The following is an 89396-nucleotide window of genomic DNA, read 5'->3' on the forward strand; positions in this document are numbered from 1 at the left end:
TCCCGGCGTCAAGCGGATGCCGGTACGACTGGGAGTAGCCAACTAGTGGATTTCGACTACACCCCCGAGCAGGAGGCGTTGCGCAAAGAGTTCCGTCAACGGCTCGAGGCCGTGATGACACCCGAACGGCGCGCAGCGATCTCGGGACAGATGGAAGGCGGCAAAGCGGTTGCCGAGTGCCGGCGCGCGCTCGGCGAAGCCGGGCTACTCGGTGTGGCCTGGCCCGTCGAGTACGGCGGCAGGGGCCTGGGTGCGCTGGAGCAATACATCTTCGCCGAGGAAGCCAGGAGAGTAGACGCTCCGCTGCCGATGATCACCCTCAACACCGTCGGTCCGACCCTGATGCAGTTCGGCACCGAAGACCAGAAGAACCAATTCCTGCCCGCAATCCTCAAGGGCACCGTCGAATTCGCCATCGGCTACTCGGAACCCGGCGCCGGCAGCGACCTCGCCTCCCTGCGCACCACCGCGGTGCGCGACGGCGACGAGTACGTCATCAACGGCGCCAAGCTGTTCACCAGCGGCGCTGAGTTCGCGGACTACATCTGGCTGGCGGCACGCACCGACCCAAACGCCAAGAAACACAAGGGCATAACACTGTTCATCGTCCCCACGGACTCCCCGGGCTTCTCGTGGAAGCCATTGCACACAATGCCCGGTGTCTCGACCTATTACACCTTTTACGACGACGTCCGCGTGCCCGCCAGCGCCGTCGTCTTGGGCGAGAACCAAGGCTGGAAGCTGATCACCAACCAGCTCAACCTGGAGCGGGCCGCCTTGGGCAACCTCGGTGCGCTGGAACCGCTGTTCGCGCAGACGATGAAGTGGGCCAAGACCACACCGCAAGACGACGGATTCGTCATCGACCAGCCCTGGGTTCAGCAGTCACTGGCCCGGGTCGAGGCACAGGTCGCCGCATACAAGCTACTCAACCTACGGGTGAACGCGACCATGAGCAGTGGCGCTCTCGGCATGGGCGAAGCCTCCGCAGCCAAGGTCTTCGGCACCGAACTGACCCAGCAGGTGGCCCGGGAACTACTCGAGGTGCTCGGAGCGGACGGCACCCGCGCCGGACACGACGCACCGCTGCGCGGCAACCTCGAGCATGCGTACCGACTGGCGGTGATCAACACCTTCGGCGGCGGCGCCAACGAACTCCAGCGAGACATCATCGCCATGGCGGGCCTCGGCCTCCCGAGGGCACCTCGCGACCTACGAGCCAACACATAACGCGGAAAGGTTTCACGTGCCCGACGACGCGAAAGACGCATTACGCCAACGTCTCGACGACCTCATCGGCAAGCCGGTTGGCTCCGGCCAGCCCATGAAGGCTCCGGATCCGGTCAACCCGGCCATGATCCGGCATTGGGCGTATGCACTCAACGACATGAACCCCGCCTACCTCGACCCGGAATGGGCAGCGCAGTCGCGCTACGGCGGAATCGTTTCACCGCCGGTGATGCTGCAAAGCTGGACCATGGCGCCGCCGAAGCTCGAGGGAATTCACGAACGCGGCGGTGTACCCGTTGAAATCAAGCAAAACCCGCTGCAGTTCCTCGCGGACGCCGGCTACACCGGGACGGTCGCGACCAATTCGGAGTTCGAGATCGAGCGCTACCCCCGGGTCGGCGACGAGATCACCGCCGAGACCGTGTTCGAGACGATCTCCGACGAGAAGAAGACGGCCATGGGCTACGGGTTCTTCGTCACGTGGATCACTACTTACCGCGATCAACGCGGCGACGTCATCGGACGCCAACGATTCCGCACCCTGCGATTCAAGACGGGGAACTGATGCCGAATCGACTGGCACCGACGATCACTCGGGACACCGAATTCTTCTACGACGGGTTGCGCGCGCACAAGCTGCTCATCCAGCGCTGCAGCGAGTGCAAGACATTGCGTATGCCACCGCGACCTATGTGTGGCAATTGCCAGTCACTGAACTGGGAGGCCGTCGAATCATCCGGCCGCGGCGCGGTTTACAGCTATGTGATGCCGCAATATCCCCCACTGCCGTTCTTCGACTACCCCTACATCGTCGTGCTCGTGGAACTCGACGAAGGCGTACGGATCGTATCGAACCTGCGCGACATCGATCCAAGCGACGTCAAGGTCGGGATGCCCGTCGAAGTGTTCTACGAATCGTTCAACGACGACGAGTTGGTCCTGCACCAGTTCCGGCCCGCCTCCTGATCGAGGAAATCCTCTGATGGACTTTTCATTCAGCGAAGAACAAGAGACCGTACGCAAAGTCGCCCGCCAGTTGTTCGAGGCTCGCGCGACCCCCGAGTGTCTCACCGAGTTGGAGACCGGCGAAACACGCTACGACCCTGCGCTGTGGCGCGAGCTGGCGAGCTCCGATCTGCTCGGAATCGCGTTGCCTGAGGCGGTCGGTGGAAGCGGCGGCAGCTTTCTGGAGCTGGGAGTGCTGCTCGCGGAGGTCGGCTGGAGTGTCGCTCCCGTTCCGGTGTACGCCACGCTGCTGCTTGGTGCTGACACGGTTGCGCGCCACGGTAATTCGACTATTCGAGAAAAGTATCTGCCCGGCGTGGTGGACGGCAGCCGGCTCCTGACAGCGGCACTCGCGGAGGCTGGGCGTTCGGACCCGTTGACTCCGGGCACCAGGGCACGCCGCGACGGCGCCAGCTGGCGGCTGGAGGGCACCAAAGAGCTGGTCCCGGCCGCGCAACTGGCCGACGCGATTGTCGTGGCCGCAAGCACCGACGACGGTCCAGCGCTGTTCCTGCTCGACAAGGGCACCGACGGGGTCGACGTAGTGCCGGCCCGCACCACTGACGGTGAGCCGTTTGCCGACGTCGTCCTGCACGGGGCGCTGGTACCTGAGGCGAACCGCCTCGCTGAAGGTGTTGATCCCGTCGGGTCGCTGTATGTCCGCGCGCTTGTCGGCTTGTCCGCCATGCAGATTGGGGTCGCCGAACGGGCGTTGCGAATCGCGGCCACCTACACAAGCCAACGTGAGCAATTCGGCAGGCCAATCGGGTCGTTTCAGGCCGTACAGCAGCGGATGGCCGACGCGTTCATCGACGTCGAAGCGATCCGCTGGACCACGTGGCATGCCGCGTGGCTCGTCGCTCGGGGCCGGCCAGCTGCGCGTGAGGCGGCCATCGCCAAGTTTTGGGCCGCCGAGGCCGGAGCGCGGGTCACCGCTACCGCCCAGCAGGTCCACGGCGGCATCGGCATCGACGTGACTTATCCGCTGTGGCGGTACTTCTTGTGGGCCAAGCAGATCGAACTCGGCCTCGGATCCGCTTCCCAGCAGCTCGCGCGCCTCGGCAGCACATACCCGGAAGGAAACCCATGACCTCAACCATCGGCCGCACCGACACGCTGGCCTGGAACACCGTCAACGTCGGCGACGAAGTCGCCCCGATGGACGTTCCCGTGACCACCACGCTGATCGTTGCCGGAGCCATCGCCTCCCGCGACTACATGCCCGTACACCACGACCGTGACTTCGCCAATTCGCAAGGGTCCAAAGACATCTTCCTGAACATCCTCACCACCAACGGTCTGTGCGTGAAGTTTCTGAACGACTGGGCCGGGCCCGAAGCGATGATCAAGAAGCTGTCGATCCGGCTGGGTGTGCCCGCCTACCCCAACGACCCGCTGCACTTCACCGGCAACGTCACCGCCAAGTCGATTGGCAAGCGCGAGGGACTCGTCGAGGTGACGTTCAAAGGCGTCAACAGCCTCGGTGAGCATGTCTCCGGCGCCGCGGAACTGAGCCTGCTCAACGGAATTGGCGCATGAGCGGCGGACTCGGCGGCAAGGCTGCCATCGCCGGGATCGGCCAGACCGAGTTCTCGAAGGAATCCGGCCGCAGCGAGATGCAACTGGCCTGCGAAGCGGTCAAAGCGGCGCTCGACGACGCAGGCCTGCAGCCTGCCGACGTGGACGGCATGGTGACCTTCACCGTCGACCAGAACGAGGAGATCGAGGTCGCCCGCAACGTCGGGATCAAAGACCTCACCTTCTTCACCCGTGTCCCGCACGGTGGCGGCGCTGCGGCCGGCACTGTCATGCAGGCCGCCATGGCCATCGCGACTGGTGTCGCGGACGTCGTGGTCTGCTATCGCGCGTTCAACGAACGGTCCGGTTTTCGTTTCGGCGGTGCCGGCCGCCAGATGACCGCTCCCCCGCCGTGGTTGGCGCCCTACGCGCCGTTCGGCTTGATGACACCGGCAGGTTGGGTGGCCCTGCACGCGCAGCGGTACATGTCGACCTACGGGGTCACCAACGAGGACTTCGGGAAAATCTCGGTGATCGACCGTATCCATGCCGCCAAGAACCCGGACGCCTGGTTCTACGAACGTCCGATCACCCTCGAGGACCACCAGAAGTCTCGGTGGATCATCGAACCGGTCCTGCGGCTGCTGGACTGCTGCCAGGAAAGCGACGGCGGGGTGGCGATCGTCGTGACCAGCGTTGCGCGGGCGCGTGACCTTGCCAAGCCAGCGGCGGTCGTCACTGCGGCGGCTCAGGGCGCGGCCTACGACGGCGAGGTCATGACCAGCTACTACCGCGACGACATCACCGGACTGCCGGAGATGGGTGTCGTCGGCGACAAGCTATGGCGCGACTCAGGTTTGGGGCCCGCCGACATCCAGACGGCGTTCCTGTACGACCATTTCACGCCGTTCGTGTTCACCCAGCTCGAGGAGCTCGGCTTCTGCGGTCGCGGCGAGGCCAAAGACTTCGTGTCGATCGAGCGCATGTCGCTGGGTGGGTCGCTGCCGATCAACACCAACGGCGGGCTGCTCGGCGAGGCCTACATTCACGGCATGAACGGCATTACCGAGGCCGTGCGGCAAATACGCGGAACTTCGCACAACCAGGTCGACAATGTCGAGCATGTACTCGTCACATCGGGCACCGGTGTGCCCACCAGTGGCCTTATCCTCGCCCCGGCTTCCTAGGCCTGGCGTCGTCGCGCGGACGTTATGGTCTGTGGGGTGGGTAGGTCAGGGCAGGCGATGACACAGCAAACCGAGCTTGAGACGCGCGACGCGATCGTCTCTGCGGCGTTCGCCTGTTTCCGGACCCGGGGCCTGAGCAAGACGACCATCGTCGACATCGCGCGCCAAGCGGGAGTCTCACGCAGCACCGTCTACGAATACTTTCCTGACAAGGGTGCGGTTGTCGAAGCCTGCGCGGAAGCAGCCTCGCAGCGCTTTTATCGGAACATGGCCAAGGTGGTCAACCGGGGCGAGACCCTCGAAGACAAGTTGGTCCGCGCGGCGGTGTTCGTTGTTCAGGCGCGCAGAGTGGTCGAGCCGGAGAAGTATTTCGACCAGGAGGAGGTTGACCTCCTGCTGACCAAGAATTCCGCGGTGCTGCTGCAGGAATGCGGCGACTTCATCGCGCCGTTCCTGGTTGCCGCGAAACTCACCGGCGAAGTTCGCAAGGACCTCGACGTGGCCGCAGCCGCCGAGTGGTTCGCGCGAATTCTGTTCTCCCTCTTCACGACACCGTCACCTCGCATCGACATGCACGACGATTCCGCTGTCGCAGAATTTGTGCGCCCCTTCGCGGTCCGGGGCTTCATTGACGACCGCGCTGCGCGGACGCGACGGGCCGCCGCAGGGTAGCGAGGGATCTCAGTCGCTCGCGGGTAGCGGCTTGGCTTCCTTGAGCGTCAACGGGATTTCACCGACGCTGAGCGTGCCGGCCCCTGCCTTGGTAACCAGCAGTTCGCCGCCCGAGTCATCGGTGTAGCGCTTGCCCATCACCGTGCCGCCGGAAAATGCCGGGTCAGGGCTACCGAGCGGCGACCCGTCGGAGTCCACGGGCACCATTGCCGCACCGCCGCACCGCAGCTCGTCGAAGGCAGTAGTGGCCTTGACCACGATCACCTGTGTATCGCAAACCTGGCTGCGCAGCCGCGAGCCCGTTTTGATCATGTTGATCCCCTCATCGTTGGACGCCCTTATGCGGCAATCCGCTCGCACGCCCGCGCGGATATGTGTATTCTCAAAAACAAAATTACGTATTATCGCCATAATCTCACATTGGCTTTCGGGGGACCAGTCCGGATCGCAGGAGGACACCGGCGATGCGGAACAGAAGGGCTGACCAATGGTAGGAAATCGATGACACCGGCAACCCGCGACGACCGCACCCGGCTCGTGGGAGGCCCGCACACTGAGGAGAGTCGCGCAACCCCCTATCGGCTGGCGGTCTTGGGGGCTAACGAACCGGACGTAGTCTGGGCAGCGGGCGGACTGCTCTATGACGGGTCTGTCAGGGGCTGGAATATCACGGTGTACTTGGCCGAGTGTCGCGATGACCGGCCCTTGCGGATCCTCGGAGTCAACTCCGAACTGCTCGACGGCTTCTCCAGCGAAGCACAGCGGCCGGACGCAATCATCGCTTCGTCAGGCTTGTTCGGTGAAAATAACGTTGTACGCGCATATTTCGAGGACACGTCGCGACCCAACCGCGCGGACGTCGCTGTCTGGGGCGGCGAACGGCCGCTGAATCCTCGTCGCGGCGCCCAACAGCTCGAACATCGGCTCAGCGCAGCCGCTCGCGCGTTCAAAGTGCAGGCGATGATCGCCGCCAGGCTGGACCCGGAATCAGTTGATCCAATCGAGGTATTCCGCGGCGACGAGCAAAGCTTCCTGGCCGCGCAACTGTTATAGCCGTCAGATGCGCTCAGCGTCTGGCACGAACGGGTACGTTAGACCACCCTGACACGTTTGACATCTCAACCCGACGCAAACCGTCCCTGTCGACCTCATACTCAGGGATGAGGTCAAGCAACGCGTCGAACGCGATTCGGCTTTCCATTCGCGCGAGCGCGGCGCCGAGGCAGCTGTGGATGCCGTAGCCGAAGGCGAGGTTGAATCCCATTTTGCGTTCGCGGTCGATGTCAAGCCGGTCGGGGTCGGGGAACATGCGCTCGTCGCGGGTCGCCGAACCGGTCACCAAGAGAACGGCGCTGCCCTCGGGAATTGTCGTGTCATGCAAGACCACGTCGCGGGTTGTGACGCGCACCTGATATTGCGACGGGGCCTCATACCTGAGTAGTTCCTCGACTGCAGCCGGGATCTTGCTGCGATCCGCGCGCAGCTTCTCCCACTCGGAGGGGAAGTCGGCGAAGGCGACCATCGCGTTGCCGATCAACTTCGTGACGGTTTCCGCGCCAGCACCGCCGAGCATGGTTGCGAAGCCGGTGATGTCGACATCGCTGAGTTTCTCGACCTGGCCGTCACGTTCGATTTCGGTTGCGATCAGCCGACTTATCATGTCGTCGGCGGGCTTGGCTCGTCGCTGTTGAACGAGGTCGTAGTAGTACATCCCGGTGGCGACTGAGGCTTGGTAACCCTCATCTGTGACGTGGATCTGTCCAGGCTTGCGCTCCAACAGCAAGTCGAGCCAAAGCCGGATTTGCTGCCTATCCTCCGGTGGCACTCCGAGCATGGTCGTGATGATCTCGACGGGGAAGAGAGCCGAGAAGTCGGCCACAGCGTCAAACGACGAGGGGTCCACCCCCGCAAGAGCACTGTGGATTTTCTCCCGCACCATGTCTTCGAGGTTGGCGATGGCACGCGGAGTGAAGACGTTGCTCACCAGTTTGCGCATCCTCTGGTGCTCCGGGGGATCCATCGAGATGATCACCTTGGGCACCGGAATGGACTGGTCGGGAGCCTTGACCATGTCGAGAGTCGCGCCCTTGGCTGAGGAGTAGGTCTCGTGATCTCTGGAGGCTTCCGCAACGTCGTGGTAGCGGGACAGGGCATAGAAGTCCCACTTTTCGCTGTAATAGACCGGCATTTCGTCGCGCATCCGCCGGTAGGTGTCGAACGCCCCGTTGAAGAACTCCTCGGAGAAAGGGTCGAATTCCACCGTGCTGTCCGACTCGGCGCGGCGCGTCGCAGTCATAGTACGGCTCCACTTTCCTTGTAGTGCATGATTGTGTCCCAGTCCATTCCGGCTTCCATCAACACTTCTTCAGTGTGTTGACCGTGTTCGGGGGCGCCGGGTGACACGACCGGTCGTTCGTCGAACTGGACCGGATTCGTGGGCATCGCATACGGGACACCGCTCATCGTCGTCGTATGAGCGAGGTAGCCGTTCGCGGTGACCGCCGGGTCATCACAGACCTCAGCCGGTGTCTGCACCACACCCCATGCGCCCGATACGCTTGCCAGGATCTCGCGCCACTCGGCCAGTGTGCGTTGCGCGAAAGCCTTGTCCATCAAGGCGATCAGTGCTGTGCGATTCTCGAATCGGGATGCTGGATCGGCGAATCGCGGGTCGTCGACGACTTCGGCGAGACCGATCGCGTTCATCGTCTCGGCAAAGAACTTGTCGAGCTGCAGCATCATCAGGGTGACGTAACGATCATCCTTCGTGCGGTAGTTGCCGACCAGGGGGTTGGGCGCGTCGGCGTGGCCATACTTGGGGATGGCTCCGCCCCCGTGGATTTGGCTCACAGAGAGGTCGGGACCGAGGTTCCACGCGGCCAGTCCAAGCAACGACACATCCACCAGCGAGCCGTGCCCAGTGGTGGCCCGTTTATAGAGCGCCGCCGCGATGCCGCCGGCAATGGCCATTCCGCCGAGCAGGTCCCCGAACGCCGGCCGCGACCGCACCAACTCGTCGCCGTCCTCGGTCAGCACCGCGGCAATCCCGCCGCGCGACCAGTAAGAGACGCCGTCATAGCCCGGTTTGTCCGCATCGGGCCCTTTTGGACCGTGCCCCGAGCCGCGCACGTACACGATATTCGGGTTCACCGCCCGGATGTCGTCGACATCGATGCCGAGACGTTTGCGTCGGCTCGGGAGGTAGTTGGTGAGGAAGACGTCGCAGCTCTTTGACAATTCGCGGATGACCTCTCGGCCGCCTTCGCTGCGCAAGTCGATGCCTATCGACTTCTTTCCGCGGTTGGGGATCTCGATCATGTAGTTGACCGAGCCGCCACCCTCGTCCACGATGCCCATGGTCACCAGGCCACGTTGCGGGTCCCCACCGTCGATCGGTTCGACCTTGATGACCTCTGCGCCCCATTCGGCGAGGACCGCGCCGGCCGACGGCACGAATGTCCATGCCGCGACCTCGAGCACGCGGACACCGCTCAGAACTCCGTCACTGCTGATTTGAGGCCTCCATCAATGCGTGCGTCATCGCCTCTGAAGCATGCGGCCAGCGGCGATAATGCTGATTTGCATATCCGAGAATTGCAGTTTTGGCGCGGTTTGTAAACCGGTCCGGCCGCTTAGGCTGGCGGCTGTCGGTACGTCATCGTCGTCGTCGCCGCCGCCCGTTGGCCCACCCGAGATCGAGAACGTTTATTCTCTAATATCTACACAGGCATTATCCTGTTCTGGTGCGGCTACTGTTACAACACGAAGATCGCTGATCACATGCCATTCCCGGCGATCACACCCACCGTCCCAACCCTCCTGCGTTGGGCTGCAGCACGGTTCGCCGATAGGACCTATCTCATTGTCGACGGTCAGAGGCTCACTTACGCCGAGTTGGAGCGTCGGTCGGCCCGATTGGCTCGAGCGCTATTGGCCGAGGGGATCGGCAAAGGTGACCACGTGGGAATCCTGATGCCCAACAGCGCCGACTGGGCGATCGCCTGGTTCGCCACGACTCGCATCGGGGCAGTTGCGGTGCCGCTCAACACGTTCTACAAAGCCAACGAGTTGTCATGGACCATTCGGCACGCCGACCTACAGGCCATCTTGGCGTGGCCGGCCTTCCGCAGCCACGACTTCCTCGGCCGGCTGGAAGAGGCGCTTCCCGGGCTCGCCCAACAATGCTCACCCGGACAGATCGTCGTCAAGGCGGCACCCTATCTGCGCACGATCGCCGTCTGGGGATCCAGTGATCGCGCGTGGGCCACTCCAGTCGTCGACGATTCGACCGCCGCAGCCGCCGACAGTCGACAGATCGACACCGGATACCTGCTCGCCGTCGAATCCTGTGTCACCCCTGCTGACAACGTCACCATCATCTACACGTCGGGCAGTACCGGCGAACCCAAAGCACCGGTGCATACCCAGGGCACGCTGATCCGCCACACCTACAACCTCACTCACGTCTACGTGGTCACCAGCGACGACGTGCTGTTTAGTTCCATGCCGTTTTTCTGGGTCGGTGGTCTGATCACAGCGCTACACGCGGTAATTCACCACGGCGCCACCCTTGTAAGCCAGCCCGCATTCGACGCCGCTGAGGCACTACGGCTCATCGAGCAGCATCGCGCCACTATCGCCCTAGGTTGGCCACAGCAAGGAAAGAGCCTGGCCGAACACCCCGACTACCGGTCGCGCGACCTCACCTCAATTCGACGGACAAGCATGCCTGCAATGGTTCCTCCAGAGCGACGCCCCGTCGGAGCGGACTCGCTTGGGATGACCGAACTTTGCGGAAACCACCTCGGTGCTGACCCTTATATCGAACAGCCGCCCGCGCGACGGAACACCGTTGGCCCGTCGATCGACGGACTGACCCACCACATCGTCGATCCCGACACCGGCGAACAGGTCCCGCCGGGGACCGTCGGCGAGATTTGGGTGCGGGGCTATTCGTTGATGCAACGGCTGTACAAGCGCGAGCGTGAAGATGTCTTCACACCGGACGGCTTCTACCGCACTGGGGACTGCGGTTCGCAGGACGCCGACGGCTGGGTGACGTTCACCGGCCGCCTTGGCGACATGATCAAGACGGCCGGCGGAACGAACGTGACACCGGCCGAGGTGGAGTCGGCACTGACCGCCTGTGATGGCATTCTCGAGGCATACGTGGTGGGTGCCTCGGACGGCGACAACGGCACTGTGGTCGCGGCGGCCGTTGTGCCCAAGGCCGGCTGCAACATCGACGCTGACGCGCTGCGTGCCCAGCTACGCCTCGGTCTCTCGGCCTACAAGGTGCCAAAGCACATCTGGGTGGCGCCCAAAGCCGAACTTCCCTTTACCGATACCGGAAAGGTCAAGAAAGCCGCGCTCGTCGAGCTGCTCGAGCAGCGCATGCGCCGCAGCCCGCGGGACACGTAACCAGTTATGTGACAGGTGTGACTGGCGAGCTGATTGTCGTCATCTGGCACCCCACTGGTAGCCGTCGCCGGTGTAGCTTCGGCAGTTAACGGCACCCAAGGTAAAGGCACGTCATGCAAGGTCAATTGATGGTCCTGGCCCAGCTGGCCCCTGGTCAGCGGGCAACCATCGTGGGGATGATGCCGCAGGCAAACTCGGCGGTGGCCGGCCGGTTATGGCAGCTGGGTTTTCGGCCGACCACCCAGGTGGATGTGGTCCGTCGCGCGCCGCTGGGTGATCCGACGATCTACCGGGTGCAGGACACCGAGCTCTGTATTCGCCGCCGAGAGGCGCGCCTGATCCAAGTCCTCGCGGAAGCAGACCGATGACGTCGTGCCACACCGACGGAGGCAGTGCCGTTGCAGTAGCCGGTCAGCGGCGCATCGCCCTGGTGGGCAGCCCTAATGCCGGCAAGACCAGCGTCTTCAACCACCTGACCGGGTTGCACGCCAAAACCGGTAACTATCCGGGTGTCACCGTCGGCCGCAGCGTCGGCAGCACGACGGTCGACGGCGTGGCGGTCGTCATCGAAGACCTGCCCGGTACTTACAGTCTGGAACCGATCAGCCCCGACGAGCAGGTCGTGGTCGACCTGCTCACCGGTGAGCTCAGCGACGGCGACAGGCCCGACGCGATCGTGCTGGTCGCCGACGCGACCACGCTGCATCGCTCGATACCCCTGGTGGCTCAAGTGCTGCGCCTGGATCTGCCCTGCCTGTTGGCCCTGACCATGAGCGACGAACTCAGCGCGCGCGGCGGCCGTATCGACGCCGAGGCGTTGTCGCTCGCGCTGGGCATCCCGGTGGCAATGGTCGTCGGACATCAGGGTCGCGGCCTCGACGAGCTGCGGGCCCGGCTGGGATCGATCGAGGTGTGGGAACGCCCGCCGATTTTCCCGCCGGCAGACCGCGACGGAATCGCGGCCTGGGGCAAGTCGGTGCTCAGCGCTGCCGATTACGTTGTGCCGCAACCGGATCGGCGGACAAGTAGGATCGACCGGTTGGTGCTGCATCCGCTGTGGGGCACCGTGATCTTCTTCGCGGTGATGTTCGCCTTCTTTCAGGTCGTGTTCACCGTCGCTGCGCCGCTTCGGGATTGGATCGCTCAAGGGCTGACCTGGCTGGGCAGCGAGGTCAGCAACCACATCGGCAACTCGGCCGTCAGCGGTCTGCTCGGTCGCGGTCTCATCGGCGGGGTCGGCACCGTCCTGCAGTTCATCCCGCAGATTGTGTTGCTGTTCTTGCTGATCGCGCTGCTGGAGAACATCGGCTACATGTCCCGGGCCGCGTTCTTGATGGACCGCGTGATGGCCACCACCGGGCTCGAGGGCCGCGCCTTCGTCGCGATGCTGTCGTCGTTCGCCTGCGCGATCCCGGGGATCATGGCGACCCGGACGTTGCCGTCGTCGCGCGACCGGATCGCCACCATCCTGACCGCGCCGCTGATGACCTGTTCGGCCCGGCTGCCGGTGTACACCTTGTTGGTCGGTCTTCTGGTTGCGCCGCAAACGCATTGGTGGGGCCTGAGCGCGCAGGGCATCACGATGTTCTTGCTGTACCTTGGCGGCGGCACCTCGGCGCTGATCGCCGCAGGATTGTTCAAATCGACGATCCTGCGCAGCGACCTGGTGCCGTTCACCATGGAACTTCCGCCGTACCGGTTCCCTTCTCCCAAGGTGGTTCTGGTCGCGATCTGGAGTGCCACCAAGATGTTCCTGCGCAAGGCCGGCACCATCATCCTGGCCGTTTCGCTGGTGCTATGGGCGTTGCTCAACTTGCCGACACGCGGCGCGGAGACCGCGAACATGTCCCCGAGCGACGCAGGAGCGTACGTGATGGACCACAGCTACGCCGCCGACGTCGGCAAGGCGATCGAGCCGATATTCCGGCCGCTCGGTTTCGACTGGCGCATCGACGTGGCGTTGGTGGGTTCGCTGTCGGCGCGTGAGGTGTTCGTGTCCACGCTGGGCGAGATTTCGGCCGCGACACAGCCCGAGAAACCGGCCGAAGCGCTGGTCGCCATGACCGACGATCACGGCCACAAGGTGTTCACCGCGCCGACGGTGATCGCGCTGCTTGCGTATTTCATGTTTGCGTTGCAGTGCATGTCCACGATCGCGGTGATGCGACGCGAGACCAACTCGTGGCGGTGGCCGGCGCTGGCGTTCAGCTACATGTTCGTGCTGGCGTGGGCGATGGCGTTTGCCGCCCGGTCCGTTGCGATAGGGCTCGGCGCATGATTCCGATGCACGCCACCGCCACTGCTGACCCCCGTCAGCTGCGTTGGGTGGTGCCACCCGGCAACCTGCCCCCTGCGGGCACGGTTCGTCACGCTCCGGGTCCGCTCGGCGCGCTGCTCAACGGCGGAGTCATCGACGAGCTGGTGGTGCGCGGCGCCGACGTGCTGATCACGCTGAGTGCCGGACACAGCTGGCGGGACTTAGGTGATCAGATGCGCGACGCGCTCGGCGAGGCACTTCTGGACCCGACAGGCTGGCAGGTCGAGTCGTCGGATGACCGCGCCGAGTTGGCCGAGGTCGCGGCGGAACTACTGGCCGGGCCGATCGGCGCGTTGGCCGAATCACACGGCGGCTCAATCGAATTGGTCTCGGTGATCGACAACCATGTCACGATCCGGATGTCCGGTTCCTGCGACGGATGTCCGGCTGCCGCCTCGACGCTGTACGAAAAGTTCCAGCATGAACTGCGCCGGCGGGCCGGCGAGCATGTCACCGTCTCCCGCGAAAGCAACTCGTTGCCGTTGGGCCGCAAGCTGCTGTCTCTGCTGGTCCGCTGAGCGTAGACAGCCGCTACTGCTGCTCCTGCTTGACCGGCGGGCGGTAGAAGATCAGCAGCTGGCCAATCCCACCGACAAGGCCCAGCACCACCGAGATCAGCAAACCGTGCCAGCCGTAGAACGAGCGCCCGAAGAACAGCCAATCGAGGCTGTACTCACCAGGCCCCACGGTGGCCACCGCGACCGCGCCGACGGCCAGCACCATCACGTACTCCCAGCCCTCGTTGATGATGAAGAACCCGTGCGGCCGGTGTACGGTCCACGCGGCGACGAACATCAGCGCGACGAAGCCGGCGGCCGGGATCGGCGTGAGCAGGCCGGCGGCCAGGCCCAGACCAGCGCTCACCTCGGTGGTTGCCGCGACCACGGCCTGGAACGTGCCGGCCTTCATGCCGATGCTGGAGAACCAGCGTGCAGTCCCGGGGATACGGCCGCCGCCGAAGAACTTGTTGTAGCCGTGGGCGGCGAGCGTCAGGCCCAGCGCCACCCGCAAGATCAGTAAACCGACATCATAGGCAGTCATAGACGCAAACCTAGATCATCGGGTAGGCAGAAGTATCCTCCCACCCGCCAACAACCACCTAAGGAGCCTCACATCAAGATCGCGATCATTGGCGCCGGCAACGTCGGGCGCACTCTGGGATCCGCATGGCGCGACCGCGGCCACGACGTCACGTTCGGGGTGCATAATCCCGACGACCCGAAGTACGCGTCGCTCGGCACCGTCGAGAGCAACGAATCCGCTGCAGCGGCAAGCGATGTCGTGGTGCTGTGCACACCTTGGCAGGGCACTCACCAGGCGGTGCAGAGCTGCGGCGATCTTTCCGGCAAGGTTGTCATCGATTGCACCAACCCGCTGACCCCCGACTTCACCGCGCTGGAAGTCGGGCTCACGACGTCCGGCGCCGAGCAGGTGGCGGTGTGGGCGTCCGGTGCGCGGGTCTGCAAGGCGATGAACCAGATCGGCGCGCCGATGATGGATGCTCCGCAACTGCCCGGCACGCCGGTGATGTTCGTCTGCGGTGACGACGACGACGCCAAGTCGGTGACCGCGGCCCTGGTCACCGAGTTGGGCTTCGAGGCCGTCGACGCCGGCGAGCTGAGGCTGGCGCGGCTGCTCGAGCCATACGCGCTGCTGTGGATTCACCTGGCGTTGCGTCGCGGATTCGGCACCAACTTCGGCTTCGGGCTGCTGCGCGGCCAGTCCTGACCATGGCTGCTGCCACCGTGGTGTTCCTCGACGGTGATGCCGGGTGTCCGCCGGAGATCCTGGGCCACAAGGGATACGGCATCGACACGATGCGCCACCACGGCCTGCCGGTACCGCCCGCGTTCTGCGTCACCACCGACGTGGGTGCCCGCTATCTGGCGGAACCCAAGGCGACGATGAACGCGATCTGGGACGGCGTGCTCGACGGGATACGCCGGCTGGAAACGGCGACGTCGCGGACGTTCGGGCGAGGGCCGCGTCCGCTACTGGTCAGCGTGCGCTCGGGTGCGGCCGTGTCGATGCCGGGCATGATGGACACGGTGCTGGATCTCGGCATCAGTGACAGCGTGGAACAGGCGCTGGGGGCGTTTGGCCGCGATACGCGGCGCCGGTTCATCGACGGGTATCGGCGCATCGTGGCGGATCGGGTACCCGAGGACCCCTATCTGCAGTTGCGCGCGGCGATCGAGGCGGTGTTCAGGTCGTGGAACTCACCGCGCGCCGTTGCCTACCGCGCCCACCACGGCCTGGACAACAATGGCGGCACCGCCGCAGTTGTGCAGGCCATGGTGTTCGGCAACATGAACGCTAATTCCGGTGCGGGCGTGGCGTTTTCCCGCAATCCAATGACCGGTGCCGACGACGAGTTCGGCGAGTGGCTGCAAGGCGGTCAGGGCGACGACGTGGTGTCGGGTACCGTCGACGTCGAACCGATCACTGCGCTACGCGACCAGCAACCCATCGTGTACGACCAGCTGACCTCGGCTGCCCGGACGTTGGAGCGGATCAACGCCGACGTGCAGGAAATCGAGTTCACCGTCGAGGACGGCACGCTGTGGCTGCTGCAGACCCGGGCGGCCAAACGGTCCGCGCAGGCGACGGTGCGACTGGCGCTGCACCTGCGCCGCGACGGGCTGATCGACGACGCCGAGGTGCTGCGCCGGGTGACCCCTGCTCACGTCGAGGCGCTGCTGCGGCCCTCGCTGCAACCGGAAACCCGGTTGGCGGCACCACTTTTAGCGAAAGGGCTGGCCGCCAGCCAGGGCGTGGCCACGGGGCGGGCCTACACCGACGTGGACGCCGCGGTGGATGCGGCCGACCGTGGTGAGGACGTCATCCTGGTGCGCAACCACACCAGTCCCGACGATATCCACGGCATGCTGGTCGCGCGCGGCGTCGTCACCGAGACCGGCGGCGCCACCAGCCACGCGGCAGTGGTCAGCCGCGAATTGGGCCGTGCCGCGGTGGTGGGCTGCGGCAGCGGCGTCACTGAATCACTGGCGGGTCGGCTGGTCACCGTCGACGGTAACGAGGGCGAAGTACGCGACGGCGCATTGGAACTCACCGCCTGGACAGAGCAGGACTCGCCGGAGCTTCGCGAGTTGGCCGAGATCGCACGACGCGTCGAAGAGCAGCACAAGTGAGCGAATTGACTGTGCTGCAGGCGGTTCGGTTCAAAGGCCGGATCAGCCCGGCCGACCTGGCCGCCACGTTGGGTGACGAACCGGCAGACGTCACCGATACCGTCGAGCAGTTGACGCGGGCTGGTCTGCTGGTCGACGGGAAGACCGTACGAATCAGCCCTGAGGGACGCGCCCGCCTCGGCGAGTTACTGGCCGAAGAGCGCGCTTCTGTCGATGCGGCTGCACTGGCCGCCGTGTACGACGACTTTTGTGCGGTGAACGCGGAATTCAAAGCGCTGGTGACCGATTGGCAGGTCAAAGACGGGCAGCCCAACACCCACGAGGACCCCTCGTATGACGCGGGGGTGCTGGCCCGTCTCGACGAGGTGCACCGGCGGGTGGTGCCGATCATTGCGGCGGCCGCCGCGCAGCTGCCCCGGCTGAGGCGCTATTCGGCCAAACTGCAGGCGGCCGTCGACAAGATCCACGCGGGTGAAACTTTGTGGTTGTCCCGGCCGCTGATCGACTCTTATCACACGGTGTGGTTCGAGTTGCACGAGGAGCTGATTCTGGCTGCCGGACGGACCCGGAAATCCGTTGAGGATCAGTGAGTTACAGCTCCGCGTCAAGGCGCTGCAGATAGGCGTCGATATCGCCGATCGCCGATTCGGCCGCGTGGACACTGATCGCCACCGTGTCGCCGATACCGTGCACGCCGTGCGTGAGGCCCATCGCCGGCGAAAGCGCGGGGAATCCGGCGGTCAGCAGCACGGGCGCGGCGCCGAAGCGCAAGTCGGCGGGGCCGCGGTGGACGCTGGACACCACCGTGTTGCCGGATACCAGCGTGGGCCGGGCATCGATGTCGAATTGGGCGACACCCCAGCGCAACAGCGCAGCGGGCAACGTGGCGAACGCCCGGTCGGCGGCACGGGCAGCCGGGTGCTCAGCACGGCGGCGGGCATTGGCCAACTCAGCGAGTATCCGCTCCGTTCTGGCTTCCCGCGGAAGGTCCGGGTACAGCCCGACGGTCACGTTGCGAAAGTGGTTGTGCGCTCGTCGCGCACCGGGTTTGGCCATCGGCACCTCGGCTCCCAGCGATGTGGCCGTACCGCCGAGGTAGCCAAACAGTGCGTCCGCGACCGCGGCCAGCACTGCGACGCTGACGGTAGGCCCGGACAGTTCGGACCTGTGCCGCACCAGGGTGCGCACGCCGCGCGCGCCGGCCGGGCGGGCATTGGTGATCAGTAACGGCAGTGAACCGGCCGTATCACCCAGTACTCCCGCTTCCATATCCCGGACCAGCTGCCGGTGGGCGCGGGCCGCCTGCAAGGCACGCCAGGGCAGGAAGCCCCGCAAGGGAGCGCCGACGTCGGGCACCGGCTCCGCCCGGCCGAACAGCCAGCCGGCCATCGCCGACGCACGGGCGCCGTCGGCCAGCGCGTGCGCGACCTGCAGCACCGCCACAGTGCCCGGCCCGACGCTACCCGGAATGTCGCGGATAGACGCGAACAGGTGTAGCCGCCACGGACTTTGGCGGACGTCGAGCTGGTGGTCGGCGAGGCGCACGACGGCATCCAGACAACCAAGCCAGCTGTCGTCGTCAAGGTGGCGAACACGCGGGTGCTCGACGGGCATCGGCACCCACCGCGGATAGGTCAGCGGCGAGCCGTCGCTGACCCGGATCGTCAGCGCAGGGCAGGCTCGCGCCCTGCCCACAACGTCGTCGATGGCGCGCTCCACGTGGGCCGGCTCGCCGCCGAACGCGTAGAGCAGAAACTGGTCGCTGGGGATCTTGGCCGACATCCAATAGAACTGGGCATCGACCGCCGCCATCCGGGCCGGCATGAGACCCGCTCTAGTCGGCCGGGCCGATGAACCTGAGCAGCAACTCGGCGACTTCCTCCGGCTGGTCGAGCTGCAGGAAATGCCCGGCGTGTTCGACGACGGCGACGTCGCTGCCCGCGGGCAACACTTTCTCTGTCCAATGCGCGAAAGCCGGTGTGGCGCAGCCGTCGTCGCGGCCATGCAAGTACAGACTCGGCAACCTCGGCGGTTCCGTCCAGTACCGGTGCAACTCGGCGTACTGGGCGGGCGGCTGGGTGTTGCGAATGGTGGCCCGGTACGGGCCCAGCGCGGCACGCCAGCTCTCCGGGGTGCCGATCGCGGCGTCGACGTGCCGCAGATCCTCCTCGGCGTCGTAGCTTGGCGACCAGCTCCGCCACAGCCGCGGCAACACCCACGAGGCGGAACGCTCTGGCAGCCAAGGCAATTGAAAGTACATGATGTACCAGCTCCGCAGCATCTGCCGGGGAAGTTCGCGGAGCAACCGGGTGCGGTCGGCCACGCGGCCCAGCGGGCGAAACGCGGCGGCCGGCGGCACCGACATGATCACCGCCTTGGCGAACGGACTGTCCGGCATCGCAGCCAAGCCGGTCGCCGCGATCGCTCCCCAGTCGTGGCCGACGATCACGTCGCGGTCGGTGCCACCGGCCGCGGACCGCACGCGCAGCGCGTCGTCCATCAACGCCCCCATGTGATAACTGCCGTCGGACGGAATCGACGACGGCACGTAGCCCCGCATGAACGGCGCAATCACCCGCCAGCCCGACTCGGCGAGCCGGGGAGCGACCTTGCGCCAGCTGTATGCGGTGTCGGGGAAACCGTGCAGGCACAGCGCGATTGGGCCGTCGGGCGGCCCCCAGGTCAGTGCTTTCAGTTCCACCGCGGGGGCGTGCACGTCGATCCAGCGCGGTCCAGTCATCACCTGATCCTTTTCATGCCGGCGGTTCGATCGGATCCCACCCGGAGATCATCCAGCGCGCGCCGACCTTGTCCAGAGTGACACGGACGCTCGATGCGGCATCGGCGGGCGGCGCATTCCCGACCTTGACCGTCTGGTCCGCGAACACCAGCACCACCGCATGGCTTTCGGACGCCGACACCGACGCCGCCGCGGGCACCCGGGCGGTCGCGGACACATGCCGTTCCTTGGCGTTGGGAATCAGCACCTCGCGCGTCACCTGCAAATAGGTGTCGAGGAAGCGGCCGGTCAAGCGACCCTGCGCGGCTTCGACGTCCTTGTCGACGGTGTCCGGACGAAACGACAGCAACAGAACGGCGGAATCCTTTGCGGCCTGGACCGATTGGATGCGGGCAACGTCGGAGTTCCGTACCGAGGAGTCCTGCCATTTGAGGTAGCCCGCCGCCATTGCGAGCAGCAAGGCCAGGCCGGGAACCACACCGTAGACCAGGACGTGCAGCCAGATGGCACGACGCGCGGTGGTCGGGTGCGTCATGATACGAACGCGACGTTGGAGATCTTGCCCTCGTCGCCGATCTTCTGCACCGTGATCCGCATCCTCCACACCTGCGGCTCTTGCTGTGGTCCTGCGGGATTCGCCGACTTCACCGTGACAGCTACCAGAACCTGCCCCACGTCGCCGGCCTGCGATTCGAGTCCGGCTTCGTCGACGGTGCCCTCCAGTCTGGAGTGGCCGCGTTTGACGAGATCGACGAACGGTCGCCACCGTGCGGAGAAGTTGTCGTGGAAGCCGCCGGTAGACGAATCGAGGATGCGTTGCACGTCGGCGTCGATGTGCTGGTAGTCGATCGTGGTCAGGTTCACCGCCGACTCGCGCGCCGCGTGCACGAACAGATTGCGCCGCGCGTCGGCCTGGTGCGCCTGGTAGCCGCGGAAACCGAGCCAGCCGACCAAACCCGCCAGCGCCACCAGCGCGATCAGCCCGGCCAGCAGCGACGTCCGGAGAACGGGCTTGGTGGAGACCGCCGGTGCGGGTTGCGGTTCCTCGACGGGCTCTTCGCCAGGGGTCGCAGCATCGTCAGCCATGCTTTCCAAACTACGTGGCGATGGCCCGCGCGGGCGGGCGAAATTTTGGAACTGACCGGCTAAAGCTGCGCCACAGCCTTTTCCAGATCGGCGATGACGATCTTCGTCATGCCGTGCATCGCCCTGGTGGCCGCCGCGGCGCGAGCGGGATCGGGATCACTCACCAACTCGACGAGTCGCTGCGGCACGATCTGCCAACTCAGCCCGTAGCGGTCTTTGCACCAGCCGCACTGCGACTCCTCGCCGCCGTCGGTCAACCGGTCCCAGTAGTAGTCGACCTCGTCCTGGTCGGTGCAGTCGACGGTGAAGGACACCGCCTCGGTGAACCGGAAATGCGGGCCACCGTTGAGGCCGATGAAGCGGGTGCCGTCGAGCACGAAGCTGCCCCACGCCACCGAACCCGGCACGCCCGGGCCGGCCTCGGTATACCGCTTGAAGTCCTCGATATGCGAGTTGGGGAACACCGAGGTATAGAACTGCGCGGCTTCCTCGAGATTGTCGTCGAACCACAGCGACGGCGTGATCGCTGGCATGCCACCTCCTAGTCGTTGTTTCGATAGGGATCGACCCGGGCGGCGGGCAAAACTCATCGGGCAGGGGCCACCTAGGTAACGTCAGGACGATGAACAGCACACCGCAGACCGTCGAGTACTCCGGCGTCGACGGGATCACCCTGGTTGCAGACGAGTGGAACCGGGGCGCGGCAGACGGTCGGCCGAGCGTGCTGATGCTGCACGGCGGCGGCCAGAACCGGTTCTCCTGGAAAAACACCGGGCAGGTGCTGGCCGACCTGGGATTCCACGTCGTGGCCCTCGACAGCCGGGGCCACGGTGACAGCGATCGGGCGCCCGACGCGGACTACGACGTCGACACACTGACCGACGACGTCATGCATGTGCTCGACGCGATCGGCCGGCCGGTGGTGCTGATCGGGGCGAGCATGGGCGGGTTGACCGGCATCCTGGTCGCGGACCGCGCCGGCCCGCAACGGGTCACCCGACTGGTTCTGGTGGATGTGGTGCCACGATTCGAGAAGCAGGGCAGCGCGCGGATCCGCGACTTCATGTTCAGCGGTCTGGACGGGTTCGACACGCTCGAACAGGCCGCCGACGCCGTCGCCGCCTATCTGCCCCATCGGACCAAGCCGCGCAGCCCGGAGGGACTGAAGAAGAACCTCCGGCTGCGCGGCGGTCGCTGGTACTGGCACTGGGATCCGGCGTTTATGACCAAGCCCGGCGACGACCCCCAGTTGCGCACCGAGAAATTCGAGGACGCCGCCGCGGGCCTGACGATTCCGGTGCTGTTGATCCGCGGGAAGCTTTCCGACGTGGTGAGTCCCGAAGGGGTGCAGCACTTCCTGGCCACCGTGCCGAACGCCGAGTTCGTCGAACTGTCCGAGGCCGGCCACACCGCGGCAGGCGACGACAACGATGCCTTCAGCGACGTCGTCGTCTCGTTTGTCAGCCGCTAGCTTGCCTTTTCGTCGTGGCCGCCGAACTGTTTGCGCATCGCCGAGAGCACCTTGGCGCCGAACTCGAACAGGTGACGTGACGCGAACCGGGCGTACAGCGCCGTCGTCAACACCGGCGCGGGGACGCCCTCGTCGATCGCCGCGATGACGGTCCAGCGGCCCTCGCCGGAATCGGAGACCCGCCCGGCGAATTCCTTCAGCTGTGGGGATTCGTGCAACGCACCTGCGGTCAGGTCGAGCAACCAGGAGCCGATCACGCTGCCCCGACGCCAGACTTCGGCGACCTCGGGGATGTCGATGTCGTACTGATAGAACTCCGGATGCGTCAACGGCGCGGTCTCGGCGTCGCCCTGCTCAACCCGCTTGCCGATGTCGGCATTGTGCAGGATGTTCAGCCCCTCGGCGAGCGAGGCCATCATCCCGTACTCGATCCCGTTGTGCACCATCTTGACGAAGTGCCCCGCCCCTGAGGCCCCGCAGTGCAGGTAGCCCTTCTCGGCTTGAGATATCTCACCGGTACGGCCCGCCGTGCGTGGCGCCGCGTCCACGCCGGGCGCCACCGTGGCGAAGATAGGCTCGGCGCGGGCGAAGGCCTCGTCGTCGCCGCCGATCATCAGACAATAACCGCGTTCCCGGCCCCACACCCCGCCGCTGGTGCCGCAGTCCAGCAGGTGAATCCCCTTCTCCGCCAGCATCTTCGCGTGCTTGATGTCGTCGCGATAGTAGGAGTTGCCACCGTCGATCACGATGTCGTCTTTGTCGAGTGTCTTGGCCAGCTCCTCGATCACCTCGGTAGTGATGTCTCCCGCCGGTACCATCACCCACACCAACCGCGGGGCGTCGAGCTTCTCGGCCAGCTCGGAGTACGACGACACCCCGGTGACGTTCTCTTCGCCGGCCATCGCCTTGACGGCGTCCGGATTGTGGTCGTACACCACACATTCGTGCCCGTCTTTGACCACGCGCCGGACGATGTTCGCGCCCATCCGGCCAAGTCCGATCATTCCTAGCTGCATGTCGTCAGTTCTCCTTACTTCGACGCGTGGTTTTTCGGCATCCAGGGCTCTTCCCAACCGTGATGGCCCCGCAGCAGCGACCGTGCCGCGTCGGGTCCCCAAGAGCCGGGCTCGTATTCGTGGACGTCGCCGGGGTTGTCCAGCAGCGGCTGCACAATCCGCCACGTCTCTTCGATGCTGTCCTCACGGGCGAACAGCTGGCGATCACCACACAGCCCCGCGGACAGCAGCGTCTCATAGGGTTGCATCGGCTCCCCCAGCTCAGCCGCGAACAACGAGTCCAGATGCACGTCGCGCCAAGAGGAATCGCCGTCTTTGGCCACCAACTGCAACCGCATCCCGGGGTCGGGATCCACACGCAGCACGATCTGGTTGCGCGACGCCCGTTCCCGTTTGGGCAGGAACGCCAATGACGGCACCCGACGAGTGAACAATCGGACCTCGGTTACCTTCTCCGGCAACGACTTCCCGGCCCGCAAGAAGATCGGCACCCCGGCCCAGCGCCAGTTGTCGATTTCCATCCGCAGCGCCACGAACGTCTCGGTCTTGGAATCCTTGGCCACGCCGTCGATGTCGGTGTAGCCGCGATACTGGCCGCGCACATAATGCTTCGGGTCCAGCGCCGGCATCGCGCGGAACACCTCGGCCTTCTTGTCGTTGAGGTCATCAGCGCTGGGACCGACCGGCGGCTCCATCGCGACCAGCGCCAGCACCTGCAGCAGATGGTTCTGCACGACGTCGCGCAACGTGCCGACGGCGTCGTAGAACTTGCCCCGGTCCTCGACGCCGAAATTCTCGGCCATCGTGATGTGGACCTCGGCGATGCTGCGGCGGTCCCACAGCTCGGCCAGGGTCGTGTTGGCGAACCGCAGGTATTCCAGCTCGACGACGGGCTGCTTACCCAGGAAGTGGTCCACTCGCAGGATCTGCTCCTCGTCGAGGACTTCACGCAGGCGGCTGTTGAGTTCGCGCGCCGAGTCGAGGTCGTGGCCAAACGGCTTCTCCACCGCGACGCGCGACCGCTTGAGCAGCCCGGCCTCGCCCAGGTTTTCGACTATCGGGGCAAACAGCGACGGCGGCATCTCCAGGTAGAACAGGCACTGGCGATCCGAGCCGATCTGCTTGGCCAGGTCCTTGTACAGCGCCGAGTCGGTGACGTCGCCGTGCAGATATGACAGCCGATCGGCGAGCCGGTCGAACACCGTGTCGTCCATCTTCTCGCCGGTGTCGCTGATGGCCTTGCGCGCCCGCTTGACCAGCTCGTCTTTCGAGATGTCGTCGCTGGCCACTCCCAAGATGGGGCATTGCAGCGCCTTGCGACGTTCCAGGCGATACAGCGCCCGGAAGGTCATCTTGCGGGCCAAGTCTCCGGTGATGCCGAAGATCACCAACATGTCTGAAGTGCTACCGCCGCCCTCGGCCAATACCGGACCTCCACCCAAATAGTCGACACATTCCTCGCCCCCCGCGGCGGCCGACTTCAACCCTAGACATTGCGGTTGGGCCGGACAATGGATGCCTTGGGACCCGGCACGCTTGATCGGGAAAGATGCCTGGCATGGGTGACCGGCTGATGATCGTGGTCTACGTCCTGGCGGGTGTCGCCGTGGCGGAAGGCGCCGCGCTGGCCTTTCTGTGGGCCGCGCTGACCCGCAGCCGACGAGAAGCCGAGGCGCTGCGACGCCGCGCCGACAGCCGAAGCTGGCTGCTGTCCGGCGGCCGCGAGGCGGTCAAGACGGTGTGGCAGACCGCGAACCTGGTGCGCAAAGAAGGACTCGGCGCCGCGGTGCGCAGCTCGATCGAGGATCTGGCCGACTGGGCCGAGGTGGAGCGGCCCGACTTGGCGCGGGTGACCCCGGATGGCCGGGTGGTGATCTTGTTCTCCGACATCGAAGAATCCACCGCGCTCAACGAGCGGATCGGCGACCGCGCCTGGGTGAAGTTGATCGACGAACACGACAAGCTGGTGCGCCGGCTGGTCAAGACCTACTCCGGGCACGTCGTGAAGAGTCAGGGCGACGGGTTCATGATCGCGTTCTCGCGCGCGGAGGATGCGGTGCGGTGTGGTGTCGACATTCAGCGCGCACTTGCCCGAGACGCTCAACGCAAGCGGCGCAACGGGTTTCGGGTTCGGATCGGGATCCACATGGGACGGTCGGTGCGCCGCGGCGATGACCTGTTCGGCCGCAACGTCGCGATGGCGGCGCGGGTCGCGGGTCAGGCTGCGGGCGGCGAGATCCTGGTCAGCGAGACGGTGCGCGACGCCGTCAAAGACGCCGACGGTCTTGGGTTCGACGACGGCCGCGACGCCGAGCTGAAGGGGTTCAGCGGAACCCAGCGGCTGTACGCGGTTACCGCTTAGCCTCGGATTCGGCCAGCCGCTGGTGCAGCCGGGCGCGAATCTCGTCGGGCGTGTAGGACTTTCGCCGCCGCTGGTCGCGGGCCACCAGCACTCCCCCCGCAGCGACGCCGACAAGACCGGCCACGCCGAGCCACTTCCACACGTTGCGCATGGGGTAAGTCTGCCTATGGTGCTCTGGTGGACACCAGTACCGTGACCCTGGATCGTGCGCTGGAGGAGACGCGGACCGGCGACATCTGGCTGTTTCGCGGCAGCTCGCGACCGGACCGCACGATTCAGACGCTGTCGAACAGCCCGGTCAACCACGTCGGGATGACGGTGGCCATCGACGATCTGCCGCCGTTGATCTGGCATGCCGAGCTCGGCGACAAGCTGACCGACATCTGGACCGGCACCAACCACCGCGGCGTGCAACTCAACGACGCCCGCCAAGCCGTCGAACGCTGGGTGCACCACTACCACCAGCGCTGCTGGCTGCGGCAGCTGACGCCGTACGCCGACCGCGAGCAGGAGGACCGCATGCTGCGGGTCATCGCCCGGCTGGACGGCACTCCCTTCCCCACTGCGGCGCGGCTCACCGGACGCTGGCTGTTGGGCCGGATCCCGACTGCCTACGACTGGGTAGAAGGAATCCCGGTGGTAGACAAGAAGGTTCGCGAAAGGGTGCGACGCCGCAGAGTCCAGCGGAACGACGTCGGCCTGGAGACCGCCTATTGCGCCGAGACGGTGGCGATCACCTATCAGCAGATGGGATTGCTCGCCACCGAAAAGCCGTCGAATTGGTTTGACCCCGGGTCGTTTTGGAGCGGCGACACGTTGCCGTTGGCGCCCGGATACCAACTCGGCGACGAAGTCGCCGTCAGCGTGCCCCCGGCTTAGACCGCTACGACGCGAACCAGATCGTCAAGCCCCGCAAAGTCCTCGGCGTTGCGGGTATAGAGATCTAACCCGTTGGCATGCGCTGTGGCGGCGATCAGCAGGTCCGCAAACCCGCTTCGCGGTTTCCGCCCTTCGCCGACTACGGCGGCTACCACCAGCCCATAGCTGCGTGCCGCGGTCCCGTCGAAAGGAAGTGGTTCGAACTTCGCCTCGATTTCTTGCAGCCGTTGCTGCCGTCTGGCGGCTTCAGTGGGACTGGCGGCGAGGTGCGGTCCGGCAGCCAATTCGGCCGCGGTGATGGCCGATATCGCCATCTCATCGGGCAATGACCTGACGACATCCGGGTCATGCCAGTCGATGACGACGGAGGTGTCGAGCAGTCCCGACGTCACGTTCACAGGCGCTGATCGATCGCACGATCAAGGTCTTTGCGGAACTGATGCCGATCGATTCGGACGCCCGCGGCCGCCAACGCGGCCACCTCATCCCGGGGAATGAAGGAGCGCCGGCCAGTCCGGATCGGCCGCAGCTCGGCGACCGGCTCGCCGTTGCGCGTCACGATAAAGGACTCTCCGGCTGCCACGGCGTCGATCACTTTCGCGTTCTGGTTGCGCAACTCGCGCTGCGCGATCACATGCGCCATGAAGCCAGTGTAGCGAAGTGTGCTACACGTTGCTACGTGCGCGGGTCTCTACGATTCGATCGTGGATCACCCCAGTAAGCGGCTCCTTGAACAGCGATTACGCAATCGGGTCATGGAGGCCGTGGAGTTACTCGCCGACGGCGATGACGGAGTGCGGTCGGACCCCTGCTGCTATTACAACCTGTTCTTCGACTACATCAGTGACAAGGTCACACGGGAGTGGCGCGCCTGGAGCACGTTGTCGCCCAAGGAAGTTCGGCAGCTGGAAGGCCTTCAGGCCCTGCTGATCGAGTCGCTCGCGACCACTCGATTGATGGGCACCGAGGAACTGATCGCTTCGGGATGGCCGACGCGGATCGCCGCGGTTGCCGGACCGGTGTGGGAGGAGATGAAGGCGCGAGGGCGGTTCGACGAAGAGGTCGAGCAGTCCGATCCGCGGACCATCCCCGAGCACGGAAGCCGTGGCTAGATCGGCGTCCATACCTTGTTGTTCCAGAAGCCCCACGCGTTGTCATCGGTCTTCCACATCACATGAGCCCCAGGCGCCCACGGCGGTGGAGGTGGCTGCGGGGGTGCCCACGTCGGCGGGGGTCCCCAGGGCCCGAAGCCCGCCGGACCGGCGGCGCCTTGCCAGTCGTGGCATTGACCCCAGTCCCAGTCGTAGGCCGTACCCCAGCTCGGATCCCATGGATTGCCCGGGCACCAGTGATGGCTTGGGGCCGCATGCGCGATGCCACCGGCCAGTCCGAGAGCAGACAAAACCAACAGCACTCTTATCGACCACCGCGCCACCGGTTTCGTTCGCTTTAGAGTCGCCATCTCCCAAGAATGGTCGGCAGGCGACTTCGCCGCTAGGCGTTCGGGCCGGCCGTCTACATCGAGCGTGGGGCTTATGTACGAAAAACCCGACGACCGCGTGCATATCCCCCACGCTCGGCGCCTAGACGTTGAAGCGGAACTCGACCACGTCGCCGTCGGCCATCACGTAGTCCTTGCCCTCCATGCGCACCTTGCCGGCGGCTTTGGCGGCGGCCATCGATCCCGCGGCGACCAGGTCGTCGTAGGACACGATTTCGGCCTTGATGAAACCCTTTTCGAAGTCGGAGTGGATCACCCCGGCCGCCTTCGGCGCGGCGTCGCCCTGGTGAATGACCCACGCCCGCGCCTCCTTGGGCCCGGCCGTCAGAAAGGTCTGCAGCTTCAGGGTGTGAAAGCCGGCCCGGGCTAGCGCGTCGAGGCCGCGTTCGGTCTGCCCGATGGACTCCAGCAGCTCGGCGGCCGACTCGTCGTCGAGCTCGGCCAGTTCCGCTTCGACCTTGGCGTCCAGGAACACCGCATCGGCGGGCGCCACGAGCTCGCGCAGCGCGGCGACCCGCGCGGCGTCCGTCAGCACCGCTTCGTCGGCATTGAACACATACAGGAATGGCTTGGTGGTCAGCAGGTTCAGCTCGCGCAGCAGCGAGGCGTCCAGGCCCGCCGCGAAAAGCGTCTTTCCGCCGTCAAGAATCTGCTGGGCGGCCACCGCGGCCTCGTGGACCGGTTTGCGGTCCTTGCTGTTGCGGGCTTCCTTCTCCAGCCGCGGCACGGCGCGTTCCAGCGTTTGCAGATCGGCCAGGATCAACTCGGTCTCGATGACTTCGATGTCGGATTTGGGGTCGACCTCGCCGGCGACGTGAGCCACGTCGTCGTCCGAAAAGACCCGCACCACTTGGCAAATCGCGTCACACTCGCGGATGTTGGCCAGGAACTTGTTGCCCAGCCCGGCGCCTTCGGAAGCGCCCGCGACCAGCCCGGCGATGTCGACGAACGTCACCGGCGCCGGCACGATCCGCTCCGAATCGAACATCTCGGCCAGCTTGGGTAACCGGGGATCGGGCAGCGGAACGACGCCCTCATTGGGTTCGATGGTCGCGAACGGGTAGTTGGCGGCCACCACGTCGTTTTTGGTCAACGCGTTGAACAGCGTCGACTTGCCGACGTTGGGCAAACCCACGATCCCCAGGCTCAAGCTCACAGGGAGCCAAGTGTAGGGGTGATCGCAAGCGCGGCGAAGCCGGGCGAAGCGGATCACCCCGCAAGTCCAAAGGCAGGTCTTTACGCGCCTTTCGGCGCTGAGCCGGTACGGTCGACGTGTGTCAGCACAGCGGGCGAGGTCGGCGGTGACGGCAGACCATCGCTCGATCTTTCCCAGCATGCCCGGTGTCCCATGGTGGGCAGCGGTCGTGATCGGCGTGACCGCCACCGCGGCGGGCTTCGCGTTCGACGCCGGATCGGGCAACAAGGAGCTGACCGGCGTCTTCTCCGCTCTCTACGTCGTGGGCTGCCTGGCGGCAGTGCTGGCGGTGCGGCAAGCCGGCGTCTTCACCGCGGTCATCCAGCCGCCGCTGATCCTGTTCTGCGCGGTGCCCGGAGCGTACTGGCTGTTCCACGGCGCCAAGATCACCGGGCTGAAGGACCTGCTGATCAACTGCGGCTATCCGCTGATCGAGCGTTTCCCGCTGATGCTGTTCACCTCGGCCGCCGTCCTGCTGATCGGGATGGTCCGCTGGTATCTGGGTATGGGGGCGCGCTCGGCGGCGACGGGCGAAGCCGACACGGCCGGCGAGGACAAGGGCGGCATCGTCGCGAAGCTGGTATCGCTGCTCGGGCGTGACTCCGCCAAGCCCGAGCACACCGGCAAGACGGCGAGGACTCGAGCACGGCGCAGCGAGCGTTCGACCAGATCGCGGCAAGCATCTGCCAGGCGACCGGCCGCTTCTCGCTCCCGGCATGTACGACCGCCCCTGGATGACGAGCCCGCGGTCGAACGTCCCCGTCGTCGGCGCCCAGCCCCGTCAGCCCGGGATGCCGATTCACCCGACTCGCCGCGGAGGACCAGGACGCCGCGCGACCCGGACCTGCGCGACCGGCCGCCACGCGAGATCCGTCGGGACCCGCATGTGCGTCGCAGCGGGGCGGCCACCCGCCGCAGCAGTCGCTTCGACCCCTATGACCCCGTCGAGCCGTACGAGCCGGCCAAACCCGCCGAGCCCCCGCGCCGCCGGCCAGCCCCGACAGGCGCCACGGCGACACATCACCCGATCTCACGGGTTCGCTACCGGAACTCGCCCCCGCGCGAGCAATAGCTAAGAACGCGCGGGCCGGATTTCCCGCGGCAGCGCGAACACCAGCGTCTCGTTGGCCGTCGTCACCGGCTGCACCACGTCGTAGCCGTGTTCGGCCAGCCGCTCCAGGACGCCGCGCACCAGGATCTCGGGCACCGACGCTCCGGACGTGACGCCGACCGTGGTGACGTCGTCCAGCCAGGCCGGGTCGATGTCGTCGGCGCAGTCCACGAGGTGAGCGGCGCGAGAACCGGCGCCCAGTGCCACCTCGACCAGCCGCACCGAGTTCGACGAGTTGGCCGAGCCGACCACGATCACCAGCTCGCACTCCGGCGCCATCGCCTTGACCGCCACCTGGCGGTTTTGGGTGGCGTAGCAGATGTCGTCGCTGGGCGGGTCCTGCAGCTTCGGGAAACGCTCCCGCAGCCGCTGCACGGTCTCCATGGTCTCGTCGACGCTCAGCGTGGTCTGCGAGAGCCAGATGACCTTGTTCTCGTCGCGGACCGTGACCTGCTCGACGGCGGCTGGCCCGTCGACCAGCTGCACATGGTCGGGCGCCTCGCCGGCGGTGCCGACGACCTCCTCGTGACCCTCATGGCCGATCAGCAGGATGTCGTAGTCGTCGCGGGCGAAGCGTTTGGCCTCGTTGTGCACCTTGGTAACAAGCGGGCAGGTGGCGTCGATCACCTGGAGGCTGCGTTCGGCGGCAGATGTGTGCACGCTCGGCGCCACACCGTGCGCGGAGAACACCACGATCGCGCCCTCGGGCACCTCGTCGGTCTCGTCGACGAACACCGCGCCCGCCTTGGCCAGCGTCTCCACCACATGCCGGTTGTGCACGATCTCATGGCGGACATAGACCGGCGGGCCGTGCTTCTCCAGCGCGCGCTCGACCGTCTCGACGGCGCGGTCGACGCCGGCGCAATATCCGCGGGGCTCGGCCAGCAGCACGCGCTTGCCGGTGGCGGGCTCCACCACCGAGCCGGACGCGCCCGGAATCCCCATGTTGACGGTCGGAGGCATGCCAACCAGGGTACTTTCCGTCGACATGGCGCCGCCAGCTTGGACTTGACCGCTGCTTAAGGCAGGCTGGGACGCATGGCTACTGCACCGTATGGGGTTCGGCTGCTGGTGGGGGCGGCGACCGTCGCCGTCGAGGAGACGATGAAGCTGCCGAAAACCATCCTGATGTACCCGATGACATTGGCCAGCCAGGCCGCGCACATCGTGATGCGCTTCCAGCAGAACATGGCCGATCTGGTGATCAAGGGCGACGCCACCCTCGAGACGATCTTCCCGCCGAAGGACGAACAGCCGGAGTGGGCGACGTTCGACGAGGACATGGAGGAGCAGGCGCCGGCCGTCGACGCCTCCGACAACGAGCGCCGCGCCGAGGGGCGGTTCGCGCTCTACTCGACATCCGATGCGCCGGCCGATCCACCGACCACGCCGGTCCGGCCCGCCAAGAAGAAGCCGACGGCCGACGCGCCCGCGCCGCCGGTGGCCAAGGAACTCGACTACGAAACGCTGACCCTGGCGCAGCTGCGGGCCCGGCTCAACACGTTGGATGTCGACGAGCTCGAGGCATTGCTGGCCTATGAGGAGGCCACCCGGGCGCGCGCGCCGTTCCAGACGCTGCTGGCCAACAGGATCACCCGCGCGACCGCGAAGTGACCCAAGCCGCGCAACCGAATTCAGCCGAGAACCCGTTCCCGGTACGCGCGGTGGCCGTCCGGGTCGCGGGCTGGATCGACAAGCTGGGCACCGTGTGGGTCGAAGGTCAGCTGACCCAGATCAACATCCGGCCGGACTCCAAGACGGTGTTCATGGTGCTGCGCGACCCGGCCGCCGACATGTCGCTGACGGTGACGTGCCCGCGTGATCTGGTGCTGGGCGCGCCGGTCAAACTGGCCGAGGGCACCCAGGTGGTGGTGTGCGGCAAGCCCACCTTCTACACCGGGCGCGGCACATTCTCGTTGCGGCTCAGTGAAATTCGCGCGGTCGGTATCGGCGAGCTGCTGGCGCGCATCGAGCGCCTGCGCCAGCTGCTGGACGCCGAAGGACTCTTCGATCCGCGGCTGCGGCGGCCGATTCCTTTCCTGCCCAACGTTATTGGACTCATCACCGGCCGGGCCAGCGCCGCCGAGCACGACGTGACGACGGTGGCCGCCGCGCGCTGGCCCGCGGTGCGGTTTGCGGTGCGCAACACCGCGGTGCAGGGACCCAACGCGCTGGCCCAGATTGTCGAGGCGCTGGGCGAATTGGACGCCGATCCGGGCGTCGACGTCATTGTGGTGGCTCGCGGCGGCGGCAGCGTCGAGGATCTACTGCCGTTTTCCGACGAGACACTGTGCCGCGCGATCGCGGCGTGTCGCACGCCGGTGGTCAGCGCAGTGGGCCACGAACCCGATAATCCGTTGTGCGACTTGGTCGCCGACCTGCGCGCCGCCACCCCGACCGATGCGGCCAAGAAGATCGTGCCGGATACCGCGGCCGAACAGCATCTGATCGACGACTTGCGGCGCCGCAGCGCCCAAGCACTGCGCAACTGGGTATCCCGCGAAGAACGGGCGCTGGCTTCGTTGCGCAGTCGCCCGGTGCTGGCCGAGCCGCTGGCCGCTCTACAGGTGCGCGCCGACGAGATCCACCGCGCCCGGTCCGCGGTGCGGCGCGACATCACCCGGCTGATCGGTGCCGAGGGCGACCGCGTGGGCCATCTGGCCGCAAGGCTGGCGACGCTGGGCCCGGCGGCCACGTTGGCCCGCGGCTACGCCGTGGTGCAGACGATTCCGTCCTCTGGCCCTGCTTCCGTGCTTCGGTCGGTGGACGACGCGCCGGCCGGGACCCGGTTGCGGGTGCGGGTCGGCGACGGCGCAGTGGCGGCGACGAGCGAAGGACCTACCGATGGAGACTAGGCCCGTTAGTGAACTCGGGTACGAGGATTGCCGCGACGAGCTGATCGAGGTCGTGAGGCTGCTGGAGCAGGGCGGGCTGGACCTCGATGCGTCGCTGAAGCTGTGGGAAAGAGGCGAACAGCTGGCTAAACGCTGTGAAGAGCACTTAGCTGGAGCTCGCAAGCGAGTAGCCGACGCGTTGGCTGCCGGTGACGCCGACGATAGCTGACCAGGCGACCAGTTCGACGATTTCAGTACCGAACTGGAACACGTTTCAGTTATGCTGGCCGAATGGGTGATGCATCGCTGACCACTGAACTCGGCCGCGTCCTGGTCACGGGGGGCTCCGGGTTCGTCGGCGCCAACCTGGTGACCACGCTGCTCGACCGCGGCTACCAGGTGCGCTCATTCGACCGGGCGCCGTCGCCACTGGCGGCGCAGCCGGGGCTGGAGGTGCTGCAGGGCGACATCTGCGATCCGGCGATCGTCGCTGCTGCGGTCGACGGGATCGACACGGTGTTTCACACCGCGGCGATCATCGAGTTGATGGGCGGCGCGTCGGTCACCGACGAGTACCGCCGCCGCAGCTTCGCAGTCAACGTCGACGGCACCAAGAACCTGGTACACGCCGCGCAGAAGGCCGGGACCAAACGGTTCGTCTACACCGCGTCCAACAGCGTGGTGATGGGCGGCCAGCGCATTGCCAACGGCGACGAAACCCTGCCCTACACCGACCGGTTCAACGACCTCTACACCGAAACCAAGGTCGTCGCCGAGAAGTTCGTGTTGTCGCAGAACGGGATTGACGGGTTATTGACCTGTTCGATCCGGCCCAGCGGCATCTGGGGCCGCGGCGACCAGACGATGTTTCGCAAGCTGTTCGAAAGCGTTGTCGCCGGCCACGTCAAGGTGCTCATCGGCAGCAAGAACGCCAAATTGGATAACTCATACGTGCACAACTTGATTCACGGCTTCATCCTGGCCGCCGAACACCTGGTGCCGGGCGGCACCGCGCCCGGCCAGGCCTACTTCATCAACGACGCCGAGCCGATCAACATGTTCGAGTTCGCAAGGCCGATCGTCGAGGAGTGCGGCGTGCATTGGCCCCGCGTGCGAGTTTCGGGCCGATTGGTGCGTGACGTGATGTCGCTATGGCAGCGACTGCACTTCAAGTTCGGGCTGCCCCAGCCGCCGCTGGAACCCCTTGCGGTCGAACGGCTTTACCTCGACAACTACTTCTCGGTCGCCAAGGCGCAGCGCGACTTGGGCTACAAGCCGCTGTTCACCACCGAGCAGGCGATGACCGACTGCCTGCCCTACTACTGCGAGCTGTTCGAGAAGGTCAAGGCCGCCAGCCAACCCCAGCTGGCGTCCGTCGTCGCTGCACCGCCGCCGGAGTAGCCCCTCACGGCAGCTCGAATCAAGAGCAGCCTTTTGGCTGAATTGGAGTAGTCGACTACTCGTGCGGTGTGGCTCAACGAGGGCACACACTTGCGCCCAGGGCAAACCTGCTGTCGCAACGTACAGCTAGCGCTGCCTTACAGGGTAAGCAGATGAAAAAGAAGCTGATGGTGGTGCCCGCCGTGCTGGCGGCGGCCATAGCCTGCGCTCCCTTGGTGCGGGCAGACCCAGGAGACCAGGCCGCCCTGGGACGACCGTTCGCAGAGGCCGGTGGCCCGTTCGTCGGCCAGTGGCAGGCACATGGCGAGAGTTTGACCATCGATGCCAACGGCAGCGCTGCCGAGGTCACCGGTTCGCGCACGCTGACCTTCCGTTTCACCTACGTGCAAGGTCCACCGTCGCAGCCCGATACCACCGCCTACGGCAATCAGCCCGACGGTGGCTACGCCACAGCCACTCTCGTCGACGGTGGCCGCGGCCTGACCCTGAGCGTTGCAGGCGCGGACCAGGGCTTCCCGTTCTGCAAGGTGATCAACGGCTCCAAGGCCAACAGTTACGACTGCGGCGCATAGGAAAGGAAGACAATGAAATTCAAACCACTAGCCCTCGCAGCGGCGGCTGCCATAGCGCTCGCACCGTTGCTGGTCATTCCGACGCCGCCAGCAACGGCCACTCCGTCGTCGTGCACGGGACCAGGCCCGCACAACGTCGAATGCTACGACCCGTCAGGTCCATACGATCCGAACCAGTTCGCGCCCGCGAACGCCGACAACTGCAACAGTCATTGGTACAACAGTTGCCCGCCGTGCAAGGACCTGCGGAACCAACCATTCGGGACGCAGCAGCCCGTGCTGCCCTGCGACCACAGCAACTACCAGTAAGGCTGAACCATGAGAAAACTACTGTTCGCCGCACTACTGGTCGCGGGGGGCGTGGGCGTCGCGCCCACCCCGGTAGCCCTCGCCAACTACCCGTGCGGTACGGGGGACCAGCCCACCACATCAACTCAGGCGTGCCTTAGCTGCATCATGAATCTGCACGGGCAAAGCGTTATCCCTACTTGCCTTGGCCCGGCGGCGGGGCCAGCGGTGGTCGACCCGAATGATCCACGTTGCGCCATGTTCCAATCGGCCACCAGGCATGCCCAATGCATTGACAGTCTGATGAGCGGGCAGCCTATGCCCCCGTTGAACTGAGGAAGGAACTAATCATGTTGTCACTTTTATTTCTCATGTTCGTCGCGGTGATTGTCTTTGTTGTTGTCTATCGAATTCGTGCTAGCAAGGCGAACGCTAGGGATGGGGTGATCGCCGACTGGGCCGGCATACGCATGACCCAGACGGAACTGATCGAGGGCTACAAAGACAATGCGCCGCGCCATCCTCTCGCGGGGCTCACGGCACGGGTCGAGAACAGCGGAGGCGTAACCTCCGACGTGGGAGGATATATGGCTGGCGGGATGGGGAGGATAACGACCGAGACCAAGGATAACCGCCAAGTCCACCTCATCGTGGAAGGGCCGAATACGGCAATCATCAAGACTGTGAGTGCAAAGTACGGTGGCAACGCGGACAGCTCCGCGAGGCAGTTCGCGACCGCGCTGAACATGGCCAGCCGACAACTTGCCGAGCATAACGGACATCAGCAGCCCTCGTCGCCCCCGTCTGTTCCGGCAGGCTGGTATCCCGACCCGAATAATGCACAGTTGCAACGGTATTGGGACGGAACACGATGGACGGACACTACCGCTCCGCCCGCAGCGTAAACGCGGTGATGAGATTCGCGGCGATTCCCGCCACCTTGGCTCACCGCAACATGATCCTCGACCGTGGTCGTGGTGTGCTGGCCGTTCACCGCGTTGGATCACCGGCATCTGACCGGGCGGCGGTCACGGCAGCGACGGCAGCGGGCAGACCTCACCCGTCGCGCTGTTGACCAGTGCGGCGCGGTCCAGCCGCGCTCGCAGCGGCAACACGTCCAACACAGCGCCCACCACCTCCGGTAGCTGCGCCAGCATCGCGCGCGGCGCCAGCGAGCAGTGCGGCAGCCAGATTCCCGGCACGTAGTGCTTGTGGAGTTCCGCGCCAGCGGCGGAGACGGCGTCGACGACTCGCGCTTGGCGCGCAACGAAATCCGCGCTCACCCCGGCCACCAACCACGTCCGGCCCCGCCGGAACAGCCCGACACCGTCGAAGCTGAGTTCCACTGGGCCGCCGTCGCTTAATGCTGCGAGTGCCGCCGTCACGGCGGGCTGATCCCAACTCCGCAGGACCGCATAGGACACGTGCGGCACGTGACGGCCGTGGGTGTGCGAGCGCAGACTCGGCACGCCCCGGTCTTCGATGCGATCCCACAACCCGCGGATCGCCCGCTCGGATCGCCGGTCGAAGAGCAGGCAAACCGCCAGTGCCACGGAGTCAGCGGTAGAGGTGGACCGGCTGGTGCGTGACGTGCTCGATCCGCAGCGAGGCGTCCTGCAGCAGCTCGGTGCCCAACGCGATCAGCCCCCGGGCGGCGGCGATCTCCTCGCCGATCATCGGCTGGCTGGCGTCCCCGGGGTGCCGGTAGGCGTCGCCCAGGGTGGTCATCGTCTTGCCGTCACCGCGTTGTGCGCGAACCGTGGCGTGCGTATGGGTGTCGTCCTCGTCGAACTCGATGTCGACGTGCCAGTTGTAGTCCAAATTGCGGTCGTACATTGCCATCACCTTCCGGTGACTAGCCTGCCACTGCCGGGTCCTGAGGCGCGAGTGCTGATCATTTTCGCTTCGACCTGTAGCGTAATGCGCCATGAATGAGACTGTGTTGGTCACCGGTGCGTTCGGGCTCGTCGGCTCCGCCACGGTGCGACGGCTGGTTGACCAGGGCCGCCACGTCGTCGCCACCGACCTCGACGTACCCGCCAACCACAAGGCAGCCGAGAAGCTGCCCGACGCCGTCGAGGTGCGTTGGGCCGATCTGACCGACCCGACGGCCGTCGACGCACTGCTCCAAGCAGTGAACCCCGCGGCGATCATCCACCTGGCCGCAATCATCCCGCCGCTGTGCTACGCCCGGCCGCCGCTGGCCCGCGCCGTGAATGTCGATGCCACCGGCCTATTGCTCAAGTCCGCCAAGGGATTAGGATCGCCGCCGCGATTCGTCCAAGCGTCGAGTGTGGCCGCCTACGGTGCCCGCAACCCTCACCGCACCACCGACCTGCTGACCGCCGACACGCCGCTGCGGCCGTCGGACATCTACGGCACCCACAAGATGGAAGCCGAGCAGCTGGTGCGCGACTCCGGGCTCGACTTCGTGATCCTGCGACTGGGCGGCGTGCTCACCGCCGAGCCGCGATTCGACGTCGACCTCGACACCATCTACTTCGAGGCGTCGCTGCCGATCGACGGCCGCATCCAAACGGTCGAAGTGCGTGACGTCGCCCGCGCGTTCGCCGCGGCCACTACCGCGCCCGCGGTCGGCGAGACGCTACTGATCGGCGGCGACGACTCGCACCGCCGGCTGCAAGGCGACCTCGCCCCGGCCGCCGCGGCGGCGATGGGACTGGTCGGCGGAATACCCACGGGCCGCAAGGGAAATCCCGACAGCGACGACGACTGGTTTGCCACCGACTGGATGGACACCACGCGGTCGCAGGAAGTGCTTGACTTCCAACGTATTTCGTGGCCACAGCTGCTGATCGACTCCGCCGAACGGATGGGCTGGCGACGCTACCCGGCGCGGCTGGCGGCTCCGCTGGCACACGAGCTGCTCAAACGCCGCTCGCCCTACTACCGCTACCCCGGCCGCTACGCCGACCCGTGGGGCGTCATCACCGCCAAATGGGGCAGCCACCGATGACGCGTAACGCTGTTGTCGTCGGCGGCGCATCCGGCATCGGCCGCGCGGTTGCGCATGCACTGGCCGCCGACGGCTATCGCGTCACCGTCGCCGACCGCAACACCGAGGGGGCACAGGCCGTCGCCGCCGAACTCGGTGATCCACACGTGGCGGCGAATGTCGAAGTCACGGACGAAGACTCGGTGCGGCTGCTATTCGCCGAAGCCGGCGCGCTCGACGCCGTCGTCAACACCGCAGGATTCGGCGGGGTCGGGCTGATCACCGACCTGGCCGTCGAGGACTTCCGGTCGGTGCTCGACGTCTGCCTCACCGGTGCCTTCATCGTGATCAAACACGCTGCGCCGCAACTGCGCGACGGTGGCGCGCTGGTGTCGTTGAGTTCGCTCAACGCCCGGCAACCGGCCGCGGCGATGAGCGCCTACTGCGCGGCCAAGGCCGGGCTGTCGATGCTGACCCAAGTCGCCGCCCTCGAACTGGGCCCGCGCGGCATCCGGGTCAACGCCGTCGCACCAGGGTTCGTGCACACCCCGCTCACCGAGCCTGTAACCCAAATCCCCGGCGTGCTCGACGATTACCTGGAGAACACTGCGCTGGGCCGCGGCGGTACAGCTGAAGAAGTCGCCGACGCGGTGGTGTTCATGTGCAAGGCGCCGTGGCTGACCGGTGAGGTGCTCGACCTCAATGGCGGCGCACACCTCAAGCGCTATCCCGACGTCTACGGACACGTGATGAAGCTGGCTGGGCAGCAATGAGTTTCGCCGGAAAGCAGGCGATCGTCACCGGCGGCGGCTCCGGTATCGGCGCAGCGCTGTGCCGGGCACTGGTAGCCGCCGGGGCTGACGTCGTGTGCACCGACATCGACGGCGATGCCGCCGCGAAAACCGTTGCGGGCCTGCGCAACGCCCGCTCCGCGGTTCTCGACGTCACCGATCCGGCCGCCGTGCAGGCCACCGTCGACGACGTCGTCGCCCGTGCGGGCCGGCTGGACCTGATGTTCAACAACGCCGGCATCGCCTGGGGCGGCGACACCGAACTGCTGTCGCTGGATCAGTGGAACGCGATCATCGACGTCAACATCCGCGGTGTGGTGCACGGGGTGGCCGCCGCGTACCCGGTGATGCTGCGCCAGGGCCACGGCCACATCGTCAACACCGCCTCGATGGCGGGGCTGACCGCGGCCGGGCAGATCACCAGCTACGTGATGACCAAGCACGCCGTCGTCGGGCTGTCGCTGGCGCTGCGCTCGGAGGCGGTGTCCCGCGGAGTGGGCGTGCTGGCGATCTGCCCGGCCGCCGTCGAGACACCGATCCTGGACAAAGGCGCAATCGGCGGGTTCGTCGGCCGCGACTACTACCTGCGCGGACAGGGCATGAAGTCCGCCTACGACCCCGACCGGCTGGCCCGTGACACGTTGAAGGCGATCGAGCGCAACAAGGCGTTGCTGGTGGTGCCGAGGCGCGCGTACGCCTCGTGGCTGTTCGCGCGGCTGGCGCCGAGTCTGCTGCAACGCTTGTCGATCCGATTCATCAGCGCACAACGGGCGCGCCAAGCCGCCAGATCGGCCGCCCAGCGCTAACGTTCACGTCGGGACCGACGTGGAGGGCGGGTGATGGATATCGAATTCACGCCCAGCCAGAAACGCGCGCTGGCCGTCTTTACGGTTGTCGCGTGTGCGTTCGCGGCGTACTTCCTGCGCAGTTATTTCGTGCTGATCGTGGTCGCAGCCGTCGGGGCGTATTTGTTCACACCGCTTTTCCAGTGGTTCGACCGGCGGCTGTCCACCGGTCTGGCGGCTACCTGCACGTTGCTGGTGGCGCTGCTGACCGTCATCGTTCCGTTTGCCCTGGTGGTGCTGCTGGCGATCGCGCAGATTTCCCGGATGGTCGTCCACGTGGCCGAGTGGGTCCAGCGCACCGATCTGAACAAGCTGGGCGACAAGGGTTTGCACATCGTCAACGACCTGCTGGCGCGGGTGCCCTTCGTGCACACGACGGTCACCGCGGAGTCGTTGCGGAAGGCGATGGCGACGGTCGCGCAGAAGGCCGGCCAATGGTTCCTGCACGTCCTACAGGACACTGCCGGAAACGTTTTCGGTGCGGTCACGTCGGCGATCATCTTCTTGTACGTGTTTGTCGCGTTGCTGACGCATCGCGAAAAGCTGACCACGTTGATCCGCCGGCTCAATCCGCTCGGCGAAGAAGTCACCGATCTGTACCTGCGCAAGATGGGTTCGATGGTGCGCGGCACGGTCAGCGGGCAGTTCGTCATCGCGCTGTGCCAGGGCGTGGCCGGGGCCGCATCGATCTACATCGCCGGATTCCACCACGGCTTCTTCATTTTCGCGATCCTGTTGACCGCGCTGTCGATCATCCCGCTGGGCGGCGGGATCGTCACGATCCCGTTCGGGATCGGGATGATGTTTTTCGGCAACATCTTTGGCGGTGCGTTCGTGGTGCTGTGGCACCTGATCGTGGTGACCAACCTGGACAACTTCTTGCGTCCGGTCCTGGTGCCGCGCGATGCCCGGCTCAATCCCGCACTGATGCTGCTCGCGGTGTTCGCGGGGATCGCGATGTTCGGGCCATGGGGCATCGTCATCGGGCCGGTGCTGATGATCGTCGTCGTCACCACGATCGAGGTCTACCTCGCGGCGTACCGAGGCGACGACGAGGAAGAGCCGGCTACGTCAGACGCGCAGTGAGGAACTCGACCACCCGCTTGCGGGCCTCGTAAGCCGGATGCCCCTCGACCTCGCGGACCTCGTCGGTGAGCACCGAGTGCGCCATCTTTGAGAAGCCGTGCTCGTTGCCTGCGCCGGAAGGGATTTCGATCACCTCGAACGCGTCGCCGAGTCGCTGCTTGAGCGTGGTGAAGCGGTCGCGTGGTGACATCCAGTCCTCGCTGAAGCGTAGGCCCATTGCGCACAGGCCCTCGTTGGCGGCGCGTTCGGCGACCACATCGAGTTCGAGTCGGGAAACCCCGGGGTCGCGGCGCTGCGCCGGGGACAGCGGGATCGGCAGCGACGGCTGGCTCAGCACCGGCGCCAGGACGCTCTCGTCGACGGCGGCGGCCAGCGCGAAACCGCCGGTGAAGCACTGACCGATCACGCCGACGCCCTTGCCCGGGGTCGACGCGTTGAGGTCGCGGGCCAGCGCTCGCAGGAATTGCGACACCGGCCGGTTCTTGTTGGTTGCGAACGCCGCGAATTCCCTTGCCACACAGGCCCGAGCGATCGTGGACACCCCGTAGCCGATCGTCACCGTGCGGCCCGGCTCGCCGAACAGCGACGGGATCGCGACCGTGAAGCCGTTGTCCACCAGGTGATTACCCAACGCGAGCACACCGGGGTGGATGCCCGGTATTTCGGGGATCAGCACGACGCCGGGTCCGTCGCCCTTGCGGTAGACGTCGTGGGTGTAACCGCCGCCGGTGAACGGCGCCGCAGTCCAGCCGGCCAGGTCTGCTTCGGGTGCTGTCATGGCTGTCCTTTCGCCGGTAACGGCGGCTGTGACTGGGTGGCCTCGGCCAGCGTACGGAATTCGGCGGCGCTGCCCGCACCGGTGACCGCGATCTGGGCGGGGCCGGCGGCACTGTCGAGCCGGGTGGTCCACACCGGCTCGACGCCGTCGCCTTCATAGACGATCCAATGGGTGGCGTCGACGTCGACGGTGCCGGTGGGATACATCGACGGATGGATCGAGCCGACCAGCTTGGCCTCGTCGGCGTTGCTCTGGTTCAGGCTCAGATACATGCCGGCCGGGCTGATGTAGCCCACGGTCGACACCGCCGCCCGCAGCCGCTGACCGGTCGACGGGTCGGTCCGGCCGTCCTCGACTCCGCTGCGGGTGCCGGAATTCGCCTGCCAGCCCTCGGGCAGCCGGGGCAGCCGGACCGGGAAGCCGAGCGTCTGGGCGTCGGCCCGCAAAGCGGCGGCCGCGTCGTAGGACGGCACCTGTCCGCGGTTGCTCGCGCCGGGCGCGAAGGTGCACATCCCGACCAGGCCCGCAAGCACGATGCAGGCGACGACCAGCGGCACCAGCGACCAGAACATGTCGCGGCCGTCCTGCAGCAACCGGGGCTTGGCCGGCTTGGGCGTCGGCTGCGGCTGCGTCGTCACAGCACGAGTATCCCAGCTTTAGGCCGCGGACCTGCTTCTGGGACAATCGGCGCCATGACGCAAGCTCATCGCGCCGCTGCCTCCTCGCCCACGGGCTCGTCGTCGCGAACGGCCGCCTCACGTCGCGAAGCCCCAGACCGCAACCTGGCCCTGGAACTCGTGCGGGTAACCGAGGCCGGCGCCATGGCCGCGGGTCGCTGGGTGGGCCGCGGCGACAAGGAGGGCGGCGACGGCGCGGCCGTCGACGCCATGCGCGAACTGGTCAACTCGGTGTCGATGCGCGGCGTGGTCGTGATCGGCGAGGGCGAGAAGGACCACGCGCCGATGCTCTACAACGGCGAGGAGGTCGGCAACGGCGACGGCCCGGACTGCGACTTCGCCGTCGACCCGATCGATGGCACCACGCTGATGAGCAAAGGCATGCCCAATGCCATCTCGGTGCTGGCGGTCGCCGACCGCGGCGCGATGTTCGACCCGTCGGCGGTGTTCTACATGAACAAGATCGCCGTCGGCCCCGAAGCTGCCCACGTGCTCGACATCACCGCGCCGATCGCCGACAACATCCGCGCCGTCGCCAAGGCCAAGGACTTGTCAGTGCGCGACATGACGGTGTGCATCCTGGAGCGGCCGCGGCACGCGCAGCTGATCGACGACGTCCGCGCCACCGGGGCGCGGATCCGGCTGATCACCGACGGCGACGTGGCCGGCGCGATCTCGGCGTGCCGGCCGAACTCCGGCACCGACATGCTGGCCGGTATCGGCGGCACCCCAGAGGGCATCATCGCCGCCGCGGCGATCCGATGCATGGGTGGCGCGATCCAGGCCCGGCTCGCGCCGAAGGATGATGCCGAGCGGCAGAAGGCGATTGACGCCGGCCACGACGTGGACCGGGTGCTGACCACCGAAGACCTGGTCTCCGGCGACAACGTGTTCTTCTGCGCCACCGGTGTCACCGACGGTGATTTGCTCAAGGGGGTGCGCTACTACCCCGGCGGCTGCACCACCCAGTCGATCGTGATGCGCTCGAAGTCGGGCACCGTGCGGATGATCGAGGCCTACCACCGGCTTTCGAAGCTCAACGAGTACTCCGCGATCGACTTCACCGGCGACTCCAACGCGCAATACCCCCTTCCGTAACCGACTGTAAGGATCTGCATGACTGACGAGTACCGCATCGAACACGACACCATGGGCGAGGTCCGGGTGCCGGCAAAAGCGTTGTGGCGCGCCCAGACTCAGCGTGCAGTGGAGAACTTCCCGATTTCCGGGCGTGGACTCGAGCGCGCCCAGATCCGGGCGCTGGGTCTGCTGAAAGGCGCGTGCGCGCAAGTCAACAAGGACCTCGGGTTGTTGAGCCCAGAGAAGGCCGACGCGATCATCGCCGCGGCCAACGAGATCGCCGATGGTCAGCACGACGACCAGTTCCCCATCGACGTGTTCCAGACCGGTTCCGGCACCAGCTCCAACATGAACACCAACGAGGTGATCGCCTCGATTGCGGCGGGCAACGGCGTCACGGTGCACCCCAACGACGACGTCAACATGTCGCAGTCGTCCAACGACACCTTCCCGACCGCCACCCACATCGCCGCCACGGAAGCCGCTGTGCGCCACCTGATCCCGGCACTGCAGGTGCTGCACGACGCGCTGGCGGCCAAGGCTCGCGAATGGCGCACGGTGGTGAAGTCGGGTCGCACGCATCTGATGGACGCGGTTCCGGTGACGCTGGGCCAGGAGTTCTCCGGCTACGCCCGCCAGATCGAGGCCGGCATCGAACGAGTGCAGGCGACGCTGCCGCGGCTCGGTGAGCTGGCAATCGGCGGCACCGCGGTCGGCACCGGGCTCAACGCGCCCGACGGCTTCGGCGCCAAGGTGGTCGAGGTGCTGGTGGCCAAGACGGGTTTGGCCGAATTGCGCACGGCTACCAACTCTTTCGAAGCCCAGGCCGCCCGCGACGGGCTGGTCGAGGCGTCCGGCGCGCTGCGCACCATCGCGGTGTCGCTGACGAAGATCGCCAACGACATCCGCTGGATGGGCTCGGGCCCGTTGACCGGGCTGGCCGAGATCCAGCTGCCCGATCTGCAACCGGGCAGCTCGATCATGCCGGGCAAGGTGAATCCCGTTATCCCGGAAGCGGTTACGCAGGTCGCGGCTCAGGTGGTCGGCAATGACGCGGCGATCGCGTGGGGCGGCGCCAACGGCGCCTTCGAGCTCAACGTCTACATCCCGATGATGGCGCGCAACATGCTGGAGTCGTTCAAGCTGCTGACCAACGTGTCGCGGCTCTTCGCCGAGCGCTGCATCGCCGGGCTGGCCGCCAACGTCGAGCACCTTCGCGAGCTGGCGGAGTCGTCGCCGTCGATCGTGACCCCGCTGAACTCGGCGATCGGCTACGAGGAGGCCGCCGCGGTGGCCAAGGAAGCGCTCAAGGAGCGCAAGACGATTCGCCAGACCGTGATCGACCGCGGGCTGATCGGCGACAAGCTCTCCGAGGAGGAGCTCGACCGTCGCCTCGATGTGCTGGCGATGACGAAAGTGACCGACGACTCGGCATGATCAGCGACGAGCTTCGACGACGCCGACTGGCGACGATCGAAGAGCACATGAGCACCGAGGTCACCAAGGAGTTCGACCGCACACTGGCGACGTTCAACGGGCACCCGCGGTACGAGATCATGGCCACCGGCCAGGTTTTCGACGGCAATGACGAGGTCATGAACTACTACCGGACCACGCGGACCGCCTTCCCCGACCAACGTCACGACAACGTCCGATACCACTTCGCCGACGACGCGGTCATCACCGAATTCGACCTACTCGGCACCAATCTCGGTGAGTTCTACGGCCTGCCACCAACCGGTAAAGCATTTCGGGTACCGATTATCGCGGTGTTCTTCTTCGACGGCGATCGAATTGTCAACGAGCGCATCTACTTCGACTCCGCAAGTCTCGTGACGCAGATCGGCCGCAGCGAACTGCTGAGCCAGTAATCACCAGACCAGCTGCGCCAGGTGCTTGCGGGCGTAACCCCGCACTGCCTCGTCGTCGCCGGCGTCGAGCACCTTGGTCGGCACCTGCGCCAGCGAACACGCCACCCGGATGTGTAATTCGGCGACGGCCAGCAAGTCGTCGTCGGGCATCGTGGCGCCAGCGGCGCGCAGTGCTTTGGCCATCGCCAGCGATGCGTTGTCGAGGAAGGCCTGGGCCTCCTGATACACACCGGCCACCGCCGTCAGGTCGCTGTCGAGTTGCAGAAACTTCCGCATCACCGGTTCGGTGGTCAGCAGCCGCAGTCCCTCGCAAAACGCCGCTACTGCAGCATCTTTGGGGCCGGAATCCATCGCGACGGTGCGCAGCCGGGCCATCGCGAAGTCAAAGGTGCGGCGCCCCAGCTCGGTGATCAGCGCGTCCCGGTTGGGGAAGCGTCGATACAGCGTGCTGCGGCTGACGCCGGCCTGGCGGGCGATGACGTCCAGGCTGGCCCGTCCCACCCCGACCAGCGCAACCTCTTCGGCGGCCGCCTTGAGGATCGCGTCCTCCTGCTCGGTGGGACTGGCGGTGCTGCGTTGCCGTCGCATCCGTACAGTCTGTCAGCCCACCGGACAGCCCGGCGCCGCGAACGAGTCCAGCGCCACCGAACGATGCAGCCGGACCAGTTTTTCGTATTGCAGGCGGTTGTATGCCAGGGGCACAAGCAGCAGCCGGTCCGGCAGCACCCGCCACGCCAGCTGCACCAGCCGCGTGTAAACCCCGAACTCGACGTCATGCCAAGGCTGCCAGCGGAATCCGGTCAGCTCGCGAACGCCGGGGTGCATGATCCCGAACGAGCACACCTTGACCACCCGTCCCGCCCCCGGCCGCACCGCCAACCACAGCGGCGTCAGCGCGCGCCGGACTGGCGTCGGCAGCAACAAAGTCGGCAGCGGCAGCCGGGTCAGATCGGCCGTCACCCGGTCGAGGAACGGATTGGCCGCAAGTTCGGTTTCGACCATCCGGTCGTAGTATTCGACCGCTTCGGCGTAGCTGGCGGGCAATTTCGCGGACTTTCCGCTCAGCTCGATCGCGCTGAATGCCTCCACAAGTTGACGGTAGGCCGCCTCTTGCTCGGCAGCGGTCAAACTGATGCCGGTCACCGGCGTAAACGAATGCAGCACAACGAAAATCCCGCTGATCGCAATCCAATTCCACAGCTGCGGACTCAGCGCGCTGTAGCGGACGTCGACGAATTCGCCCTTGCCACGGCCGCGAACGTCGCGGTGCAACCGCTTGAGCCGCTCCCCCTCCGCCGCGCGGTCGTCGGCGTCTCCCCAGATCGCCAGCAGCGCAGAGAATCCGCTGCGCACTCCTCTGTCGGCGAAGTTGCGTTCGAAACGGCCGGTCTTGTCGACCGCGGCGGCCACCGGGACCAGCGCCACCTCGTCGAAAGCGGCGGCGCCGAACAGTCCGCCGAACACACTGCCGGAATGCTTGCGGAATTCCGCCATCACCCGCGGCCGCACGGGTGCGACGGGCGTGGGACGGACCGGTTGATCGGTGACTGCGGTCATATGCCGACTCCCATCACGTGGTTGACACAAAGACTACTTATTTGTGTCAACGTGTCAACTGGCTTAGGCCCCGTTGTTGGGACCGCCGGAGTTGGCGCCGGGGATATCGGTGATCGGGAAATTGGGCATCGGCTTGGGCGACGGTGTGTTGGGCAGCGTCGGGATCTCGCCGGGCGGGATGTCGCGCAAATCGTTGGCAGGCGGACCGTTCTCGCGGCCGCCGTAACTACTCCCCGGCGCCCGCGGGCCGAGCAACTGGCTGACCGTCACCAGGTGGTAGCCGTTGGCTTTCAGCACCGGGATGAACTGGTAGACCAAATCAACCGTCGACGAGTAGGTGTCGTGGAACAGCACCACCGAGCCGGGCTTGATCTGGCTCATCAGCACCGCCCGGGTGGCGGCGGTGTTGGAGTCGTTGATCCAGTCGTAAGGGATGACGTCCCAAAGGATTTCGGCCTGGCCGAGCCGAGCGGCAGCTTGGCGCACCGCCGCGTTGGACAACCCACCGGCCGGCCGGTACAGCGTCGGCGCGCGGCCGGTGGCGGCGACGATCGCGTCGTTGGCCTTGGACAGCTGGCCAGGAATGTCTTCGGGCGGGATCGTCGTCATGTTGGGGTGTTCCCACGTGTGGCTGCCGATCTCCATGCCGGCCTCGGCGATGCGCTTGGCGCCGGCCGGGTTGGCGGCCACCTTGTTGCCGATCAGAAAGAACGTGGCCTTGGCGTCGTTGTCCGCCAGGATGCGCAGCAGCCGATCGGTGAACGGGCCGGGCCCGTCGTCAAACGTCAGCGCCACGCACTTGACCCGGGCACAGTCCACGTTGTCGGCGTCGGCGCGCCGCACATGTCCGGTCAGGGCCCCGATTGCCAGCACCGCGGCAGCCACCACGACGCCGAGGACGGTACGCCAGTACCGCCAGGCTTGGCTGTCGCGGACTCGTCCCACCCTGGCAGCGTAGCGGCGATAGCGGATAGTAAGAGTGATGACCGCCCAGGACCGCTTCTTCCCCTACCGCTACGCGCCGCGAGCCTTGTGGCTGCCGATTCGTGGCTGGCCGGGCCGCCAGGGCGTCACCCTCACCGCCGACGGACGCTTCGTTGCCCGGTACGGGCCGCTGCGGGTCGACGTGCCGCTGAGCCAGGTGCGCGACGCGCATGTCACCGGTCCATATCGGTGGTGGACGGCGCTCGGGCCGCGGCTGTCTTTCGCCGACGACGGCCTCACGTTCGGGACCAACGCCGACGCCGGCGTGTGCATCCACTTCGAGCCGCCGATCCGCCGGGTGATCGGTCTACGGGACCACTCGGCGCTGACCGTGACCGTGGCCGACACCGCGGGCTTGGTCGCCGCGCTTGCGATCGCCGCTTAGGGCAGCGGGCCCCGGCTGATCTCCTCCAGCATCTCGGTGACCAGCGCGGCGATCGGCGAGCGCTCGCTGCGCAGCAGTGTGATGTGCGCGAACAGCGGGTGCCCCTTGAGTTTCTCGATCACCGCCACCACTCCGTCGTGACGGCCCACCCGCAGGTTGTCGCGCTGGGCGACGTCGTGCGTCAACACAACTCGCGATCCCGCGCCCAGCCGCGACAGCACGGTCAGCAGCACGTTGCGCTCCAGCGATTGCGCCTCGTCGACGATCACGAACGAGTCGTGCAGCGAGCGGCCGCGGATGTGCGTCAGCGGCAGCACCTCGAGCATGCCGCGGGAGAGCACCTCGTCGAGCACGGCCGGGCTGGCCAGGCCCTCGAGGGTGTCGAACACCGCCTGCGCCCACGGGCCCATCTTGTCGCTCTCGCTGCCGGGCAGATAGCCCAGCTCCTGGCCGCCGACCGCGTACAGCGGGCGGAACACCACCACCTTGCGGTGGGTTCGCCGCTCCAGCACCGCTTCCAGGCCTGCGCACAACGCCAGCGCCGACTTGCCGGTGCCGGCCTTGCCGCCCAGCGACACGATGCCCACCGATTCGTCGAGCAGCAGATCGAGTGCCACCCGCTGCTCGGCGGAGCGCCCGCGTAGCCCGAACACCTCGCGGTCACCGCGGACCAGCTGCACACGCTTGTGGGCGTTGACCCGCCCAAGTGCATGCGAGCTGCCGCCGAGTAGCCGAATTCCGGTGTGGCAGGGCAGATCTCGTGCAGCAGCCAGGTCTACTTCGCCGTCGGCGAACAGCACGTCGATGTCGTCGGCCGAGGCTTCGACCTCCGCCATCCCGGTCCATCCGGAGGTGACGACGTCCTGCGCGTGGTATTCGTCGGCGGACAGGCCGACCGCTCCGGCCTTGACCCGCAGCGGAATGTCCTTGGACACCAACGTGACTCGCTTGCCCTCGGCAGCAAGGTTGGCGGCGCAGGACAGGATTCGGGAATCGTTGCTGTCGGTGCGGAAGCCCGCCGGCAGCACGGCGGGATCACTGTGATTGAGCTCGACGTGCAGCGTACCGCCTTGTGTCCCAACGGGAATCGGCTGATCGAGCCGTCCGTGCTCCAGCCGTAGGTCGTCGAACAAGCGCAGCGCCTGACGGGCGAACCAGCCCAGCTCGTGGTGGTAGCGCTTGGCCTCCAGCTCACTGATCACGACCAGCGGCACCACCACGTCGTGCTCGGCGAACCGGGTACACGCCCACGGATCGGACAACAGCACCGAGGTGTCCAGCACATACGTCCGGGTATCAGTCACGGAGCGCTCCTATACCCCGCGCGGCCCCGCGCAGAGTGATTCGGCGGGGCGGCGGCACCAGGACCGGGGCCGGTCCGTGGTAAGAGGTGCCGTCTGGACAGCAGAGCACGTCGCTAGCCATCGAATGCGACGCTACTCCGGTCGGAGCATGCCCGCCGTGCAGGCGCGCCGTGGGCTAGCGGACGACGAACTGCTTCAGTTCGGGCTGATCGGCCAAGCCCCAGGCGGTGATGCGGTCCGAGATCACCTGGCGCAACTGAGGTTCGCCGAAAATTCCGGCCTCGGCCACCTTCTGCACCTTGTCCTGGTAGGCATCGATGTCACCGCCGACGACGCCGAGCTCCGCGGCCCGGGCAGCGATCGCCGCGATCGTCTCGTCGCGGGTGTAGTCCAGGCAGTGCGCGACGAGCTTGGCGAAGAAGTCCTCATGGCGCTCTTCGTCTTTGGCGATCCGGGTGATCAGCCCGGCCAGCACGGGCTCTTCGATCTGGGCCGCCAGGTTGCGGCAGAACACCGCATGGGCGCGCTCGAAGAACGCCATGAACACCAGTGTTTCGACCTGGCTGTAGCGGTCGGCCCGGTAGCCCTTCATCACGTGCTCGACGCGGACCTGCTCGTTGGCGGTCGGGTCGACTTCACGGGTCACCACCAGGTATTCGCGCAGCGCGATCGCGTGCAGGTGCTCCTCGGCGGTCCAGCGGCCCAGGAACCGGCCCCACCAGTCTTCGAGGATGAAGTGCTCGACGAGCTCGCGGTGGTAGCCGGACAGGTTGTCCTTGGTGATCAGCAGGATCTCGCAGGCGTCGGTGATCACTCGCGGCAGCGACGCCTGTGACGGGTCCCAGTCGTGGCCGCCGAGGAAGGCGAAGTTCTCGCCCTGCTCGAACGGCACGTAGTCGTGCGCGAACCAGAGATCCTCGGTGTTGAGGTGGTGGTCCATGAGCTGCTCCACCACCGGCTCGAGTTCAAGCGTCAGTGCATTAGCAACGGGTTTCACGGCCATGAAAGTAACTGTAACCCGGGTTCACAGGTTTCGTGAAATCGGTGCGGCGCGGCGCGCCTCCAGGCCGTCATACCAGGAAACTCCCTGGTCACACGGCTGGCGGTCAGAACACCCAGCTGCCGGACGGCTGCAAGACAAATCCCTTGTCCCGGGAGGGATCGATGCAGGCGACCAATTGGTTCGCGCCGACCACGCAGGTGGCGTCACCGGTTTCGATCTTCTGCCCGGCATTCAACACAGCGGCGCCGCTAAACGGCGGACATGCACCGCCATGCCGGTCGAAAACGAAGTCGGACGAGATTGGCTGCGGCCACACCCGGGCGCATCCCGGGCCGCCGTTGTCGGGAACCGAATCGGGGATGCCCGGAATATTGCCCATGCACGAGATCCCGGGCCAACCCATCGGGCTTTGCAGGGTCTTCGGGAAATACGCCCAGCTGCAGACCACTCCGTCGGAGGTCGAAAACCAGACGCCCACGTCGTTGTCGTCGTTGTCCAGGTAGCGGCTGGCGCCCAGGTAGGGCTGCGGGTCCACCGGAGTGAATGCATTCAGGTCGGGAAATCCGGGCGGTGCTGCGGCGGCAATCGGCGACGACGCCAACATCGCGACGGCGATGCAGGCGACGACCTTGACCGATTTCACACGGTCAACCCCGGGTAGAGCGGATTGGCGCCCAACAGCTCGGCAGACGCGGCGCGCACCCGTTCGGCGGTGCCGTCGGCCAGCGTGTACTTGGCTTTCGACTCACCTTCGGCAGTGGTGTTTTTCAGGACGTCGACGACCAGTTCGGCGACCTGGTCGAAGTCGGCGGCGCCGAACCCGCGGGAGGTCAGCGCCGGCGTGCCGAACCGGATGCCGCTGGTGTACCAGGCGCCGTTGGGGTCGACCGGGATCGAGTTGCGGTTGGTGACGACGCCGGCGTCCAGCAGCGCCGATTCGGCCTGGCGGCCGGTCAGCCCGAACGACGTCACGTCCAGCAGCACGATGTGGTTGTCGGTGCCGCCGGTCACCAGCCGTGCTCCCCGCTTGAGGAAGCCCTCGGCCAGGGCGTGCGCGTTGTCGGCGACCTGCTGGGCATACGTCTGGAACTCCGGCTGACGGGCCTCGGCCAGCGCGACGGCCTTGGCGGCCATCACGTGGGCCAACGGACCGCCCAGCACCATCGGGCAGCCCTTGTCGACGGCGTCGGCGTACTCCGGCTGCGCCAGGATCAGTCCGCCGCGCGGGCCGCGCAACGACTTGTGCGTCGTCGTCGTGGTGACGTGCGCGTGCGGCACCGGGTCCTCGTCGCCGGTGAATACCTTGCCGGCCACCAGGCCGGCGAAGTGCGCCATGTCGACCATCAGCGTGGCCCCCACCTCGTCGGCGATCTCGCGCATGGTGGCGAAGTTGATCCGCCGCGGGTAGGCCGAATAGCCGGCGACCAGGATCAGCGGCTTGAACTCCCGCGCCGCCGCCGCGACCTTGCCGTAGTCCAGCAGTTCGGTGTCGGGGTCGGTGCCGTAGCTGCGCTGGTGGAACATCTTGCCGGAGATGTTGGGCCGGAAGCCGTGGGTGAGGTGCCCGCCGGCGTCCAGCGACATGCCCAGCAGCCGCTGGTTGCCCAGCTTGCGGCGCAGCGCTTCCCAGTCGTCTTCGGACAGGTTGTTGACATGCTTGACGCCGGCCTCGGCCAGGCCGGGCGCCTCGACCCGGGTGGCCAGAATGGCCCAGTACGCGACGAGGTTGGCGTCGATGCCCGAGTGCGGCTGGACGTAGGCGTAGGGCGCGCCGAACAGCTCGCGGGCGTGTTCGGCGGCCACGCTCTCGACGGTGTCGACGTTTTGGCAGCCGGCGTAGAAGCGGTGCCCGATGGTGCCCTCGGCGTACTTGTCCGACAGCCAGCTGCCCATCGTGAGCAGCACCGCGGGCGAGGCGTAGTTCTCGCTGGCGATCAGCTTGAGCGAATCACGTTGGTCGGCAAGCTCTTTGCGGGTCGCGGCGGCGATGCGGGGTTCGACGGATTCGACGACCTGCAATGCGGCACGGTAGGCGGCGCTTGCGGTGTCGGCGTATTCGGCAGGCATAGCTGTCAGCCTAGTGCGGACGGGATCAGCGGCTCGTCCAGCAGGCGGCCGAACCGCTCGGTGAGGCTGACCCCGGTGGGCCGGTTGTCCAGCCAGCGTCGCAGCAGGTGGTACCCCTCGACGTAGGTGCTGGTGTAGGCGCGCCACAGCGGCGAGGACAGAAACCGCAGCATCTGCCGGGCCCGCTCGTCGGTGACCAGTAGCCAGCGTCGCAGGAACTCGGCCACCTCGTCGGCGTCGCGGTGCTCGTCGTGCAGCATCAGCGCGGCGTCCTGACGGACGCCGGCCAGCGCCGCCGTCGCCTCCGACATGGCCTCGGCGCGCTCGCCGTCGAAGCGCAGCCCGAGGTCGGCGTAGATGTCGGCCGCCCAGCGGCCCCAGCCCGGGCCGACCGCGACGTACAGCGCCAGGTCGGCCAGGCCCTCTGCGATCAAGCATTGCGGGGTGTTGACCAGGAAGATGGTCTGCTCGGCCTGGCCCTGCCGCTTGACCAGCCCGGCCTCCTTGCGGCAGTGCTCGGTGTGATGTCCCGGATATGACTCGTGGGCGACCAGCCGGGGCAAGTTGGACATGAGCTGCTTGAGGTCGGCGTTGACGGCCACCGTCGAGCGGTAGTTGCCCAGGTAGTAGTTGAACCCCGACCACGGCTTGTCGGTGACGACCTGGTACTCGATGGTTTCGGTGTCCGGCAGCGGATATTCGGCGCGGACCCGATCTCGCAGCGCGCTGGAGAACGCCTCGATGCACTCGGCCAGCCGCTGCGGTGGGATCTCCTCTTTCGTGCGATAGGCGATCATCCGCTCGGCCAGCGGGCCGGATCCGCCCAGCAGCTCGTCGAGCCGGGCGTGGGCCTGGCGGTAGGTCTCGTCGTCGCCCTTGGCGATGTCGACGTCGAAGTAGTCGCGCACCTCGTCGACGAAGCCGATGTCCTCGCCGGCGAACTTGCGACCGGCACACGCCAGCGCGCGCAGGTGGGCGCGCAGATAGTCGGCGCGGGCGTCGTCGAATCCGTTGCGGCGCGGCACGTCCGGCAGTGCGGCGAGCAGCCGCTCGGCTTGGCGGACCAGTGTGGCCGGGTCGGGCGCCGGTTCGTCAGCGACCACGCGACGCAGCGCGGGATCGCCGGTGTAGGCATCGACGTAGCCGGACTCGATCCGGTCGAAGCGCAAACCCAGCAGCAGGTACTCGCGGATCAGGCTGGCGGGCTCCATACCGGTTAACGCTATCCATTCCGCCCCTGCAAGACTGAAGGCCATGCCACGGCTGAGCGAGCCGAGCCCCTATGTGGAGTTCGACCGAAGTCAGTGGCGCGCGCTGCGTATGTCCACGCCGCTGCCGCTGACCGAAGACGAAGTCGTTGCCCTGCGTGGTCTCGGTGAGCAGGTGGACCTCCTTGAGGTCGAAGAGGTGTACCTGCCGCTGGCCCGTCTGCTGCACCTGCAGGTCGCGGCCCGCCAGCGGCTGTTCGCCGCCACCGCGGAGTTCCTCGGCGAGCCGCAGCAGAACCCGGACCGCCCGGTGCCGTTCATCATCGGGGTGGCCGGCAGTGTGGCGGTGGGCAAGTCGACCACCGCCCGTCTGTTGCAGGCGCTATTGGCCCGCTGGGACCACCATCCGCGTGTCGACCTGGTCACCACCGACGGCTTCCTGTACCCGAACTCCGAACTCGAGCGGCGAAACCTCATGCACCGCAAGGGTTTTCCGGAAAGCTACGACCGACGGGCGTTGATGCGGTTCGTCACCTCGGTGAAGTCGGGGGCGCGATACGCGTGCGCGCCGGTGTATTCGCACTTGCATTACGACATCGTGCCGGGCGCCAAACACGTTGTCCGCCACCCCGACATCCTGATCCTCGAGGGTCTCAACGTGCTGCAGACCGGGCCGACGCTGATGGTGTCGGACCTGTTCGACTTCTCGCTGTATGTGGACGCGCGGATCGAAGACATCGAAAAGTGGTACGTCGACCGGTTTTTGGCGATGCGCTCGACGGCCTTCGCCAATCCGGCGTCGCACTTCCACCACTACGCCGGGCTGAACGATGCGCAGGCGGTCGTTGCCGCCCGCGACATCTGGCGGTCGATCAACCGGCCCAACCTCGTCGAGAACATCCTGCCCACCCGGCCGCGGGCCACCCTGGTGCTGCGCAAAGACGCCGACCACTCCATCAACCGGCTGCGGCTGCGCAAGCTGTAACTCCCCTGCGCCGAATGTGGACTTGAGGCACGCTCAGTCGCGGTTCAGCGTGTCAAAAGTCCACACTCGACCGATGGATATCGCGCAATGAGCCGGTGCGGGGACCCCCACCGCAAACCTCGAAACGGTGGCAGCGCCCCGCACCAGCGGAAGGGAGTCACGCCGGAAGCCGGCGCACTCCGAGGTATTGCAGGTAGCCGAACAGCGCGGTGTACACCCCGCTGGCCAACGTTGCGACGACACCGGTTGCAGTCAGGGGCAGCACCCCAGCGGCGACGACGGCGACCGCCCCCACGGTGCAGACGACATTGGCGATCACGACGGCTATCCCGGCGCGGCGAAGATCGGGCGCCGCGGCGATGGTGAACACCGCCAGCCCGTACAACACGCAGAAGGCGCCCATGGCGTATTCCTGAACCGAGCTCAAACCGGTCATCGACGAGATCGGGTCGGCGAACACGGCGACGGCCAGGCCTGCGAGCCCGGTCAGCGTGGCGTCGGCGCGCATCGCGAAGCGCAGTAGCGAGTCTGTTGAGTCGGCGAACGGGCGGGTGGCCAATCCGGCAGTAGCGGTCATGTCATAACTCCTTGGTGACTTTGCTCGGACTCCTTTGAGCGTGCCGCTCTGGGACTGCCAGATCGACGCATGGCACTGCCAACTAATGCCATGCGCAGGTCAACAGGGCGTCGACCGCCGGCATTCCTCAGCTGGAGACCGCTACCCGGCCGCGCAGGTCGGCGGCGATCAGCCGCGCGGCGGCGTTCTGCCAGTTGTGCAGCGAGCGCTGCGGCACGTCGGTGACGAACCACTGCCACGCCTGCCGGGCGATCGGGTCCAGTCCGGCGGCGGTGGCGTTCTGCGCGTAGGCCCGCACGCCAACGACGTACGGGAAGTACAGCGAGTTGTAGTAGCGCCATTGTTCGGTGGTGCCGAAGTCGCCGCCGTCGCGCGGCTTGAGCGCCGCGATGCGATCGGCCAGCAGGGCCTTGAGTTCGATGGCCCGTTCCAGCGGCTGGTCGGGCGCGCCGCGGGCAGCCAGCCGCTCGTCGATCTCGGGCAGCGCGGTCAGCGGGCTGGCGACCAGCTTCGACAGGTCGCCGTAGTGGCCGAGTGCGCGACGGGTGAGCCGGGCGAAAGTGTCGTCGTCGACGTCGTCGAGCGGGTCGGCCGAACGCAGCGGCAGCGCGGATTCGGTGCGCCGCAACGTCGCCCGGTCGGCGCGCAACGTCGGCGACCGCCAGAACGCCATCCGGTCCAGCATGCCCGCCATCGGGTCCGCAAGCACCTGCACGTCGATCGCGATCGCCAGGCTGGTGAACAGCAGCACCATCAGCGCGGTCTGCTGACCGGTCAACGCGATGCCGATCAGCACCTGACCGCCGAACAGCACCGCCACCATGACGCTGCCCCAAAAAGAGCGCAGCATGTCGGCGCGTAGCGCCTGGCCCTCGTCGAAGGCATCCCACAGCGCCACCGCAACACCGAGCGCGAGCACGTCGCATCCCGTCGACGCCAGCGCCAGCCAGCTGGGGACCAGGCCCAGTGGAATGACCAGGATCGCATTGCTGAGCGCGAAGAACAGCGTCGCCACCACGACAAGGCCGACCACTGGGATCGGCTGGGCGCGCCGTGCGAGGGCCTTGGCCATTGCGCCGAGTGTGGACAGCGATATCACCGCGAACATCACCCAATGGCCCGGCCGCAGTGGCCCGTCGACGCTGCCGGCCATCGCCGCACCGATCAGCGTCAGGGCCGCGACGCCGCCCACCAACAGCAGCTCACCGGTGCGGGCCCGCCAGCTGTCGCAGGGCCGGCCCAGCTCGACGAGGACCGCGAACCACGCCACGCCGGGAACAGCGGCCAGGTAGATCTCGACCTGACTGAGCAGCCCGACGTGCGCGACGACACGCACCGCATCCAGCGCGACCACGACCGCGAAGCCGCATAGCCCGGTCGCCGCCAACACGAGCACCGGCTTGCGTGGATCGCGGGCCAGCAGATATGCCCCCAGCCACCAGCTCAGCGCGAACACCACTGCCGACAGCGCAGCCATGGCTCAAGTGTGGCACTACATCCCGTAGCGGCGGTGACGCAGGCTGTAATCGCGCAGCGCGCGCAGGAAGTCGACCCGCCGGAACGCCGGCCAGTGCGCCTCGGTGAACCACATCTCCGAATAGGCGCTCTGCCACAGCAGGAAGCCGGAGAGCCTCTGCTCCCCCGACGTCCGGATGACCAGATCGGGGTCGGGTTGCCCTGAGGTGTACAGGTTTTCGGAGATCGCGTCGACGGTGACGGCGTCGACGAGTTCCTCGGCGCTCGCGCCGTTGGCGAGCTTTTTGTTCAGCAGGGCGCGCACGGCGTCGACGATCTCCTGACGGCCGCCGTAGGCGACGGCGACGTTGACGTGGAAGCCGGCGTCGGACGGGGTGCCTTCTACGGCCTCGCGCAGCCGCCGCGCGGGTTCCTCGCCGATCAGCTCCAGGTCTCCGACCGTGCGTACACTCCACCGGTTCACCGGTGCGCAGATCTCCTCGACGACATCAGTGATGATCTCGATCAACGCGGCCAGTTCGTCGGGGTCGCGTTGCAGGTTTTCGGTGGAAAGCAGGTACACCGTGGCCATTTCGATGCCGGCTTCGGCGCACCAGCGCAGCATCTCGGCGATCTTGGCCGCGCCCATCCGGTAGCCGTAGCTGACGTCGTCGTACCCGGCGTCGCGCGCCCAGCGCCGGTTGCCGTCGCACAGCACGGCGATGTGCCGGGGCAGCGCGGACTTGGAGGCCGCCAAGCCCTGCCGTAACCGCAGCTCATAGATGCGATACAGCGGTTCCTTGAGGCGCGGCGGAATAATCTCCACGGGAATCCAGACTACTGTGGCAGGCACGATCAACGGCGATCCCGACACAAGTCAGGGAGGGAAATTGAGCCAGACGAACGCTGCGTCGCACCAGTCCGGACCGATCAGCGTCGTCGAGGACGTCGTCGAGGGTGCCACCCAGATCCTCACCAAGCCGCGGATGCGCGGCTGGATCCACTTCTACTCCGCGTGGCTGGCGATCATCTGCGGCGCCACCCTGGTGTCGGTGTCGTGGGCGGTGGCCTCGCCGCGGGCCGGCCTCGCGACGTTCATCTACGCCGCGGCCACGGTGGCGATGTTCGCCGTCAGTGCCACCTATCACCGGGTGGAGTGGAAATCGGTCACCGCGCGGATGCGGATGAAGCGGCTCGACCATTCGATGATCTTCATTTTCATCGCGGGCAGCTACACGCCGTTCGCGCGGCTGGCCATGCCGCGCGACACCGGGACGCTGGTGTTGTGCATCGTGTGGGGCGGCGCGGCGGCCGGGATCTTGCTGAAGGTGCTCTGGCCGACGGCGCCGCGCTGGGTGGGCGTGCCGCTTTATCTGCTGCTGGGCTGGGTGGCGGTGTGGTATGCGCCGACGATCATCCACACCGCCGGCGTGGCCGCGATGGTGCTGCTGGCCGTCGGCGGCGTGCTGTACAGCATCGGCGGGCTGCTCTACGGCCTGCGCTGGCCGGACCCGTGGCCGAAAACCTTTGGCTACCACGAGTTTTTCCACGCCTGCACAGCGGTGGCGGCAATCTTGCACTACATCGCGATGTGGTTGGCCGTGTTCTACGTCGGCCACCCGGCCTAAAGCGAAGTGACGTTGTCCGCCGACCAGTAGGCCTTCATCGCGGCGACCTTGCCCTCGTCGTCGAACGCCATCACGTCGATGGGCTCGATCACCATGCCGCCGTCGCCGGCTTTGACCGTGAGCCGGAACTGGAACGCCGCTTCGTTGCCGGCAACCCGCAGCGTGACCAATTCGCATTCCCGCTCGGCGTTTTCGACCGCGGAGTAGAAACCGCGGATCGCCTGCCGACCGATGTGCACCTCGCCGCCGACCGGATCCTCGACGGTGGCGTCCTCGGCGTACAGCTCGGCGATGTCGTCGGCGCTGCCCTTGGCGACCAGGCTGATGTAGCGGTTGACGGTGTCGGCGATGTGTTCAGCACTCGGCATGGGCAGCAGGCTACCGGTCCAGCGCGGCGGCCAGCTCGTCGGTGCTGGTGACGGGCAGATCGCAGACCCGGCCGCGGCACACGTAAGCGGCGTCGGCGCCATCGACCGGGCCGCGGTCGAGGAGTAACTCGGACGAGCCCGCTGCGCCGCCGACCACGATGGCGCCGCCCGGCGCGAGTTTGCGCGCGGCGGCCAGCAGCGACGAGCCGAACGGCTCGCAGGCCACCGCGACCTGCAGCGGACCGCGCACCGCCGCCTCGGCGACGGCCAGCCAATGCCCGGCCGAGCGCGGCGCGCGGGCCAGCAGCGGAGAATGTGCCAGCAGCGTGTCCGCCGCCGCCCCCCAATACTTCGCGGCGCGGTCCCCGCCCACCAGATGTGCGGCGGTCAGCAGCGCCTCGGTGATCGCCGAGGCTCCCGACGGCGTCGCGCCGTCGAGCGGATCGGCGGGGCGGAACATCAGCTGCTCGGCGTCGTCGGCGGCATCGAACCACCGACCCGGCCGGTCGGGATCCGCGAAGTGGACCAGCGCGATGTCGAGCAATTGAGTAGCCGTCGACAGCCAGGTGTCCTCGCCGGTCAGCTGGTGCAGCGTCAGCAATCCGGTGGCCAGCATCGCGTGGTCTTCCAGGATCGCCGCGCTGTCGCCGACCCGTCCGCCCAGACTGGCCCGGCGCAGCCGGCCGTCGACGAGGTGCAGGTCCACCAACGCCGTCGCGCACCGGCGCGCGGCGGCTAACAGCTCCGGATCATCAAGGGCCACACTGGCTTCCGCCAACGCGGTGATCGCCAGGCCGTTCCAGGAGGTGACCACCTTGTCGTCGCGATCGGGCTGCGGCCGGGTCAGCCGCGCGGCCAGCAGCACGGTGCGGATCCGGTCGAACCGGTCGGCATCGTTCGGGTCGGCCGGCAACTGCAGCACCGACGTGCCGTGCTCAAACGTGCCGCCGTCGGTGACGCCGAAAACCGAAGCGGCCCAACCACCGTCATCGGGCCCGAGAACTTCGGTCAGCTGCGCCGGCGTCCACACATAGGTGGACCCTTCGGCCCCCGCAGCATCGGCGTCCAGCGACGAGGTGAACATGTCGCCGTCGCCCAGGTCGTGCAGCAGAAATGCGGCGGTCTGGGCGGCGACGCGGCGGGCCAGTGGGTTACCGGTGCGGCGGGCCCAGTGGGCGTAGACGCGCAGCAGCAGCGCGTTGTCGTACAGCATCTTCTCGAAATGCGGTACCACCCAAGCATTGTCGACGCTGTAGCGGGCGAATCCACCGGCCAGCTGGTCGTAGATGCCGCCGCGGGCCATCGCGGCGCACGTGCGCTCCACCGCCTCCAGCGCCGGCGTGGACCCGGTGCGCTCGTAGTGCCGCAGCAGCGCTTCGGCCAGCGCCGACGGCGGGAACTTCGGTGCGCCGCCGAACCCGCCGCCCTCGGTGTCCTCGTCCTCCAACACCAGCCCCACCGCGTGATCGCACAACGCCGGCTCGACCTCCGGGCCACCGCCGGGCAACCCCGACGCCATGTCCCGCAGCTCGGCGGCGATGTGGTCCGATACCTGCTCCACCTCGTCGCGGCGGGTCTTCCAGGTGTTGACGACGGCCGAAAGTACTTCGGAGAACACAGGTTTCGGGTAGTAGGTGCCGCAGAAGAACGGCCGGCCGTCCGGTGTCAGGAAGCAGGTCATCGGCCAACCGCCGTGCCCGGTGAGCGCCACGGTGGCGTTCATGTAGACGGCGTCGATGTCGGGCCGTTCCTCGCGGTCGACCTTGACGCAGACGAACCCGTCGTTCATGGCCGCAGCCACCTGCTCGTCCTCGAACGACTCGTGCGCCATCACGTGGCACCAGTGGCATGCGGCGTAGCCGACCGACAGCAGGATCGGCACGTCGCGCTCGGCGGCCTCGGCCAGCGCCTGCGGCGTCCACTCCTGCCAGTGCACCGGATTGTCGGCATGCTGACGCAGATACGGGCTGGCCGCCCCGGCGAGCGCGTTAGTCATCCGGTTCGGTTTCCACCGTGCCCTCGTCGGCGGCCTGATCCGGCTCGGGGTGTTGCGGGTCGAACGACTCGGGCACCTTCTTCAGCTGCCGGTTCATCGACCGCACCAGGAAGAACGTGCCGATCAGCAGCAGCACGATCACCAGCAGACCGAACGGGCTGGCCTTGCCGAAGTCGGGTCCGGTGTTGCGGGGTGCATCGTCGGCCAGCAAGGTGAGCAGAAGCTGGTTCATTGGTCGGCCTCGATTCCGGCGAACAAATCGGTCTCGGGTAAGCGCACCGGCACCCGCGAGCGGGCCAGCTCGAATTCCTCAGTGGGCCAAAGCCTTTGCTGCCATTCGATGGGTGCGGCGAAGAAGTCGCCCTTCGGGTCGATCTGCGTGGCGTGCGCGCGCAGCGCGTCGTCGCGCTGGCTGAAATACGCCGAGCACTCCACCCGCGTCGTCACCCGGTCGGCGAACACGTCGTGCTTGGGGTCCCAGTGCGCCAGCCATTTCTCGAACGGGCCCTGCTGATCGTGTTTGGCGAACTCGTCCTGCAGCAACTGCATCCGCTGGCGCAAAAAGCCGTGGTTGTAGTACAGCTTCGCGACCGTCCACGGCTCGCCGGCGTCCGGGAACATCCGATAGTCGGCGGCGGCCTCGTACGCGGCGACCGACACCTGGTGGCAGCGGATGTGGTCGGGGTGCGGGTAGCCGCCGTGCTCGTCGTAGGTCGTCATGACGTGCGGGCGAAACTCGCGCACCACGCGCACCAGCGCCTCGGTGGGGACCTCCAGCGGCACCAGCGCGAAGCAGCCCTCGGGCAGCGGCGGGGGCGGGTCGCCCTTGGGCAGCCCGGAGTCGACGAAGCCCAGCCAGGTGTGTTCCACGCCGAGGATCTCGGCGGCCTTCGCCATCTCGTCGCGGCGGATCTCGGCGATGCGGCCGTGCACATCGGGCAGGTCCATGGCGGGGTTGAGGATCTCGCCGCGCTCGCCGCCGGTCAACGTCACCACCAGCACGCGGTGGCCCTCGTCGGCGTAGCGGGCAAGGGTGGCGGCGCCCTTGCTGGACTCGTCGTCCGGGTGGGCGTGCACCGCCATCAACCGCAGTTCGCTCACGTGCCCCCTGTCTCGGCTGCTCTGTGGCCCCTTAACCTAATAGTTCCATCCTGGCGGCCCGAATCCGAGACTGACGTATGACCCACACCCCCCGCTATGGCCGTCCGCGGCTCTCTCGCGCATCGCGGCGGCGGGTTGTCATCGTGCTCGGTGTGTTGGTGGTCATCGCCGGCGTCGTCATCGCCGTCGTCGGCTACCAGCGGCTGGGCCGCAGCGACGTGGAAGGCACCCTGGCCGGCTACCGGCTGATCGACGACGAGACGGTGTCCGTGACGATCAGCGTGACCCGCTCGGACCCGTCGCGCCCGGTGGACTGCATCGTGCGGGTACGCGCCAAAGACGGTAGCGAGACGGGCCGCCGCGAGGTGCTGATTCCTCCGTCGCAGGCGGCCACCGTTCAGGTCACCGCGATCGTGAAGTCGAGCAAGCCGCCGGTGATGGGCGACGTCTACGGCTGCGGCACGGATGTGCCCGGCTACCTGCGCGCTTCTTGACGCCGCGGCAGCGCGGACGAACGCCGAACTGCGAAAACGCGGTCGGCGCACCTACCCCGCAGTGGTAGCATGTGTGCATGCACGGTTCCGGCTGGGACCGTGTATTGCTGCATTAGCGGGTATACGCGTTGTCACGCGACGGAACCCACCCCGCAGCCAGAGCCATAGCCACGCGAATACGCGGGACCGATTACATGAGGAGCGCGACGAGATGACGGACACTCAGGTGACCTGGTTGACCCAGGAGTCACATGACCGACTCAAGGCCGAGCTCGACCAGTTGATCGCAAACCGTCCGATCATCGCCGCGGAAATCAACGACCGCCGCGAGGAGGGCGACCTGCGCGAAAACGGCGGATACCACGCCGCGCGTGAGGAGCAGGGCCAGCAGGAGGCCCGCATCCGGCAACTCCAGGACCTGCTGAACAACGCGAAGGTCGGTGAAGCGCCGACGCAGTCCGGAGTTGCGTTGCCCGGTTCGGTGGTGACCGTCTACTACGGCGATGACAAGTCGGACACCGAGACGTTCCTGATCGCCACCCGCGGGGAGGGCATCAACGACGGCGATCTGGAGGTGTACTCGCCGAACTCGCCGCTCGGAGGCGCGCTGATCGACGCCAAGGTAGGCGAGTCTCGCACCTACACCGTGCCCAACGGCAACACCGTCAAAGTGACGCTGGTGAGCGCGGAGCCGTACCACTCATAGCTACGGCGCGGGTCGGGGAACAGGGCGGGACCAAGTCCGCTCATGGCACGTATTGCCGAGGATCTTCTGCTGCTGCTGCTCGACAACGCGTCGGCGCAGCCGGGGCTGGAACGCGGCTGCCGCGAACGTGTCCTGACCGCGGCGGCGCTGCTCGATTTGGCGCATGCGTGCCGCATCCGCCCCGCGGTCGACAGCGAGCCGGTGGAGGCCGGGCGACTGGTGGTGCTGAGCGGCCCCAATCCGGCCGACCCGGTGCTGGAACCCGCGCTGCAGCTGCTGCTGCGCCGCCCGATGAGCCCGGCCGCGGCGATCGCCAAGCTGCGCCGCGAAACTCCCGCCGCGGTGCTCACCCAGCTGGAGCGCCTCGGCCAGATACGGCAAGTTCGCTTGCAGGGCAGTGCTTTTAGAGGGGCCAAGCTCACCTACGCCTGGCCGCTGGTCGACCGCACCCGGGTGGCGAATGCTCGCGCGGCGCTGATGAAGGCGCTGTTCGAGGAGCACAACCCTGACCCGACGACGGCGACGATCATCTCGTTGCTGCACATGGTCGACGGGCTGGGCGCAGTGTTCAGCCTCAACGACCGCGGCTGGGAATGGGTGAACGGCCGCGCCGCCGACATCGCCAGCGGCAGCTGGGTTAGCGAGTCCGAACCCGACCTCCCCGAAGTCAACCTGGCGGTGACGACGGCAGCGATCCGCCCCGCTTTGGTGGCGACCAGACGCTAGTCGGCCAGCGCCTGCTCGAGGTCGGCCAGCAGATCCGCAACGTCCTCGATGCCCACCGACAGGCGCACCAGGTCGTCGGGAACCTCCAATTGCGAGCCGGCCGTCGACGCGTGGGTCATCGCACCCGGATGCTCGATCAGCGACTCGACCCCGCCCAGTGACTCGGCCAGAATGAACACTTCGGTACGCGCGCAAAGACTTTCGGCGGCTGCCCGTCCGCCGCGCATCCGCACCGACACCATGCCGCCGAAACCGCGCATCTGCCGGGCGGCGACAGCGTGGCCGGGATGATCCGGCAGGCCCGGATACAGCACAGTGGAGACGCCCGGCTGCCCGGCAAGGAATTCCGCGACCGCGGCGGCGTTCTCGCTGTGCCGCTGCATGCGCAACACCAGCGTCTTGAGTCCCCGGATGGTCAGGTAGGCGTCGAACGGGCCCGGCACCGCGCCGGCCCCGTTCTGCAGGAAGCCGAACGCGGCGTCCAGCTCCTCGTCGTCGGTGACCAGCGCCCCGCCCACCACGTCGGAATGCCCGCCGATGTATTTGGTGGTCGAGTGCAGCACCACGTCGGCGCCCAGCGTCAACGGCTGCTGCAACGCCGGCGACGCAAAAGTGTTGTCCACCAAGACCTTTGCATCACCCGACAACTCGGCAATCGCGGCGACGTCGGCGATCGACAGCAACGGATTGGTCGGCGTTTCCACCCAGATCAGCCGCGTGCGCGGGGTGATCGCGGCGCGCACCGCGTCGAGATCCGACAGCGCAACCGGTGTGTACGCGACACCCCACTCGGTGAACACCTTGTCGATCAACCGGAAGGTGCCGCCGTAGGCGTCGTCGGGAATCACCACATGCTCGCCGGGGCGCAGCATCGCCCGCAGGGCACAGTCGGTGGCCGCCATGCCGGAGCTGAACGCGCGACCGAACCGGCCCTCCTCCATGGCGGCCAGCGACGCCTCCAGCGCGGCCCGCGTCGGGTTGCCCGAGCGTGAGTATTCGAATCCGGCGCGCAGCTTGCCGACGCCGTCCTGCGCGAACGTGCTCGACGTATGGATCGGCGGATTGACCGCCCCGGTCGACGGGTCGGTGTGGAAGCCGGCGTGGATGGCCCTGGTGGCCGGCCCGGGGGTGCGCTTGTCAGTCATCTACTCGGGGCTGTCTTCCACCGGCAGGCACACCGTCGACATGATCTTGTCCGCCAGCGTCTGCCGCTTGGCGTCCCACAGCGGAAACAGATACCCGATGTAGCAGATGATCGTGTCGACGAGGTGGGCGAGTTGGCGGATCACCGAAGTGCCGAATCCGATGGGCTGGCCGGTGATTTCGCTGACCACTTTGAACTTCAGCACCGACTTGCCGATGCTTGACCCGGTGGTGCCCTGCCGATAGCCGTAGTTCCAGACCAGGTACGCCAGCCCCAGCAGCACCGACAGCCAGAACGCCGACAACCCGGCCCACGAATAGCCGACGGCGCAGATTTCGTCGATGTCGTAGCGGGTGACGTCGGCCAGGCACTCCTCCTCCTGGGTGCTCATCAAGATCACCCAGCCGATGCCGACGACGACCGCGTACGGGATGTAGTCGATGAGGAACGCCAGCACCCGGCTGAACCACGACGTGTAGGCCTGCGTCGGCAGAGCGCGGATGGCCGGCCCCGGGGGCGGCGGCGCGTATCCACCGGAGGACGGGGGCGGCGGCGGGTAGCCACCCGGGGGCGGTGGCGGCGGGGGCGGTTGATCGGTCATCGACGCCTCTCCCTTACGCGGGTTAGCTGGACAGGGCGGGACCAGGCTACCCGAGAGTCACCCGGGAACCAGCGGACGCAAATCACCGACCGAAAGCGTCGTTACGATGGGGTTTGATGCTGTAACGTGCCTGGCGCGACCATCGCCCAGTTGGGTGTGATGGTTTCGTTTCCGAAGTAATTTGCTGGATCGGCGTCCCGCTACTTTCGCCGCGGTCCCTCGGACAGAAAACCCAACAGGTCGTGGCGGGTGATCACGCCCACCGGTTTGCCTTCCTCGACCACCATCACGGCGTCGGCATCCCGCAGCGCCTTGGCCAGCGCACTGACCAACTCTCCGGCCCCGATCATCGGCAGCGCCGGGCTCATGTGCAGCGCGACGGCGTCGGCCAGTTTGGCGCGACCCTCGAACACGGCAGAGAGCAGTTCCCGCTCGGACACGCTGCCGGCCACCTCGCCGGCCATCACCGGCGGCTCGGCCCCGACGACGGGCATCTGCGAGACGCCGTACTCGCGCAGGATGCCGATCGCGTCGCGCACCGTCTCCGACGGGTGGGTGTGCACCAGGTCGGGCAGCGTGCCGGATTTCCCGCGCAGCACGTCGCCAACCGTGGGCTGCTCGATCGAGCCGTCGAGCGGGGTGTGCAGAAAGCCGTAAGACGACATCCAGGCGTCGTTGAAGATCTTCGACATGTAGCCGCGGCCGCCGTCGGGCAGCAGCACCACGACCAGCGCGTCGGGACCGGCCTCCTCGGCCACCTTGCACGCCGCCACCACCGCCATTCCGCACGAGCCGCCGACCAGCATCGCCTCCTCGCGGGCCAGTCGCCGGGTCATGTTGAACGAGTCGGAGTCGGACACCGCGATGATCTGGTCGGGCACTTCGGGGTCGTAGGCCTGCGGCCAGAAGTCTTCGCCGACGCCCTCGACCAGGTAGGGCCGCCCGGTGCCGCCGGAGTACACCGAGCCTTCCGGGTCGGCGCCGATCACGCGGACCCTGCCGTCGGAGGCCTCCTTGAGGTAGCGGCCGGCGCCGGTGATCGTGCCGCCGGTACCGATGCCGGCCACGAAATGGGTGACCTTACCGTCGGTGTCGGCCCAGATCTCGGGTCCGGTGGTCTCGTAGTGGCTGGCCGGGCCCTGCGGGTTGGAGTACTGGTCGGGTTTCCAGGCGCCGTCGATCTCGGTAACCAGCCGGTCGGAGACGCTGTAGTAGCTGTCCGGGTGGTCGGGCGGAACTGCCGTCGGGCACACCACGACCTCGGCGCCGTAGGCGCGCAGCACGTTCTGCTTGTCCTCGCTGACCTTGTCGGGGCAGACGAAAATGCATTTGTAGCCGCGCGGCTGGGCGACCAGCGCCAGCCCGACACCGGTGTTGCCGGAGGTGGGTTCGACGATGGTGCCGCCCGGCTTGAGCTGCCCGCTGGCCTCGGCGGCGTCGATCATCTTCTCGGCGATGCGGTCCTTGCTGGAGAGGCCGGGGTTGAGGTATTCAACCTTGGCGACGACGCGGCCGGCTCCAGGCGGCACTACCGAGTTCAGTGCAACGAGTGGGGTATTGCCGATGAGTTCACTGATGTGCCGCGCGATCCGCATGCACACATGGTCTCAGGTAGGGCTAGCCGGTGGCCTCGCGGATGTACTCGCCGATCTGGCGCAGCGAGCGCGTCGCCTCCGGCACCAGCGGCGCGGCGAGCTGGAAGTCGTGAATCTGGCCGGGCCAGATCCGCACCTCAGCCGGCACGCCCGCGGCCGCCAGCTTGGCCGCGGCCAGCTGCGCGTCGTACAGCAGCACCTCGGACCCCGACACGTGAATCAACGTCCGCGGCAGGCCCGGTTCGATGTGGTCCAGCGGCTCGTAGAGCGCCTCCGGCTTGCCGTCGACGATGTTCTTGGCGGCGGCGCTGGCGACCAGCGCCACCAGCGCGTCGAACGCCTTCGCCGGGAACATCGCGTCGGTCTTGATGTTGGGGTGGGACTGCTTGGGCTCCTTGGCCAGCTGCATCAACGGCGAAATCGCCACCAGCGCAGCGGGTTCCTCGTTCTCCTCCTGCAGCCGCTGGGCCAGCGCCAGCGCCAGGTAGCCGCCGGCGGAGTCGCCGGCCAGCACGATCTGGTCCGGCTCGTAACCGCGCAGCCGCAACCAGCGGTAGGCGTCATAGCAGTCGTCGAGCGCCATGCCGACGGAGTGCTTGGGAATCAGCCGGTAGTTGACCACCAGCACAGGTGAGTCGGCGAAGCGCGACAGCGCGTTGACGATCCGGCTGTGCGAGTGCACCCCGCAGGTGAGGAAGGCGCCGCCGTGCAGATAGAGCACCACCCTGCGCGTGCCGTCCGCGGGTAACACGCCGGGGGCGCGAACCAGTTGCGCGCTGGCGTTCGGCAGCCCGACCGTCGCCCGGATGGTGCCCGGAGCCGGCAGCAGCACCCGGGACGCGAAGTCGACCAGGCCGAACGGCCAGGGCATGTGCGGGACGTGGCTACCGACGGCCAGCACCGGCCGGATGGTCAGATGACACGCCACCGACATCAACCGGGCGGGGACGCTGGGGCCGCTCTCGACGACCTCGACGGGCGAGCCGTCGCTGACGGAAAACCTGCGCGCCCGGAGCGGATCGCGGGCGCGGAGACGATTGGCGGAAGGGCCGGGGACCTTGGTCGGTGCAGTCATGCTCACCACTTCCTACGTCGTTGTAGTCAGTCGACGAAGTAGCAGAGCATCCGGTTCAGCCCTTGCCTATCAAGGGAGTACCCGCCCAGGCACTCAGCCAACCTCGCAAACTTAGCTTGGCATCTGTAAAAGTTTCAACAATCAAAGAGTCTTATTCGATACCAGTTTTGGTCCGCTCTGTAACCGAGCCGTGTCGGCGGTGCCGGACCATCCGCCGATGCCGACTTAAACTGGTGGGGTGGACATTCGCGTGCCGCGGCGATCGATGGTTGCTTTGGCTGCGGCAGGTGCGCTGGCGTCGACGGGCACGGCCTATCTGGGCGCGCGCAGCCTGCTGATCAGCCAGGCGCAGCATGCCCGCAGTGTGATCCCGAAGGCGTGGGACATTCCGCCCCGCGCCGACGGCATCTACACGCGCGGGGGCGGACCCGTACAGCGCTGGCAACGCGGAACACCGGTGGACCTGCACCTGATGGTGTTCGGCGACTCGACCGCCACCGGGTACGGCTGCCGCAACGCCGACGAAGTGCCAGGCGTGCTGCTGGCCCGCGGCCTCGCCGAGCAGACCGGCAAAAGCGTGCGGCTGAGCACCAAGGCGATCGTGGGGGCGACGTCGAAAGGATTGTCCGGCCAGGTCGACGCGATGTTTGTGGCCGGGCCGCCACCGGATGCGGCGGTGATCATGATCGGCGCCAACGACGTCACCGCGCTCAACGGCATCGGGCCGTCGGCGCGGCGGCTCGGCGCGGCGGTGCGGCGGCTGTGCGCCAGCGGCGCGGTGGTCGTCGTCGCCACCTGCCCCGACTTCGGCGTGATCACCGCGATCCCGCAGCCGCTGCGCTGGGCGGCACACACCCGCGGTCTGCGGCTGGCCCGCGCCCAGGCCGCCGCGGTCCGGGCGGCCGGCGGAGTGCCGGTGCCGCTGGCCGATCTGCTGGCACCGAACTTCCGCCACTCGCCGGCCCTGCTGTTGTCCGACGACCAGTACCACCCGTCGGCGGCCGGCTATGCGCTGGTGGCCGATCAGCTGCTGCCCGCGCTGTGCAATGCGCTGGGCGAGTCCAGCCGCGACCTGACCCCGGCGCTGCTGACCGCCAACACCGGCAGCGAATCCCGGCCGGGACGCGCCCGAGATGTCGTGTCGCGGCTGCTGCGACGGCACACCACCGGGGTGCCTGCCCCCGTCGTCATGCCGGCCGGCGCATAACGGCTCGATTCGATTGCCCGCCTCCTCCTCGGGCCACCGCGTGGCCCGCATCGTCGGCGGGCTAGATTCGGTGTCATCCACACCGATAGAGGGAGCCGATCGTGCCGGAAGCCGTCATCGTCTCAACTGCCCGCTCGCCAATTGGCCGCGCCGGCAAGGGATCTTTGGTCAACATGCGGCCGGACGACCTGGCCGCGCAGATGGTGCGCGCCGCGCTGGACAAGGTGCCCGCGCTCAACCCCCACCAGATCGACGACCTGATCATGGGCTGCGGCCAGCCGGGCGGCGAGTCCGGCTACAACATCGCCCGGGTCGTCGCCGTCGCACTCGGCTACGACTTCCTGCCCGGCACCACGGTCAACCGGTACTGCTCGTCGTCGCTGCAGACCACCCGGATGGCCTTCCATGCGATCAAAGCCGGCGAAGGCGACGCGTTCATCTCGGCCGGCGTGGAGACGGTGTCCCGATTCGCCAAAGGCAGCGCCGACGGCATGCCGGACACCAAAAACCCGCTGTTCGACGAGGCTCAGCGGCGCACCGAGGCGGCGGCGGCCGGCGCCGACGAATGGCACGACCCGCGCAAGGACGGGACGCTGCCCGACATCTACATCGCAATGGGCCAGACCGCCGAGAACGTGGCGCTGCTGACCGGGATCAGCCGCGAAGACCAGGACCACTGGGGGGTGCGCAGCCAGAACCGCGCCGAGGAGGCGATCAAGAGCGGCCACTTCGAACGCGAAATCTCACCCGTCACCCTGCCCGACGGCAGCACGGTCAGCGTCGACGACGGCCCGCGGCCGGGCACGACCTATGAGAAGGTCAGCCAGCTCAAGCCGGTGTTCCGGCCCAACGGCACGGTGACCGCCGGCAATGCCTGCCCACTCAACGACGGCGCCGCCGCGGTGGTGATCACCAGCGACACCAAGGCGCGCGAATTGGGCCTCACGCCGCTGGCCCGCATCGTGTCGACCGGAGTGACCGGGCTGTCGCCGGAGATCATGGGGCTGGGCCCGATCGAGGCGACCAAGAAGGCGCTGGCCAACGCCGGCATGTCGATCCGCGACATCGACTTGTTCGAGATCAACGAGGCGTTCGCAGTGCAGGTGCTGGGCTCGGCCCGCGAGCTGGGCATCGACGAGGACAAGCTGAACGTCTCCGGCGGCGCGATCGCGCTGGGCCACCCGTTCGGGATGACCGGCGCCCGCATCACCGCGACCCTGCTGAACAACCTGCAGACCTACGACAAGACGTTCGGCCTGGAAACCATGTGTGTCGGCGGCGGCCAGGGCATGGCGATGGTGATCGAGCGGCTGTCCTAGCTTTTGGCGTTGACGCTGCGTCCATGGCGCAAAAGTGCGAGTAGGACGCGCCGTCAGCGCAGAGTCAACGCGTGAAAGCTAGTCGTTCTGTAGATAACTCAGCAGACGCAGGATCTCGATGTAGAGCCAGACCAGCGTCACGGTCAGGCCCAGCGCGATACCCCAGGCCGCCTTCTCGGGCGCGCCGGCGCGGATCATCTGGTCGGCGGCGTCGAAGTCGATGAGGAAGCTGAACGCGGCGATCGCGATGCACACCAGCGAGAAGATGATCGCCAGCGGCCCACCACTACGCAGGCCCATGCCCTCGCCGTGGTTGAAGAACCCGATCACGAGGTTGCCGATCATCAGGGCCAGCACGCCGAACAGCCCGGCGACGACCATCCGGGAGAACTTCGGGGTGACGCGGATGGCACCGGTCTTGTAGACCACGAGCATGCCGAAGAACACGCCCAGGGTGCCCAGAATCGCCTGCCCGATCAGCGCCCCGGCGTTGGTGCTCGAGACCGCAATGTTGGCCAGGATGAACGAGATGGCACCGAGGAACAGCCCTTCGAGCGCGGCGTAGGACAACACGATGGCCGGGTTGTCCTGCTTACGTCCGAACGTGGCGATCAGTACCAGCGCCAGGCCGCCGAAGGCACCAACGAACGTGAACGGGGTGGCCAGCGCGAGGTTGGCCGCCACCATGAAGTACGAGACGACGGCGACGGCCGACAGCACCGCCAGCGTGATTCCGGTCTTGGTGACGACGTCGTCGATGGTCAGCGGCCGGGCGACACCGGCCCGCTGGTCGACGTACGGCGCATACGGATCGGTCTGATGCCCGTACTGGGTCGCGGCGCCGGCCACGCCCGTGCCGAACTGGGCATATCCGCCTTGCTGCTTGGGCAGCGAGCGAAATACCGGGTTGCTAGTCTCCCGCACCGTCGGATCCTCTCTTGCTTGGAGTTCGAGCTCTGCGAACACCTGGTCAACGTCTTGGGTCCCGGTTGGGTTCCCAGCGCAGGGTCGCTCTCCAGGTAAACCTTACCCGCGGGCGCTGTGTTCCGGGTAACGATCTAGATTGCTCGTCTAGTGCTGTCCAGCTTCCAACGAGGGGAGACCACGCACGTGACGGGCGAATCCGAGGAGATCCTGACCCGCGTTGACGACGGCATCGGCTTTGTCACCCTGAACCGCCCCAAGGCGATCAACTCGCTGAACCAGACCATGGTCAACGTGCTGCGCTCGGTGCTCACCGAGTGGGAACGCGACGACGCGGTGCGCGCCGTGGTGCTTTCCGGCGCCGGGGAACGCGGTTTGTGCGCCGGCGGCGACGTGGTAGCGATCTACCACAGCGCCCGCGCGGACGGGGTGGCGGCGCGTCGATTCTGGTACGACGAGTACCTGCTCAACGCCCAGATCGGCCGGTTTCCCAAGCCATATGTGTCGTTGATGGACGGCATCGTGATGGGCGGCGGCGTCGGCGTGGGCTCGCATGCCAACACCCGGGTCGTCACCGATACCACCAAAATGGCGATGCCCGAGGTGGGCATCGGGTTCATCCCCGACGTCGGCGGCACCTACCTGCTCTCGCGCGCGCCCGGCTCGCTGGGATTGCATGTGGCGCTTACCGGTACGCCGTTTTCCGGCGCCGACGCCATCGCGCTGGGATTCGCCGACCATTACGTGCCGCACGACGAGCTCGAGAAGTTCAGCCGCGCAATCGTCGCCGACGGCGTCGAAGGCGCGCTGGCCGCCCATGCCGTCGATCCACCACCCAGTGAGCTTGTCGCACAACGAGACTGGATCGACGAGTGCTATGCGGGCGACACCGTCGCAGACATTGTCGCCGCGCTGCGCGGGCACGACGCCGGTCCGGCCAACGACGCGGCCAACGTGATCGCCACCCGCTCCCCCATTGCGTTGTCGGTGACGCTGGAATCGGTGCGCCGCGCGGCGAAACTCGACACGCTGGAAGACGTTCTGCGGCAGGAGTATCGGGTGTCGTGCGGTTCGCTGCGCTCGCATGACCTGGTGGAGGGCATCCGCGCACAGCTGGTCGACAAGGACCGCAATCCCAAGTGGTCACCGGCGACATTGGCCGAGGTGAGGGCGGCCGACGTCGACGCGTATTTCGCACCCGCAGACCCCGATCTGAGCTTCGAGGAGACGACATGAACTACCAGACCATTCTGGTCGACCGCGACGGCCGGGTCGGCACCATCACCCTGAACCGGCCGAAGGCGCTCAACGCGCTCAACAGCCAGATGATGAATGAAGTCACCAGTGCTGCAACCGAATTCGACGACGATCCGGGAATCGGCGCGATCATCATCACCGGTTCGGCCAAGGCGTTCGCCGCCGGGGCCGACATCAAAGAGATGTCGAGCCTGACGTTCGCCGACGTCTTCGGCGCCGACTTCTTTGCACCGTGGGCCAAGCTGGCCGCCGTGCGCACCCCGACGATCGCCGCGGTGGCCGGGCACGCTCTGGGCGGCGGCTGCGAGCTGGCGATGATGTGCGATCTGCTGATCGCCTCTGACACAGCGAAATTCGGCCAGCCCGAGATCAAGCTCGGCGTGCTGCCCGGCATGGGCGGCTCGCAACGGTTGACCCGGGCCATCGGCAAGGCCAAGGCGATGGATCTGATCCTGACCGGCCGCACGATCGACGCCGCCGAAGCCGAGCGCAGCGGACTGGTGTCACGCGTGGTGCCCGCCGACGACCTGCTTACCGAGGCCAAGGCCGCCGCGGCCACGATCGCGGGGATGTCGCTGTCGGCGACCAGGATGGCCAAGGAAGCGGTCAACCGCGCCTTCGAATCCACCCTGGCCGAAGGGCTGCTCTACGAAAGACGGCTGTTCCATTCGGCTTTCGCGACCGACGACCAGTCAGAGGGTATGGCCGCGTTCATCGAGAAGCGGCCCGCGAATTTCACACACCGCTGAGCACACCTGCAGCGGCCAGCGCGTGATACCCGCCGACGACGTCGGTGGCGCGGTGCAGGCCCAGATCCTGCAGCGCGGCCGCGGCCAGGCTGGAGGTGTAGCCCTCCGAGCACAGAATCACCCATTCGACGTCGTCGTCTACGGCTTGCGGCAGCCGGGCGTCGCTGGTGGGGTCGCAGCGCCATTCCAGCACGTTGCGCTCGATGACCAAGGCCCCCGGGACCCCGCCCTCGGCAGCGCGCTGGGCCGCCGGCCGAATGTCGACCAGCACCGCTCCGCGCCGCAGCGCGGCGGGCAGCTCGTCGGCGGGCAGGCGCTGCAACCGGTCGCGGGCCGCAGCCAGTATCCGGTCAATGCGGCTCACGATGCCTCCGGTTGGTCGGTCAACTCCGTGCGCCGGCGGCGCAGCGTGTTGCGGCCGGTGATCTCGTAGTACGACATCACGGTCAGCGGCGGCGAATACGCATGCACGCTCAGCGTCGGCCCGGCCGGCACGCTGCTCGGCGCCCAGACCACGTCGTGCACCCAGCCCAGCGGGAAGCCGGCCTGGTCACCGGCGTCGAGCCGGCGGCGGCGCAACCGCTCGCCGTCCCAGCGGAACTCGTCGACCGAGCCGGACAGCAACGTCAGCGCCCCCATCGAGCCGCCGTGGTCGTGCAACTCGGTGGGCTGCCCGGGCACCCAGCTGATCAGCCAGATGTCGAGCTCGTCGTCGCCGTGCAGCCGAACGAACCAGCGGCGGTCGGTGGGCACTCCGGCGGGCGGCAGCAGGTGGTCGTAGCGCCCGGACAGCACGTCGTCGGCGGTCAGGTCGGTGGCATGCAGCAGATCGGGCAGCCGCAGCCGGGTCGGACCGGAGACCGACGGGCGCGGCAGGACAGGGTTGGCAATAGCCATGGAAAGACTCCAGAACGGATGGCGCGGATAAGGTCGGCGGCGTCAGCGCCGACAACACTCGAGAAAACCCGTCCGTTCCGTCACGCTCGCCAGTGTTGCACGGTTCGAGCTGGTGCCGGGGTCGCCGCCGTGCCGGCCGCCGCCCGTGACGAGTGCGGTTGGTTCGGATCACGGTGTAAAAAATGGAGGAATGGCCCACACCGACGCCCTTCGTGCCCCGGTCGAGGCGCGCCGCCCGGGCGGTCCGCCGCCGGTGCGGGTGGCGCTGGCGCTGGGCAGCGGCGGCGCCCGCGGATACGCCCACATCGGGGTCATCAACGAGCTGCGCGACCGCGGTTACGAGATCGTCGGGATCGCCGGCTCGTCGATGGGTGCTCTGGTCGGTGGCCTGCAGGCGGCCGGGCGGCTCGACGACTTCGCCGACTGGGCCAGAGACTTAACCCAGCGCGCGGTGTTGCGGCTGCTCGACCCGTCGATTACCGCCGCGGGCGTGCTGCGGGCGGAGAAGATCCTCGACGCGGTTCGTGACATTCTCGGCGAGGCGTCCATCGAGGAGCTGCCGATCCCGTATACCGCGGTGACGACCGACCTCATCGCCGGAAAGTCGGTGTGGCTGCAGCGCGGCCCGGTCGACGAGGCCATCCGGGCGTCGATCGCGATACCCGGGATGATCGCCCCGCACGTCGTCGACGGCCGGCTGCTGGCCGACGGAGGGATCCTCGACCCGCTGCCGATGGCGCCGGTCGCGGCGGTCAACGCCGACCTGACCATCGCGGTCAGCTTGAGCGGCAACGAAACCGAGGCCGAGCGCGAGGCCGAATCGCGCCCCGCGGCCGAGTGGCTGAACCGGATGGTCCGCAACACCACCGCCCTGTTCGACGGCGTCCTCAACCGGTTCGGCGCCACCATGCCCGAGGGCGAAACCGAAAGCGAGAACGTGGGAATCGCGCAGCCGGTCGAGCCGTCCGAGGAGCCCGAAGCCCCCAAACTGGGCGGCCGTTTCGAGGTGATGAACCGCACGATCGACATCGCCCAGGCCGCCCTGGCCCGGCACACGCTGGCCGCCTATCCCCCCGACCTTCTGATCGAGGTGCCGCGTTCGGCCTGCCGCAGCCTGGAATTCCACCGCGCCGCAGAGGTAATCGACTTCGGCCGCGAGCTGGCCCGCGAGACTCTCGACACGCTTGAGCCCAAATCCGAGCCGGACAGCTAGGCAATTGCCTCGATTCGGGCCGGCACGTGCTTGTGCCACGGGGTGCCGGCGTAGTCGTCACGCCATTCGGTGGAGGTCAGCGAGTTTGGAGCGACACCCGGAATCAGTGTTGCGCCATCGTCATCGACGAAGTCGAGGCCATACCCGTTGGGCAGTGAAGCGTGGCCGGGCAGCATCGCCTCACTGACCTCGACGCTCGCCTCGGCGCTCCCGGCCGCGGTGGTGATGCGGGCCCGGCCGCGGTCGACCAATCCGAGTTCCTGGGCATCTTCCACGCTGACGCGCAGGGCGCCCTGTGCGTCACGCTTGCGCCATGAGGGGTCGCGAAAGATGTCGTTGGCGGTGAACGGGCGGCGCTCACCCGCGGACAGCACAATCGGGAACTCCGGCGTGGTGTAGCGGGCGGGGACGTCGGGCAGTCTGCGGATTTCGTCGAGCAACTCCGGCATCTCGAGGTGAATCTTGTGGTCCGCGTGCCGGATCAACTCAAAGTCGTCCTCGTATTCGTGGACCGTGAACGTGACCCCGGAGCGGTTTTCCAGGATTGCGTCGAACAGTTCGTTGCCGTCGCGGTGACCCGCGCGGCGGACGGCCGCCGGATAGGTCAGCGCAACGTTTTGCGCCAGGCCCCACAACGCCGCCGCGCCGGCCAGCCCGTCCGGCAGGGTGGGCCCGAGAGTTTCATACAGCAGGTACGGCAATACTTTTCGGAATGTCGGATTCTCACCGATGGCCTGCATGAACGCGACTGTGTAGGCCTCGCGGCCCTCTTTGGCCGCATTCCGCAGCGGCTGCAGTTCGGCGTCGTCGACGACACCGAGAGCCCGCACCAGCCGAGCCCAGATCTCGGGCTCCGGCAGCGTCCCGGGCAGCGGTTCCAGCAGCGGGTGGCGCAGGTGAAAGGTGTTGTGCGGGAACTCGAGATTGAAGAACGTCGCCTCGGGCTTCTCGAACTGGCTCGCCGCCGGCAGCACATAGTCGGCGAGCCGCGCCGTTTCGGTCATCGCGACGTCGATGACCACCAAGAGTTCCAGCGATTCGAACGCCGCCCGGCAAGCCGTCGAATCGGCGAGCGAGTGTGCCGGATTGCTACTCTCCACGAACATCGCCCGAAACCGGCCCGGATGATCCGTCAAAATCTCCTGCGGGACAACGTTGCTGGGCACCAATCCGCCGATCAGCGGAGCACCGGTCACCGGTGTACGCCCGACTTCGGTGCCGTGGCGCATGAGCGGGCCGAAGCCGGAATGCAGGTGCTGCCCACCGCGTTTGGCGAAGCTGCCGGTCAGGATCCACAGCATCTTGTTCAGATACGAGCACACCGTGCTGTTGGGCGCCTGCTGGATGCCGAGATCCTCGAACACCGCGACGCTCTCCGCAGCCGCGATGCGCCGGGTGGCAGCACGTAACAGCTCGGGATCGACGCCGCACCGCGCCGCGTACTCGTCGACGGGCACGTCGCTCAACGTCTGGCGAACAGCGTCCACGCCGGTGACGTGGCGGGCCAGGAATTCCTCGTTGCACAGGTTTTCCTGGACCAGCACCGCCGCCATCGCGGCCAGGCACCATACGTCGGTTCCCGGCCGGACCCGCAGATGAAAGTCGGCCATCTTGGCGGTGTCGGTGAGGACCGGGTCGATGACGATCATCGATCGCCGGGGGTCTTTGGCGATCTCATTGAGCACCGTGCGCGCCCGGGGAAAGCTCTGCGACATCCACGGGTTCTTGCCCACGAACACCGACACCTCGGCGTGCTCGAACTCGCCGCGGGTGTGGCCGCCGTACAGGTGAGCGTCGACCCAGGCCTCGCCGGTCTTCTCCTGCGCCAACGCATTCGAGCGGTAGCGAGAGCCGATTGCCTTGAGGAACGCACCGCTGTACGCCCCGCCGAGGTGATTGCCCTGTCCTCCGCCGCCGTAATAGAAGATCTTGTCCCCGCCGTAGGTGTCGCGGATGCGGGTGACAGCGCTGGCGATCTCGGAAATCGCTGTGTCCCAGTCGATTTCCTCGTATCCGCCGTCGGGGCGTCGCCGCATCGGCGAGGTCAACCGGTTGCGGTTGTTCTGGTAGTGATCGAGGCGCAACGCCTTGTTGCAGGTGTAGCCCCGCGACGCCGGATGTTCTTTGTCGCCACGGATTTTGGCCAGGGTCCGGCCGTCGAGTTGCACCACGATGCCGCAATTGCATTCGCACAAAATGCACGCGCTCTGCTGCCAGTCAGTTGTCATTGCGGCGCTTCCCTTCCGCCGATGCTATACTATGGACCATAGCATAGTGACGCGGAGGGTCAATGGGAGTCCGTACCGATACCCGGCAGAAGATGCTGGTCAGCTCGGTCGAATTGCTACGCGAGCGGGGCGCAGGCGGGGTAACGGTGGATGCCGTGCTCTCCCGGAGCCAAGCGCCGCGTGGCTCGGTCTACCACCACTTCCCCGGCGGTCGTAGCGAGATCATCGCCGAGGCACTGGCACTCGCTGGCGACACCATCAGCGCCATCATCGAGCAGGCAAGCGCTCAGGGATCACTGCACGCGCTGCGCCGTTTCGGGAAGTTTTGGAAGAAGCTCCTGCTCGACTCCGACTTCAACGCCGGCTGCCCCGTCGTCTCCGTTGCCGTCGGCGGCTCGCCCGACGATCAGCATCTGCAGCCTGCTGTGGCGGAGATCTTCCGACGTTGGCACCAGGCACTCGTCGCGGCGATCATCGCCGACGGCGTAGAACCGCAGCGTGCCGACCGGTTGGCGACGATGGCGATCTCGAGCTTCGAGGGCGCCATCATCCTGTGCCGGCTGCAACGGTCCACGACTCCGCTCGACGACGTCATCGCCGAGTTCGAGTCACTGATCGCCTCAGCTGCGGCCTAAAAAGGCTGCGACGGCTGGTGCCTCGCGTCGGCCTTGGGCGCGCCCGGCCCTCGCCGATGCGGCACGGCAACGCGGGTCCAGCGGGTTGGACCCGAAGACAGCCAGCGATGCGTCGTCGGCGAACACACCGTGCGTGGCACCGCCCCAGGCCGCCATTTCCGCCGCGGGCCCCGCTCCGAACGACGACGGCGCCGACGCCCCGGAAGGCACCAGCACCACCGCCGTGCCGCAGTCGTCGGCCACGTCGAGGTTGATCGTGCTGCCGATCCCGCCGTCCATGTAGCGGCGGCCGTTGACGGTGACCGGCGGCCAGGCGCCGGGCACCGCGCAGCTGGCCGCCACCGCGTCGACCAGATCCACGCCCGAATCACGGCCGAACACAACGAGTTCCCCGGTAGCGATGTCGATGGCGGTGATCCGCAGGTCTCGCTGCGGCCAGTCGTGCGACGGCAGTCGCTGGGCAATCACCTTGCGCCGCACCGGCTCGGCCACGGTTTCGGCCACCAGCGCGGCCGCCCCGATCCGTTGCCGTTTGCGCGCAGTGTCCGGCTCGGCCATCGCGGCCACGAACAGGTCCATGATGTCGTCGACACCGACGCCGGGATCGATCTCGGTGGACGTCTCGGCGACCTGAGCAGCGAACAGGTCCTCGAGGCTACGCCCGCTGCTGATCTGTGCGCCGACGGCCGAACCGGCCGAGGTCCCGACCAGCACGTCGGCATCCAGCAGCGCCTGCGCCAAATCCGGCGCCTCGTCGGCGATGCCGCGCAAAATGCCTGTCTCCCAGGCAATTCCGACTACTCCCCCGCCGGCCAGCACCAGCGCGCGTTTGGCCGTCACGAGTGCTGCGCAGCCTGCACCGCCGAGCTCAAATCCTCGCGGCGCAGCTGGTGGCGAGGTGGATCCGGCAGCACCACGTCACGATCGACCTGCAGCTGGGCGTCGACGTGGACCAACTCGCCGGGTGCGATCAGCTGCCAGCGCGGGTCGTCGTCCATCCGTTCGCTGGCGAACACCACGGCGGGACGGCCCCGCAGCTGCTCGGCGTGCGCCCGAATCCGGTTGGTGCGCAAATGAACCGGTGCGCCGTCGCGGCGGTCCAGCATGTACAGCTCGTGCGACTCGGGGTAGCGCAGCGCCCAGAGGTCGGTGGCGGTGCTCAACAACAGGTTGACCGCGTAGATCGGCACGTTGCCGGCCAGCCATCGCAGCGCGTCGACCAGTCCGGCCGACACGTCGCCGCCGTGCTCCCGGATCGAGGCGGTGATCAGCGCGAACACCCGCTCGGAATCGGTCTGCCCGCCCACCAAGTCGGTGGTGCCGACCTCACGCAACCGTTCGTCGAGCGCGTCGAGGCCTTCCAGCACGCCGTTGTGGGCGAAGATCCGGTCGTCCTGCAAGAACGGGTGGGTGTTGACCACGTCATGGGACCCGGTGGTCGCGTAGCGGACATGCGCGACGAACGTGGTGCCGGTCATGTCGTGCGCTTCGGTGGCGAACTCCTTGTCCTGCCACGCCGCAATCGGCTGCTTGCGCACCTCGGGGCGGCCCTGCCCGTCAAAGACGCCCAGTCCGGTGCCGTCGGGATTTCGCCGGCTCTGCGCGGCCAGGTTGTCCGGAGCGTCCAGCAGCCAGAAGGTGGCGGTTACGACATTGGTCCCGGCGTGCAGTGCAAAGAGTCGACACATCGGGTGCGACGTTACCGGCTGAGCCGGGGCGCGGCGCGCGCGGTGATCAGCGGCAGGTCGAAGAAGCTCTGGATGCCGGCCGGCGCCGCGCAGGTCGCCGGGATCGCGTTCACGCAGTGCGCCGCGGTCGCGACGATGCCCGGATTGCTCTTCAAACCTTCTTCCACGGTTTCAGGTTGCCAGCCCTTGACGGTGACGAAGGTGTCCGGGTTGCCCCGCACCTCGATCTCGTAGCGTTCTCCGGCCGGCCCGAAAGACCATGGCGGGTCGAGGTTTTCCTCGCCCATCAGCCAGTTGACGGTGATGCGGACGACGGGAGTGCCGTCTACCGTCGCCTCCCAGTGGAAGCGCCGCCCGGCGACCTGCCCAGGCTCGATCGCCCCGATCGGCGAATCGATCGGCGCGGTGGCCACCGCCACTTCCTGCCAGGTCCGGATCTCCGGATCGGCGGCGAAACCCAACCGGTCCACGCACAACCGCACCGACTGGATGAAGCCGCCGTCGAGAAGTTTCTGCATAGGCCCCGACAGCGCGTTGTCCGGTGTGCCGCCGAACCCCATCACATAGCGCAGCACGTCGGGTGCTCCGTAGGTCCGGAGGTCGGAAAACTCCTCGGAGCGAACGAAAGTCACGCCGGTGGACATCACCGACAGCAGCAGCGGGAACAGTTCGGTGGCCGCGCCCGGGCCGATGCCGGCGCCGTGCAGGGTGGCGTTGCCGGCCTGCGCGGCCACCTCGAGCGGAGCGGCTTCCTTTTCGCTCGGATAGAACCAGCCGACCGGGCTGACGACATTCTTGCCGGAGCGCAGCAGCGCCGCGACCTCCTCGACGTTGGGCATCAGCGGCGCATAGATCACCGCGTCGGCGTCGAGCGCGAGGATGTCGTCGATGCTGTTGGTCGCAATGACGCCGAGCGGCGGGGTGCCGATGATCTCGCCGACGTCCTTGCCGCTCTTGGCTTCCGAATGCACCCAGCATCCGACGAGTTCAAGTTCGGGATGTTCGAGCACACCCTTGATCGCCGCTATGCCGACCGACCCCGTTGCCCACTGGACGACCCGCAAGCTCATTAGTCGCGCACCTCGCTGACCTCGTAGCTGTCCTCGGCGTATCGCGAACGAATGGTCTTCTTGTCGTATTTGCCGACGCTGGTCCGCGGAATCTCGTCGACGAACGTCCAGCGTTCGGGCAGCCACCAGCGAGCGACCTTGTCGGACAGGTACTTCCGCAGCTCGCCCGCATCGACCGAAGCGCCCTCTTTGCGGACGACCACGGCCAGCGGCCGCTCCTGCCAGCGCTCGTCGGGCACCCCGACGACCGCGGCCTCCACCACGTCGGGATGTGCGATCAGACAGTTCTCCAACTCCACCGACGAGATCCATTCCCCGCCGGACTTGATGACGTCCTTCGCGCGGTCGGTGAGCGTGATGAAGCCACGCTCGTCGATGCGGCCCACGTCGCCCGTGCGCAGCCAGCCCGACTCGAACTTCGACTCGTCGGCACCGCGGTAATACGAGCCGGTGATCCACGGGCCGCGGACCTCCAACTCGCCCACCGCTTCGCCGTCGTTAGGCAACACGTTGTTGTCGTCGTCGACGATCCGGGCTTCCACACCGCAGACCGGCTGGCCCTGGGTCGCCCGCAGCGGCCAATGCTGATCGTCGGGCGTTTCCGGCGGCGGCCATGCCATGGTGGCCATCGGCGACGTCTCGGTCATCCCCCACAGCTGGCGGATCTGCACGCCGTGCTTCTCCTCGAAGGTGCGCATCAGCGACACCGGCACCGCAGAGCCGCCGCAGGCGACCAGCCGCAGCGACGACATATCGTGGTCGGGCTCGCGCTCCAGGTAGTGCAGGACGTCGTTCCAGATGGTCGGCACCGCGCCGGCCACGGTCGGCCGCAGCTTCTCGACGATGTCGACCAGCGACTTGGCGTCCAGGTGCCGGTCGGGCAGCACCAGGTCGGCGCCGGCCATCAACGCGGCGTACGGCAGTCCCCACGCGTTGGCGTGGAACATCGGCACGATCGGCAGCACACAATCGCTGGACCCGACGCCGATGCCGTTGCTGGTGCAGGCCGCCATCGTGTGCAGATAGCTTGAACGGTGGCTGTAGACAACGCCTTTGGGGTTTCCGGTGGTGCCGCTGGTGTAGCACATCGCCGCCGCCGAGTTCTCGTCGATGTCCGGCCAGTCGAATTCGGCCGGCTCGCCGGCCAGCACGTCGTCGTAGCGCAGCACCGTCTTGCCCGACTCGGCCAGCGGCGCCGTGTCCCCCTCGCCGACGGCGATCACGGTGTGCACGGTCTCCAGCCGGCCCAGGACGGGAGCGAGCAGCTTGGCCAGCGACATGTCGACCAGCACCACCTGGTCTTCGGCTTCGTTGGCCACGAACACGATCTGCTCAGGGAAGAGCCGGATGTTCAGCGTGTGCAGCACCGCGCCCATCGACGGGACCGCCATGTAGGCGGCGAGGTGTTCGGCGTTGTTCCACATGAACGTGCCGACCCGCTGGTCTCCGCTGATCCGCAGCTTGCGCAGTGCGTGGGCCAGCTGGGCGGCCTGCTGACCAAGTTCGGCGTAGCTGCAGTGGCGGTAGCCGCTGCCGGTGGCGGTGGTGACCCGCCGCGCGCCATGGACGCTGGTCGCATGCCGCAGGATGGCGGCGATCGTCAACGGGAAGTTCTGCATTGTGCTGTACATCGACGTACAGCTTATGGTTCGAAGCGCAGCGACGCCGCGCGTTCAGCTCAGGTCAATGCCGGCTCGAGCCGAAACAGCTCGGGCATGGTCCACTCGTGCTGGGCGGTGGGCTCGTCGTCGGCCACGTCCACCGAGACCACGGTGACGGCGCCGGCGTAGTCGCCGATGTAGAGCGAGTTGCCGTGCGGGTTTTCGATCACGCACGACGGCTGACGGCCCACGTTGATTGCGCCGACGACCTCATGGGTCCCGGTGCGCAGCACGGTGACGCTCTCGTCGCCGACGAGGTAGGCGCGCTGACCGTCGCGGCTCAGCGTCAGCTGGGTGACCGGGCCGCCGATCTCGGCGATCTTGTGGGTGCTGACCACCGCGTTCGTGTGCGTGTCGACCACGTCGAGAACCGTGCCGAAGTCGGGTCCGCAGCTGGCCACATACGCGGTGCCGCCGTTCGGGCTGAGCGCGATATCCCTGATCGGCGAAGCGATCTCGATGGTATCGACGACACGCCGCTGCTCGGTGTCGACGACGGCAAGCGTTCCGCCGGCGGCGCTGTTGGTCGCGACGTACAGTCGGCGCCCGTCGGAACTGACCCGCACGCATTCCGCGACGGTGCCCGACGTCGCCGCAATGGTGATCTCGTCGAGGCGACCGGTCCTGGTGTCCAGGACTGCGACGTCGGCGCCGCCCACCGCCGTGCGGGCGGCATACACCCGCCCGCCGTCCGGGCTCGCCGCCAGATCGCGGACGCTCTCAGCGACCGGATGCACTGCGACGACCCGGTTGGTGTCCACGTCGAGGACCAGAATCGCGTCATAGGCCCTCGAGACGGTGCTGACGTAGGCCCGGTTCGCGGCAATCGCTATCGCGAACGGTTCGTCGATGCCGACGACGGTGCGCACGAGGGCGCCGGAGCGGGTGTCGATCGACGAGACGCTGTCGTCGCCGCAATTCGTCACCATCACCCGGCCGCCGTCGGCGCTGGCCGCGATGCCGCTCACGCCACCCTGGTGGACGCCGATTTCGCGGACGACCGCGAAGCCCGGCGCAACGCCGACCTCGCCGTTGACGTAGCTCACACTGCCCACAGTGGCACCTGCCTTTGCTCGTTCGTCCGACCGTGACCGGACTCAGACGCCGGTTGGCCTGCTGTGGCAACACAAGCCCGACATCATCGGATACGGCGCCCTCGGACGCGCTTCTCGCTGAGTCTAGTGGCGGGATCTGCACCCAAAGGCGCGTCTTTTGCCGACTACCCGCTCACACCACGTCAATAACTCAGGTTGCCCTTAGGCACGGAACGCCCGATCCTTGCGCTCACTCGGGACAGCGAACCGATTAGCACATATGTCCAGCGGTTTTCCATGAACCGCTAACGCTGCATCCCGAAGTTCAATCTGGTTCGAAAATAAGAATTTCTTAGCGTTGTGCGCCCAAAAGCGGTCAACATCACATCTTTTCCGCGCGGCGCGTGTCGGCCGGTCCGAACCAGCGGCCCAGCGCACGGCGTAACTGGCCGATATCCGCCGTTTCCCCCTGGTCGGCGGCCCAAGCGACATAGCCGTCGGGCCGGATCAACATTGCCGCAGGCGCATCCGGACTTTCGGCGACCACGGTGTCGACGCGGTCAGCCCAGGGCGCCGCGGTATCGGCTAGCGCTCCGCCGGTGACGTCGAGCAAAACCCCGCGGGCCCGGTGCATCAACTCGGCAACGCGCTGCCCGCTGCCCAAGGTCATGTCGGGAACCAGTCGCCCGGAGAGCACATGGTTGTCCCCGACGTCATAGCGGACGTCTGACCCGGCAAGCAGATGTGCCATATGCGCTGCGGTGTCAGGCTTTCGCACCAGCTCACCGAAAAGCGTACGCAGCGCGGTGACTTCGGGACCGGGAGCCATCAGGGCGGTTTGCGCCATCGACTGCATCATCACGCGCTCGCCGACCGGGAAGCGCTCCGAATGGTAAGTATCGAGTAATTCCATTGGCGCCCAACCGTTTACAGCAGCTGCCAGTTTCCATCCGAGATTGACCGCATCCTGCAGGCCGAGGTTGAGCCCGGGTCCGCCCATCGCGGAGTGCACGTGTGCGGAGTCGCCGACCAGGAACACGTTGTTGTCGCGGTAGCGATCGGCCTGCCTGGTGTTCTGGCCGTTGATCCGGCGCAGTGCGTGTGGCCCCGGTCCGCGCGGCGGTTCGATCGGCAGATCGACGCCCAGTACCCGGCGCAGGCTCTCGCGCAGCTCCCCGATGGTCATCGGTGTCTCGTCGGGCATCGGATCGGCGCCGAACTCGAGCGTCGCCACCATTGGCCGCCCCGCGTCGAACTCCGCGAAGACAAAGCCGCCGCGCTCTAACCGGTTGTGCCCGAACCGAAGTCGCCCTATTCCCGGAATCTCGACCCCGCCGTCTTCGGTACGGAATTCGTCCGGAAGATACACATGCGCAAGCCGGCTCACCATCGGGGCGGTGCTGCCGGGAAAGCCGATCCCGACACTCTTGCGGACCAGGCTGCGCCCGCCGTCGGCGCCGATCAGGTACTTCGTGGCGAGCTGATATGGCCCGTCGACGGTGCCCACGGTCAGTGCGACGCCATCGCCGTGCTGGACCAGACCGGTCAGCTCGTGTCCCCACCGGATGTCGACGCCGAGTTCTCGGGCCCGCTTTTCGAGCAGTCGCACCACCCGTGGCTGCGGAATCATCAACGAGTACATCGGATTGTCGGCGACGTCGGCGAATGAGAGCGGGATCCCGCTGAATATCCAGGCCGGTAGCGGCTGGGGAGGTCCGGGCGTACCGGAGAACTCCTGATACAGGCCACGCAGGTCGAGTATCCGAATTACCTGTCCGACAAGGCCGTTGGCTTTTGGTTCGGCGCTGGGCGCGGGCAGCGCGTCGAGAACGACGGGCCGCACTCCTCCGAGCGCGAGTTCGCATGCCACCATCAGCCCGTTGGGACCCGCGCCGGCGACGACGACGTCCACGGCGTTGTGGCGCATCACGTACCTCCGGTGGTTGTGCGGCCCGGAACCGGAAGGCCCGCAGCCACATCGGCGAAGCCGCGGCGAAGCAGGACAGCCATGCTCACCGGCGGATCGGCATCCGCGTAGGCGTCCATCGCGGCTTCGACGACGGCGCGGATCACGCCGACCACCAAGCGCGGGTACAGGTCTCGGTCTGGATCGGTCCCGCTACGGGCGGCGATCACTCGAACCCAGTCTGCGAACACCTCTTTCGATACCGCCATCCGCACCTCGGGTGCCAGCAGCAGCTTGCGCACCTCGGCGAGTTGAGCGTGATCCGGGGGCATGGTCAGGTCGCCATCGGCCGCCATCGACTCGAGCACCGCCGCGCTGATCGCCGACCACAGCGGCTCGTCGTGGGGGCGCTGACGCAGTGCCGCCAGGCCGCGCCGCACGCGTTCGATCTGCCGGTAGGCCAGCGCGTCGTACTTCCCGGTGAAGTAATTGCTGAACGTGCGTACCGATACGCCGGCCCTGGCGGCGATGTCGTCGCGGGTGACGTTGTCCAGGCCACGCTCGAAAACCAAGGTCAGCGCGGCGTCACTGATCGCCTTGCGGGTATCGAGTTTCTTGCGTTCGCGCAGGCTAGGCGGTCGGGTCACCCGACCAACGTACGCCAACCTTGCCTAGTAGGCAATATTTCCTTCCGGGCAAAAACTGTGGAAGGAGCGCTGGTCAGAGGTGTTGCGGGCAGTACGCCGACGCGGCTGTGACCGCGAACTTGGCGGCGTGCTCGGGGGTGAATCCCGGGTTGGTGCTGCGCACCGCGTTGACCGTGTCGAGCGGCGAAAGGCCGCCGTCCATCAACTCGCACACCGCCCGACCTGCGGCAATGGCCTGATTGGCGCCGCGGTGGGTGATCCCCTGCTGGTCGAGTGCGGCCAGGAAGGCCGCGTCGCCGTTGGACTCGTCGGCCTGTGCAGGCGCAGCAAGGCCGATCATGGCGGCGAGACCCAGCAGGAGGAGCAGGCGCTTCATGGCTTTTATGCTGCCCAGCGCCCGTTACGAACGTGTTACCAAGTTTTTAGCGTCGCCCGACGCAATGTTAATTCGGTGTTACGCGGCATCGCTGCCTGCTCGACGGGCCCACGGGTGCAACGTGTTAAGAGTTCGCGTGCCGACGTAAAGAAGCCGTTAACGAGCTGGGTCCTTCAACTCCGTTGAGTCACGCTGGAATCCGTGAGACGAGACGTCAACGACGCGAAGGGGAAGGCCATGTCGTTCATGACTGCGCCGAAGTTGGTAATCGCGCTGGCGGGCGCCGCCGCCGTCGTCGGTCTCGCCGCGCCTGCGCATGCTGAAGCGTCCGGCACCGATGCGAGCTTCCTTGCCGCACTCGACCAGCAGGGCATCACCCATCGCGGCGCCAATCAGGCCATCGCCGCCGGTAGGTCGGTGTGCGAGTTGATGGACCAGGGCCTGTCCCCGATGGACACGGTCAACGCGGTACACAGCACCAACCCGGGATTCACCATGGAGCACGCCGCCAGGTTTGCGATCACCGCGGCGACCGCGTACTGCCCCGAACACCTCTGATCGGCGCGCACGCCGAATCCTTTCGGCCGCAACGCAATACCGCAGCTTCGTCGGTGCCCCCAGTCGGACTCGAACCGACACTGGGCGGATTTTAAGTCCGCTGCCTCTGCCAATTGGGCTATGGGGGCTCCGGCGGCGAATGTAGCGCGGCGGCGGCACCGCCGGATCAACCGGTGCCGAAACGCCGCCACGTGACATCTATGTATCCGGCAACGGCACCGTGTTAAGACTTCCGGCCCAACAGTTAAGAAGCCGTTAACGAGCTATCACTTTGCCGTCTTCTTCGGCAACTGTGGATGCGTGGAATCGGTAGTGCGACACCAGGAGAAGTCATGTCTTTCGTGACCACTCAACCCGAAGCGTTGACGGCTGCGGCCGCCAGCCTGCAAGGCATCGGCTCGGCGATGGCCTCACAGAACGCCGCCGTGGCGGCACCCACCACCGGTGTGGTTCCCGCGGCCGCCGACGAGGTTTCGGCGCTCACGGCAACACAGTTCGCCGCACACGGCGCGCTGTATCAGGCCGTCAGCGCTCAGGCCGAGGCAATTCACGAGATGTTCGTCAACACATTGGGTACCAGCGCCGGTTCGTATGCGGCCACCGAGGCCGCCAACGCGATCGCGGCGGGTTAGGCGGAGCGGATCATGCTGGATTTCGGACTGTTGCCGCCGGAGGTCAACTCCGCGCGCATGTATGCCGGTGCCGGATCGGGGCCGATGATGGCCGCCGCGTCGGCGTGGAACGCGCTGGCCGCCGAGTTGAGCTCGACGGCCGCCTCCTATGAGTCGGTGATCACTGGACTGACCAGTGAGGAGTGGATGGGCCCGGCGTCGGCGTCGATGGCCACGGCTGCCGCGCCGTATGTGGAGTGGATGAGCACCACCGCCGCGCAGGCGCAGAAGGCGGCCAGCCAGGCCCAGGCGGCCGCGGCCGCCTACGAGGCGGCTTTTGCGATGACGGTGCCGCCGCCGGTGATCGCGGCCAACCGCGCTCAGCTGGCAGCGTTGGTGGCGACCAACGTGCTGGGCCAGAACACCCCGGCGATCATGGCCACCGAGGCCCACTACGCCGAAATGTGGGCGCAAGACGCGGCGGCGATGTACGGGTATGCCGGCTCCTCGGCGGTCGCTTCACAGCTGACGCCGTTCAACCCGCCGACCAAGAACACCAACGAGGGCGGGATGGCGGCGCAAGCCGCCGCGGTCACCAACGCCGCCGGCACCGCGGGCGGCAGCGGCGCCCAGACGACGCTGTCACAGCTGACGTCGGTGGTGCCCGGGGCGCTGCAGAGCATGTCGTCGCCGCTTGCGTCGACGTCGTCGGCCTCGTCGGCACTCGGCGGTATCGCGAATGCGCTAGGCGCAGGGTCCGGAACGGACTACCTGTCGGTGATTCTGAACGGCATCTCCTCCGGCGGCGCGACGGCGGTGATGTATATCCCGTCGACGTTGATTCCCAGCATGATCGGTTACTTCGCCGGTCCGGGTTTCAACGCCGCGGGCGGTGGTTCTGTCGGCGGCGGCCTGGGAGCCCTGCTGGCTCCTGGTGGTCCGCTGGGCAACCTCGGCGCACTGGGCGGCGGCATTGGCGGTATCGCCGGCGGCGCGGGCACCGGCGCGGCCAGCGCCGCGTCGGCGGTCACCGGCAGCATGGGCCAGGCTTCGACGGTGGGCGCCATGTCGGTGCCGGCAAGTTGGGCCTCGGCGACCCCGGCGAGCACCGGCACCACTGCGTTGCAGGCCAGCGGATGGGCAGCCGCGCCAGAGGCGGCGGCCGGCAGCCCGGGGATGCCCGGCATGCCGATCGGCAATGCGGGCGCCAACCGCGGCTTCGGTTTCGGCGCCCCGCGCTACGGCTTCAAACCCACCGTGATGGGCCGGCCGGTTGTAGCCGGGTAGGCGCAGAGTGGACATAACTTGTCACATGTTTGAAGCCGGCTGTTAAAACGCAGGTCGTAACCTGTACCTCAAGGCCACCGGCCACCCGTCAACCACAAAGGAGAATTTCATGCCTACCCGGTTTATGA

101 protein-coding genes and 1 tRNA gene (1 of these 102 cut by a window edge) are annotated in these 89396 nt (G+C 66.9%); 49 read left to right on the forward strand and 53 right to left on the reverse strand.

Annotated features, from left to right (window positions below):
- The 8 genes in view from MFM001_RS04765 to MFM001_RS04800 are tightly spaced (at most 57 nt apart) and all read left to right on the forward strand, a layout consistent with a single transcriptional unit that may run on beyond the window.
- Nucleotides 1-46 carry the 3' portion of a cytochrome P450 gene (locus MFM001_RS04765; protein WP_116374381.1) on the forward strand. Its footprint begins 1127 nt before the window's first position, so only the last 46 of its 1173 coding nucleotides appear in the window; the start codon falls outside the window, past its left edge; it ends in the stop codon at nt 44-46.
- Nucleotides 46-1230 (forward strand): acyl-CoA dehydrogenase family protein, encoded by a 1185-nt coding sequence (locus MFM001_RS04770; RefSeq protein ID WP_116374095.1) that lies wholly within the window; start codon nt 46-48, stop codon nt 1228-1230. Before MFM001_RS04765 ends, MFM001_RS04770 begins: the two co-directional genes overlap by 1 nt.
- Before the next feature lie 16 nt (nt 1231-1246).
- Nucleotides 1247-1795, forward strand: a complete 549-nt coding sequence (locus MFM001_RS04775; RefSeq protein ID WP_116374097.1) for a MaoC family dehydratase N-terminal domain-containing protein — start codon at nt 1247-1249, stop codon at nt 1793-1795.
- Nucleotides 1795-2196, forward strand: a complete 402-nt coding sequence (locus MFM001_RS04780) for a Zn-ribbon domain-containing OB-fold protein (RefSeq protein ID WP_045380815.1) — start codon at nt 1795-1797, stop codon at nt 2194-2196. Before MFM001_RS04775 ends, MFM001_RS04780 begins: the two co-directional genes overlap by 1 nt.
- 16 nt (nt 2197-2212) lie before the next feature.
- On the forward strand, nt 2213-3325 hold the full coding sequence (locus MFM001_RS04785) for an acyl-CoA dehydrogenase family protein (protein ID WP_116374099.1): 1113 nt from the start codon (nt 2213-2215) through the stop codon (nt 3323-3325).
- Nucleotides 3322-3774, forward strand: coding sequence for a MaoC family dehydratase (locus MFM001_RS04790; RefSeq protein ID WP_116374101.1), 453 nt, complete (start codon nt 3322-3324; stop codon nt 3772-3774). The genes MFM001_RS04785 and MFM001_RS04790 overlap by 4 nt, the downstream gene beginning before the upstream one ends.
- The gene (locus tag MFM001_RS04795) at nt 3771-4940 is read left to right on the forward strand and encodes a lipid-transfer protein (RefSeq protein ID WP_116374103.1); all 1170 of its coding nucleotides are present in this window, start codon (nt 3771-3773) and stop codon (nt 4938-4940) included. Before MFM001_RS04790 ends, MFM001_RS04795 begins: the two co-directional genes overlap by 4 nt.
- Nucleotides 4941-4997: 57 nt before the next feature.
- Nucleotides 4998-5612, forward strand: a complete 615-nt coding sequence (locus MFM001_RS04800; RefSeq protein ID WP_116374105.1) for a TetR/AcrR family transcriptional regulator — start codon at nt 4998-5000, stop codon at nt 5610-5612.
- 9 nt (nt 5613-5621) lie between these two features.
- Here the strand turns inward: MFM001_RS04800 and MFM001_RS04805 are convergent, their stop codons facing one another.
- Nucleotides 5622-5924 carry a hypothetical protein gene (locus tag MFM001_RS04805; RefSeq protein ID WP_116374107.1) on the reverse strand — a complete coding sequence of 101 codons (303 nt, stop codon included), beginning with the start codon at nt 5922-5924 and terminating at the stop codon, nt 5622-5624.
- A 189-nt stretch (nt 5925-6113) separates the two neighbouring features.
- Between MFM001_RS04805 and MFM001_RS04810 the strand changes: the two genes are divergently transcribed.
- Entirely contained in the window at nt 6114-6665 is a 552-nt protein-coding gene (locus tag MFM001_RS04810; protein WP_142760671.1) for a hypothetical protein, read from the forward strand.
- Between the two features lie 13 nt (nt 6666-6678).
- On the opposite strand, the gene MFM001_RS04815 is transcribed toward MFM001_RS04810, so the two are convergent.
- Nucleotides 6679-7908, reverse strand: a complete 1230-nt coding sequence (locus tag MFM001_RS04815; RefSeq protein ID WP_116374111.1) for a cytochrome P450 — start codon at nt 7906-7908, stop codon at nt 6679-6681.
- Nucleotides 7905-9125: a CaiB/BaiF CoA-transferase family protein gene (locus MFM001_RS04820; protein WP_116374113.1), complete on the reverse strand. Its 1221-nt coding sequence runs from the start codon at nt 9123-9125 to the stop codon at nt 7905-7907. The genes MFM001_RS04815 and MFM001_RS04820 overlap by 4 nt, the downstream gene beginning before the upstream one ends.
- A 267-nt stretch (nt 9126-9392) precedes the next feature.
- On the opposite strand from MFM001_RS04820, the gene MFM001_RS04825 reads away from it, so the two are divergent.
- From MFM001_RS04825 to MFM001_RS04840, 4 genes are all read left to right on the forward strand, one after another.
- Complete coding sequence (locus MFM001_RS04825) at nt 9393-11033, forward strand: class I adenylate-forming enzyme family protein (RefSeq protein ID WP_116374115.1); 1641 nt, start codon at nt 9393-9395, stop codon at nt 11031-11033.
- Nucleotides 11034-11146: 113 nt separating this feature from the next.
- Nucleotides 11147-11401 (forward strand): FeoA family protein, encoded by a 255-nt coding sequence (locus tag MFM001_RS04830; RefSeq protein WP_045380771.1) that lies wholly within the window; start codon nt 11147-11149, stop codon nt 11399-11401.
- Nucleotides 11398-13311, forward strand: a complete 1914-nt coding sequence (locus MFM001_RS04835) for a ferrous iron transporter B (RefSeq protein ID WP_116374117.1) — start codon at nt 11398-11400, stop codon at nt 13309-13311. Before MFM001_RS04830 ends, MFM001_RS04835 begins: the two co-directional genes overlap by 4 nt.
- Nucleotides 13308-13868, forward strand: coding sequence for a NifU family protein (locus MFM001_RS04840; RefSeq protein WP_116374119.1), 561 nt, complete (start codon nt 13308-13310; stop codon nt 13866-13868). The genes MFM001_RS04835 and MFM001_RS04840 overlap by 4 nt, the downstream gene beginning before the upstream one ends.
- 13 nt (nt 13869-13881) lie before the next feature.
- Here MFM001_RS04840 and MFM001_RS04845 read toward each other — a convergent pair whose 3' ends face one another.
- Complete coding sequence (locus MFM001_RS04845; protein WP_116374121.1) at nt 13882-14391, reverse strand: DoxX family protein; 510 nt, start codon at nt 14389-14391, stop codon at nt 13882-13884.
- 87 nt (nt 14392-14478) lie between these two features.
- Here MFM001_RS04845 and MFM001_RS04850 point away from each other — a divergent pair, with 87 nt between their 5' ends.
- From MFM001_RS04850 to MFM001_RS04860, 3 genes are read left to right on the forward strand one after another with little or no spacing between them, the layout of a single operon-like run.
- Complete coding sequence (locus MFM001_RS04850; protein WP_255422171.1) at nt 14479-15078, forward strand: NADPH-dependent F420 reductase; 600 nt, start codon at nt 14479-14481, stop codon at nt 15076-15078.
- 2 nt (nt 15079-15080) lie between these two features.
- On the forward strand, nt 15081-16502 hold the full coding sequence (locus MFM001_RS04855; protein WP_116374123.1) for a pyruvate, phosphate dikinase: 1422 nt from the start codon (nt 15081-15083) through the stop codon (nt 16500-16502).
- Nucleotides 16499-17092: a MarR family transcriptional regulator gene (locus MFM001_RS04860; RefSeq protein ID WP_116374124.1), complete on the forward strand. Its 594-nt coding sequence runs from the start codon at nt 16499-16501 to the stop codon at nt 17090-17092. The genes MFM001_RS04855 and MFM001_RS04860 overlap by 4 nt, the downstream gene beginning before the upstream one ends.
- A 1-nt stretch (nt 17093) precedes the next feature.
- Here MFM001_RS04860 and MFM001_RS04865 read toward each other — a convergent pair whose 3' ends face one another.
- The 5 genes from MFM001_RS04865 to MFM001_RS04885 are packed head-to-tail and all read right to left on the reverse strand — an operon-like array spanning nt 17094 to nt 20861.
- Nucleotides 17094-18326: a WS/DGAT domain-containing protein gene (locus MFM001_RS04865; protein ID WP_371685216.1), complete on the reverse strand. Its 1233-nt coding sequence runs from the start codon at nt 18324-18326 to the stop codon at nt 17094-17096.
- A 10-nt stretch (nt 18327-18336) separates the two neighbouring features.
- Nucleotides 18337-19242: an alpha/beta fold hydrolase gene (locus tag MFM001_RS04870; RefSeq protein ID WP_116374125.1), complete on the reverse strand. Its 906-nt coding sequence runs from the start codon at nt 19240-19242 to the stop codon at nt 18337-18339.
- Between the two features lie 13 nt (nt 19243-19255).
- The gene (locus MFM001_RS04875; RefSeq protein WP_116374126.1) at nt 19256-19777 is read right to left on the reverse strand and encodes a hypothetical protein; all 522 of its coding nucleotides are present in this window, start codon (nt 19775-19777) and stop codon (nt 19256-19258) included.
- The gene (locus tag MFM001_RS04880; protein ID WP_116374127.1) at nt 19774-20328 is read right to left on the reverse strand and encodes a mammalian cell entry protein; all 555 of its coding nucleotides are present in this window, start codon (nt 20326-20328) and stop codon (nt 19774-19776) included. The genes MFM001_RS04875 and MFM001_RS04880 overlap by 4 nt, the downstream gene beginning before the upstream one ends.
- 59 nt (nt 20329-20387) lie before the next feature.
- Nucleotides 20388-20861 (reverse strand): VOC family protein, encoded by a 474-nt coding sequence (locus tag MFM001_RS04885; protein WP_116374128.1) that lies wholly within the window; start codon nt 20859-20861, stop codon nt 20388-20390.
- 89 nt (nt 20862-20950) lie between these two features.
- Between MFM001_RS04885 and MFM001_RS04890 the strand changes: the two genes are divergently transcribed.
- Nucleotides 20951-21799: an alpha/beta fold hydrolase gene (locus MFM001_RS04890; RefSeq protein WP_116374129.1), complete on the forward strand. Its 849-nt coding sequence runs from the start codon at nt 20951-20953 to the stop codon at nt 21797-21799.
- Here the strand turns inward: MFM001_RS04890 and gnd are convergent.
- Both gnd and MFM001_RS04900 read right to left on the reverse strand, forming a co-directional pair.
- Entirely contained in the window at nt 21796-22815 is a 1020-nt protein-coding gene (gnd, locus tag MFM001_RS04895) for a phosphogluconate dehydrogenase (NAD(+)-dependent, decarboxylating) (RefSeq protein ID WP_116374130.1), read from the reverse strand. The genes MFM001_RS04890 and gnd overlap by 4 nt on opposite strands.
- A 14-nt stretch (nt 22816-22829) precedes the next feature.
- Entirely contained in the window at nt 22830-24239 is a 1410-nt protein-coding gene (locus MFM001_RS04900) for a glucose-6-phosphate dehydrogenase (protein WP_116374383.1), read from the reverse strand.
- Between the two features lie 125 nt (nt 24240-24364).
- On the opposite strand from MFM001_RS04900, the gene MFM001_RS04905 reads away from it, so the two are divergent.
- Entirely contained in the window at nt 24365-25177 is an 813-nt protein-coding gene (locus MFM001_RS04905; protein WP_116374131.1) for an adenylate/guanylate cyclase domain-containing protein, read from the forward strand.
- Here MFM001_RS04905 and MFM001_RS04910 read toward each other — a convergent pair.
- Complete coding sequence (locus tag MFM001_RS04910; protein ID WP_116374132.1) at nt 25167-25328, reverse strand: hypothetical protein; 162 nt, start codon at nt 25326-25328, stop codon at nt 25167-25169. The genes MFM001_RS04905 and MFM001_RS04910 overlap by 11 nt on opposite strands.
- A 26-nt stretch (nt 25329-25354) precedes the next feature.
- On the opposite strand from MFM001_RS04910, the gene MFM001_RS04915 reads away from it, so the two are divergent.
- A complete protein-coding gene (locus MFM001_RS04915) occupies nt 25355-26056 on the forward strand; it encodes a guanylate cyclase (RefSeq protein WP_116374133.1) in 702 nt (233 codons plus the stop codon).
- Here MFM001_RS04915 and MFM001_RS04920 read toward each other — a convergent pair.
- Entirely contained in the window at nt 26053-26454 is a 402-nt protein-coding gene (locus MFM001_RS04920) for a type II toxin-antitoxin system VapC family toxin (RefSeq protein WP_202864127.1), read from the reverse strand. The two genes, MFM001_RS04915 and MFM001_RS04920, sit on opposite strands and share 4 nt — an antisense overlap.
- On the reverse strand, nt 26451-26699 hold the full coding sequence (locus MFM001_RS04925; protein WP_045382223.1) for a type II toxin-antitoxin system Phd/YefM family antitoxin: 249 nt from the start codon (nt 26697-26699) through the stop codon (nt 26451-26453). The genes MFM001_RS04920 and MFM001_RS04925 overlap by 4 nt, the downstream gene beginning before the upstream one ends.
- Before the next feature lie 61 nt (nt 26700-26760).
- On the opposite strand from MFM001_RS04925, the gene MFM001_RS04930 reads away from it, so the two are divergent.
- Nucleotides 26761-27168, forward strand: coding sequence for a hypothetical protein (locus MFM001_RS04930; RefSeq protein WP_142760672.1), 408 nt, complete (start codon nt 26761-26763; stop codon nt 27166-27168).
- Here the strand turns inward: MFM001_RS04930 and MFM001_RS04935 are convergent.
- The gene (locus MFM001_RS04935; protein ID WP_116374136.1) at nt 27165-27518 is read right to left on the reverse strand and encodes a hypothetical protein; all 354 of its coding nucleotides are present in this window, start codon (nt 27516-27518) and stop codon (nt 27165-27167) included. The two genes, MFM001_RS04930 and MFM001_RS04935, sit on opposite strands and share 4 nt — an antisense overlap.
- Nucleotides 27519-27639: 121 nt before the next feature.
- Nucleotides 27640-28713 carry a redox-regulated ATPase YchF gene (ychF, locus tag MFM001_RS04940; protein WP_116374137.1) on the reverse strand — a complete coding sequence of 358 codons (1074 nt, stop codon included), beginning with the start codon at nt 28711-28713 and terminating at the stop codon, nt 27640-27642.
- 118 nt (nt 28714-28831) lie between these two features.
- Here ychF and MFM001_RS04945 point away from each other — a divergent pair, with 118 nt between their 5' ends.
- Nucleotides 28832-29824 (forward strand): DUF6542 domain-containing protein, encoded by a 993-nt coding sequence (locus tag MFM001_RS04945; protein WP_142760673.1) that lies wholly within the window; start codon nt 28832-28834, stop codon nt 29822-29824.
- Here MFM001_RS04945 and MFM001_RS04950 read toward each other — a convergent pair whose 3' ends face one another.
- Nucleotides 29825-30826, reverse strand: a complete 1002-nt coding sequence (locus MFM001_RS04950) for a 4-hydroxy-3-methylbut-2-enyl diphosphate reductase (RefSeq protein WP_116374139.1) — start codon at nt 30824-30826, stop codon at nt 29825-29827.
- A gap of 75 nt (nt 30827-30901) precedes the next feature.
- Here MFM001_RS04950 and MFM001_RS04955 point away from each other — a divergent pair, with 75 nt between their 5' ends.
- The 6 genes from MFM001_RS04955 (at nt 30902) to MFM001_RS24750 (ending at nt 35863) form a co-directional block, all read left to right on the forward strand.
- A complete protein-coding gene (locus MFM001_RS04955; protein ID WP_116374140.1) occupies nt 30902-31477 on the forward strand; it encodes a lipid droplet-associated protein in 576 nt (191 codons plus the stop codon).
- Nucleotides 31474-32718, forward strand: coding sequence for an exodeoxyribonuclease VII large subunit (gene xseA / locus MFM001_RS04960; RefSeq protein WP_116374141.1), 1245 nt, complete (start codon nt 31474-31476; stop codon nt 32716-32718). Before MFM001_RS04955 ends, xseA begins: the two co-directional genes overlap by 4 nt.
- Nucleotides 32708-32926 (forward strand): exodeoxyribonuclease VII small subunit, encoded by a 219-nt coding sequence (locus tag MFM001_RS04965; protein ID WP_116374142.1) that lies wholly within the window; start codon nt 32708-32710, stop codon nt 32924-32926. Before xseA ends, MFM001_RS04965 begins: the two co-directional genes overlap by 11 nt.
- 62 nt (nt 32927-32988) lie before the next feature.
- Nucleotides 32989-34098, forward strand: a complete 1110-nt coding sequence (locus tag MFM001_RS04970; RefSeq protein ID WP_116374143.1) for an NAD-dependent epimerase/dehydratase family protein — start codon at nt 32989-32991, stop codon at nt 34096-34098.
- Between the two features lie 152 nt (nt 34099-34250).
- Nucleotides 34251-34670, forward strand: coding sequence for a hypothetical protein (locus MFM001_RS04975; RefSeq protein WP_116374144.1), 420 nt, complete (start codon nt 34251-34253; stop codon nt 34668-34670).
- 638 nt (nt 34671-35308) lie between these two features.
- Nucleotides 35309-35863: a DUF2510 domain-containing protein gene (locus MFM001_RS24750; protein WP_238158917.1), complete on the forward strand. Its 555-nt coding sequence runs from the start codon at nt 35309-35311 to the stop codon at nt 35861-35863.
- Between the two features lie 123 nt (nt 35864-35986).
- Here MFM001_RS24750 and MFM001_RS04990 read toward each other — a convergent pair whose 3' ends face one another.
- Nucleotides 35987-36511 (reverse strand): 2'-5' RNA ligase family protein, encoded by a 525-nt coding sequence (locus MFM001_RS04990; protein WP_116374146.1) that lies wholly within the window; start codon nt 36509-36511, stop codon nt 35987-35989.
- Between the two features lie 4 nt (nt 36512-36515).
- A complete protein-coding gene (locus tag MFM001_RS04995; protein ID WP_116374147.1) occupies nt 36516-36794 on the reverse strand; it encodes a DUF1876 domain-containing protein in 279 nt (92 codons plus the stop codon).
- Nucleotides 36795-36885: 91 nt separating this feature from the next.
- On the opposite strand from MFM001_RS04995, the gene MFM001_RS05000 reads away from it, so the two are divergent.
- Genes MFM001_RS05000 through MFM001_RS05015 form a run of 4 tightly spaced genes read left to right on the forward strand, consistent with a single transcriptional unit; the run spans nt 36886 to nt 40636 of the window.
- Nucleotides 36886-37935 (forward strand): NAD(P)-dependent oxidoreductase, encoded by a 1050-nt coding sequence (locus MFM001_RS05000; protein WP_116374148.1) that lies wholly within the window; start codon nt 36886-36888, stop codon nt 37933-37935.
- Nucleotides 37932-38687: an SDR family NAD(P)-dependent oxidoreductase gene (locus MFM001_RS05005; RefSeq protein ID WP_116374149.1), complete on the forward strand. Its 756-nt coding sequence runs from the start codon at nt 37932-37934 to the stop codon at nt 38685-38687. The genes MFM001_RS05000 and MFM001_RS05005 overlap by 4 nt, the downstream gene beginning before the upstream one ends.
- The gene (locus MFM001_RS05010) at nt 38684-39511 is read left to right on the forward strand and encodes an SDR family oxidoreductase (RefSeq protein ID WP_116374150.1); all 828 of its coding nucleotides are present in this window, start codon (nt 38684-38686) and stop codon (nt 39509-39511) included. The genes MFM001_RS05005 and MFM001_RS05010 overlap by 4 nt, the downstream gene beginning before the upstream one ends.
- Before the next feature lie 33 nt (nt 39512-39544).
- Nucleotides 39545-40636, forward strand: coding sequence for an AI-2E family transporter (locus MFM001_RS05015; RefSeq protein WP_116374151.1), 1092 nt, complete (start codon nt 39545-39547; stop codon nt 40634-40636).
- Here the strand turns inward: MFM001_RS05015 and MFM001_RS05020 are convergent.
- On the reverse strand, nt 40617-41414 hold the full coding sequence (locus MFM001_RS05020) for a dienelactone hydrolase family protein (RefSeq protein ID WP_116374152.1): 798 nt from the start codon (nt 41412-41414) through the stop codon (nt 40617-40619). The two genes, MFM001_RS05015 and MFM001_RS05020, sit on opposite strands and share 20 nt — an antisense overlap.
- Nucleotides 41411-42052, reverse strand: a complete 642-nt coding sequence (locus tag MFM001_RS05025; protein ID WP_116374153.1) for a DUF4245 domain-containing protein — start codon at nt 42050-42052, stop codon at nt 41411-41413. Before MFM001_RS05025 ends, MFM001_RS05020 begins: the two co-directional genes overlap by 4 nt.
- Before the next feature lie 54 nt (nt 42053-42106).
- Between MFM001_RS05025 and glpX the strand changes: the two genes are divergently transcribed.
- Genes glpX through MFM001_RS05040 form a run of 3 tightly spaced genes read left to right on the forward strand, consistent with a single transcriptional unit; the run spans nt 42107 to nt 45042 of the window.
- Complete coding sequence (gene glpX, locus MFM001_RS05030) at nt 42107-43189, forward strand: class II fructose-bisphosphatase (RefSeq protein WP_116374154.1); 1083 nt, start codon at nt 42107-42109, stop codon at nt 43187-43189.
- A gap of 18 nt (nt 43190-43207) precedes the next feature.
- Nucleotides 43208-44608, forward strand: a complete 1401-nt coding sequence (locus tag MFM001_RS05035; protein ID WP_116374155.1) for a class II fumarate hydratase — start codon at nt 43208-43210, stop codon at nt 44606-44608.
- Nucleotides 44605-45042: an ester cyclase gene (locus MFM001_RS05040; protein ID WP_116374156.1), complete on the forward strand. Its 438-nt coding sequence runs from the start codon at nt 44605-44607 to the stop codon at nt 45040-45042. The genes MFM001_RS05035 and MFM001_RS05040 overlap by 4 nt, the downstream gene beginning before the upstream one ends.
- Here the strand turns inward: MFM001_RS05040 and MFM001_RS05045 are convergent, their stop codons facing one another.
- The 3 genes from MFM001_RS05045 to MFM001_RS05055 all read right to left on the reverse strand — a co-directional run bounded on the left by MFM001_RS05045 (nt 45043) and on the right by MFM001_RS05055 (nt 47544).
- Complete coding sequence (locus tag MFM001_RS05045; protein WP_116374157.1) at nt 45043-45630, reverse strand: TetR/AcrR family transcriptional regulator; 588 nt, start codon at nt 45628-45630, stop codon at nt 45043-45045.
- Nucleotides 45631-45642: 12 nt separating this feature from the next.
- Nucleotides 45643-46599, reverse strand: coding sequence for an oxygenase MpaB family protein (locus tag MFM001_RS05050; RefSeq protein ID WP_116374158.1), 957 nt, complete (start codon nt 46597-46599; stop codon nt 45643-45645).
- Nucleotides 46600-46662: 63 nt separating this feature from the next.
- Nucleotides 46663-47544: a polysaccharide deacetylase family protein gene (locus MFM001_RS05055; protein ID WP_116374159.1), complete on the reverse strand. Its 882-nt coding sequence runs from the start codon at nt 47542-47544 to the stop codon at nt 46663-46665.
- A 37-nt stretch (nt 47545-47581) separates the two neighbouring features.
- Here MFM001_RS05055 and MFM001_RS05060 point away from each other — a divergent pair, with 37 nt between their 5' ends.
- Entirely contained in the window at nt 47582-47968 is a 387-nt protein-coding gene (locus tag MFM001_RS05060) for a hypothetical protein (protein ID WP_116374160.1), read from the forward strand.
- Here the strand turns inward: MFM001_RS05060 and MFM001_RS05065 are convergent.
- From MFM001_RS05065 to MFM001_RS05085, 5 genes are all read right to left on the reverse strand, one after another.
- Nucleotides 47965-49272 carry a PhoH family protein gene (locus MFM001_RS05065; protein ID WP_116374161.1) on the reverse strand — a complete coding sequence of 436 codons (1308 nt, stop codon included), beginning with the start codon at nt 49270-49272 and terminating at the stop codon, nt 47965-47967. The genes MFM001_RS05060 and MFM001_RS05065 overlap by 4 nt on opposite strands.
- A gap of 175 nt (nt 49273-49447) precedes the next feature.
- On the reverse strand, nt 49448-50275 hold the full coding sequence (locus tag MFM001_RS05070; protein ID WP_116374162.1) for an acyl-ACP desaturase: 828 nt from the start codon (nt 50273-50275) through the stop codon (nt 49448-49450).
- A 103-nt stretch (nt 50276-50378) separates the two neighbouring features.
- Nucleotides 50379-50918, reverse strand: a complete 540-nt coding sequence (locus tag MFM001_RS05075; protein WP_116374163.1) for a hypothetical protein — start codon at nt 50916-50918, stop codon at nt 50379-50381.
- Nucleotides 50915-52342, reverse strand: coding sequence for a glycine hydroxymethyltransferase (locus MFM001_RS05080; RefSeq protein ID WP_116374164.1), 1428 nt, complete (start codon nt 52340-52342; stop codon nt 50915-50917). Before MFM001_RS05080 ends, MFM001_RS05075 begins: the two co-directional genes overlap by 4 nt.
- Before the next feature lie 5 nt (nt 52343-52347).
- Complete coding sequence (locus tag MFM001_RS05085) at nt 52348-53553, reverse strand: DUF885 domain-containing protein (RefSeq protein ID WP_116374165.1); 1206 nt, start codon at nt 53551-53553, stop codon at nt 52348-52350.
- A gap of 43 nt (nt 53554-53596) precedes the next feature.
- On the opposite strand from MFM001_RS05085, the gene coaA reads away from it, so the two are divergent.
- Nucleotides 53597-54535 carry a type I pantothenate kinase gene (gene coaA / locus MFM001_RS05090; RefSeq protein ID WP_116374166.1) on the forward strand — a complete coding sequence of 313 codons (939 nt, stop codon included), beginning with the start codon at nt 53597-53599 and terminating at the stop codon, nt 54533-54535.
- Between the two features lie 157 nt (nt 54536-54692).
- On the opposite strand, the gene MFM001_RS05095 is transcribed toward coaA, so the two are convergent.
- From MFM001_RS05095 to MFM001_RS05105, 3 genes are all read right to left on the reverse strand, one after another.
- Nucleotides 54693-55112, reverse strand: a complete 420-nt coding sequence (locus tag MFM001_RS05095) for a hypothetical protein (RefSeq protein ID WP_116374167.1) — start codon at nt 55110-55112, stop codon at nt 54693-54695.
- Nucleotides 55113-55239: 127 nt separating this feature from the next.
- Complete coding sequence (locus MFM001_RS05100; protein ID WP_116374168.1) at nt 55240-56589, reverse strand: hypothetical protein; 1350 nt, start codon at nt 56587-56589, stop codon at nt 55240-55242.
- Nucleotides 56590-56604: 15 nt separating this feature from the next.
- Nucleotides 56605-57393 carry a (2Z,6E)-farnesyl diphosphate synthase gene (locus tag MFM001_RS05105; RefSeq protein ID WP_116374169.1) on the reverse strand — a complete coding sequence of 263 codons (789 nt, stop codon included), beginning with the start codon at nt 57391-57393 and terminating at the stop codon, nt 56605-56607.
- On the opposite strand from MFM001_RS05105, the gene MFM001_RS05110 reads away from it, so the two are divergent.
- The gene (locus MFM001_RS05110) at nt 57350-58195 is read left to right on the forward strand and encodes a hemolysin III family protein (RefSeq protein ID WP_116374170.1); all 846 of its coding nucleotides are present in this window, start codon (nt 57350-57352) and stop codon (nt 58193-58195) included. The two genes, MFM001_RS05105 and MFM001_RS05110, sit on opposite strands and share 44 nt — an antisense overlap.
- Here MFM001_RS05110 and MFM001_RS05115 read toward each other — a convergent pair.
- The 4 genes from MFM001_RS05115 to mca are packed head-to-tail and all read right to left on the reverse strand — an operon-like array spanning nt 58192 to nt 61660.
- Nucleotides 58192-58563 (reverse strand): nuclear transport factor 2 family protein, encoded by a 372-nt coding sequence (locus MFM001_RS05115; RefSeq protein WP_116374171.1) that lies wholly within the window; start codon nt 58561-58563, stop codon nt 58192-58194. The genes MFM001_RS05110 and MFM001_RS05115 overlap by 4 nt on opposite strands.
- A gap of 10 nt (nt 58564-58573) precedes the next feature.
- Nucleotides 58574-60559: a thioredoxin domain-containing protein gene (locus MFM001_RS05120; protein ID WP_116374172.1), complete on the reverse strand. Its 1986-nt coding sequence runs from the start codon at nt 60557-60559 to the stop codon at nt 58574-58576.
- Entirely contained in the window at nt 60552-60791 is a 240-nt protein-coding gene (locus tag MFM001_RS05125; RefSeq protein WP_116374173.1) for a hypothetical protein, read from the reverse strand. The genes MFM001_RS05120 and MFM001_RS05125 overlap by 8 nt, the downstream gene beginning before the upstream one ends.
- Nucleotides 60788-61660 carry a mycothiol conjugate amidase Mca gene (gene mca, locus MFM001_RS05130; RefSeq protein WP_116374174.1) on the reverse strand — a complete coding sequence of 291 codons (873 nt, stop codon included), beginning with the start codon at nt 61658-61660 and terminating at the stop codon, nt 60788-60790. Before mca ends, MFM001_RS05125 begins: the two co-directional genes overlap by 4 nt.
- A 77-nt stretch (nt 61661-61737) precedes the next feature.
- On the opposite strand from mca, the gene MFM001_RS05135 reads away from it, so the two are divergent.
- The 3 genes from MFM001_RS05135 (at nt 61738) to MFM001_RS05145 (ending at nt 63586) form a co-directional block, all read left to right on the forward strand.
- Nucleotides 61738-62154: a DUF4307 domain-containing protein gene (locus MFM001_RS05135; protein ID WP_116374175.1), complete on the forward strand. Its 417-nt coding sequence runs from the start codon at nt 61738-61740 to the stop codon at nt 62152-62154.
- Between the two features lie 211 nt (nt 62155-62365).
- Nucleotides 62366-62860, forward strand: coding sequence for a transcription elongation factor GreA (gene greA, locus MFM001_RS05140; protein ID WP_045377757.1), 495 nt, complete (start codon nt 62366-62368; stop codon nt 62858-62860).
- Between the two features lie 42 nt (nt 62861-62902).
- On the forward strand, nt 62903-63586 hold the full coding sequence (locus MFM001_RS05145; RefSeq protein ID WP_116374176.1) for a GPP34 family phosphoprotein: 684 nt from the start codon (nt 62903-62905) through the stop codon (nt 63584-63586).
- Here the strand turns inward: MFM001_RS05145 and MFM001_RS05150 are convergent.
- From MFM001_RS05150 to MFM001_RS05165, 4 genes are all read right to left on the reverse strand, one after another.
- Nucleotides 63583-64731, reverse strand: coding sequence for a cystathionine gamma-synthase (locus tag MFM001_RS05150; RefSeq protein WP_116374177.1), 1149 nt, complete (start codon nt 64729-64731; stop codon nt 63583-63585). The two genes, MFM001_RS05145 and MFM001_RS05150, sit on opposite strands and share 4 nt — an antisense overlap.
- Entirely contained in the window at nt 64732-65376 is a 645-nt protein-coding gene (locus tag MFM001_RS05155) for an RDD family protein (RefSeq protein ID WP_371685301.1), read from the reverse strand.
- A 155-nt stretch (nt 65377-65531) separates the two neighbouring features.
- Nucleotides 65532-66926, reverse strand: coding sequence for a cystathionine beta-synthase (locus tag MFM001_RS05160; protein ID WP_116374179.1), 1395 nt, complete (start codon nt 66924-66926; stop codon nt 65532-65534).
- Nucleotides 66927-66948: 22 nt separating this feature from the next.
- Nucleotides 66949-68001 carry an alpha/beta hydrolase gene (locus tag MFM001_RS05165; RefSeq protein ID WP_116374180.1) on the reverse strand — a complete coding sequence of 351 codons (1053 nt, stop codon included), beginning with the start codon at nt 67999-68001 and terminating at the stop codon, nt 66949-66951.
- Between the two features lie 250 nt (nt 68002-68251).
- Between MFM001_RS05165 and MFM001_RS05170 the strand changes: the two genes are divergently transcribed.
- Both MFM001_RS05170 and MFM001_RS05175 read left to right on the forward strand, forming a co-directional pair.
- Nucleotides 68252-69208, forward strand: coding sequence for an SGNH/GDSL hydrolase family protein (locus tag MFM001_RS05170; RefSeq protein WP_371685303.1), 957 nt, complete (start codon nt 68252-68254; stop codon nt 69206-69208).
- Nucleotides 69209-69309: 101 nt separating this feature from the next.
- On the forward strand, nt 69310-70527 hold the full coding sequence (locus MFM001_RS05175) for an acetyl-CoA C-acetyltransferase (protein ID WP_116374182.1): 1218 nt from the start codon (nt 69310-69312) through the stop codon (nt 70525-70527).
- Between the two features lie 78 nt (nt 70528-70605).
- Here MFM001_RS05175 and MFM001_RS05180 read toward each other — a convergent pair whose 3' ends face one another.
- On the reverse strand, nt 70606-71451 hold the full coding sequence (locus MFM001_RS05180; RefSeq protein ID WP_116374385.1) for a Bax inhibitor-1/YccA family protein: 846 nt from the start codon (nt 71449-71451) through the stop codon (nt 70606-70608).
- 186 nt (nt 71452-71637) lie between these two features.
- Between MFM001_RS05180 and MFM001_RS05185 the strand changes: the two genes are divergently transcribed.
- Nucleotides 71638-72687: an enoyl-CoA hydratase/isomerase family protein gene (locus MFM001_RS05185; protein ID WP_116374183.1), complete on the forward strand. Its 1050-nt coding sequence runs from the start codon at nt 71638-71640 to the stop codon at nt 72685-72687.
- Complete coding sequence (locus MFM001_RS05190) at nt 72684-73457, forward strand: enoyl-CoA hydratase (protein ID WP_116374184.1); 774 nt, start codon at nt 72684-72686, stop codon at nt 73455-73457. Before MFM001_RS05185 ends, MFM001_RS05190 begins: the two co-directional genes overlap by 4 nt.
- Here MFM001_RS05190 and MFM001_RS05195 read toward each other — a convergent pair.
- Both MFM001_RS05195 and MFM001_RS05200 read right to left on the reverse strand, forming a co-directional pair.
- Nucleotides 73444-73821 (reverse strand): rhodanese-like domain-containing protein, encoded by a 378-nt coding sequence (locus MFM001_RS05195; RefSeq protein ID WP_116374185.1) that lies wholly within the window; start codon nt 73819-73821, stop codon nt 73444-73446. The two genes, MFM001_RS05190 and MFM001_RS05195, sit on opposite strands and share 14 nt — an antisense overlap.
- The gene (locus MFM001_RS05200; protein WP_116374186.1) at nt 73818-74354 is read right to left on the reverse strand and encodes a cysteine dioxygenase family protein; all 537 of its coding nucleotides are present in this window, start codon (nt 74352-74354) and stop codon (nt 73818-73820) included. Before MFM001_RS05200 ends, MFM001_RS05195 begins: the two co-directional genes overlap by 4 nt.
- A 190-nt stretch (nt 74355-74544) precedes the next feature.
- Between MFM001_RS05200 and MFM001_RS05205 the strand changes: the two genes are divergently transcribed.
- Nucleotides 74545-75567 (forward strand): patatin-like phospholipase family protein, encoded by a 1023-nt coding sequence (locus tag MFM001_RS05205; RefSeq protein ID WP_116374187.1) that lies wholly within the window; start codon nt 74545-74547, stop codon nt 75565-75567.
- Here the strand turns inward: MFM001_RS05205 and MFM001_RS05210 are convergent.
- Nucleotides 75564-77795 carry a molybdopterin-dependent oxidoreductase gene (locus tag MFM001_RS05210; RefSeq protein WP_116374188.1) on the reverse strand — a complete coding sequence of 744 codons (2232 nt, stop codon included), beginning with the start codon at nt 77793-77795 and terminating at the stop codon, nt 75564-75566. The two genes, MFM001_RS05205 and MFM001_RS05210, sit on opposite strands and share 4 nt — an antisense overlap.
- A 62-nt stretch (nt 77796-77857) precedes the next feature.
- Between MFM001_RS05210 and MFM001_RS05215 the strand changes: the two genes are divergently transcribed.
- Complete coding sequence (locus MFM001_RS05215) at nt 77858-78430, forward strand: TetR/AcrR family transcriptional regulator (RefSeq protein WP_238158921.1); 573 nt, start codon at nt 77858-77860, stop codon at nt 78428-78430.
- Here MFM001_RS05215 and MFM001_RS05220 read toward each other — a convergent pair.
- From MFM001_RS05220 to MFM001_RS05255, 8 genes are all read right to left on the reverse strand, one after another.
- Nucleotides 78416-79270, reverse strand: a complete 855-nt coding sequence (locus MFM001_RS05220; RefSeq protein ID WP_116374189.1) for a patatin-like phospholipase family protein — start codon at nt 79268-79270, stop codon at nt 78416-78418. The genes MFM001_RS05215 and MFM001_RS05220 overlap by 15 nt on opposite strands.
- Nucleotides 79267-80118, reverse strand: a complete 852-nt coding sequence (locus MFM001_RS05225; RefSeq protein WP_116374190.1) for a class II glutamine amidotransferase — start codon at nt 80116-80118, stop codon at nt 79267-79269. Before MFM001_RS05225 ends, MFM001_RS05220 begins: the two co-directional genes overlap by 4 nt.
- Before the next feature lie 11 nt (nt 80119-80129).
- Nucleotides 80130-81188: a dihydrodipicolinate reductase gene (locus tag MFM001_RS05230; protein WP_116374191.1), complete on the reverse strand. Its 1059-nt coding sequence runs from the start codon at nt 81186-81188 to the stop codon at nt 80130-80132.
- Nucleotides 81188-82819 (reverse strand): long-chain fatty acid--CoA ligase, encoded by a 1632-nt coding sequence (locus MFM001_RS05235; RefSeq protein ID WP_116374192.1) that lies wholly within the window; start codon nt 82817-82819, stop codon nt 81188-81190. Before MFM001_RS05235 ends, MFM001_RS05230 begins: the two co-directional genes overlap by 1 nt.
- Nucleotides 82820-82866: 47 nt before the next feature.
- Nucleotides 82867-83904, reverse strand: a complete 1038-nt coding sequence (locus MFM001_RS05240) for an LpqB family beta-propeller domain-containing protein (protein ID WP_116374193.1) — start codon at nt 83902-83904, stop codon at nt 82867-82869.
- A 361-nt stretch (nt 83905-84265) separates the two neighbouring features.
- Nucleotides 84266-85810, reverse strand: coding sequence for an FAD-dependent monooxygenase (locus MFM001_RS05245; RefSeq protein WP_116374194.1), 1545 nt, complete (start codon nt 85808-85810; stop codon nt 84266-84268).
- Nucleotides 85810-86436: a TetR/AcrR family transcriptional regulator gene (locus MFM001_RS05250; RefSeq protein ID WP_116374195.1), complete on the reverse strand. Its 627-nt coding sequence runs from the start codon at nt 86434-86436 to the stop codon at nt 85810-85812. Before MFM001_RS05250 ends, MFM001_RS05245 begins: the two co-directional genes overlap by 1 nt.
- A 73-nt stretch (nt 86437-86509) precedes the next feature.
- Nucleotides 86510-86812 (reverse strand): DUF732 domain-containing protein, encoded by a 303-nt coding sequence (locus MFM001_RS05255; RefSeq protein ID WP_116374196.1) that lies wholly within the window; start codon nt 86810-86812, stop codon nt 86510-86512.
- 201 nt (nt 86813-87013) lie between these two features.
- Between MFM001_RS05255 and MFM001_RS05260 the strand changes: the two genes are divergently transcribed.
- Entirely contained in the window at nt 87014-87370 is a 357-nt protein-coding gene (locus tag MFM001_RS05260; protein WP_371685238.1) for a DUF732 domain-containing protein, read from the forward strand.
- Between the two features lie 54 nt (nt 87371-87424).
- Here MFM001_RS05260 and MFM001_RS05265 read toward each other — a convergent pair.
- Nucleotides 87425-87498, reverse strand: a tRNA-Leu gene (locus MFM001_RS05265).
- 204 nt (nt 87499-87702) lie between these two features.
- Here MFM001_RS05265 and MFM001_RS05270 point away from each other — a divergent pair.
- Both MFM001_RS05270 and MFM001_RS05275 read left to right on the forward strand, forming a co-directional pair.
- Nucleotides 87703-88002, forward strand: coding sequence for a PE family protein (locus tag MFM001_RS05270; protein WP_116374198.1), 300 nt, complete (start codon nt 87703-87705; stop codon nt 88000-88002).
- A gap of 12 nt (nt 88003-88014) precedes the next feature.
- Nucleotides 88015-89268, forward strand: a complete 1254-nt coding sequence (locus MFM001_RS05275) for a PPE family protein (protein WP_304481768.1) — start codon at nt 88015-88017, stop codon at nt 89266-89268.
- Nucleotides 89269-89396: the final 128 nt, after the last annotated feature.

This window comes from Mycobacterium sp. MFM001, from assembly GCF_003402475.1.
GTDB lineage: Bacteria > Actinomycetota > Actinomycetes > Mycobacteriales > Mycobacteriaceae > Mycobacterium.

Bases quoted from the DNA above. Each gene is read 5' to 3' on its own strand.
- MFM001_RS04780 (WP_045380815.1), top strand. From the start codon at position 1,795: ATGCCGAATCGACTGGCACCGACGATCACTCGGGACACCGAATTCTTC.
- MFM001_RS04785 (WP_116374099.1), top strand. From the start codon at position 2,213: ATGGACTTTTCATTCAGCGAAGAACAAGAGACCGTACGCAAAGTCGCC.
- MFM001_RS04790 (WP_116374101.1), top strand. From the start codon at position 3,322: ATGACCTCAACCATCGGCCGCACCGACACGCTGGCCTGGAACACCGTC.
- MFM001_RS04795 (WP_116374103.1), top strand. From the start codon at position 3,771: ATGAGCGGCGGACTCGGCGGCAAGGCTGCCATCGCCGGGATCGGCCAG.
- MFM001_RS04800 (WP_116374105.1), top strand. From the start codon at position 4,998: ATGACACAGCAAACCGAGCTTGAGACGCGCGACGCGATCGTCTCTGCG.
- MFM001_RS04805 (WP_116374107.1), bottom strand. From the start codon at position 5,924: ATGATCAAAACGGGCTCGCGGCTGCGCAGCCAGGTTTGCGATACACAG.
- MFM001_RS04810 (WP_142760671.1), top strand. From the start codon at position 6,114: ATGACACCGGCAACCCGCGACGACCGCACCCGGCTCGTGGGAGGCCCG.
- MFM001_RS04815 (WP_116374111.1), bottom strand. From the start codon at position 7,908: ATGACTGCGACGCGCCGCGCCGAGTCGGACAGCACGGTGGAATTCGAC.
- MFM001_RS04825 (WP_116374115.1), top strand. From the start codon at position 9,393: ATGCCATTCCCGGCGATCACACCCACCGTCCCAACCCTCCTGCGTTGG.
- MFM001_RS04830 (WP_045380771.1), top strand. From the start codon at position 11,147: ATGCAAGGTCAATTGATGGTCCTGGCCCAGCTGGCCCCTGGTCAGCGG.
- MFM001_RS04835 (WP_116374117.1), top strand. From the start codon at position 11,398: ATGACGTCGTGCCACACCGACGGAGGCAGTGCCGTTGCAGTAGCCGGT.
- MFM001_RS04840 (WP_116374119.1), top strand. From the start codon at position 13,308: ATGATTCCGATGCACGCCACCGCCACTGCTGACCCCCGTCAGCTGCGT.
- MFM001_RS04845 (WP_116374121.1), bottom strand. From the start codon at position 14,391: ATGACTGCCTATGATGTCGGTTTACTGATCTTGCGGGTGGCGCTGGGC.
- MFM001_RS04855 (WP_116374123.1), top strand. From the start codon at position 15,081: ATGGCTGCTGCCACCGTGGTGTTCCTCGACGGTGATGCCGGGTGTCCG.
- MFM001_RS04865 (WP_371685216.1), bottom strand. From the start codon at position 18,326: ATGCCGGCCCGGATGGCGGCGGTCGATGCCCAGTTCTATTGGATGTCG.
- MFM001_RS04870 (WP_116374125.1), bottom strand. From the start codon at position 19,242: ATGACTGGACCGCGCTGGATCGACGTGCACGCCCCCGCGGTGGAACTG.
- MFM001_RS04875 (WP_116374126.1), bottom strand. From the start codon at position 19,777: ATGACGCACCCGACCACCGCGCGTCGTGCCATCTGGCTGCACGTCCTG.
- MFM001_RS04880 (WP_116374127.1), bottom strand. From the start codon at position 20,328: ATGGCTGACGATGCTGCGACCCCTGGCGAAGAGCCCGTCGAGGAACCG.
- MFM001_RS04885 (WP_116374128.1), bottom strand. From the start codon at position 20,861: ATGCCAGCGATCACGCCGTCGCTGTGGTTCGACGACAATCTCGAGGAA.
- MFM001_RS04890 (WP_116374129.1), top strand. From the start codon at position 20,951: ATGAACAGCACACCGCAGACCGTCGAGTACTCCGGCGTCGACGGGATC.
- gnd (WP_116374130.1), bottom strand. From the start codon at position 22,815: ATGCAGCTAGGAATGATCGGACTTGGCCGGATGGGCGCGAACATCGTC.
- MFM001_RS04905 (WP_116374131.1), top strand. From the start codon at position 24,365: ATGCCTGGCATGGGTGACCGGCTGATGATCGTGGTCTACGTCCTGGCG.
- MFM001_RS04910 (WP_116374132.1), bottom strand. From the start codon at position 25,328: ATGCGCAACGTGTGGAAGTGGCTCGGCGTGGCCGGTCTTGTCGGCGTC.
- MFM001_RS04925 (WP_045382223.1), bottom strand. From the start codon at position 26,699: ATGGCGCATGTGATCGCGCAGCGCGAGTTGCGCAACCAGAACGCGAAA.
- MFM001_RS04935 (WP_116374136.1), bottom strand. From the start codon at position 27,518: ATGGCGACTCTAAAGCGAACGAAACCGGTGGCGCGGTGGTCGATAAGA.
- MFM001_RS04950 (WP_116374139.1), bottom strand. From the start codon at position 30,826: ATGCCTCCGACCGTCAACATGGGGATTCCGGGCGCGTCCGGCTCGGTG.
- MFM001_RS04955 (WP_116374140.1), top strand. From the start codon at position 30,902: ATGGCTACTGCACCGTATGGGGTTCGGCTGCTGGTGGGGGCGGCGACC.
- MFM001_RS04965 (WP_116374142.1), top strand. From the start codon at position 32,708: ATGGAGACTAGGCCCGTTAGTGAACTCGGGTACGAGGATTGCCGCGAC.
- MFM001_RS04970 (WP_116374143.1), top strand. From the start codon at position 32,989: ATGGGTGATGCATCGCTGACCACTGAACTCGGCCGCGTCCTGGTCACG.
- MFM001_RS04975 (WP_116374144.1), top strand. From the start codon at position 34,251: ATGAAAAAGAAGCTGATGGTGGTGCCCGCCGTGCTGGCGGCGGCCATA.
- MFM001_RS24750 (WP_238158917.1), top strand. From the start codon at position 35,309: ATGTTGTCACTTTTATTTCTCATGTTCGTCGCGGTGATTGTCTTTGTT.
- MFM001_RS04995 (WP_116374147.1), bottom strand. From the start codon at position 36,794: ATGTACGACCGCAATTTGGACTACAACTGGCACGTCGACATCGAGTTC.
- MFM001_RS05000 (WP_116374148.1), top strand. From the start codon at position 36,886: ATGAATGAGACTGTGTTGGTCACCGGTGCGTTCGGGCTCGTCGGCTCC.
- MFM001_RS05005 (WP_116374149.1), top strand. From the start codon at position 37,932: ATGACGCGTAACGCTGTTGTCGTCGGCGGCGCATCCGGCATCGGCCGC.
- MFM001_RS05010 (WP_116374150.1), top strand. From the start codon at position 38,684: ATGAGTTTCGCCGGAAAGCAGGCGATCGTCACCGGCGGCGGCTCCGGT.
- MFM001_RS05015 (WP_116374151.1), top strand. From the start codon at position 39,545: ATGGATATCGAATTCACGCCCAGCCAGAAACGCGCGCTGGCCGTCTTT.
- MFM001_RS05020 (WP_116374152.1), bottom strand. From the start codon at position 41,414: ATGACAGCACCCGAAGCAGACCTGGCCGGCTGGACTGCGGCGCCGTTC.
- glpX (WP_116374154.1), top strand. From the start codon at position 42,107: ATGACGCAAGCTCATCGCGCCGCTGCCTCCTCGCCCACGGGCTCGTCG.
- MFM001_RS05035 (WP_116374155.1), top strand. From the start codon at position 43,208: ATGACTGACGAGTACCGCATCGAACACGACACCATGGGCGAGGTCCGG.
- MFM001_RS05040 (WP_116374156.1), top strand. From the start codon at position 44,605: ATGATCAGCGACGAGCTTCGACGACGCCGACTGGCGACGATCGAAGAG.
- MFM001_RS05045 (WP_116374157.1), bottom strand. From the start codon at position 45,630: ATGCGACGGCAACGCAGCACCGCCAGTCCCACCGAGCAGGAGGACGCG.
- MFM001_RS05050 (WP_116374158.1), bottom strand. From the start codon at position 46,599: ATGACCGCAGTCACCGATCAACCGGTCCGTCCCACGCCCGTCGCACCC.
- MFM001_RS05060 (WP_116374160.1), top strand. From the start codon at position 47,582: ATGACCGCCCAGGACCGCTTCTTCCCCTACCGCTACGCGCCGCGAGCC.
- MFM001_RS05070 (WP_116374162.1), bottom strand. From the start codon at position 50,275: ATGGCCGTGAAACCCGTTGCTAATGCACTGACGCTTGAACTCGAGCCG.
- MFM001_RS05080 (WP_116374164.1), bottom strand. From the start codon at position 52,342: ATGCCTGCCGAATACGCCGACACCGCAAGCGCCGCCTACCGTGCCGCA.
- MFM001_RS05085 (WP_116374165.1), bottom strand. From the start codon at position 53,553: ATGGAGCCCGCCAGCCTGATCCGCGAGTACCTGCTGCTGGGTTTGCGC.
- coaA (WP_116374166.1), top strand. From the start codon at position 53,597: ATGCCACGGCTGAGCGAGCCGAGCCCCTATGTGGAGTTCGACCGAAGT.
- MFM001_RS05095 (WP_116374167.1), bottom strand. From the start codon at position 55,112: ATGACCGCTACTGCCGGATTGGCCACCCGCCCGTTCGCCGACTCAACA.
- MFM001_RS05100 (WP_116374168.1), bottom strand. From the start codon at position 56,589: ATGGCTGCGCTGTCGGCAGTGGTGTTCGCGCTGAGCTGGTGGCTGGGG.
- MFM001_RS05110 (WP_116374170.1), top strand. From the start codon at position 57,350: ATGCGATACAGCGGTTCCTTGAGGCGCGGCGGAATAATCTCCACGGGA.
- MFM001_RS05115 (WP_116374171.1), bottom strand. From the start codon at position 58,563: ATGCCGAGTGCTGAACACATCGCCGACACCGTCAACCGCTACATCAGC.
- MFM001_RS05120 (WP_116374172.1), bottom strand. From the start codon at position 60,559: ATGACTAACGCGCTCGCCGGGGCGGCCAGCCCGTATCTGCGTCAGCAT.
- MFM001_RS05125 (WP_116374173.1), bottom strand. From the start codon at position 60,791: ATGAACCAGCTTCTGCTCACCTTGCTGGCCGACGATGCACCCCGCAAC.
- MFM001_RS05135 (WP_116374175.1), top strand. From the start codon at position 61,738: ATGACCCACACCCCCCGCTATGGCCGTCCGCGGCTCTCTCGCGCATCG.
- greA (WP_045377757.1), top strand. From the start codon at position 62,366: ATGACGGACACTCAGGTGACCTGGTTGACCCAGGAGTCACATGACCGA.
- MFM001_RS05145 (WP_116374176.1), top strand. From the start codon at position 62,903: ATGGCACGTATTGCCGAGGATCTTCTGCTGCTGCTGCTCGACAACGCG.
- MFM001_RS05150 (WP_116374177.1), bottom strand. From the start codon at position 64,731: ATGACTGACAAGCGCACCCCCGGGCCGGCCACCAGGGCCATCCACGCC.
- MFM001_RS05160 (WP_116374179.1), bottom strand. From the start codon at position 66,926: ATGCGGATCGCGCGGCACATCAGTGAACTCATCGGCAATACCCCACTC.
- MFM001_RS05165 (WP_116374180.1), bottom strand. From the start codon at position 68,001: ATGACTGCACCGACCAAGGTCCCCGGCCCTTCCGCCAATCGTCTCCGC.
- MFM001_RS05190 (WP_116374184.1), top strand. From the start codon at position 72,684: ATGAACTACCAGACCATTCTGGTCGACCGCGACGGCCGGGTCGGCACC.
- MFM001_RS05200 (WP_116374186.1), bottom strand. From the start codon at position 74,354: ATGGCTATTGCCAACCCTGTCCTGCCGCGCCCGTCGGTCTCCGGTCCG.
- MFM001_RS05205 (WP_116374187.1), top strand. From the start codon at position 74,545: ATGGCCCACACCGACGCCCTTCGTGCCCCGGTCGAGGCGCGCCGCCCG.
- MFM001_RS05210 (WP_116374188.1), bottom strand. From the start codon at position 77,795: ATGACAACTGACTGGCAGCAGAGCGCGTGCATTTTGTGCGAATGCAAT.
- MFM001_RS05215 (WP_238158921.1), top strand. From the start codon at position 77,858: ATGGGAGTCCGTACCGATACCCGGCAGAAGATGCTGGTCAGCTCGGTC.
- MFM001_RS05225 (WP_116374190.1), bottom strand. From the start codon at position 80,118: ATGTGTCGACTCTTTGCACTGCACGCCGGGACCAATGTCGTAACCGCC.
- MFM001_RS05230 (WP_116374191.1), bottom strand. From the start codon at position 81,188: ATGAGCTTGCGGGTCGTCCAGTGGGCAACGGGGTCGGTCGGCATAGCG.
- MFM001_RS05235 (WP_116374192.1), bottom strand. From the start codon at position 82,819: ATGTACAGCACAATGCAGAACTTCCCGTTGACGATCGCCGCCATCCTG.
- MFM001_RS05245 (WP_116374194.1), bottom strand. From the start codon at position 85,810: ATGCGCCACAACGCCGTGGACGTCGTCGTCGCCGGCGCGGGTCCCAAC.
- MFM001_RS05255 (WP_116374196.1), bottom strand. From the start codon at position 86,812: ATGAAGCGCCTGCTCCTCCTGCTGGGTCTCGCCGCCATGATCGGCCTT.
- MFM001_RS05270 (WP_116374198.1), top strand. From the start codon at position 87,703: ATGTCTTTCGTGACCACTCAACCCGAAGCGTTGACGGCTGCGGCCGCC.
- MFM001_RS05275 (WP_304481768.1), top strand. From the start codon at position 88,015: ATGCTGGATTTCGGACTGTTGCCGCCGGAGGTCAACTCCGCGCGCATG.